This window comes from Roseibium litorale, from assembly GCF_014842915.1.
Taxonomy (GTDB): Bacteria; Pseudomonadota; Alphaproteobacteria; order Rhizobiales; family Stappiaceae; genus Roseibium; species Roseibium litorale.
The window spans coordinates 620200-735542 of record NZ_JACYXI010000001.1 but is presented as its reverse complement, the minus strand read 5'-3'; the positions used below and the strand labels follow the sequence as shown (position 1 = coordinate 735542).

Genomic DNA, 115343 nt, shown 5'->3' with positions numbered 1-115343 from the left:
AACCTGCCGCTTCAGCTCCTTGAACTGAGCAAGAATGAGTTCAGGATGCTGGTTGGTTAGGGTCAACCAGTTCCAGAGCATGCGAATTGCAGTCACTGTGGGCTCCTCTTGGAGCGAGCACAGTACAGCGCAAACGATAACTTGACCTTAAAAGTGCGCCGTGAATTTTTTCAAGGTCTCCACCGAGGATTGTTGACGCTTCGGGAGAGGGACGGTGGTGTCCTGTCAGATGCGCCAGCGCAGCTGCATTAAACCGTCTTTCCGTTCTCTACGTAATGTCTCCAGTGTTCTTCCTTTGGAACTCATATGCACGTCTGAAAGCAATTGCAGGGGGATCTCCTGCAAATAGCGCTGCTTCGAACGCTCTGCGTACCAGTACCGGATACCGGCAAGAAGGCATTGAAGCAGAGTGGCCCGCCTGGGGAGGTCACTGAAGAGTGCTGGAGGCTTGTCTGTGTACGGCATGATCTGAACACCATATAAAGAAAGATATTTATTTCTTTATAGTATGCGGAGCGTCGAGCGCCAATATGAAAAGCAAAAACTTTTTTTAATTGGCGGGGTGTGTTAGAAGAATCCTATGTCTGACCGAACGCGTACAAGATTGCTCAATGCTCTGAAACTTGCTGGCCCTCAAACGGCGGCTGAACTGGCCAACGCACAGTCGGTGACGCCGGTTGCGGTGAGGCAGCATCTGGATGGCATGCTTGCGGAAGGGCTGGTCCTCTTTGAGGACGTAAAGGGAACCGTTGGCCGTCCAAAGCGCCAATGGTCTCTGACCGAGGCAGGTCACCGGCAATTCCCGGACAATCATTCCGGCCTGATCCTCAGTTTGCTTTCAGGCCTTAAGGATCTCTACGGCGAGAGTGGTATCGAGCAATTGATCTCTCACCGGGAGAAGTCTGCGCGGCAGCTCTATGGAGAGGTGTTGAAGGGTAAGACGACTTTGCGGGACAGACTGGAGGCATTGGCCGAGTTGCGCTCACGGGAAGGCTATATGGCGAGCGTCGAGGAAGAAAACGGCAGTTTTCTTCTGATTGAAAATCACTGTTCCATCTGTGCGGCTGCGTCCGCTTGCCAAGGCTTTTGCCGGTCCGAAATGCGTCTATTTCAGGATGTGCTTGGCGATGGCGTTGCGTTGTCCCGTGAAGAGCATCTGCTGTCGGGCGGTCGAAGGTGCGTTTACAGAATTCGGGAAGCGGCCTGACTTCTCTGCTGCATTTTTGAGTTTTTCAGAAGGTTTGCTTTGACCCAAGAAGCTCGCTTATTAATTTTGCAGCTTTCAAAAATGAAATTTGGCGAGCCGTCTGCACCATGTTTTTCAACACTGTAAAGAATGCGAATTAATTCGGGCACTCAGGTACACCGGATTTATGCAGGTTTTCATTCTTTTTTCATTCCCCTGACTGTTTCTGGAAGAAGCAATTTGCCTTGGGAGTGTATGTGGTGGACTGGTTGACCAAGCCATTGGGGAATGTTCGTTTCTCCGTCAAAGTCGGCGGTGGTTTTGCTGCTATGGTTGTTTTGACCGCAGCGATCGGAGGGCTGGGCACCTTAAGCATTCAGAAGCTCAGGGACCAGTCTGCGGTGAACGCCAGTGCAGCTGCTGCTGTCGCGCAGCTTCAGGAAGTTTCTGCGGCGCGGGAAATCTACTTGCAAAGCCGTGATGCGTCGGCTGCGGAAGCCGCCGTTACAGAGATTGCGCGCCTGAGGGAGGCCCTTGAGGGCCTCATGACAATACTCGCAGATGTGCCGGAAGCACGTTCTGCCGTGTCGCGTTCTGAAGCTGCTGTGGATCAGCTTTCCGTCGAATTTCAGGCGGTTGTCGATGCAGTTGCTGGTCAGCAGGCCTCGTCCAGTCAGATGCTGAAATCCGTCAGCAAGCTGGAGGCCCTGGGGACCAGCATTTCCGATCAAATGACCGCCATCGAACAGAGCGCCAAGGGTGTTGCCAAGACGGCTGATAGCAAGCGGACGAGAGCGGACAAAGTGAGCCGCATGCTGGCTGATATCCAGGACCGGGCCTTGGAGCTGGACCGCCTGCTGCGCGAGGCGAGGTCCTCGGATCTTTCGTTTGATGGGGCAGGGCCTGCTGCGGATACGGACCTTATCGAAAATCTCGTGGCCAAGGCCGGCGATATGTCGAAAGCCGTCGCAAAGGCCGCAAAGATCAAGGTTGATGGAGTAGACCCGGCTCAGCTGCAGGAAATCGAAAGCTCTGTGGCAAGGTTCCAGGAACTTCTGGCTCAAGCAGCGGATGCCTCGCTGGCTCCTTCTGCCCGTTTCCAGAGCCGCCGAAATGCCTCCGGGCTCGCTTCGGAGCTGGTATCCAGGTCCGCCCAAGTGCGTGACGCTGTATTCGAAGCGGCGGATGCTGCCCGCAAGGAAGCTGCAGGAAGCCAGTCTCAGTTGACCATCGCAGCACTAATTTCTGTCAATGCGAACAAGTATCTCAGGGAAGCCTTGAGCCTGCGGGGAACTGCGATGGAGCTTTTTGCGAATATGGGAACTCTGAAGGACAGCGACGTAATCACCCGCAGTTCGATCCTTCAGAACATCGCAAATACGCTGGGTGCAGATGCTGCAGCTTTTCCGCAGATCAAGGGTCCCGTTGACGCCATCCTCGCGGAGGTCGATCAGTTCACCACGGAATTCTCAGCGGTCTCGGAAGCGCGTGCCCGCTATGACGAAGCGCTCATCCGCCTGGCGCAGCTTTCTTCCGAAGTCCGCGGGCAGATCTCCGGTATTGCCGCTGAACAGTCCCGGACAGCCTATGAACAGGCAGAGACAGCTCTTCTGTTGATCGGTGTGGTTGTTCTTGTGTCCGTTGCGCTTGGAACCCTGATCGCCCTGGCGCTTTCCTTTGTCATCACGCGGCCCATCCGCCGGTTGACCTCTGTGATGGCGACGCTGGCCGAAGGCGATACCAACGTGGACATTCCGTCCACAGGTCAGAAGGACGAGATCGGGGACATGAGCCGGACGGTTCAGGTGTTCCGGGACAACGCGATCGAAAGACTGCGCCTCGAGGAAGGAACCCGCGCGGATCAACGCCGCAAGGAGGCCCGCGAGCGGGAAGTCAATGCATTGATCAGTGGCTTCCGTGATCGTGTGCAGGATCTGCTTGGCACATTGGACAGCACCGCGCGGTCTATGGACGGCACCGCCCAGTCGCTGAACAGTATCGCGGATCAGAGCGCGACGCAGGCGGATGACACGGCAAGGGTCAGCGAAGAAGCGACATTGAGCGTCGAAAACGTTGCCGGGGCCGCCGAAGAGCTATCTGCTTCCATCGCGGAAATCGGTGAACAGGTGCGCCGGACGACCGAAATTGTCTCCAGTGCGACCGGCGCTGTGCGTGACACCAACGGTAAGGTCCAGTCGCTTGCCGTTGCAGCCACAAAGATTGGCGAAGTGGTGACGCTGATCCAGGCGATCGCCGAGCAGACCAATCTTCTGGCGCTCAATGCGACGATCGAAGCGGCGCGTGCCGGCGAGGCGGGCAGAGGCTTCGCCGTCGTTGCTTCCGAGGTGAAGGAACTGGCCAACCAGACTTCCAAGGCTACCGAGGAAATCGCCAGCCAGATCTTGACCATTCAAGGATCGACTGAAGACGCAGTCCACGCGATCTCCGCGATCTCCTCGACCATGGAGGAGGTGGACGGCTATACGCAGGCAATCGCTTCCGCAGTCACCCAGCAGGGAGCCGCGACCAACGAGATTTCCGGAAACGTGCAACGGGCGTCGGAAGGAACCAGAGCGGTTCAGACCAACATGGTCCGGCTGGCTGAGACCGTTGACCAGACCCAAAGCGCGTCTTCGACGGTTTTGACGGCAGCAGGAGAACTGGGGCAGCGCAGCCAGGCCTTGAAGTCGGAGATCGAAGCTTTCCTGACCCGTGTCGCGGCCGCCTGAAGCCGCGTACACCATTGCTGGACACCCCGGCCGGGCAGGTAAGCGCCGGGGCCGGGATGTCCTGACCTTTAAAGACGTTTGCTTGTTCCAGCGTCTCTCTTGCCCGTCAGACCGGAATCTTCGATGCCATCGCCCGGGCACTGGGGCTGGCTTCTTTCGCAAGTCCCTCGGCGACACCTTGCCTGTCTGGCTGCAAGCGGTTCTGGCTGAGTTTCTTTTTGGCCTCGATCCGGCTCAGTTCGATGCGGACGCCGACAATGCCGCGCATATGAGCCGAGATGAAGGCTTCCGGTGCATCGGTCACCGTCCAGGGTTCCGCCCGGTTTTTCTCGTGCTTCTCCGTTAGGTCCGAGACGACCTGATGCAGCCGGCCGGCATCCTCGAAGAACTCCACGGCGCCATAGGCATGCACCGCGCTGTAGTTCCAGGTGGGAACCACCTTTCCATGTTCCGCCTTGGAGGCGTACCAGCCGGGGCTGACATAGGCGTCCAGGCCGGGAAAGATCACCAGAGCTTCGCCTTGCGGTTCAAGCTTCCACTGCGGATTGGCGCGGGCAATGTGGCCGTAAAGAGTGCCCTGCTGACCTTCGTGGGTATTGAGCAGAAGGGGAAGCGGCGTTGCCATCAGGCCCTCGCTGGTCATCGTGATCAGCGACGCCAGCCCGGCCGTCTCGATCATGGCCTGAATTTCCGCTTGATCGGTCTCGGCAAAGGCAGGAGGCGTATACATCGGCTGGCGGTCTCCCTTATAGCATGATCCAAGGGCAGCGTCCCGGGAGACGGGTCAGCTCTGAGGTCATTGAGACAGGAAGCATATCGAATTTCCTGACGTTCTTTCTACCCCAGAACGCATAGTTTGCATACGAAATGGGGTCAAGCGGGCCGCAGCTTGCATTGGGAGTGCCCGCCCGGACCGGTGCAGCGTCTTGCTCTCAAATCTGCCCGGGCGCGCGGGGAGCTTCCGCGCGTTACTTCCGCTTTGCGTCTTTGCCGCGGATCTGACTTGGGTCAATTGCATTCAGAAAACCGCGTGCTTCGGTTTCTGTTTTGACGTTTGACTTGTCCTGTTTGGGTTTGCGTATTTCTTTTGTTTTGCGTTTCTGACCCTTGGCCATCTTGGCATTCCCTCTTTTGAGTAGTCGGTTTTGAACTTTTGACTTTTTTAGAAAATGGACAGCCCATGTGAGCGAGACGGATCTTGCAGCCATTTTGAACTGAGTCACGGCTGCCGGTTCGGGGCTGTTTCTGCACCCGCGGGAGCAAAAACTGAACGATGCTACCGCTTAATCTGGAAGACATTTGTATGGGCGTTATTTCAAGAACTGACGCATAATATTCCATTGAGGTTTATTGATGTCTTTTTAAAAATAATTCTGAAGATCAATTTTGATGTTATTTCAATAACGTATTTCTATTTTCAAAAGTTTCGGGTATTGTTTATTTGTGTAAATTTTATTTTCAGCCGGTTGGTCTTTTGAAGTGAATCTGCTTCGGTTGTGATGTGTGGTGATTGAAAATGCTCAGTTTTTTGAATCCGAGCCGCAGCTACGATCCTGTTCGCAGGTGTGTCCGGTTTGCTGGGCATGATGGCATGTTCGAGATTTCCTTCACCGTGGATGTCGACGCGCTGGAGCCAGTGGCTTCCGATGCCCAGCAGGGCGAGACGGCCTATCTTCAAGCCTTTGACAAGGCCCGGAACAAGATCCACGAGATTGCACGCAAGGCCTACGCGAATGGGCACCGGCGTGTTTACGAGCTTGGCCGCGACAGTTTCCGCTAAGGCGCGGGCTCATTGATCTGCCGGATATGGCGTCCCGTTTGGTTCGGAAAGCCAAGGCGATTGGCACGCAGGGCTTTTGGGATGGCGGGGAGGATCTGCAAGTCTCTGAGGCTCTTGGGCGGCCGTTGCCCGATGCCTTCTGTCCAGCCCATCCGCTCAAGCCATTCGTACCACAGAGTGAATTCACGCCCCATGCAGTGCCGCATCACTGCTCCAGATCCGAAACAGAGGATGCCGCATTCCATGCTCATCAGATACGGTTACGAAATCAAAGTCTCCTGCACTCAGCCCACGGCGATGGTGTGCTTGCTCTCGCTCAGCGAAGACCGGCGGCAGGACGTCCTGGTACCGGAAATTCTCGAGCTTGATCCCCCAACGGCCATGTCCTTCTATTACGATGTCTACGGGAACCGCTGTCTGCGCTTCGTCGCGCCTTCCGGGGAACTGGTCATCCGCAGCGACGCTACCATCGCGGATGACGGGCAGCAGGACCTGCAGGCCTATGAGGCGCAGGAGGTGCCTGTGGCTGACCTTCCTGACGAGTGTCTGATTTTCCTGTTGGGAAGCCGCTATTGCGAGACTGACCGTCTAAGCCAGATGGCTTGGGACATGTTCGGCTCAGTTGCTCCCGGATGGGGCCGGGTGCAGGCCATCTGCGACTTCGTGCATAAGCATATCCAGTTTGACTATATGCAAGCCCGCGTGACCCGGACGGCTCTTGAGGCGTTTGAGGAAGGTGTTGGGGTTTGCCGCGACTATGCCCATTTGGCCGTTGCTCTTTGCCGGTGCCTGAATATTCCTGCCCGCTATGTGAATGGCCATTTGGGTGACATCGGTGTGCCTGTCGTTGACCCGATGGATTTCTCTGCGTGGATGGAAGTCTATCTTGGAGGGCGGTGGCACACGTTCGATCCGCGCAACAACATTCCACGCATTGGCCGTATCGTGGTCGCAAGAGGGCGGGATGCTGCGGATATTCCGCTGATCAACTCGTTCGGGCCGCATGTGTTGAAGTCCTTCAAGGTCTGGACCTACGAGAAGGCGTCTGCCTGAGACCGGCTTGGCTGCCGGCTTCTACGAGCTTAGCGGGGGCCAATCGAGTCCTGCAGCGTTTCCGCCAAAGCTTCAAAATCCTGTTGGCGGGGGGACGAGCGGCGCCAGACGAGGCCGACTGTACGGGCAGGCTGAGGATCTTCGAACCTTTGTAAGAGAACCCGGTCATCACGCACTTCCACATCGGCGCAGATTTCCGGAAGCAAGGTTACACCGAAGCCCGCAGCAACCATCTGCATGACGGTCGCCAGTGACGTTGCCCCCAGCGTGTTGCGTCCGGGCGTCGGCAGGCTGGCGCAGTAATTCAAAGCCTGATCGCGCAGGCAATGGCCCTCTTCAAGCAGAAGAAGGTTCTGATTCCGGATGTCGTCCGGGCAAACCCTTGCGCGTGGGTCCACAGTGTCGGAGGACTGCCGGGCAAGCAGGAACCTGTCGGTGAAGAGTGCGGCGCTGCAGAGCGCCGTTTCTGTGACAGGCAGGGCGACGATCATCGCATCAAGCTCGCCTGCGATAAGTTCACGGGTCAGCGGGTCAGTCAGGGTCTCGCGGATGGTCAGGTCCAATTGCGGATGGGCCTGATTGAGTGCAGGCAGGATACGCGGCAACAGATAGGGCGCGATCGACGGAATGATACCGAGCCTGAGCGGGCCGGATAGCGGGCTGGACAGTTGGCGGGCATAGTCCGCCAGGTCGCGGACGTCCGTCAGGATCTTCCGGGCGCGCTCGACGATCTCGCCACCTTCGCGGGTCAGACGAATGGCATTGGGTTGGCGTTCGATCAGACTAAGACCGAGTTCCTCCTCCAACTCCTTGATTTGCATCGATAAAGCTGGCTGTGAGACGGAAACTGCCTCCGCTGCACGGCGGAAGTGCAGGTGCGTGGCAAGGGCTTCAAGGTATCGGAGCTGGCGGAGTGAGATCATTCGATAAGAATAACTGATTGCTCGTTCTGGTCAATACGATTGGATCTGATGAAGCGTCCCTGTCATGATCCCTTCGACGCCTGAAAAGACGAGGGGGCGGGCGCGCTCACCGGACGGGCCAAAGCCACAATAGGTCCATATGGGCCTGCTAGAACGAACACTGCAGATAAAAGTTGGAGAGAAACGATGGACGCGAAGCTCAAAGAAGCCAACAGCGGCATGGGTGGATGCCCCGTCATGCATGGCAGCATGACTGAAACCGGCAACAGCAACACCTCCTGGTGGCCCAAGGCTCTAAACCTCGACATCCTGCATCAGCATGACACCAAGTCGAACCCGCTCGGCGAAGACTTTGATTACCGGGAAGAGCTCAAGAAGCTGGATGTTGCAGCCCTGAAAGAAGACCTCAAGGCGCTGATGACTGACAGTCAGGAGTGGTGGCCGGCTGACTGGGGCCATTACGGCGGTCTCATGATCCGCCTGTCCTGGCACTCTGCAGGCTCCTACCGTCTGGCCGATGGCCGTGGCGGCGGCGGCTCCGGCAACATCCGGTTTGCTCCACTGAACTCCTGGCCGGACAACGTCTCCCTGGACAAGGCCCGCCGTCTGCTGTGGCCGCTCAAGAAGAAATATGGCAACGCCGTTTCCTGGGCCGACCTTATTCTGCTCGCCGGCACCATGGCTTATGAAAGCATGGGCCTGAAGACCTTTGGTTTCTCCTTCGGCCGCGAAGACATCTGGCATCCGGAAAAGGACGTCTACTGGGGCGCTGAAAAGGAATGGCTGGCACCGTCCGACAACCGCTACGAAGACGTTGCCAAGCCGGACACCATGGAAAACCCGCTGGCGGCCGTTCAGATGGGGCTCATCTATGTGAACCCGGAAGGGGTGAATGGCGTTTCCGATCCGCTGAAGACCGCGGCGCAGGTCCGTGAGACCTTCGCACGTATGGCCATGAACGACGAGGAAACCGCGGCGCTGACCGTCGGTGGCCACACTGTCGGCAAGGCGCATGGTGCTGGCGACCCGGGCACGCTCAGTGCGGAGCCGGAAGCAGACGACATCACAAGCCAGGGTCTGGGCTGGGTCAACCCGAATCAGAACGGCAAGGCCGCCAATGCCATCACCTCCGGCATCGAAGGGGCCTGGACGACCAACCCGACCGTGTTCGATGACGGCTATCTGGAGCTGCTTTTCGGCTACGAGTGGGAATTGACTAAGAGCCCGGCGGGCGCGACCCAGTGGCAGCCGGTCGGCATCAAGGAAGAACACATGCCGGTGGATGCGAGCGATCCGTCCAAGCGCGTGATGCCGATGATGACCGATGCTGACATGGCCATGAAAATGGACCCGGCCTACCGTGCCATCTGCGAAAAGTTCATGGCCGATCCGGCCTATTTCCGCGACACCTTTGCCCGCGCCTGGTTCAAGCTGACCCACCGCGACCTTGGTCCGCAGGTCCGCTACATCGGTCCGGATGCGCCGAAGGAAGTTCTGATCTGGCAGGATCCGGTTCCCGCTGGCGAAAAAAACTATGACATCGGTGGTTTGAAGTCCGCGATTGCCGCTTCCGGTCTGTCGGTTTCCGAACTGGTGTCCACGGCCTGGGACAGCGCCCGCACCTATCGCGGGTCCGACATGCGCGGTGGTGCGAACGGCGCCCGCATCCGTCTGGCGCCGCAGAAGGATTGGGAAGGCAACGAGCCGGCCCGTCTCGCTAAGGTTCTGAGCGTTCTGGAGCCGCTGGCAACAGCCTTCGGTGCTTCTGTGGCCGATACCATCGTTCTGGCAGGTAATGTCGGGATCGAAATGGCCGCAGACGCCGCTGGTTACGAACTGTCCGTTCCCTTCGAGCCGGGCCGCGGCGACGCGACCGACGAGATGACCGATGCAGCAAGCTTCGCGTCCCTGGAACCGATTCATGATGGTTTCCGGAACTGGGTCAAGAAGGATTACGTGGTCAGCCCGGAAGAGCTGCTGCTCGACCGTGCTCAGCTCATGGGCCTGACCGGTCCGGAAATGACCGTCCTTCTCGGCGGCATGCGTGTGCTCGGTACGAACCATGGCGGCACCAAGCATGGCGTGTTCACGGATCAGGAAGGGGCTCTGACCAACGACTTCTTCGTGACCCTGACCGACATGGCCTACACCTGGAAGCCGACCGGCAAGAACACCTACGACATCTGTGACCGCAAGACCGGTGAGAAGGTCTACACGGCAACACGGGCAGATCTGGTGTTCGGTTCGAACTCGATCCTGCGGGCCTATGCCGAGGTCTATGCCCAGGACGATTCCTTCGACCGCTTCGTCAATGATTTTGTCGCGGCCTGGGTGAAGGTGATGAACGCTGACCGGTTCGATATCGCCTGAATCAGCTTCCGGCCGGTCCTGTGAAGGCTGGTCCCGGTGGCGGGAATGTTAAGAAGTCTACAGAAAGGCGGCCTCAGTGCCGCCTTTTTATTATCAAGACGCTCACTCTTAAGTATTTTTGCGTGCTGCAAAGCGGAATTCAAGTTGTACATGACGTATCGTTAGCTCTACTATTGCGAGTATACTTTGCATTCCGCAAAGCTGGCCTCCCCTGAAAAATGGTAGCAATGTGTGGAAATATAAATCGGGGCAGGTCTGGCTTTGCATGAAAAAAGGAATATTATTCAGATAGATAAGGCATTTCCAAATGTCTCTGGATTTGGATGATTACAGTTTGATCTAAATTTGTTTTTATTCCGGTGGTTTCCGTTTTTTCGATCTTTATTCTTGAAGGTCATGATGCAGCTTCGCCCAGCAATGAACCAGGTGCCGAAGCATGACCAAAGAGTTCAAGACCGAACTTGTCAATTTCCAGGAACTAGACGGATCGACGGGACAGTCTCGCAGTGCAGAGCTTGCCCGGCATGTGGCGACGCTTTTTGCCTTCACCTCGGACCGTTGCTCCGACGCGCAGGTGCAGACCTACGACGGTGTTCTCCTGCGCCTTATCGGCATGGTGGAGGTCGAGGTCCGGCGGTATGTAGCCGAACAGCTCGCCAGCCTGAAGCGCGGTCCGGGTGCAACGATCCGTTCGCTCGCGGAGGACGAGATTTCTGTCGCAGGGCCAATCCTGCGCGAATCTCCGGTTCTTGCGGATGCGGATCTTCTTGAGATTGCAGAAAAGAACGGATCTGGTCATCTCTTTGCAATCGCGCAGCGTGGCAGCCTGTCTTCAGGCGTGACGGATGTGCTGGTCGAGCGCGGTGACCTGCAGGTCAAGCGCCAGCTCGCGGGCAATGCAGGTGCGGCTTTTTCTGACGAAACCTTGATGCGGCTGATCGGCGAGGGCGCTGCCGATGCCACGATCCAGCTTTCGCTGAGTGACCGTGGAGATCTGGCGGAACATCATATCCGCAAGCTTGTGAGTGTTGCCAGTGACGAAGTCCGCCGCAAGTTGCTGGGGCAAGGTGAAACGAACCAGGCCGACCGTCTCGGCGACGTCAATGACGTGGTCGCTCAGCGGATCACAAACGAATACTGGCTGTCCCGCTACGATTTTGAAACGGCCTGCAAGCGCGTTCTGCTTCTCGGAAAGCGGGGCATGGTCAATGAAGCGAGCCTGCGCCGTTTTGCTGCCGAAGACGCTTTCCCCGAAGCCGTTGCGTGCTTTGCGTGGATGGTCCGTTGCGGCGTGGAGGAGGCGAGCCACTGGATGGTCCGCGCGGATCCGGAGCCGTTTGTCGTTGTGGCGCGGGCAGCGGGGCTCTCGGCGATCACCGTTTCGTCTCTATTGTCGGTTGGGCCCTGGCGCCAGCGCCTTACTCCCGAGGCGCGGGCAGAGGCCATGCGCGTCTTCGAGCGCATGAGTACAGGTGAGGCGAAGCGGCGTATCGCGCATTGGAGCCATGTGGTTCTGAACTGACCTTGAGTGAAATTTGCAAATCCTCAACTTGCGGCAGTCTATTACACGGGCTGCCGCTTTTGTTTTGAGATAGAGTATCTCTCAGACGGATCGCGGATCAGTCCGGATCAAATGCGCGAACATCGGGGGGTGTGATGGGCGATCAGAAGCTGCTCGGAGCAAAACAGGATTTCCTTTCCACATGCTACCGCTTGTCCCGGAGCAGGTCCTCAGGCAAGCGGATGCGGGGTGAGCGCCTGCAGGTGTTCGCTGTCTTCCTCGCGGCGCTTGTTGTTCTGACCGGGCTCTGCGGATCAGGGGCGGGAGCCCAAGGAATTCCAGGGCTCTTTTCAGCCGCGGCTGCAAAAAACGGGACGCCGCCCGAGACGTCTTCAGCAGCCCCTGCGCCGGTGGCCGCAATTGAGGCGGATATGGACGAGATGACCGATCTTTATCTGGACCGAGGTCTGGCTGCCCGGGACGCTGCCCGCAATATTCTCCAGATGGCGCCAGAGCTGCCCGGCTCAGTCACTGAAATGCTGCGTGCAAAGGGCATGAACGGCAGTCTTGACTGGATTGGAACGACTCTCCTGGTCACGGCTGTGGGGTTCGTCATTGGCGGGTTCTTTATGCAACTGGTCGGAAAGTGGGGCCTTCGCCAGTTCGACAATCTGCTGCAGCGGGAGAACCGGCACAGAGCTGACCGGATTGCCTACCTTTTCCTGCGCGCCATCGCGATGCTGATCGGCATCGTTGCGTTTGTTGTTGTCAGTGGCGCGGTGTTGCTTGCTCTGAGCCGTGGGCCTGCGGTTGCGCATCAGTCCGCGATGATCCTTCTCGGTGTAGCTGCCCTGTTCCTTGTCATTCGGACGGTCTATCTGAGCCTGCTGTCCCCTTATGATGAGCGGGCGCGTATGGTCCAGCTGAGTAATAAGGAGGCTGGCAGGCTCTACGGCGCGTTGTTGTTCGGGACTGCGGTGGCAGGGCTCTTCTTTGCGGTAACGACGCTGATGGGCCGTCTGGGGCTGGAGCCTGATGCGCTCAAGCTGACCCAGATTGCCTCTGCTTTTGCCGGGTCTCTCATTCTTGTCTGGATTGTCATTGCGTTCAGGGCCCCTGTCCGAAGACTGATTCAGGGAGAGGACGCGGAAAGCGCGCCGCTGTGGCGCCGGGTGCTCGGCAAGGGCTGGCACATTCTGGCAGCAGGGTATTTCCTGCTTGCCTTTCTTATTTCCGCGGTTCGCATCCTGCTGGACCTGCCGTCGGGAACCGGATTGGTGATCGCCCCGATTGAGGCGCTCCTGGCAGCGGGTATTGCCTATGGTGTTTTTGTCCTGATCATTGACCGTCTGCTTCTGCCCCGTCTGGATACGGAGCTGGTGGAAACCGGTATTGCGCAGGACATCCTCCGCGCCGAAGCGACGGAGGGGGCTGAGGAAGATCTTGCGGCGACAATCGCTCAGGCTCGGGCAATCGCCGAAGACCGGGAAAGTCAGAGAGCTCCTTTCCGCAGTCTGCTGGATCACGGAGCGGGAATCCTGGCCGGTTTTGTCGGTCTGGAGCTGCTGCTGCGGTCCTGGGGAGGCTCGTCCGGCCATGAAAGCCCTCTCGAGCAGTTCTCTGATGTGCTTCTGGTCGCGTTCCTTGGCTACATGGCCTACCGGGCCGTGGAAATCGCCATCGACCGGCACATCAGTTCCCAGGGCAAGGAAGATGGGCACAGTGATGAAATGGAGATTGGGGGCGCTGGCGAAAGCCGGATCGCGACCCTCCTGCCGATTTTCCGCAATTTCCTGCTGATCACGATTGTCTCTATTGCCGGCATGGTCGCACTCTCCCAGATGGGGGTCGACATCGGGCCGTTGTTCGCAGGTGCCGGCGTGGTCGGTCTGGCGGTTGGCTTCGGAGCGCAGACTCTGATCCGTGATATCTTCTCGGGAGCCTTCTACCTTATCGACGACGCTTTCCGGAAGGGCGAGTACATCGACATCGGCAGCGCAAAAGGGGTTGTCGAGAAGATCTCGATCCGGTCCATGCAGCTGCGCCACCACAGGGGAGCATTGACGACCGTGCCCTTTGGCGAGATCCAGCGCGTGGAGAACTACTCCCGTGACTGGGCGATCATGAAGCTGGCGTTCCGCGTGACCTATGACACGGATGTCGAGCTGATGCGCAAGATCGTGAAGAAGTTCGGTCAGCAGCTTCTCGATGACCCCTACTACGGGCCGATGTTCCTGCAGCCGCTCAAGTCGCAGGGGATCATGTCCATGGAGGATTCTGCCATGGTTGCGCGGGTTAAGTTCACCACGCGTCCGGGCAAGCAGTTCGAGCTGCGCAAGGTCGTCTATGCCGGATTGCAGGAGCTGTTTGAGAAGAATGGCATCAAGTTCGCGCATCGCCAGGTTACTGTTCGCGTGGCAGATGTCAGCGGCGGTGCGGCCTTGAGCCCGGAGCAGAAAGTGGCTGCCGGAGGTGCGGCGTTGCGGTCCTTGGAGGAACAAGGCGCGGGCCGGGAGGCATAACCCGTTACCTGAACGGGGCACTCTTGAGCTGAAAATCCTGCTCCAGTTGCCGGTGCCTTCGAGGACTGTCCTGATCCGGATTGCCGGGGTTGTCTGCTTTTTCCTGAAGGGTTTTTTGCCGGCTATCCCAGGGGCTTTGACATCGCCCCGGCCGTAAGGACCTGTCTCCGGCGTTCCGCTAACCGTATTGGTTGTCCCTGCTTTTGCTTCTGGCGAGCTGTGGTTTCTGGCTTGTCATTCCGTTCGGTGTCGTATAAAGATATCTTTATATCGACATTGATGGTTCATGTTCATGGCTGACGAACTCAAGCTCTCCGTTGACGACACCCTTGCAGCCCTTCGGGCGGTGGGTGAGGCAACGCGTTTGCGGCTCATTGCCCTGCTCTCCGAAAGCGAACTGACGGTGAAGGATGCGACAGCTATCCTCGGCCAGAGCCAGCCGCGTATTTCACGCCATCTCAAGCTTCTGGCTGAGGCCGGTCTCATCCTGCGGTTCCCGGAAGGCTCCTGGGTTTATTACCGGCTTGCGGACGGGCCTGCTGCCGATGCGGCGCGGGATCTGATCAGCCGGATCTCCAAGGACGATCCTGTTCTAAGCGGCGACCGCGAACGGTTCCAGGCAATCCGCAAGGCAAAGGCCGAGGAAGCTGCGGCCTACTTTGCCGCAAAGGCCAAGACCTGGGACACCGAGCGGTCCCTGCATGCCGCTGACAGCGACGTGGAAAAAGCTCTGCTGTCGGCGCTGGGCGACAAACCGTTCCAGAGCTTCCTGGATCTGGGCACTGGCACGGGCCGTCTGCTTGAGCTTCTCTCCAGCCGTTACACCTCGGCGCTGGGCATTGATGCGTCTCATGACATGTTGTCTGTCGCCAGAGCCAATCTTGCCCGTAGCGGCTTGTCCAATGCGCAGGTCCGCCATGGGGATATCTATGCCCTGAATGTTCCGCCGCGCTCCTTTGATGTGGTGGCCGTGCACCAGGTTTTGCACTTCCTTGATGATCCTGCGCGTGCACTGGCGGAAGCGGCTAGAGCTCTGCGTCCCGGCGGGCGGCTGCTGATCATCGACTTTGCGCCCCACGAGCTGGAGTTCCTGCGCGAAACGCACGCTCACCGCCGCCTGGGCTTTGGCCATGACCAGATGCGCCGCTGGGTGGAAGCGCTGGATCTCGAAATGGAGCAGGTCACCGATCTGGCTCCCCAAACCGATAACGACACCAAATTGACCGTGACACTCTGGCTTGCCCGCGACCCGCGCATCGTGACGGATCTGCCGCTTGCCAATACTACCCGAGAGGTTGCCTGACCATGTCCGACGCTCACGCTTCGCGCCGTTCCCGCGAAACAGAAGCCGCGCCGATTAACGCCTCCTTCGAGTTCTTCCCTCCGAAGACCGACAAGATGGCCGAAACGCTCTGGGCAACCGTCGAGCGGCTGGCGCCGCTGCGCCCCTCGTTCGTCTCCGTGACCTATGGCGCAGGCGGATCCACCCGCGAGCGCACCCACAAGACCGTGGACCGGATCCTCAAGGAAACAGATCTGGCTCCGGCAGCCCATTTGACCTGCGTTGGCTCCTCCCGCGAGGAAGTGGACGCGATCATCCGCGATTATTGGGACATGGGAGTACGCCACATCGTAGCTCTGCGCGGCGATCCGCTGGAAGGCATCGGCGAGCCCTACCGGCCGCACCCGCAAGGCTATGCCTATGCTTCCGATCTGGTGGCCGGCATCAAGAAGATCGGTGACTTTGATGTCTGCGTTTCCGGCTATCCGGAGCGGCATCCTGAAAGCGCCGGTTGGGACGTCGAGATCGAGAACCTTAAACGTAAGGTGGATGCAGGCGCTGACCGGATCATCACTCAGTATTTCTTCGACAACGACCTCTTCGACGCGTACCGGGAACGCCTTGCCAAGGCGAACATCTCCATTCCGGTGGTGCCAGGCATTCTGCCGATTCAGAACTTTGAACAGACGGTTCAGTTTTCATCCAGGTGCGGCACGAGCATTCCAGAATGGCTTGCCCGCCGGTTCTCTGGCCTCAGCGAAGATGCGGAAACGCGCAAGCTGGTGGGAGCCGGCATTGCCTGCGAGCAGGTGATGGATCTGGTCGACCGCGGTCTGTCCGATTTCCATTTCTACACCATGAACCGTGCCGATCTGACCTATGCCCTCTGCCGCATGCTCGGCATGGGGGGCGACAGCTCCGAACAGCAGGCTGCCTGAGATCCGGACCCGGAAGGACTGAAAAGTGGAAAAGAGTAAAGTGTTCGCCCTTCTGCAAGAGGCCGCAGCGTCCCGGATTCTGGTCCTGGATGGGGCGATGGGGACAGAGATTCAGCAGCGCAAGTTCAGCGAAGCGGATTACCGCGGCGCCCGCTTTGCCGATTGGCCGCGCGACGTGAAGGGCAACAATGACCTTCTGAGCCTGACACAGCCCGATGCGATCCGCGCCATCCACGTGGATTATCTGGAGGCCGGCGCCGACATCATCGAGACCAACACCTTCTCCTCGACCACGATCGCCCAGGCCGACTACGGCATGGAGGCGCTGGCCTATGAGCTGAACGAAGTCAGCGCGCGGCTTGCCCGCGAGGCCTGCGATCAGGTGACCGCAAAGGATCCCTCGCGCCCCCGGTTTGTCGCCGGCGCTCTCGGGCCAACCAACCGCACCGCGTCCATTTCGCCGGACGTGAACAACCCAGGCTTCCGGGCCGTGTCCTTCGATGACCTGCGCATTGCCTATGCGGAGGCCGTTCGCGGTCTGATCGCTGGCGGCGCGGACATCATCCTTGTCGAGACTATCTTCGATACGCTGAACGCAAAGGCCGCCCTTTTCGCCATTGACGAAGTCTTCGAGGAAGTCGGGCTTCAACTGCCGGTTATGATTTCCGGCACGATCACCGATCTGTCCGGCCGTACCCTGTCCGGCCAGACGCCGGAAGCGTTCTGGAACTCGGTTCGTCACGCTCAGCCGCTCACCATCGGCCTCAACTGTGCGCTTGGCGCAAAGGAAATGCGGGCTCACGTGGACGAGCTTGGCCGTGTCGCCAACACGCTTGTCTGTGCCTATCCGAACGCCGGTCTGCCGAACGAATTCGGCGAATATGACGAGAGCCCGGCCCATATGGCGAGCCTACTCGCGGAATTCGCAGATGCGGGTCTTGTCAACGTGGTCGGCGGCTGCTGCGGCACCACGCCTGCCCATATCAAGGCCATTGCCGAAGTGGTTGCTGGCAAGGCGCCGCGCGTCATCCCGGATGTGCCGCGCCATATGCGCCTATCTGGTCTGGAGCCCTTCGTCGTCACGCCGGAAGTCAATTTCGTCAATGTGGGTGAACGCACAAACGTGACCGGTTCGGCCCGGTTCCGCAAGCTGATCCGTGAAGGCGAATATGCGACGGCTCTGGAAGTTGCCCGCGATCAGGTGGAGAACGGCGCGCAGATCATCGACGTCAACATGGATGAAGGGCTTCTTGATTCGGAAGCCGCCATGGTCACCTTCTTGAACCTGATGGCGGCCGAACCGGATATCGCCCGTGTTCCCGTCATGATCGACAGTTCCAAGTGGACCGTCATCGAGGCTGGCCTGAAGTGCATTCAGGGCAAGGGCGTTGTGAACTCCATCTCGCTGAAGGAAGGCGAAGAGGCCTTCATCGCCCAGGCCAAGCTTGTGCGCCGCTATGGTGCCGCTGTCGTGGTCATGGCCTTTGACGAGACTGGTCAAGCAGACACCTACGAGCGCAAGATCGAGATCTGCCAGCGCTCCTACAAGGTGCTGACCGAGAAGGTTGGCCTGGCGCCGGAAGACATCATCTTCGATCCAAACATTTTCGCGGTGGCAACCGGGATCGAGGAACACAACAACTACGGCAACGACTTCATTGAGGCGACCGGCTGGATCCGCGAGAACCTGCCCCATGCCCATGTGTCGGGCGGCGTGTCGAACCTCTCTTTCTCCTTCCGGGGCAATGAAGGGGTGCGCGAGGCCATGCATTCCGTATTCCTGTATCACGCTATCAAGCGCGGTATGGACATGGGCATCGTCAATGCCGGTCAGCTGGCCGTCTATGACAAGCTGGAGCCGGAGCTGCGTGAACTGTGCGAGGACGTGGTCCTCAACCGGTCACCGGACGCAACGGACCGTCTTCTGGAAGCTGCCGAGCGCTGGAAAGGCGAGGGCGGCAAGAAGAAGGAAGCCGATCTCACCTGGCGCACGCTGCCGGTCGCCAAGAGGCTTGAGCATGCGCTGGTCAATGGGATCGACGACTATGTGGTCGAGGACACGGAAGAGGCCCGCCAGAGCTTCGACCGCCCGCTGCACGTTATTGAAGGTCCGCTGATGGATGGCATGAACGTGGTCGGCGACCTCTTCGGCTCGGGCAAGATGTTCCTGCCGCAGGTGGTGAAATCTGCCCGTGTCATGAAGAAGGCCGTGGCTCACCTGATGCCCTTCATGGAGAAGGAAAAGGAAGAACAGGGCCTCACCGGCGTTTCCTCTGCAGGCAAGATCCTGATGGCGACGGTGAAGGGCGATGTGCACGACATTGGCAAGAACATCGTGGGCGTCGTTCTCCAGTGCAACAACTTCGAGGTCATTGATCTCGGTGTGATGGTGCCTGCCACGAAGATTCTGGAAGTGGCCAAGCAGGAGAAGGTCGACATCATCGGCCTCAGCGGCTTGATCACGCCGTCGCTGGACGAAATGTGCCATGTGGCGGCTGAGCTGGAACGCGAGGGACTGGACGTTCCGCTGCTGATCGGCGGGGCAACGACCAGCCGTGTCCACACTGCGGTGAAGATCCATCCGAACTATGACCGCGGCCAGGCGATCTATGTAACTGACGCGGGCCGTGCGGTCGGTGTTGCCTCCCGCCTGATGAGCGAGGGAGCCCGCGCTCCCTATTATGCGGAAGTCCGGGATGAGTATGCCCAGATCGCCGAAGAGCATGCCCGCAGCCGCGGAGCTTCTCAGCGCGTGACCATTGCGGCTGCCCGGGCAAACCGCCTGAAGCCGGACTTCAGGGCGCATCCGCCGGTCAAGCCGTCCTTCCTCGGAACGAAAGTGTTTGACGACTTCCCGCTGGAAGAGCTGGTGCCGGTTATCGACTGGACGCCGTTCTTCTCGACCTGGGAAATCAAGGGCCGTTATCCGGAGGTTCTGACCGACAACCGCTACGGCCCGGCAGCCAAGGCGCTCTATGATGATGCCCGCCGGATGCTGGACGAGATCGTCGAGAAGAAGCTTCTGAATGCCCGTGGTGTGGCAGGGTTCTGGCCTGCGGCCGGGCGGGGAGACGATATTGTTCTTTTCAATGATGAGAGCCGCACCTCCGAGCGGGCCGTTCTGCATGGCCTGCGCCAGCAGATGAGCCGGACGGCAGGCGGACGTGCCAATGTGGCGCTGGGCGATTTCGTCGCCCCGGAAGGCAGTGGTATTGCCGACTGGATCGGCGGCTTCGCGGTAACGGCCGGTCATGGTGAGGAAGAGCTGGCTGCACGCTACGCCAAGGCGGGCGACGACTATAACAAGATCCTCAGCCAGGCTCTGGCAGATCGTCTGGCGGAAGCCTTTGCCGAAAAGCTGCACCAGATCGTCCGTAAGGAACTCTGGGGCTATGTGCCCAATGAAACCCTCAGCAACGAGGAACTGATTGCCGAGAAGTACCAGGGCATCCGTCCGGCTCCGGGCTATCCGGCTCAGCCGGATCACACCGAAAAGCGGACCCTGTTTGATCTGCTGGATGCCGAAAAGGCAACCGGTATTCAGTTGACCGAGAGTTATGCGATGTGGCCGGGGTCGGCTGTGTCCGGTCTCTATTTCTCGCATCCCGAAAGCCACTATTTCGGGGTTGGCAAGATCGAGCGGGATCAGATCGAGGATTATGCCGCCCGCAAGGGATGGGATGTGGAGCTTGCCGAACGCTGGCTCGCGCCGATTCTGAATTACGATCCCCGGCGCCTGGTCGCGGCGGAGTAAGGTCCAGCCCGTTTGCCTCTGGCCAATCATTGCCCCGCAGATCGCAAGATCTGCGGGGTTTTGTGTTTCGGGCGCAATAGCGCTGGAACACGTAGTTTAGCGTCCGTCGGGGCCAATGGCGATAAAGGAGAAGCTCCGGTTCTGATGGCTGCCGTTGGAATCGCCCACGATGGCCGTGGCCCCGTTTTCGTTCAGATAGGGGAAAACGATGTTGTCCAGTGGGTTCTGGCCGAGATTACCCCAAAGGACCTGCGATCCTGTGATCGCCGGAGTGGCGTCAAAGTCATCATCAAACTGAATCTGATAGACACCTGCAGACTGGTTGACGACATTGAAATTGTAGCCAGTGCCATTGCCCGTGCTGCCGGAGAGGATCGAGCCGTCGGATTTGACGACACCCCAAATGATCGTTGCCATGTTCACTTTCCCTTTTGGAAGTTGGATACCTCCGGGAGACGTGCAGGAAATACGGTTGTGACAGATAAGTGCTGCAACAGCCGGCGCCCTGGCAGGGTGAACCGGAATTGAGCCGGAAACTCGGCATCCATATGAACGCTTGCCATCAAAACAAAATCCCCGGCCAAGAAGACGGGGATCAGATGGGGCAGTTCATTTTATTTTTCCAACCATCGGCTTTTGATCAGCCGGATGGTTAAAATCATAAGCTAAAACAACGCTCGCCGCTAATCAGCGGTCTATGTGTCGTTTTCTGCCCGAATACCTGCCAGGGCAGTTCCGCCGGTTCTTAAAGGACCCCGAGCACGATCGCTGCGAGGAATGCGAATGCGGCGAAAAAGGCAATCATGTTCAGGTTGCGCGTCAGTAGCATGTTGGCCTCCCGATCACCTTCGATATTTGCAGCACAGATCTTAGGCGACAGGTCCTTCAATCCGAAGCAAAAAAGTTGCTGCAGTGCGAAGGCCTGGGGATTGAGATCTTCAAAATACAGGGCAGCTGGAGAAAATTGATCCGTTCTCTCAAGGAATTAGCCAAAGTGTTGGGATATATCCCCTGGGAACATGTTTCTAAATGTCGCATCTTTGGGCTGTGCCAGGGCGGAAATCGGCGGAAACGGCGGCTTTTCCAGCTTAAGGCTTTGAGGCGTTTTGAGGATTCGTATTAAACCCTATGGATTTTAAGGGGCTGCGGGTAGTAAGTTGTTAATGACAGCTGCCTACTATTCAGGGCAGGAAGGCCGGGTTTCGGGGGTGTTTGATGCTGAGCCTGTCAAGATTGTCAGAGCTGGCGAAAGACAACAGCACGGCAGGGCGCAAGACCTTGGTCACGGCTCTCTCCGATCTTTTCGTAACAACTGATCCAGATCATGCCGAACAGATCAGCATTCTGTTTGGCGAGATTATCATGCGTGTTCTGGATGAGCTTGAAGAGGAGACACGCATCTCCCTGGCGCTCAAGATGTGCCACCACCCATCTGCGCCCCACGACCTTATGGCGAAGCTTGCTTCGGACAACTTTCCCGTCGCCGAAGCAGTTCTCCGGAACAGCGATGTTCTTGACGCCAAAGACCTGGAGGATATCGCCCGGTCCTGCTCCATGGAGCATCTTGAGGCGATCGCGTCCCGCAAGAAAGTGCAGGAAAATGTGACCGGCGTTTTGGTTGAACGGGGCGATGAGGGCGTTCTGGAGACGGTTGCAGGCAACACCGGCGCGGCCATGGTCAATGAGACCTTCACCCGTCTTGTGAATAAGGTGAAAACCTATCCGGGGCTTCAGATGGCTCTGATCAAGCGGAAAGATTTGCCGGACTGCGCGGCCAGTGTGCTCGCCAATCTTCTAACGGAAGAAATGGCCGAACGGGTTCAGGCCATGGGCGGTGACAGCCTTCTCGCCAAGGCTCTTGCCGAGCGGGCTGTGGACACGGTCAAGGAACAGGCATCCAAGCTGGAAACAACCCGCCGGGAGGCCATGCTTTTCATCAGCAAGGTGGTTGAGGGAACGGTTTCTCTGGATGAGGGGATCAGGCATTTCATCCGGAACGATGGGCTTGCCGAACTCGGAATTCTCTTGGCGAAGGTCAGCAAACTGCCCATGGGGAGTGTTTCGCAGCTGATTTATGGAAAGTCGGAGAAAACGCTCATTGTGGTCTGCAAGGCCAGTGGCGTTTCAGATGAGGGCTTCAAGAATATCCTGACCGTCCGGGCGCGGAAGGTGGGGCTTTCCGGTCAGGACGTGGCAGAAGCAATCAAGCGTTACAAGAACTTCTCAAAGGAAGTGGCAGTCGAGTCGCTGAAGGCAATCCGGGCCTCGTGCCAGCCTAAAGAACAAGAGCACGAGGAAACTGCTCCTCAAAGGAGCGGCGTATTCCGCAGGTCACTGCCGAAAAAAGCCAAGACAGCAACGCCCCCCACCGCCGGGTGACGTAAGACATCTTCACGGCTTGCTACACTTGCATCTTACGCCCGTTGCAGGCTTGCCGTCATGGCGGCGGCAGACATCAGGAAACCGCCTCCGATTCTGTTCACGATCTTCATCAGGGAAGGGCTGCGCAGACGGTCACCTATCGCCGAGGCCGCAAAGGCATAGACCGCAGCGTTCACCACGCCAAGAACCACGAAAGTTGTCCCCAGCAGCAACAGTTGGGGTGTGACGGGTGCGCTGGCCGAAATGAAGTGAGGCAGAAACGCCATGAAGAAAATGATGCCTTTCGGATTGAGGGCAGTAACCACATAGGCGTGAAGAAAGATCTTCCGGGGCGGTGCATGTTCCACCTCTCCGGCCTTCAGGCCGTTTGACTTGCTTCGCCACATCTTGACGCCGATCCAGAACAGGTAGGCCGCCCCCACCCATTTAAGCACAGAGAAGAGGAAGGCCGAGGTCGCCAGGATTGCCCCCAATCCAAGAAGAGACGCGGTGGCGGCTGTTGCGTCGCCCAAGGCTACTCCCAGAACACTGGCCGCCGCAGACTTCTTCCCATGCGAGATCGCATAGCTGATCACCAGCAGGATTGTTGGCCCGGGAATGGCCAGAAGAATGATTGTTGCAACCACATAGGCGCCAAAGAGTTCCATAGACATGAGCATTGTTTCGCGTGTCCTTACGGCGGATCCGTTCCGGGGCTGTCAATTGCCTCAATGAGCGGAAAAACAAGGGGGAAATTAGCCCATGAAGATCTTCCTGCGTCAACGCCCGGATCACCACCAAGGAAACGTCCTTGAACCTTTCAGGGGCGGACTGACTGTCCGTACGGGAGTGATCTGTCTTGTGCTCCTAGCAGGGATGACCGCTTTGCCTGGGGCAAGCTTTGCTGCCAAGGGAGCCGGGTCTTCGTTTCCTTCTGCCGTCCGCGAGCTGGTAAAGCCGTTGGAGGAGCTTCTTGCCCCTGAGGAGAACAGGAAAAGGCCTGTCAGACGCGGAATGACGATACCCTTTCCCCAGGCAAAGCCGCTCGCGATGAAGGACGTGGAGCCTATCCCGCTGGAAAAACCAGAGGCAGTGGGTGAAGCTGTTGTACCTGCCGCTCCAGAGCCTCAAACCGAAGTTCAGAAGCCGGGGGAGGCAACACCTCAGGCGGCCCGAGCTGGTGAACCGGAAGAGGACGCAACAGAGGCTTCTGTCCTGCTGCCCGCTCCAGCCCCAGAGCCCAAACCGGCCCCTGGTGCAGCTCCAAGCCCACTGACACCTTCAGGGCCATTGACCACAGTGCACCAGCATCCGGATGCGCGAGCCTTCAAAAGTGAAGCCTGCAAGATCGAAAGGGCGAACTTCGAGCCAAGGCCGCCGGTCGAAGGAGATGGCGGGTGCGGATTTGAGGACGCGGTTCAGCTGACGACGCTTCGTCTTTCTCCGGAGGCGGGTTTCTCGCCTGAGCCCACGGTGACCTGTGCTCTGGGTGAGAAGGTTGCCGAGTGGCTGGTCAAGGATGTCGCGCCGCTGTCCAAAACTTTGCTGGGCGCGCATCTGGTCAAGGTTCAGACTGGTCCGGGCTACTCCTGCCGGCTGCGCAACAATGGCGAGACGGGCAAGATTTCCGAGCATGCCCGCGGGAATGCCCTGGATATTGCCGGCTTTGTCCTGTCCTCAGGAGAAACTGTGACGGTTGCGGACGATTGGGACAAGAATGCAGTTGAGCCCAGCCCCAAAGGCCGGTTCCTCAGGGCGGTGCATACGGCTGCGTGCCAGCGGTTCACGACCGTTCTGGGGCCGGAGGCCGATGTGCACCACAAGAGCCATCTGCATGTCGATATTGGCTGTCACGGAAAAACCTGCACCTATCTGATTTGTCAGTAGCGGCCGCCTCCGTTGCCATGAGAGCAACAGCGCGAGGGGCCGCGTGAGCGGCCCCTCTTGATGGCTGGGAGGGCAGGTGGCCAGTTCGGCTGGCCTGTGGCTCTCGGGGGCAGTCCAGCGCATCGGCCGTGCCGGTTTGGTTTACTGGCAGAAGCGCTGCTCACCCTGGTAGGTGGTGAAAGTACCGGTCGACGGGTTGAACGAGCGGTAGCGGCTTTCGCAGTACTGGTACCAGGCCGGGCTCCACGGCTGCAGGCCGGAGGAGACACTGCCCGGATAAGGGGCCGGCGGATAGTAGGACGGCGCAGGGGCCGCACGGCTCTGCTGGTTCATGGAGCCTAGCAGGATTGCGCCGGCAGCCAGGCCAATCACACCTGCAGCCACGGCTGCGCCTGCGTTGTTGTTGTGGCGGCGGTGGTGGTCATAGCGCGGGGGGCGCGGATTGTGGTCCCAACCGTGGCGGGGGCCGTCGTTCCAGCCGTGACGCGGACCGGCTTCGGCCAGGTTCAGTCCGGAGATCAGAAGGGTGCCTGACAGGACGGCGGTCAGAATGCGCTTGGAAAGGGTCATATCCAGTCTCCATGTCTCGGCGGCCACATGGTTGAGCTCCGGTTTGAACCTTGGCTTAGGCCGCTTGGCGCTGAGCGCCGTGTTTCGATGACTGGACTATGCCACTTGCGGACTGAACCGGTTCTGAGACCCCCGTTCATCTGGCGTTCATGTTCGCGAACTGCCTGAACGTCGCGGTAAGGCTTTGTTTTGTACCAGTGTCTGTCGTAAAAGAGCGGTGGAGAGACATCACGGGCTTGCGCGGCCCGTTCAGAAAGCCTGCAGTCTTGCGGGCCGGGCAGCCAAATGACCACAAAAGATTCTTCTCCCGCCAGTTCTCAGCCTCGCAAGGAGGTTCTGCGTCCTCTGGATGATGAGGCCCGTAGGCTGGCGCGCGGGCTGATCCGCAGCGCACGGTTCGGTTCTCTGGCCGCCCTTGAGCCTGGCACCGGACATCCGTTGGCTAGCCGGGTTGCGCTCGCGCCCGACATGGACGGCACCCCCTTCATTTTGATTTCAGCCCTTTCAGGCCACACTTCAGCGCTGACAGCAGACGCCCGCTGCTCGCTGCTTCTGGGAGAGCCGGGCAAGGGCGATCCGCTCGCTCATCCACGGGTGACGCTTATGTGTCACGCGGAAAAAGTGGAGCGGGGCGCACCTGCTCATGACCGGATGCGCCAGCGTTATCTGGCCCGGCATCCGAAGGCCGAGCGCTATGTGGATTTCGCCGATTTTTCCTTTTTCGCCCTGCGGTTGGAGAGGGCCAGCCTGAATGGCGGATTCGGAAAGGCCTTCGTTCTGAACCGGGGGGACTTGCTGCTGGAACAAGCCTTGTGCACGGAGTTTTCCCTGAGAGAGGCCGGCGTGATCAGTCATATGAATGCGGACCACGCCGATGCGCTTGCGCTTTACGCAGAGGTCTTGGCGAAAGCCGGCAAAGGGAATTGGCGGCTGGCTTCCATCGATCCTGAAGGTATCGATCTCCGGGCTGGGGATGACATGGCGCGGGTCTGGTTCCCGCTGCCACTCTCGTCACCGGACCAGCTGCGCACAGCTCTCGTGGAACTGGCAGCCGCGGCAAGGCACTCCTCGTTTCAGGACTAAACACCTACGCCTAATCTTAAACGGATTTAACGGAGCCTGTTCCTGTATCGAAAGGTTTTCGTAATTAAAGCTGGGGGAACTTTAAATTTTCCGAAGAATATATACCCTTGGGATTGTATTTAATTTTTGCACTCTCTGATTGTGATTAAAATCTTTTATAATCAATGACTTATGAGAAATATTTGAGCGATTTTGTCTCATTTTTGTGTTCTTGATTACAAGTAAATCCTTCTTTGTGCCTAGAGGGAAATACTTATTTTTATACAATTTATGTCAAACACTACATGAAGATTTGGCTCTTGAATAAAATCAGCGCAATGAATTTTTAACGGGAGAGCGGCAACCTTACGTCAAATTCAACGCCGCGGTTCCTAGGGGGAAATGATGTTCGGTGTTTTTGGAAGTAGTGCGAAAAGCGAATTGATCCTCGATGCGTTCAGCAGATCGCAGGCGATTATCGAATTCAAGCTTGACGGCACAATTGTCGATGCGAACGAGAACTTCCTGAAACTTCTTGGCTACAAGCTTGAAGAGATCAAAGGCAAGAGCCACAGAATCTTTGTCGATAAGGACTATGCTGCCTCCGCTCAATACTCTGATTTCTGGTCCAACCTTTCCAAAGGGAAGTTCCAGGCTGGCGAGTTCATGCGGATAACAAAGAGCGGCAGCCCGGTCTGGATCCAGGCTTCCTATAATCCGATCCTGAACAAGGCTGGGAAGCCAGTTGGCGTTGTCAAGATCGCGGCCGATGTCACCAGCGCCAAGCTGGTGACCGCAGACTACCAGGGGCAGATCGCGGCCATCAACAAGTCTCAGGCTGTAATCCATTTCGACCTGGATGGTAAGATCCTGGACGCCAATGAGAACTTCCTTGGTGCTCTTGGGTACCGGCTTGAAGAGATCAAAGGCCAGTATCACAAAATGTTCGTCGGGGCGGAATACGCACGCTCTTCTGAATATGCTGAATTCTGGAACCAGCTCAAGGCAGGAAAATTTCAATCCGGCGAATATGAGCGTCTTGGGAAAGGCGGGAAATCGGTCTGGATCCAGGCGACCTATAATCCGATCCTTGATGCAGCCGGCCGCCCGTTCAAAGTGGTCAAGTTTGCAACGGATGTGACGGCGCGCGTGACCGAACGGCACCGCCGCGCGCGTGTACAGTCCGAAATCAACAGGGACTTGAACGAGATCTCCATGGCATTGGAGAATGCGGGAGAGCAAGCAACCAGCTCGGCCTCCACATCAATCCAGACAGCTTCCAGTGTGCAGACGGTTGCGGCGGCATCCGAAGAGCTGGTGGCATCGATTCATGAGATCAGCAGACAGGTTCAAACAGCTCTGGACATATCCAAGTCCGCGGTCACAGAAGCTGAGCAGTCAACAACGATCATGGCGGGACTGGCCGAAGATGCGAAGACAATCGGCAGTGTTATCGAGTTGATCGACAGCATTGCGAACCAGACAAACCTTCTGGCACTGAATGCAACCATCGAGGCCGCTCGTGCGGGAGAGGCCGGGAAGGGGTTTGCAGTCGTTGCTTCCGAAGTGAAGAGCCTGGCCTCCCAAACGAGCAAGGCAACCGAAGAAATTTCAGCACAGGTCGTATCCGTTCAAGGCACGACAGAGCAGGCTGTGAGGTCGATCGAGGCTGTGATGCAAATCATCAGCCGCATCAGCGAGATTTCGGCGAGCATCGCAACGGCGGTCGAGGAGCAGTCGGTCGTCTCGAATGAGATCTCGTCCAACATGCAAACCGCCGCAGCGGGCGTGGAGCTGGTCAGCACCAACATTCAGGCCATCTCCGCCTCAACCTCGCAGATCGATGCGTCCGCGCGGAAGGTCCGTGAAGCTTCCGCGTCTCTCATGTAGGGAACGACCGGAACTCTTCTCTGATTTGTCCGGAGAGCTATGTGAAAAGGGGCAGGTTCCTGGACCTGCCCCTTTTGCGTCGTGGTGTCACGGGGAGAGCCGCCTGGCTTGATCTTCTCCGCTGGCCGCTGCTATGCAGCCCGGATGCTCAGAAGGAACGTGTCCAGCTTTTCGTTCAGCAGGTCGCTCTGACTTGCCAGGCTGGCGACGGTCGCACGCAGCTCTTCGGAAGCGGCACTGGCTGCATTTGCGCCCATGCTGACGTCCTTGATGTTCTCGGAGATGTTTGAACTGCCGCTGGCCACTTCCGTTACATTCCGGGAGATTTCGCTGGTAACCGCTGTCTGCTCTTCCACCGCAGCGGATATACCTGCAATCTGCTGATCCATTTGCGAAACGGCTTCCATCACCTTGATCATGGCGTTGCGGGTATAGGTTGAGCCATTCTGCAGTTCTTCGACCTGGCTCCGGATGTCTTCAGTTGCCTTTGCCGTTTGGGTCGCAAGCGCCTTGACCTCGGAGGCCACGACCGCGAACCCCCTGCCGGCCTCTCCAGCACGGGCCGCCTCGATCGTGGCGTTGAGGGCGAGAAGGTTTGTCTGGCCTGCGATGTCGTTGATCAGGCTGACCACATCATCAATCCGCTGGGCGGCGCTGGTCAGGTTTTCAACCGTCTCGGTTGAGGCGCGGGCCTGATTGGATGTGGTGTTGGTGATGGCCAGTGCCTCAATAACCTGGCGGCTGATTTCCTGAATAGAAGTGCTCAACTCTTCCGCTGCGCCAGCGACCGACTGGATGCTGACGGAGGACTGTTCTGCTGCGGCGGCCACCGTGTTGGCGCGATCGGAGGTCTGTACCGAGTTGGCGGCAATGCCGGCGGCAGTCTGTTCCAGGTCGCGCACCGCGTCTGCAACACTGTCGGATACGGATTTTACCGTCCGTTCCAGCTCGTTCGCCAGTCTCAAGGTGGCTTCGCGCTTCTCCTGCTCAATGCGGTGTTCTTCCTCGATTGCTTCCTGGCGGAGCCGCTCGATTTCGATCAAAGTAATCTTGAACTTCTCGTACGCATCCGCCACCTGGCCAATTTCGTCTGTGCTCCGGATATCCAGGTCAATCGACATGTCACCTGCGGTCAGGCGGCCAAGGGCATTGGCGACCGATTGGAGCGGGCGCGAGATTTTCAGGCTGGCGAACAGCCAAGCCCCTGCGGCGCCGATCAAGATGGAAAGTCCCGAAATGGCAATCATCCTCGATGTACCGGATTTTTCATGCTCTTCTGCTGCCATCGCCGCTTTGGCGGTGAAGTCCTCCAGTTCTGCCGTCATTTCGAGCAGGGAGTTTGCGAAACGCTTTTCTTCTTCGATAATTGTTTCAGCTAGATCAGCGGCGGTTGAAGCTTCTCCAGCGTCGATTTTTGAAATGATGCTGCGAACGTGTTCTTCAAATGTAATGTAGTCAGTTTCAATGGATTTTATTCTTTGAAGTGTCCGCTGAAACTCGGTTTCTTCTTCCGGCGTTTTAGAGTGTCTTACGGCTTCCATCGCAATTGCTTCACTTGCCTTGAGGTCATCCTTAACCTTTTCTGTCAGGGTAACAATGCGGTCTTCCAGGCTCCTAAGCCTAGCCGTGTCGGTCTCTACCGGTACCTGGCTCAATCTGAGCATGCGCTCCAGCAGAATGGATTGTTCGAGCTGATGAGTTGTTACAGCATTGACATTTTTTGTTAGGGGAATGTCATTCTCGGCAATTGAGGTTAGCTCCGTGCCTATGTCCTTCATCGTCAAGATGCCGACCAGCGAAACGGCTATTGTTGCCAAAGAGACAAAGCCAACCAAACCCAGGATTTTCGTTGAGACGGAGTTCAGTATGGCTGAATGCATTGAAGAGCCCTCTTTGAACGCATTTGATGCATTCACTTAAAGCTTCAGTAGGTTTACAACCTGTGAATAAGAGTTACAACAAATACGGGAAAAGCAATTTATTTCAAATATTTATATCGTATATATATTTAATAATGGGAGTAAATTAACTTATTGTATGAATGTTATTGTCGTAAATTACAATATTCCTGATGCTCTATGAGCTTTTGACTCTCTTGTGTCTGCATAGAATCATGTCAGCAAAAATCAGAGATGCCATTCTCAGGAGGATCTCTCGAAAAGCAAAAGCCGGACAATTTGCCCGGCTTTCAATTTTTTGCTGCTATTCAAACGAAGCGGCGTTACTCAGTGCCCTGAATTGCTGCGAGCGTCCACTCTCCGCCATTTGTGCGCTTGAAGGTCCAAAGCTCTGTGCTTTCCTGCGGTTCCGTCAGGCTGCCGTTTAGGAGCTGGCCATTCGCACGGTCGACAACCGCATCCACTGCCGAATAGCGCATGGCGACGGTGGCATAGTCATCGGAACCTTCGCTCCAGGCCTCGGACACGTCGCCCTCAAGCAGCTTGACGTCTGTTACCGTGTTGCGCTTGCCGGTCGAGGCGAGTTCGCCAAGCTCTTCGGCAAGGAAGGACATGGCTTCCGGCGTTGCCAGCTTGCGGAGGGCCGCATAGTCCTCGCGGGAATAGGCATCCTGGATTTCTGCCAGCATTTCCTCGAACCGGTCCAGATCGGCAGGCTCAACGGAAATCGGCATGTCGACCTGCTCCTGCCTGCCGGCTGCGGCCTGGCTGTTGCCGCCGCCAAAGCCGAAGACATTGCCCCGCTGCTGGCCAGCGGAGGGAGCCTGCTGGAACGGGTTATTGGCCTGGCTTGAGGTGTGGCCTGCCGCCTGCGGCTGCTTGCGCGAGCGGAAATAGCGCAGGGCCAGCGACACGAGCAGACCTATGACAAGCATCTGCACGATCATGCCGAGGAACCCGGCAGCACCGCCAAATCCGCCGCCGAACATCATACCCAGCAGGCCCCCCATCAGAAGGCCGCCCATGAGCGCGCCGCCAAAGCCACCGAAGAGGCCCCGGCTCTGCTGTGCTGCGCCGGAGGCGGGGGTGCCTGCGGAAGGCTTATTGGTCTGTTGCGGTGTCATTGTCCGTTGAATGGGAGCGGCCTGTCCCGGGGTTGTCTTTGTCGGTGCCGGAGCGGAAAAGGTCTTCATCCCGCGGCTGCCAAAGCCGCTGGATCCCGCGCGGCGGGCCTCCGCAAAATCGGCAGCTGCGAACAGCGTTGCCAGGCCAAGAATGAAAACGGCTGTCGTCTTGCGCAAAGAGCGGGCGGCAGCAGGCATCGAGAACTCCTCCAAAAGGCCCCGGCGGGGCAGGTCGATGCCGATGTGGGGATTCGATCACGAAATGCCAGAGGCGGGACATGAAAAAGGGCGGAGCAGCAAAGCGCTCCGCCCGTGCTTTCGTCGCTTTCTTACGCCTTGCCCCAGCCGCCTGCGGTCGGGGTGATGACGGTAACGGCTTCGCCGACTTCCAGGATCGTCTGGTCACAGCCTTCCAGCACTTCGATCCGGCCATCCAGGCGGCGCACTTCCGTGCGGCCCAATTCCCCGTTAGACCCGCCGTCCAAACCTCTTGGAGGCAGGGTGCGGTGAGAGGCGAGGATGGCGCAGTCCATCTTCTCCAGGAACCGGAGCGTGCGCTTGGTGCCGTCGCCCGCATGCCATTTGCCCTTGCCACCCGAACCCTTGCGGATGTGGAAGTCCTCAAGCAGCACTGGGAAGCGGAACTCCAGCACTTCCGGGTCGGTCAGGCGGGAGTTGGTCATGTGAACATGAACGCCGTCGGTGCCGTTGAAGCCTGGACCGGCGGGTGAGCCGGAACAGATGGTCTCGTAGTACTGATAGGTGTCGTTGCCGAAGGTCAGGTTGTTCATCGTACCCTGGCTGTTCGACATGGCTCCGAGGGCCCCGAACAGCGCGTTTGTGACATGCTGGGAGGTTTCCACGTTCCCGGCCACGACGGCCGCCGGATAGGAAGGGCGCAGCATGCAGTCATCCGGCAGGATCACGTTGATCGGCTTCAGGCAGCCTGCGTTCATGGGAATGTGGCCATCCACCATGACGCGGAAGCAATAGAGCACAGCAGCCCGGGTCACCGGCTCGGGGGCGTTGAAGTTGTTGGGCTTCACCTCGCTGGTGCCGGTGAAGTCGACGGTTGCCTCACGCTTCTCTTTGTCGACCGTGATCTTCACCTTGATGATGGAGCCCTGATCGGTCGGATATTCGAAGGAGCTGTCGGTCAGGGCGGAAATGACCCGGCGGACGCTTTCCTCCGCATTGTCCTGGACGTGGTTCATGTAGGCCTGCACCACGTCCAACCCGAAATGGCTGACCATCTTGCGCAGTTCCTGAATGCCCTTCTCGTTGGCCGCGATCTGGGCCTTGAGGTCGGCGACATTCTGGTGCGGGTTGCGGGCCGGGTATTTGTGGTCCGTCAGGAGGTGAATGAGGTCCGCTTCGCGGAACCGGCCTTCATCGACGATCTTGAAATTGTCGAAGAGAACGCCTTCCTCGTCCACGGTGGTGGCGCGCGGGGTCATGGAGCCCGGAGCCGACCCACCGACATCCGCATGGTGTCCGCGGGAGGCTGCCCAGAACAGGATCTCCTTGCCCTGATCATCGAACAGGGGCGAGACCACGGTGATATCCGGCAGGTGGGTGCCGCCGTTATAGGGGGCGTTTAGGGCGAAAACATCGCCCGGCTTGATCCGGCCTTCGTTCAGCTTGATCACGGTTTCCACGGAACGGTCCATGGAGCCAAGGTGCACTGGCATGTGTGGCGCATTGGCAACCAGAGCGCCATCAGCATCAAAGACCGCGCAGGAGAAGTCCAGCCGCTCCTTGATGTTGACCGAATAGGCCGTGTTCTGCAGCGTTACGCCCATTTGCTCTGCGATAGACATGAAGAGGTTGTTGAACACCTCCAGCATGACCGGATCGGCATGGGTGCCGATGGCTTCTGCCCGCTTCAGGGGGACGACGCGGTTCAGGATCACATGGTCCTTTGCATTGATCTCTGCCTGCCAGCCTGCTTCCACGGCAATGGTCGCATGGGGCTCGATGATGAGGGCGGGGCCCATCAGCTTCATGCCCGGCTTCAGGTCGCGGCGCAGATAGACGCCTGCGTCATGCCATTCACCATCGGAATAGAAACGCGAGCGGGTGGTGGGGGCAGGCTCGTCCTGAGACAGGCTCAGGTCTGGTTCTGCAATGCCTGCACCGCCGCCGAAGGTCTCGACCTCCAGAGCCTCGACCACCACCGGCTTTTCCTCATAGGCAAAGCCAAACTGCTTCTTATGGGCGTCCTCGAAGGCGGCCCGCATTTCGGCAGCGCCTGCCAGAAGCACCGGCAGGGGCGTGTCCGTGCCGTCATAGCGAAGGTGCGCGGTTGCGCGGGTCTCGCGGCCATCGGCCTTGATACCCTGGGCTTCCAGTTCCGCTTCTGTCACGGCGGCAAGCTCATCTCGCAGCTTGTCCAGTTCCGGCAGCAGGCTGTCTTCCAGCGGCTTGATCACCGCCTGCTGGTGGTTGGCGCGGATGTCGGCGAGGCCCATGCCATAGGCCGACAGAATGCCGGAGAAGGGGTGCAGAATAACGGTCTTCATGCCGAGGCTGTCGGCCACCCGGCATCCGGCCTGGCCGCCAGCGCCACCAAAGCAGGTCAGTGCATAGCCGGTGACATCATAGCCGCGCTGAACCGAGATCTTCTTGATGGCATTGGCCATGTTCTCGACGGCAATCTTAATGAACCCATCGGCGACGTCTTCCGGGCTCCGGCCATCCCCGATCTTTGCGGCCATTGCGCCGAAAGCGGATTTGACAGCTGCCTCATCCAGCGGCTCATCCCGGTTCGGGCCGAAGATCTTCGGGAAAAATTCAGGGGCCAGCTTGCCGGTCATCAGGTTGGCGTCGGTGACGGTCAGCGGGCCGCCACGGCGGTAGCAGGCAGGTCCTGGATTGGCTCCGGCGCTATCCGGGCCAACCTGGTATCGGCCGTCCTTGTAATGTAGAATGGAGCCGCCGCCTGCTGCCACCGTATGGATCATCATCATCGGTGCACGCATGCGCACGCCCGCGACTTCGGTCTCGAAAGCGCGCTCGTAATTGCCGTCATAGTGGCAAACGTCGGTCGATGTGCCGCCCATGTCAAAGCCGATGATCTTGTCAAACCCGGCCATGCGGGAGGTCTCTACCGCCCCCACCACGCCGCCAGCCGGACCCGAGAGGATCGCATCCTTGCCCTGGAATAAGTCGGCTGCTGTCAGGCCGCCGTTCGACTGCATGAACATCAGGCGCGGGCCTTCGCCCAACTCTTCCTGAACCTGTTGCACGTAGCGGCGCAGGATGGGCGAAAGATAGGCGTCCACGACGGTGGTATCGCCGCGCCCGACCAGCTTCATCAGCGGAGAGACTTCGTGAGAAATGGAAATCTGCGGGAAGCCGATCTCGCGGGCGATCTCAGCAAGCGCCACTTCGTGGGCCGGATAGGCGTAGGCATGCATCAAGACGATGGCGATGGAGCGGATGCCGTCGTCGAAAGCCGCCAGCAGGAGCTTGCGGGCGCTGTCCTTGTCGAGCGGCAGCTCAAGGGTGCCATCGGCCTGCACGCGCTCGGAAATTTCATAAACGGACTCGTACAAGAGTTCCGGCTTGATGATTTCCTTGGCGAAAATATCCGGACGGGCCTGATAGCCGATTTCCAACGCATCGCGGAAGCCGTTGGTGATGAACAAAGCTGTGCGCTCGCCTTTGCGCTCCAGCAGGGCGTTGGTGGCAACCGTTGTGCCCATCTTGACGGTGGCGATCTGATCCGAGGGGATCGGTGCACCTCTCTCAATGCCCATCAATTCTCGGATGCCCTGAATGGCGGCGTCGCGATAGGCTTCGGGGTTTTCTGAGAGGACCTTGTGCGGGTGGATGGTGCCGTCAGGTGCGCGTCCCACAATGTCAGTGAAAGTGCCGCCACGGTCGATCCAGAAATCCCACTTCGCGTTCATTTCGTCAGGTCCCTCTTTCGGATTTTTCCTTCCGCGATCGCCCTGTTCCGTGAACTCGAACGAGCCCAGAGCGTCGCTATTCCGGAAATGCTAGCGCGTTGCTGATAAAATGTCGACAAAATATCAACGTAAATTTTCTTCCGCGTTCACCGCCGCGTATCTGATAAGCGTCAGGCCGCTTGCGCCCCAGCCGAAGTGGTGCCAGTGGCCTGCCTCCCGGTAGCCTGCTGGCACTGCATCGATCATCGATTGCATCTCGCTCTTCCCGGAGTGGCAGATGAGCAGCCAGACTTCCGGGGCGGTGAAGTTTTCCGGGATCTCGTCAGCCGTTTCGATCAGGACCGGCACGGCTCTGTCCTTCACGTAATACTCCAGCGCGGGGGCCGCGAAGGGTTTGTGAAGAAGGATCGGCGCTTCGCCAACGCGCTCCTGGAGATAGGTCTGCGCAATTGGCCGCCACTCTGGCCGGAGTTTCTCCGTGAGAGTGTGCTTGAGGGGCGCTATTGTCAGAGCCGGGACACCGGCCAGCAGCAAGATGAGACCGGGTTTACGCAGAAGCCGCTCCGCTCCGGCGCTGGCAAGCAGAAGCAGGACAGGCCACGTGGTGATGAGGTAGCGGTCGAACAGGATTGGCCGCAGCGTGACCGAGACAAGATAGGCGAGCAGCCAGGGAGCGATTGCGTAGGCAGCAAGCACCAGTCTGGTGTCTGTGCCAATCACGCGGTTGCCGCCCGGAAGGAGAGAGGCAGCTGTCAAAGCCGCAAGGATCAGGAAAACGGTTTCCGATCCTGCCATGTCCCGGACCATCACGGTCAGAAAGCCGAGGTCCGGATAAGCAATCCAGAACCCGCCGCCGACCACATGCTGCGCGCGGGAAATAAGTACCGCCAGCCAGGGCAGAAAGGCGGCTCCCGCCAAGGCCGTTGCCAGCAGGGAAAGAAGCAGCGGGCGGAGGGGACGTGGCTCAAAGCCTTTATCGGCTCTGGCCATCAGTCGCAGCAGCAAGAGCACGCATAATAGTCCAGCTGCTCCGGCAATCGAGAAGGGGGCATAGACATGGCTGTAGAGAAAAAGGGCTCCCCCGGTGGCAGCAAGCACTGTGGCGCCTGTGGGGTGCCGCGTGCCTTCCGGCTTGAGCAGCAAGGCGAGACCAAGCAGATAGAGCAGACCGGTCGCGGCAAAGACCGAATACATGCGTGCTTCGGTCGAATACCAGATGTGGAACGGGGACAGGGCCAGAAGGCTCGCGGCGAGCAGTCCGGAAGCCCGTGAGAAGACCGTCTTGCCGAGCAGATAGAGAAGCCAGACAGCCAGGATCCCGCAGAGACCAGATGGAAGGCGCAGGGCGGTTTCGCTATCGACGCCAAGCCTCATGACCGCCCAAAGCATCAGATTATGGAGCGGCGGATAGTTGTCGCTGGCAACCCGGGTAAAGAGATCCGCAAGCGTATCCTTGGATTGGAACCAGGAGACGGCCTCATCATACCACAGGCTTGTCCGGTCGAGCTGATAGAGCCGCAAGACGGCGGCGAGCAGGAGAACGCCGCCTACCGCCCACGTCCAGCGCTGCCCGCTCCGGTCTCCCTCTGGGAGCTCCGGCGCGAGTGTGTCATGGCTCATTTGTTGGTCCTCCCGCAACGGGGAGGGAGAGTGGCAGGTGTTCCCATCTCTGGCAAATGGATGCCGCCTGGAAAAGGTTCCCGGCTTTAGCGGATTAGGAGCGGCATTTCCTGGACACCAGTCCAGCTGATGTGGCCGTTCTCATCTTTCCGGATCGGTGGAAAATGTCCGGGAACAATGACCTTCCCTCGGCGGAGGACTTCCTGAATGGAGGTGGCACCACGCTTTTGCGGGTCGATCTCAAGATCCGGAATGCCCGTGCTGGCTTCACGCGCGGTCTTTAGCGCATCGGCTGCGAGTACAACCGGTCCCTCGTTACAGGCAAGGTCTCCTGACCCCGCCGTCGATCATTCTGATCGTCTATGGCGCAGCAACCGAGCAATCCATCGCGCGGCTGTTCATTGCCGGGGTGCTTCCGGTCATCCTGGCAGGTGCTGCCTTCCTGACGGTCGCGATGGGGTTCACCGGCATTCCGCGTGAACTTGCCGCCTGGATCGGAACTCTGGGCCTCTCGCCCCTGCAGCTTCTGGCGGCCCTGACGGTATTCTTCGTGGTGCTGGGCTGTTTCCTCGACGGGATTTCCGTCGTGGTTCTGACCACCTCGGTGATCCTGCCGATGGTTCAGCAGGCGGGGCTCGATCTGATCTGGTTCGGCATCTATCTGGTGCTGGTCGTGGAGATGAGCCAGATCACGCCGCCGGTCGGGTTCAACCTCTTCGTGCTTCAGGGCATGACGGGCCATAACATCTTCAAGGTGGCCTGGATGGCGATGCCGTTCTTCCTGCTGATGATCCTGGCAACGGTCCTGATCGTTCTGTTTCCCGGACTGGCGCTGTGGTTGCCACAGACGATGCTTTCAGGGTAAGCGAGGCGATGGGAGGGCACATTTGTGTCTTCCCATCTGGTTTAGCTCAAACGCCGGTGCCCTGATGTTCCGGCAAACGCTGCGTGTCAGGCGGGGATGGAGGACCGATGTCGGATGAGGGATCTGAGAACGATCAGGCCGGTGTGCGGACAATCGGCCCTGTGGTCTCCGCCGCGCATCTGGCCAGTGGCGCCATGCCGGCACTGTCGGAGCTTGAATTTGCCGTCACGATGATGGTCAACGCCTATTCCCGCTGGATGGTGCGGTGCATGGCAGCGGGTGGTACGGCGGGCTTGAGTCCGCTGGATGTGCAGGTACTTCATTCCGTGAACCACCGGGGGCGGGCAAAGACGCTTGCGGATATCTGCCTGGTCCTCAATATCGAGGACACCCATACGGTTTCCTATGCCTTGAAGAAACTGGACAAGGCGGGGCTCATCCAGTCCGGCCGTCAGGGCAAGGAAAAGACGGTCTCCATCACGAAGGAAGGCGAGGCGGCTTGCGTGGAATACCGCAGTCTCCGTGAGGCCCTTCTGGTCGAGCCGATGAAGGCGCTGGGCCTGGATGAACGGGAGTTGTCCCGCTTGGCTGCAACACTGCGGCTTGTCTCCGGCAATTACGATCAGGCCGCCCGGGCAGCCGCGGCTATGTAACACTCTCCAGTTAGCGAAATTGGGGCAGGTGCAGAAATCCGCTTTTATATTTTAATATTTCTTGTAATATCGAATTATGAACGAGATCCAAGCCATAGAAGCCTTGTCCGCACTTGCTCAGCCGGACCGGCTGACCGCTTTCCGCATGCTGGTTCAGGCCGGACCTGAAGGGCTTGCTGCAGGTGACCTGGCGGAGCGTTTGGAGGCAGCTCCCGCGCGCATGTCGTTTCACCTGGCCGCTCTTGAGCGATCGGGGCTGATACGAAAGCAGAGGCAGGGGCGCAAGATCATCTACTCCGCCCGTATGGATGCCATGCAGGGCTTGATCGGATTTTTGCTGGAAGACTGCTGCAACGGAAGTCCGGTCCAATGCGGCTTCCCGCAAATAACACTGCCTAAGGAACATGCCTGATGCCTGTAACTATCTATCACAATCCCGCCTGCGGCACGTCCCGCAACACCATGGCCATGATCCGTGAAGCCGGAGAAGAGCCGGTCGTGATCGAATATCTGAAAACCCCGCCCAGCCGGGACACTCTTGTGGATTTGATCCAGCGTATGGGCATTTCCCCCCGGGAGCTTCTGCGCCAGAAGGGAACGCCCTATGACGAATTGGGGCTTGGTGAGGACAAGTTCTCCGATGACCAGCTGATCGACCTCATGCTGGAGCATCCAATTTTGATCAACCGGCCCATCGTGGTGAGCGAAAAGGGCGTTGCCCTTTGCCGCCCCTCCGAAAAGGTTCTGGAGCTGCTGCCGGAAGGCGCGATCCGCCGTTTCGTCAAGGAAGACGGGGAAGTTGTCGGCGGGGCAGCATCTGAATGAGCGGGAGCAAAGACGGCAGCATACCGGGATGTCATGACTTTCCGGCGCTAGAGGAGGCGCATTTCAGGCCCCTCGACCGGGAGCGGTTGTTCGCTCCGGACGAAATGGATCATCCGCCGCGCATTCTGCTGCTTTACGGTTCTGTGAGGGAGCGTTCCTACAGCCGCTTTCTCACCCAGGAGGCAGCCCGGCTGCTTGCGCGTCTGGGGGCAGATGTCCGGATTTTCGATCCGTCCGGTCTGCCCTTGCCTGACGATGCGCCGGTTGATCACCCCAAGGTGTCTGAGCTGCGGGATCTTTGCGCCTGGTCCGAGGCGCAGGTCTGGTGTTCCCCGGAACGTCATGGCGCGATGACCGGCATCATGAAGGCGCAAATCGACTGGATTCCGTTGAGCGTCGGTGCCGTGCGGCCGACACAGGGAAAGGTTCTTGCCCTGATGCAGGTGTCCGGCGGCTCCCAGTCATTCAACGCGGTCAATCAGATGCGGGTGCTGGGGCGCTGGATGCGCATGGTGGTCATTCCCAATCAGTCCTCCGTTCCAAAGGCCTTCCTTGAGTTTGACGAGCAGGGCCACATGAAACCTTCGCCGCTCTATGACCGTGTGGTGGATGTTGTTGAAGAGCTTTTCAAGTTTACCGTGCTCCTGAGGGGACGGTCGGATTACCTGGTTGAGCGCTATTCCGAACGCAAGGAAAGTGCTGAAGAGCTGTCCCGGAGAGTCAACCAGCCTGCTGCCGTCTGATTGTTCCGGCTAGGGTCCACACCCTAAGCTCCCAACTCGAAAATTCAGGGCTCCGGGCAGAAATGCTCGGAGCCTTTGCTGTTTGCAAAACTGTGTTGCAATGCAGCGTCTTGAGGAAAACCGGTTCCTCTGAATACAACTTCAACTTAAATTTTTGGTTGAATCTCTTAGAGGAACTGAAGCTTGTGCGTGTAGTTCTTTTGGATAATAGTGAATTTTCACAGCGTCCTGTTTCAGGATCAGGAGGCTGAATATTCACAATAATTCCTGGGGGACCTCTGATTATGACACCGACAGCTTCGATCGAAGAAGACTTCTATCGCTCTCTGTATAAAACAGCGGAAGCATCCTATCTGGCCTCCGGCCAGGACATTTCTGCCGAAGACCTGCCTGCGGTCGTCGCGGCCATTCTGGAAAGGCGAGTGGCGGGGGAGAACGCGCTCGCACCTGCCGAGGCCGCGGCCCTTTTGAGACTTGTGAGGGACACACCCGATGCCGGCCTGAGGGCCGAAGTGGTCAAAGCCGCCCGTAAGGTGCGCCAGGCGAGCTTCGGTACCGGGGTTGCCACCATGGTTCCCATTGAGGTGACCTCCTTCTGCTCCAGCACCTGCCGGTTCTGCGGCTGGCGCGCGGACAACAAGGACATGATCCGGCTTGCGATTACGGAAACGGCGATCCGGGAACAGGCACAGATCCTGGCGCGGAAGGGTTTCTCCCATTTCGAGATCGCGGGCGGTGATGATCTCAAATTCCTGAAGGACAATCTCCATTCCCTGGTGCGGAACCTGAAGACCGAAACCAGCGCCATCAATCCCGACGCGCGCGTCTCGCTTTGTCTCGTGCCAATGCATGAGCCTCATTACAGGAAGCTGCGGCAAGATGGTTTGGACTGCGTGCTGACCTGGCAGGAAACCTACAAGGAAGATCTCTACAATCATCATATCCCGTCGGGCCCGAAAGCCTCAGGGATTGATATGGATCTGAAGCTGCAAAAGCGTACCGACGAGAGCATCGGCTGGCTGCACCGGATGCAGTCGCAGGAGATGGCCATCCGTGCCGGTTTGCAGGTTGGCTTGGGAGTAATGATCGGTCTTGCCGAAATCGCGGAAGCAGACATCCTCTCCGTTGTGCTTCACGGCCAGAAGCTGATCGAAACCTATGCGGATCAGATCGAGCCGCTCATCATCGGTATGCCGACCTGGAACCCGATCACGACAGAGGCCTTTGACAACGGTAAGACGGAGCGCCCGCCGTTCGATGCTGCCAGCAACTTCGAATTTGTTGCCGCTGTCTATCTGCTCTCCTTCCCCAACCGCATGGCCTGGGTCTTTGCCAATGGCCGTGTCAGCCCGGAGATCCAGACCAACTGCGTGGAGAACGCAGCCTTCTTCACCTCGACGCTCGTCCAGATCGCTCCAGGAGCCTATCTCGGCCTCGACGGCAAGCCGGTTCCGCGGGCCATGTTTGACCGGGTCCGTGGATTGCCGGAGGGGGAATTGAACCAGCAGGATGTGCTCTCCGGCGAACAGTTCGTCCACTACTACGACTCCCACGAGAACTTCGTGGCCAGGTTTGAGGGGCGTGGGCTCACGGTGGTGCCGGATCAGAGCATGTTGCGGGCACAGGTGCCTGCTACACCCGCCGCACTGGAAGTCGCTTGACTTTCCCGCGTTGAGACCCGGACCGCCCGTTTTGGCGGTCCGGGTAAACTGCGCAAGGGCGGGCCAATCCGCCTGAGAATAACGATTTCTAAGCGGTACGGGCGATGAAACAGGCAGTTGTTGTGGGCGGTGGCATCGGGGGGCTCGCCGCGGCCCTTTCTCTGACGCGGGAAGGATTCAGGTGCCGGATCCTCGAGCGGAACAGCTCTTTAGGGGTTGGAGGAACAGGACTGACCCTCTGGCCCAATGCGTTGCGGCGGCTCGACAGGCTGGGGCTTCTTGAGAAAATCCTCTCACATGCCAGCCCATTGAAGGCTGGCGAGATCTACGATGGCAGCAACCGGCTGCTGTCACGTGTGGATCTGGCGTCAATCGAAGAGCAGTCCGGTCTGCCGCTGATATGTGTGCGCCGGACGGATCTCTACTCGGTGCTTTTGTCTGCGCTGGGGGATGTGGACATCACCACATCCGCGACTTGCACCGGGTATAGGCCTGGCACCAGCGGGGTATCGGCGCTTCTTGCGGATGGCGGGGAGATCGAAGCCGACCTTCTGGTGGCGGCTGATGGCATCCGTTCGAAAATACGGGCGCAGATGCTGCAGCAGGACCCGCTGACTTACGTCGGCTGGATGACCTGGCGCGGCGTTGCGGAGCTGCCGTCTGGAACCTTTCCTGCCGGGCTCTACCGTGAGTTTTTTGGCCGGGGAAGCCGCTTCGGCATCTTCGCGATCAAGGAGGATCTCGTCTACTGGTACGGCACGCGCAATGGCCCGCATGATGACAGGGCGCCAGTGGATCCTGCCCACAAGCAGGAGGCGCTAAACTGGTTTGGCGGCTGGCCGGAACCTGCCAGAATTGTGATCGAGGCAACAAAGCCAGGCGATCTTGTTAGGACAGGCGTTTTCGATACGCAACCTCTGCCGCGGTGGTGCGACGGCCAGGTCGTGCTTCTGGGAGATGCGGCTCACCCGATGACGCCGGATCTTGGTCAAGGCGCCTGTCAGGCCCTCGAAGATGCCTTGAGCCTTGGCGAGTGTCTGCAGCGCTCCGCAAGCGTTCCGGCCGCTCTTGCTGCCTACGAAAAGCTGGGCGGGGAGAGAACCGGCCCCTTGGTTGCCCGCTCGCGCCGGGTCGGTCGCATGCGCCAATGGCACCATCCTTTGCTTGCGGGCTTTCGCAACACGTTGATGAGTGCCATTCCGTCGCGCCTGCTGCTCAAGCTGTTCAATACGCGCTGATTGGAGATGCCGGACGTGTGGATCCTGAAGCCTTTGCTTTGGCCCGGCGCCCAGGAGCGCCTTGTGAAACCGGAACCGGGCCGGATCGAGCAGCGGTCCAACTGGACGCGGCTGCAGATGGAGGCGCGGGCGGGGGTTAGAGCGCCTGCCTGCGGCCACGCTCTGGAAATTCTAACCTGTTCCAAGTTGGAGCCGCCGGGCCTTTCCACCAATCATGGTCATGCCTGGATCAGGCTTTGGCGGGACGATGGCTGCTATGCAAGCGTTGGTTTTTATCCCGACGAAAGCACAGGGATCGATCCGGAGAGGGTGCCGGGATTGCGCTATCCGGGCATGCTTCTCTCGCCTGACAAATATGACCGGGTCGGTTGGCCGGGGCAGAGCACAGTGGTTCCTTTGCGCTCCGATCAATACGAGCAGCTGGCCGCTTGGGTGGAAGGGCTGCAAGCCGGACGGAGGACCGGAGCACTTGTTTTCGACATGGTGGACCGCAATTGCGCCGGCTTCGTTGCCGAGGCTGCGGCCCTAGTTGGGGTTGAGGTGAAATCGGATCAGCCCATTCTGGGGTTTCTGCCTGGCTGGATGCATCTGCCGGGCCGTCTGTCTTCCTGGCTTCTGCCCCTGCGGCGTTTGATCTACCGGCTTGGCCTCGGTTTCTTTGGCGGGTTCTCAACGCTGGATTGGTACTGGGTCCGCGAGGAGGCCGGCGTAAGGCGCCAGCCGGTGACCGGACAGACACCTCTCTTCCAAGGCGTGAAAGACCTTCTCTTCAAGCAGGTGCCTTTCAATCATGTCCGGGCCATCCAGGATTGGCAGAAGGCACGGGCAGGGCAAAGGGCGATTTCGGACCGGCTGTCCGAAGCTTCCTCAATTGCGGACGTCGGCCAGGCTGGTGTGAAGGGCAATGGGTGACGTGAGATGACGACCGGTGCCGATTTCCTCGCTCTCTGCCTTTTTGTCTTCCCTTTGATGTTCAGTCCGGGGCCAAGTAATTTGCTCAGCGCTGCGGCGGCCTCGCGTTTCGGGCTTCTTGGAACCGTTCCCTTCGTTATCGGAATGGATCTGATGGTTCTGCTCCCGGCTCTTGCCGTCGGCTATGGGCTGGTAAGCCTGATTTCAATCAGTCCGGCCCTTTTGCACGGGCTTCAGATCGCAGGTGTCGCCTTCATTGTCTTTCTGGCCATAAGCTTCTGGCGGGCCGAGCCCCACGAAGCCCGGGCCAAACTGGAAAAAACGCCAGGCGTTCTGCATGGCGCGCTGGTGCAGTTTGCCAACATCAAGGGCCTGGTGCTCCTGTTGCTGGTCTACTCCCAGTTCCTCGATATGGGGGCTGTCGACGGACACACAGTCCTTGTCATCAGCCTCGCGCTGACCGCCCTCAGCCTTGTCTCTCATTTTTCCTGGGCGTTTTTCGGTGACCTGCTGTCCCGGTTCGCCAACACGGTTCCAGCCATACGGATGCAGAACCGGATCTACGCCGTCCTGCTCTGCCTGACATCCCTCTGGATCCTGCTGAAAGGGTTTGCCTGATATGTACCGGACCGCCGCCCTCTTCTGTTTTGCCTGCGCAGTCAGCTATCTTGCGACCGGGGCTTTTTTTCTACTGGATCCTTCAGCGCAATATCCTGCCGGGTCCGATGCCTACTGGCAGGAGCTGGCCTCCGGTCCCTTTGCAAGGCAGGGGTTTCTATTCGCCTTCGGGTTTGCGGGGCTGTGCGCGCTCGCCGTTATCCCGCCCTTGCGCAGGTTTCTCAGCCTGGATGAGCGGCATGTGGCTTACTGGGGCTGCACGCTTGGCCTGCTTGGCTATGCGGTCACTTCGATCACTTACCTGAGGCTTCTGGGGGGAGAAGCCAAGAGAGCGGAGGTGGTTGCCTCCGGGGATGCCCTGGCCTCAAAAGTGATCCAGTCCTTTTCCTTGAGCCTTGATACGCAAGGGTGGCTGATATTCGCCTGTGTCGGGTTGTTTTTGCTCCTGGTAAATCTGCATGGTTTCAGGACCAGACGCCTGCCACGTGTCCTTTGCGCATTGGGGATTGTCTGCGCAGGGCTATATTTCACGGCGTTCGCAGGACTGCTCTTCTCGCGTCCGGAGCTGACGACCCTGGCTGCGGCGGCCGGAGGCGTGGCCCTCGGCCCCATCTGGTGGCTATGGTTGGGCGAACGGCTGTGGCGGGCCGGCGCCTGATTAGCTTGCCAGTTCGCCCCGCTTGGCCAATTTGCTCTGCATTGACTGTGTCTCCTCTTGCAGATCGGCGGCATCCGCTTCTTTTCGGGCCCGGTTTTGCTCATGCGCCCGGACGCTATCCGGTTTGCCGAAGAAGTAGCCCTGAACAAGATGGCAGCCGGCGGCACGCAGCAGCGTGACCTGATTTTCCGTTTCGACGCCCTCCGCGGTGATCAGCACGTCGAGCGAGCGTCCCAGGCCGATGATCGATGTGACGATGGCATCCGTGCTCGGATCATGGCCGAGGTTCTGGATGAAGGCCTTGTCGATCTTGATCTTGTCGAAGGGAAAGCGGCTCAGGTAACTGAGTGACGAATAGCCGGTGCCGAAGTCGTCCATGGCAATAGCTACGCCCATGTTACGTATGGCCTTCAACGTTTCAACCACTGCCTCTGTGTTGGCGATCAGCAGACTTTCGGTGATCTCGATCTCAAGCCGTTCGGGTTTCAGGCCGCTGGTGCGCAGGGCTTGTGCAACTTTTCGCTCGGTGACGCCGGCTTTGAACTGCGCCGCCGATACGTTCACCGCAACCTTCAAGGTCTGATCGTCCCATTTGGCGGCTTCCTGGCAGGCGTGGTTCAGCACCCAGTCACCAATGTCTTCGATCAGACCGCAGTCTTCGGCGACCGGAATGAAGAGATCTGGCGGTATTTTGCCCTTGACCGGATGTTCCCACCGGATAAGGGCCTCATAGCCCGTTAGCCTGTTGTCCCTGAGCGCGTATTGCGGCTGGAAAAGCACTTCGAACTGATCGAGGCGGAGGGCCTTTGCAAGACCTTCCTCAATTTCCTTGCGGCGCTGGGCATCGGCATCCATTTCTGCTGTGTACCAGGAGAAGGTCGAGCGGCCCGAATGCTTAGATCTGTAAAGCGCGAGATCGGCACAGTGCAGAACGCGGGATGCACGCCAGTTGCCGTCACTCGCGCGGGCAATGCCGATGGACAAGGAAATCTTGATTTCCTTGCCATCAATCACGCATGGAGACTTTGTCGCGGCGATCATGTCGGATGCGAGTTTGGTCAGGCGCGCGACGTCTGCCACCGACTGGAACATGACCGCAAATTCGTCACCGGACAACCGTGAGACCAGATGGTCGCTAAAGACTGCGCGCAGCCGGTCGGCAATTACCTGCAGAAAAATGTCCCCAGTCGCATGACCGTGGGTGTCGTTGATTTCCTTGAATTTGTCGACGTCGATCAGCATCACGCCCATATTGGTCGCTTTAGCGTGCGTGATGCGGAGCGCCTCCGTCAGGCGGGCATTGAACACTGCCCGGTTGGGCAGCCCGGTGAGGGCATCATGGTGGGCGAGGAACTCGATATCCTGGTTTTTCTTGACCTGGTCATGAAACCGTAACCAGAGCAACAGCCCCGCCATGAGGAAAGACACAATGCTCAAGGCCGAAAGAACAAGGGTCGCTACATTCGCGATCACCTCCAGATCCGCGATACGGCCATTGTGATCCAGACCGATCAGTAGCGCGCCTTCGGGATGGCCGTCGACGAAATTGGGGATGACGACGACCGAGCGTCTCTGGAGTTGCCCAGTGGAGCCCAACTCGACGGCGGTGTAGGGCTTCGTGGCTGTTTCTAGCTTCCCAAGGGCGCGATAGACGTTTTCCCATGGAACTCCAGCGTTCCGGGCAAACGCGACAAGCTCCTTGTTCAAAGGGCTGCCGAGAGTGAAGTCCGAGTCCTTTACGACCGTGAAGGCGAGGGGAGTGGACGGCGACATGAGTTTGCTCAGAGCGTCCTGCAACTCCCCGGATATCGTGTTTTGGGCATCTCCGTCTGGAGACAGATCAATCGGATCTTCTTCAGTACTGGATCCCGACAAGCGCATGCCGTAGCTGCCCTCAGGAGCTGGCAGCTCTGCAAAGAGGTCTTTGAACGCATAGATCTGTTCAGCGGTCAGGAGTGCTGGTTGAACCTGCTCCAGGGATTGTTCGAGGCTGCGGACCAGGAGCCAATGGCTGAAGACACGATTGGCAGCGTAAACGCACAATGCCAAGGCCAAGGCCAGACCCAATGTGGACAGGCCGAAAACGAGGTTGTGGCGGGTGCGGGTTGCCGTCATAAGGGAATGTGCTTCTCGATGGTCACTCAATAGCTTTCCTGTCTAGCTCAGAGAGGTTTCGCCATAGTGAATCTGACTGATGAGAACGCAACGTAAGTTTGTATCAGTCACAAGACTGTGTCTGGGACGCAGGAGCCTTCCTGCGCGCCAGTGACGCGCCTCTTTTCCTTTCCATCCTGGATGTCTCCCGATAAAACTCGGGTCCATATGAAAAGAATCGGGGATTGGCCGTCCGTCCACATATCCTCTTGATGAACAAGGCCTTTGCTTTTGAGCAGGCCGCATGGGGGCTTTATTGGGAGTTTGGTCTAGTCTCGCGAGCATCGTTGCAGCGATCGGATCCGGCAGCGTGCAGCTTGTCGACCGGCTGGTGCAGCTCGTCCTGACACGGCCAGAGGGAACGAGTTCTGTCGGCTTTACCGTTGCGATGATTGCCTTGTCCGCAAAAATGGCCAAAGCCGATGGTGTGGTCACGACGGATGAAATTCTGGCCTTCCGGGAACTGTTCGAGGTTCCTGAGGGCGAAGAGCGCAATGTGGCGCGCTTGTTCAATCTGGCCAAAGAGGACGTTGCAGGCTTTGACGTCTATGCCCGCAAGCTCGCCGACCTCTTCCCTTACGACACCAAGACCCTCAATGACATTCTCGACGGTCTGTTCCATATCGCCAAGGCGGATGGGGTGATCCATGAGAGCGAGATTTCGTTCCTGGCCGAGGTCGCGAAGATTTTCGGACTGGACGAACGCGAGTTTCAGCAAATGCTGGCCCGCCACGCCAGAGGCGGAGCTGATCCCTATGCGGTGATCGGCCTGGAGCCGGATGCCACCAGCGAGGAATTGAAGGCACAGTACCGCAAGGAAGTGCGCGAAACGCATCCAGACCGGCTGATTGCCCGCGGCGTTCCAGAAGAGTTTGTGCGCATCGCAAACGACAGGCTGGCTGCCCTGAATGCGGCCTGGGCGCAGATCTGTGCGGAAAGAGGACTATGAGCGTCACAACCGATACCGGGGTTAAGGCCCGGGTGCATCCGTCCCCCAATCACGGCGAGCGCCCGGCAGGCGTGCCGATCGATACGGTGATCCTTCACTATACCGGTATGCAGGACGCGGAAGGCGCGTTGCGCAGACTGTGCGATCCGCGCGCGGAGGTGTCTGCCCATTATCTGGTGTGTGAGGACGGCTCCATCCTGCAATGTGTGCCTGAGGCCCGCCGGGCCTGGCATGCGGGCAAGAGCTTCTGGAAAGGCGAGACGGACCTCAACTCCCGTTCCATTGGGATCGAGATCGTCAACCCGGGTCATGAATTCGGCTATCGTCCTTTTCCTAGCGTCCAGATTGATGCTGTCTGTGATTTGACGGCCGACATCTGCAAGCGCCACAGGATCCAGCCCTGGCGGGTTCTGGCTCATTCCGATGTTGCGCCTGACCGCAAGGAAGATCCGGGCGAACTGTTCCCATGGAATGTTCTGGCTGACCGCGGCGTCGGGCACTATGTGTCACCCGCAGCCATGACCAGCGGGTTCTTCATGCAGGAAGGAGAGGAAGGCCAGCCGGTCGAGGCGATCCAGTCCATGCTCGCGCTCTATGGCTATGACGTCCAGATCTCAGGCGTCTTTGACCGCCGGACCCGGGACGCGGTGACAGCATTCCAGCGTCACTTCCGCCAGGAGAAGGTTGACGGAGTTGTTGACCGCTCCACCTTGGAGACTCTCCATCAACTGCTCTCCACACTTCCCGCCCTATAGACCGTTTTACCGGTATTGAAAGCGCGGCCCATCGAGGGTTCCGGGATCGGAACCTTCGGCGAGGATAAGCGTTAGTGAGTGCAGTGCAAAATTCTACTGGGCTGCCTCTGGACTGATTTGTGCCGGATTATGCCCTTTTGCCGTCGAATACCTGCCTTTTTCTGCAGGAATTACCTAAAATTTAACTGAAAACCTGGCAATTCTCTGTAATATTTTGAAATATTTCGTGATCAGACGAGGCTGATTTTCGTCAAACCACCCCGTCATTCCTCCGCCCTTAGAAAACACCCCAGTTTAAACAAATAAGGGCAATCACTGAATGTTGCGGTCTGCAAATTCTCTCGTGAAGGCTGTGTGCCTGATCTTACCTATTCTCACCCCAGTAACGCTTACATCGACCGCATATGCCGGTGGTGAGGTTATCCGTCCCGTCGCCGTGAAGAACGATGATACTGAGGCTAAAAAGCCGGAACCGGCCAAGCTGGATGTCATCGGGGCAGGCCAGAGTCCCGGCGAAGTGATCCGGGTGGTTAATGCCGGCAAGGCAGTGGCAAGCGCTTCTGAAGAGGACGGCGAGGGTGCCGGCAAGAAGAAGTCCCTGCGCCGTTCCCGTGGAGCCTCCGCAACGAGTGCACCCGCAATTGCCCGTTCTTCTACGAATTATGCCGAGCTGATTCGCGCCGCCGCCAAAAAACACGGTGTGCCGCTTGAGATCGCTCAGGCTGTCGTGCGGATCGAAAGCAACTTCAATCCCCGTGCCCGTGGCAGCCACGGCGAAGTGGGGCTTATGCAGATCAAGCCGGCAACGGCACGCGGCCTCGGATACCGTGGTTCGACCAAAGCGCTCTATGACCCCAAGACCAATCTGGAATGGGGCATGCGCTATCTGGCCGGTGCGCACCAGCGCGCATCCGGAGACGTTTGCGGCACCATCCTGCGCTACAACGCTGGCCACTTCGCAAAGCGCATGAATGCCCGCAGCCGCAGCTATTGCAGCCAGGTCAAGCAGCTGATCGCCTCCAGCTGATCGCGTCTGACAATCTGGCTGGTTTGAAGGGCCTGCCCCCTGGGCGGGCCCTTTGCCTTTGGAAAAGGCCTTGAGACGTTTCGGGAACCCGGCAAATATGCAACCGCCCGCTGACCTGTTTTGAACGGGCGGGCGTGCGCTCTGGAGGTTTGCTTGGATTCGGAATTGACACTGGCCGCATTGCTCGGCCTCGGCTTTCTGTTTGTCTCGGTGGTTTTGCCGATCTTGCTTGCCTTCAAGGTGCGCAAGCTTGGACGGGAGCTGGACGCGGTCCGGCAAGTCGTCGCGGCTCTCAGAACCGGGCAGGCCTCACCCGATGCGCCTCCGGCGGCGTCCGCCGCCCCCGAAGCACCTTCCGCTGAGACGAGGCGCCGGGTGACGCCGCCGTTGCCTTTGCCGCCTGAGCGGGACTTGCAGGAAACGCCTGACATCCCGACGCCGGCCTCCAATCCGGATGACGCTCTGCCCTCAGACCAGCCTCCCGCTGACAACGTGTCCGTGGGACCTTGGGGTGGCGGCAAGGCAACCGGGCCGGAGGATGCGGCCGAAGCATCCGGGAAAGCGCAACGCTCTGCTGCAGCACAGGCGGCGGGCCGGAGCGGGGATGCCAAGGGATCTGGACCAGACCCCGATTTGGGCGGGCGCAAGGCGGCCCGCGAGCAGGTGATCGGCGCCAGGTGGAGCGTCTGGGCAGGCGGCATCACCCTTGCCTTTGGTGGCGTGTTCCTCGTCAAATACGCCATAGACAATGGTATTCTCGGACCGGGTGTCCGGGTTCTCCTGGGGCTGCTCTTTGGAGCCCTGGTTCTGGCTGCCGGGGAGTGGACCCGCCGCCGTCCCAGGTCCTTCAGTGTTCCTGGCTATGAGAGTGCCAACATTCCGGCGATGCTGACGGCAGTGGGCACGCTGGCACTGTTTGCCTCGATTTTTGCAGCTCACGGTCTCTATGGCTTGATCGGTCCCGCACTGGCTTTCCTGAGCCTTGGCGCAGTTGCCCTGCTCACCATGCTCGCGGCCCTGCTGCACGGTCCGGGCCTTGCGGCGCTCGGGCTTCTGGCCAGTTACTGTGTTCCCTTCCTGATCAATTCGGACCGCGGCGAAATCCTCCCGGTCGCGATCCTGGTGCTGGTGGTCTCTGCCAGCGCGGTGGCCATCGGGCGCTACCGGATGTGGCTCTGGCTTGCAGGGGCGGCGGTGGCAGGTCTGTTCCTCTATGCGATGGGTTTTGAGGCCGCAGCTTCCAGCGGCGACCGGATTATCGTGACGGGCTATCTGATGGGGGCCATTGCCATTGCCTATTGCGGCTTTGTGCTGGGGCTGCACCCGCGCGCCCCTGAATGGCAGGAAAAACCAGACCGGGCCGCGACCCTCGCGTTGTCTGGCTTTGCCCTGCCGCTGGCTTGCAACGTTCAGTTTGACGCCTCCATGACAGGGACTGTGATCGAGGCCCTCCTGCTGCTCGGCTTGCCGGTTCTGGCTGTCATCTTTCACAGCAGCCTGCGGCTTGTGCTCTGGCTGCCGCTTCTTGCCGGGCTCTGGTCTGTCTACTGGTTTGGCACGTCGTTCGATGTCGAAGGGCTGATGATGCCGATCGACAGCCCGGCAGACATCATCTCGCCGCTGCCGCGGCAGGTAGGAGAGGCAACGGCTCAATATGCTGCGCTGCTTCTCGCACTTGGGGCGCTGGTCGTGGGCGGCGGCATTTATGCTGCGTTCCGGTCCGCTGCGCGAGCATCTCTGGCCGCCAATGCGGTTCTGTGCAGCCTGGCCTTGCTCTGTCTTGGATATCTGCGCATCGAGACCTGGCAGGTTTCTGTGCCCTTTGCTGTGGTCGCCTTGCTGCTTGCGGCTGGGTTCTACGGTCTGTCCGAGTGGCTTGCGCCTACATTGCGGCAGGGCCCCGGCGGGCCGCAGTCGCTTGCGGCCTGGCTCACCGGGGCTGTCATGGCTTTGGCTTTGGCGGCCTGTTTTGCCTTCACCGCGGGAGCGCTGACCGTTGCGCTGGGCCTGGTCATGCCGGCTTTCACGCTCGTCTACCTGCGCCACCGCCTGCCGGAACTTCGGGTTCTGGCTCCTTTCACGGTCATTCCCTATGCCTTGCGGCTTCTGTGGGATCCGTTCATCGCCGGGGCAGATCTCGGCACGACACCGGTCTTCAACGCGCTGCTTTATGGCTATGGTCTGCCTTGTGCAGGTTTCATTTTCTCGGCGGTGATCTTTACACGCAGCCACCGCGATCGCTGGTCAGAAGCGCTGCAGGCTATCGCGATCGTCTCCGTCGCGGTTACTCTGGGCATGCTGGCCCTTCACGCTATCGATCCGTCCTTCCGGTTCGTCTCCGATGAAAGCCGCTTCCAGGCGTCTGCCATGCTCATGCTCATTGGCGGGGCGGTGTCTCTTGGTCTGACGAGGTTTCTGCCGGGAACGCGCCACTCCGTTCTGGAGAATGGGGCGATGACCCTCAGCATTCTTGGCATGATCCTCGGCGGGCTTGCCATGCTGGTGGCGGAGAACCCGCTGTTCACTGAGGCGGATGTAGGGTCAGGCGTTCTGGTGAACTGGATCACGTTCGGCTACGGCCTGCCTGCGCTGGTCTATGGCCTTCTTGCCTATGTGTCCCGGCGCTACCGGCCAAGGATCTACTGGATGACCGCGGCCGGGTTCGCCTCGGCATTGGGGTTCTGCTTCATCAATCTGACGATCCGCAACCTGTTCAGCCCTGGTGTGCTCACCCTTGAGCCCGTTGGAGAGCTGGAACACTACGTCTATTCCTTCGTCTGGCTGGTGGCCGGGGTGGGGTGCCTTCTTTACGGCATGCGCCGCGGCTCACTGCTGCTGCGCAAGGCTTCCGGTGTGATCATTGCCCTGGTGGTCCTGAAGGTGTTCCTGATCGACATGTCAGCGCTGGAGGGCGTCTTGAGGGCTCTGTCCTTCATCGGCCTTGGCGTGACCCTGATCGGTATCGGCTATCTCTATCAGCGGATGATCCTGAATCTTCCGGAAGGTGCCCCTGGGGCAGATGCGGGCGGCCAATGAAGTCCCGCCGAAGTGCGATGGCAAACGGGAGAAGGGCTCGCTTGACCTTTCTCCCGTTCCCACATAAGGCAACGTGGCCAGTTGGCCGGACAGCCGCTGCCGCAAGTGCCGAAAGGCCGCGGGGGAGGAAAGTCCGGGCTCCAAGGAAACACGGTGCCGGGTAACGCCCGGCGGGGGCGACCCTAGGGAAAGTGCCACAGAAAGCAAACCGCCCCGGATCCGTCCGGGGTAAGGGTGAAAGGGTGGGGTAAGAGCCCACCGCGCGGACGGTAACGGACGCGGCACGGTAAACCCCACCGGGAGCAAAACCGAATAGGGGTGGCGCGGGCGCTTGACGTCCAGGCCGGTTTCCAGGCCAGTCACCCGGGTTGGTTGCGAGAGGCGTCCGGCAACGGCCGTCCCAGATGAATGGCTGTCGCGTGCAGGTCTTCGGGCCAGTGCCATACAGAACCCGGCTTACAGGCCAACTGGCATTTCATCCTGAAAAGCGGCCTCAGACCGCAAGCAGCAAATCAGCCGCTCCAGGGTCTGAGGCAGAGCGTGACCGGCGTGCCGGATTGACCTCATTTTTCTCCCTCAAATTTGGCTGAAGCTGCAGTGCAGCAATCGGCATCCGTCTGTCCCCCGGATGTCCACAAGTTTAACCAATCTGCAAGCCTTGATTCCGTTGCGTCAATTTATTGGTGGTCGGGGATGCTCCGGAGTCCGATTCTTAAGCGAAGTCAAGCCTTCGTTAACCATATTCTGGCATCAAGACAGGAGGGTGGCGAACGGTATGGGGCCAGAGGATTCCAGTCCTTTCCATTGACCTCCCATGAAATCCCATGTTATCCCATAGATACCCAGAACGGGGAGTTCCGGCCCATCTTTTGGACCGGACGCAGGGACCAGATGGATCCGACGCGTGGCCGCAATAGGCCGTTCTTCCAGTTCGTTTGGGTATTTGGGCTTCGTCAGACCGGAATGGTCTGCCAAGAGAGGGTTTATGGCCGGCTTCGTCTCGCACTTCACCAACCGGCTGGATGCCAAGGGTCGCGTGTCGATCCCTGCGTCTTTCCGCGCGGTGCTGGCAAAAGACGGCTATGAGGGCCTCTACTGCATTGCCTCTTCCCACTCTGCGGCGGTGGATGCTGGCGGCAATGACCTGCTTGCCCAGATCCAGACCCGTCTGGATGCCTTTGCCAAACTCACCCCAGACCATGATGCGCTTGCGATTGCCCTGTTCGGGGCGAGTGAGACGCCGAAGATCGATGGGGATGGGCGTGTCGTGATCTCCGATATGATCCGGGATCACACGGGCATAACCGACCAGGTCACGTTTGCAGGGCTCGGCTACAAGTTCCAGATCTGGGAACCGGAGCGTTTCCGCGAGCATCGCGCAGAGGCCGCAAAGCGCGCGCTCGCAATGTTGTCGGGGCAAGTTGTCCCGGCGCAGGCGCAAGGGGGACTGGCATGACGGCGCGCGGCGAAACAGGTGCTGCCTCCCTGGCAGCAGATGACGCTGGCGGACCAGCGCGTCATGTGCCGGTCCTCCTGGGTCCTGTCCTTGAACATCTTTCTGCGCAGCCGGATGAGGTCATCATCGACGGCACCTTCGGAGCGGGCGGCTACAGCCGCGCGCTGCTGGACGCCGGTGCCCGTGTCATCGGCATTGACCGGGACCCCGATGCAATCGCCGGAGGTCAGCCCCTGGTGGAGGCGTCGAAGGGACGCCTGACCCTGGTTCCTGGCCAGTTTGCGGATCTGGAAACACATGCCCGTTCGCTCGGGTATGACGGCGTTGATGGGGTCGTTCTCGATCTCGGCGTTTCGTCCATGCAGCTCGATCAGGCGGACCGCGGCTTTTCCTTCATGCGCGACGGGCCGCTGGACATGCGCATGGAGCAGGCTGGCCCTTCCGCCGCTGACGTGGTCAATACCCTGCCGGTCCGGGATCTGATCCGGATCATTGGTTTGCTGGGCGAGGAAAAGCGTGCGACGACCGTGGCGCATGCCATCGACAATGCCCGCAAGGAAAAGCCGCTGACCCGCACTGCGGACCTTGCGAACCTTGTCGAGAAGGCTCTTGGCCGTTCTCCCAAGAAGGCGCAGATCCATCCGGCGACACGCACGTTCCAAGGCTTGCGTATCTATGTGAACGGCGAGCTGCACCAGGCGGCCAGGGCTTTGTCGGCTGCCGAACGGATTCTCAAGCCGGGCGGACGTCTCGTCATAGTCAGCTTTCATTCGCTGGAAGACCGTCTGGTGAAGAAGTTCTTCGCCGACCGGACGAAGGTCCGTGGCGGTGGTTCCCGGCACATGCCGGAAGAGGATGTGCCGCCGGCAACTTTCGAATTGATCGCCCGCAAGGCCGTGGAGCCGACAGAGGCAGAGACCGCCGCGAACCCGCGCGCCCGGTCCGCCAAGCTCCGCGCCGGCAGAAGGACTGCAGAGGCGGCCCGCGATCTCGACATTCACTCTATCGGCGTGCCGAGGCTCGCCGAATTCCACGGGCTAGGGGGCTGAGCCATGGGCCGCTATCTCAATTTCGTGTTTATTCTGCTGGTGGTCGCCGGAGCGGCTGCCGTTTATGACATGAAGCTTGCGGCGACCAAGTCCGCATCGCATGTGTCCGAGCTGCAGCGCGAGATTGACGCCGAGCATGAGGCGATCCGTTTGCTGAGAGCCGAGTGGAGCACTTTGAACCAGCCTGACCGGTTGCAGCACCTTGTCGATCGCTACAATGAATACCTGCAGCTTCAGCCCCTTGAGGTGAAGCAGATCGTGACGCTTGACGAGCTTCCGCCGCGCCCCGTGACGCTTGAGCCGATTGGCGGAAAAGAGCCGATGAGCGGCTATGCAGGCGCGACTGCAGCTGTGATCAGGTGAGGGTTGAAATGACGATGACCGTTGAAACCCAATCCTTTCTGCAAGTCCGCCGCTCCCGTCCGCGGGCGTCTGCAGGATCGATTTCCTCCGGTGCGGTGAAATCCCGCGTCTATATCGTGATGATGAGCTTTCTGCTTGGCTTCACCGTCATCGGAGGCCGCTTGGCGATGCTCGCACAGATGGATGAACAGCCATCGCAGGCGCTGATTTCCGCACAGGACACTGTCGCTGCCTCCCGCCCCGATCTTCTCGACCGGAACGGCGAGATCCTTGCGACCGACATCAAGACCTCGTCTCTTTACGCGGAGCCGCGGCGTATCCTGGATGTCGATGAGGCGGTTGACGGCTTGGCCCGGGTGCTGCCGGACCTCGACCGCAAAATGGTTCAACGCCGTCTCGAAAGCCGTGCCGGGTTTGTCTGGCTCAAGCGTGAACTGACGCCGGATCAGGTGACAAAGGTTCACAATCTGGGGCTTCCGGGGATCGGCTTCCTGTCCGAGAACAGGCGCTTTTATCCAGGCGGGCCGACCGCTGGCCATATTGTCGGTTCGGTCAATATCGACAACCAGGGTCTCACGGGGATTGAGCGGCATATCGATCAGCAGTGGTTGTCCGACCTGCAGAAGCTTGGCTTTGCCTCAGACCGGCCCATGGAGCCTGTTAAGCTGGCGATGGACCTCCGGGTTCAGCATGTGGTGCGCGATGAGCTGGTGAAAGCCATGGAGCGGTACCAGGCGATTGCTGCCGTCGGCATTGTGCTGGATGTGAAGACGGGCGAAGTGGTCGCCATGTCGTCCTTGCCGGACTACGATCCGAACGACCGCTCGCAGGCTCTGGAACAGAAGCGCATGAACCGGGCTACTGGCGGCGTGTACGAGATGGGGTCCGTTTTCAAGACGTTCACCACCGCAATGGCGCTCGATTCGGGGGCTGTAAAGATCACTGACAGCTTCGATGCCAGCCGTCCGGTGCGGGCGCACGGCAGGACGATTTCGGATTTCCACGGGAAACATCGCATCCTCTCCGTGCCGGAGATCTTTATCTATTCCTCCAACGTCGGCACCATCAAGATGATGCTGACGAGCGGCATCGAGCGGGAGCAGGAGTTCTTCACCCGCATCGGCCTGACCACCCGGCTCAAGACGGAGCTGCCGGAAAATGCAGCGCCTCTGCTGCCGCCGAAATGGAATGAACTGGCCGCTATGACCATTTCCTTTGGTCACGGTATTTCGGTAACGCCAATGCAGACGGCGGTCGCTGCTGCGGCTCTGGTAAATGGCGGGACGCTTATTCCCCCGACCTTCTTCCCGCGGACCCGTGAGCAGGCCAAGGCTTTGGGAACACGTGTTGTTTCCGAAGATGTCAGCCGTAAGATGCGTTACCTGTTCCGGCTGAATGTTACTGATCGTGGTGGTTCGGGCAAGCGGGCGGAAGTGCCCGGCTATGTGGTTGGCGGCAAGACGGGGACGGCGGAGAAGATCGAGAATGGCCGCTATGTTTCCAACAAGCGCCGCAACTCCTTCCTGTCAGCTTTCCCCATGGATGACCCGCGTTATGTGGTGTTGACGGTGATCGATGAGCCCAAGCCCGAACGTCCGGGGCTTCCAGCCACGGCAGGCATGAACGCAGCCATTATGGTGAGCAATATCATCCGCCGCTCCGCCCCGATGCTGGGTGTGATGCCGCAGTTCCAGGACAGTGAAAAGCCGATTGAAGTATCTTACTAAGCGGCAAGGGAAACCGGCGGGGTCGCAACCGTAATCCGGTTTCCAGATTGCCTTATGACGACGCACAAACCGGATCGACGAATGACATGCAACTGCAACAGCTTGCCGCGGACCTGACGGTTCCGGACGGGGCCGGAAGCCTCGCAATCTCGGGTTTGACGGCGGATAGCCGTCAGGTGAAGCCTGGCTTTTTGTTTGCTGCCCTGAAAGGCGTGCATGCGGATGGGGCTGGCTTTGCCGTGCAGGCCGCTGCCGCCGGCGCCGTTGCCATCCTCTGTGCGCAAGAGGCCGTTGCTGGGCTTCGCGGCCAGCTTCCGGAAAATGTTGTCATCCTTGGTTGTGATGATCCGCGCCGCAGTCTCGCGCTGATGGCGGCCCGGTTCTACGCGGCCCAGCCGCAGGTGGCTGTCGCGGTAACGGGAACGAGCGGCAAGACATCGGTCGCGGAATTCACCCGCCAGATCTTTCAGAGTTCAGGCCATAAGTCAGCTAGTCTCGGAACACTGGGCACGATGACTGCGGATGGTCAGGCCTATGGCGGTCTGACCACGCCGGACCCGGTTGGCCTGCACAAGGAACTGGATCGCCTGGCGCGTGACCACGTTACCCATCTGGCGCTGGAAGCTTCAAGCCATGGCCTTGACCAGCACCGGCTGGATGGTGTGCGTCTGACGGCTGCTGCCTTCACCAACCTTGGCCGCGACCACATGGATTACCATCCGACGGTCGAGGACTATCTGTCGGCCAAGCTCCGTTTGTTCCGCAACCTGTTGCCGAACGGCGGCACAGTGGTTGTCGATCCGGGCGAGAAATACGCCGACCGGGTCACCGCGATCGCGCAGGAACGTGGTCTTCAGCTTCTGACTGTGGGTGAGACAGGCAAGACCCTTAAGCTTACCGGCTTGCGGCCCTCCGGTTTCGGTCAGGTTCTGACAATTGAAACCTTGCGGGGCACCTACACGGTGACGCTGCCGCTGATCGGGCGCTTTCAGGTTGCAAACGCACTGACAGCAGCAGGTCTCGCCATCGCCGCCGGTCTGGATACCGGCCCCGTGCTTCGCTCGCTTGAAAATCTCAAGGGTGCTCCCGGCCGTCTTGAGTTTGCAGGCAAGACCAAGTCCGGTGGTCTCGTCGTGATCGACTATGCCCACAAGCCGGATGCGCTGGACAATGCTCTCGCGGCTCTGCGTCCCTTTGCTGCCGGACGGCTGGGAGTGATCATCGGCGCGGGCGGCGACCGGGATCCCGGCAAGCGCCCGCTGATGGGCAAGGCTGCAAGCGAGCGCGCCGACTTTGTGATCGTCACCGACGACAATCCCCGCTCCGAAGATCCCGCGCTGATCCGCAAGGCGGTTCTGGAGGGGGCATCGGGCGCAACCGAGATTGCAGACCGGGCCGAGGCGATCCGGGAAGGTATTCGTCAGCTCAAGGCGGGGGATATTCTGTGTGTTGCCGGGAAGGGTCATGAAACGGGCCAGATTGTCGGCAACAGGGTGCTTCCTTTTTCAGACCACGAGGCAGTTGCCACCGCAATTGCCTTGCAGGAAAGTGCCATGGAGACTGGTGCATGAGCGAGCCGCTTTGGACCCGGGACGCATTTGTTGTAGCCACGGGCGGAACCGTTCGCGGCGAAGTCGCGGAGGCCATCACCGGAATTTCCATCGACAGCCGGACTCTTCAGCCTGGGGACGCCTTCGTTGCGATCTTGGGGGATCGCTTCGATGGCCATGACTTTGCTGCTGCCGCTCTTGACGCCGGTGCGTCTCTTGCCCTGGTCGCTGCCGACCGCGTCAAGGATCTGCCGGAAGATGGCCGTTATGTGATTGTGGACGATCCGCTGGAGGCCTTGCGCAAGCTTGGTGTTGCTGCCCGCGGGCGGACGAATGCCCGGATCGTCGCGGTCACGGGGTCTGTTGGCAAGACCAGCACCAAGGAAGCGCTTCGCCTGTGCCTTTCGCGCTCCGGCAAGGTCCATGCTTCGGTGGCCTCGTTCAACAACCATTGGGGTGTGCCCCTGACACTGGCGCGTATGCCCGCTGATACCGAGTTTGGTGTATTTGAGATCGGCATGAACCATGCCGGTGAAATCACACCGCTGGTGAAGATGGTGCGCCCGCATGTGGCCATCATCACCACCGTTCAGGCGGTGCACCTGGAGTTCTTCGGGTCGGTCGAGAAGATCGCCAAGGCGAAGGCGGAGATCTTCGACGGTCTTGAGCCCAACGGAGTTGCGATCCTGAACCGGGACAATGTCCAGTTCGATCTTCTGACTTTTCTGGCCTCTGCCGCAGGTGTGCGGAAAATTCGCACGTTTGGTGAGATGCCGGGCGCGGACAGTGTCGCCGAGAAGGTCTCTCTCCAGCCGGGCAGCTCCAGTGTGCAGGCGCGGATTTTGGGGCAGGAGTTGACCTACAAGATTGGTGCGGCAGGCCGCCATCACGTCAAGAATACGCTTGCTGTTCTGACTGCTGTGGTGGAACTTGGCGCGAACCTGGCGCTGGCCGGCCTTGCACTGGCCGAAATGCGCTCGCCCAAGGGGCGCGGCGAAGTCACCGAACTATCGGTCCAGGGCGGCACCATTAATCTCATCGACGAGAGCTACAACGCCAATCCGGCCTCCATGCGTGCAGCGCTTGCGGTTGTCGCCGAGGCGCCCGTCAGCCGTCCAGGCCGCCGGGTTGCCGTTCTCGGCGATATGCGTGAGTTGGGGGAAGATTCTGAAAGACTGCACGCGGAACTGATTGGACCGGTCAAGCAGGCTGCGGTCGATGTTGTCTACTGTGCTGGCCCGTTTATGCATGCGCTTTGGGATCAATTGCCCAAGGCCATCCGGGGCGCATACAGCGATGAAGCCAAGGGCCTGACGGAGACGCTGCTCTCGGAGGTCCGCTCTGGCGACGTGATCATGATCAAGGGCTCCCTTGGCACCCGCATGGGGCCGCTTGTTGACGCCCTGAAGAAAGAATTCCCGCCCGTGGATGACACTGCGGCGGCTTGAGGATAACCGATGTTTTATTTCCTTGGCGATCTTGCCGACCAGATCTCAGCGCTGAACGTGTTCCGCTACATCACGTTCCGGACAGGTGGCGCCATCATGACAGCGCTGCTGTTCGTGTTCCTGTTCGGTCCCAGGATCATCGCCAGCCTGCGTATCCGGCAGGGCAAGGGGCAACCGATCCGCGCAGATGGTCCGGAAAGCCATCTGCTCAAGAAGGGCACCCCTACGATGGGTGGTCTGATGATCCTGTCTGGTACGCTGGCAGCTGCGCTGCTTTGGGCGGATCTGAGCAACCCTTACGTCTGGATCGTCATAGGTGTCACCATCGGGTTTGGTCTGATCGGCTTCTATGACGACTATCTGAAGGTGACCAAGGCATCGCACAAGGGCTTTGGCAGCAAGGCGCGTCTGGCTCTGGAGTTTCTGATTGCCGGCATCGCCGCCGTGGTCGTGACGCTGCTGGATTCTCAGCCATTCTCCACCTCTATCGGGTTTCCGTTCCTGAAGGACCTGACGATCAATCTCGGTATCTTCTTCATTCCGTTTGCAGCCTTCGTGATTGTTGGCGCGGGGAATGCGGTGAACCTGACGGACGGTCTCGATGGTCTTGCCATCGTTCCGGTGATGATCGCCTGCGCGTCTTTTGGCCTGATCGCCTATCTGACCGGCAACGCCGTCTTCGCAAGCTACCTGCAGATCCATCATGTTCCCGGCACAGGCGAACTGGCCGTGATCGCGGGCGCCGTCGTGGGGGCCGGTCTTGGCTTCCTTTGGTTCAACGCTCCGCCTGCCGCCATCTTCATGGGCGACACTGGTTCGCTTGCCCTTGGCGGCATGATCAGCGCCATTGCCGTTGCGACCAAGCATGAGATCGTTCTGGCCATCATTGGCGGCCTGTTTGTGCTGGAAGCTGTTTCGGTGATTGTTCAGGTGTTCTCCTTCAAGCTGACGGGCAAGCGCGTGTTCCGCATGGCGCCGATCCATCACCATTTCGAGCTGCAAGGCTGGACGGAATCCCAGGTCGTGATCCGCTTCTGGATCATCTCGGTGGTTCTGGCTCTGATCGGCCTCGCCACGCTGAAGCTGCGGTGAGGCCCAGATGATCCCGATCACCTGTCTTTCCGGCAAGCGTGTCGCCCTCTTCGGACTGGGCGGCTCCGGCTTGTCCACCGCAAAGGCTTTGGCCGCGGGCGGTGCGCATGTCATTTGCTGGGATGATGCCGAGGCACGCACGGAAGCTGCGAAGGCTGCCGGACTGTCCGTTGCGGATCTGCGCAATGAGGACTGGAGTGCTTTTTCGTCGCTGGTTCTGGCGCCCGGTGTTCCGCTGACCCACCCAGCTCCGCATTGGACAGTTGAAAAGGCCCGCGCCGCCGGTGTCGAGATCATCGGGGACATCGAGCTGTTCTGCCGCGAACGCCGTCTTGTGTGCCCGGACGCCGTGCTCATCGCCATCACCGGAACCAATGGCAAGTCGACCACCACGGCGCTGATTGCCCATCTTCTGAAGACCGTTGGACGGGACACGGAAGTCGGCGGTAACATCGGCACACCGGTCTTTGACCTGAAACCGCTGGAAGCCGACCGGCATTATGTCGTCGAGTGCTCGTCCTATCAGATCGATCTGACCCCTTCACTTGATCCGACGGTCGGCCTGCACATGAACCTGTCGCCGGATCATCTGGACCGGCACGGCAGCATGGAAAACTATGCCGCGATCAAGGAGCGTCTGATCGCGGGCAGCCGGATTGCCGTTGTCGGTGTCGACGATGAACTGTCTGATGAGATCGCTTCCCGTCAGGATCTGGCGCGCATGCCGGTCTGGCGCATTTCCGCGGCCAAATCACTACGCGACGGTATCTATGCCGAGTGGCCCGCCTTGTTCGAAGCTCATGATGGCGCAGCCGAGAAGGTTGCCGATCTCAGCGGCATCGACAGTTTGCGTGGTCAGCACAATGGCCAGAACGCCGCGGCTGCCTTTGCGGCGCTGAGGGCGCTTGGCATTCCGTCGGAAGAGATCGCGCCTGCGCTTTCGAGCTTCCCGGGCCTGCATCACCGTATGGAGATGGTCGCACGGGCAGGAAACATCCTGTTCGTCAACGATTCCAAGGCGACCAATGCGGACGCGGCAGCCCGTGCCTTGTCGAGCTTCGACAGGATCTACTGGATTGCGGGCGGCAAAGCCAAGGCTGGCGGGATCACGACGCTGGCGGAATTCTTCCCGAAGATCGCCAAGGCCTATCTGATTGGCGAGGCTGCCGAAGCCTTCGCGGAAACGCTGAGGGGTAAGGCTGGCTTTGAGATCAGCGGCACACTGGATAAGGCCGTGCAGGATGCTGCCCGCGACGCGGCGCAGGATACCGCTGCCGAAGTTGCGGTGCTCCTGTCTCCGGCCTGTGCGTCCTTTGATCAGTACCCGAATTTCGAGATCCGGGGGACTGCCTTTGCCGAGGCTGTCCGGGCTCTTGATATCATCCGCTCCAGCGAGGAGGTCGCCTGATGGTCAGCCGCGCCGATCGTAGCCGCTTTGCCGAATGGTTGTGGACCGTGGACCACTACCTTCTGGCCGCCTTTTTGCTGCTGATGATCGGCGGGGTGGTGCTGTCCTTCGCCGCCAGTCCTCCGGTCGCCGCGCGCATCGGGGTGGAGACCTTCTATTTCGTCAAGCGCCAGGCGATGTTCATGATCCCCGGCCTGATGATCATGCTGGCAGGCTCCTTGCTCACACCGCGCATGGTCCGCCGTGTGGCGCTGGTCATTTTTGTCCTCTCGCTGGTGATGATGGTGGCAACGCTGTTCCTCGGCATGGAGGCCAAGGGGTCCCGCCGCTGGATCTATATTGCCGGGTTCTCCCTGCAGCCGTCTGAAACCCTGAAGCCTGCCTTTGTGGTTCTGGTGGCCTTCCTCTTGTCGGAGTCGGGCCGACGGCGCGAAGTGCCCGGCGTTGCATTCTCCGTTCTGCTCTTCATCATGTGTGCGGCGCTGTTGATCGCTCAGCCGGACTTTGGGCAGACTATGCTTCTGGGTCTTGTCTGGGGCAGCCTGTTCTTCCTGAACGGCCTGCCGTGGTTCGCCATCATGGGCCTCGGGGTCGCCGGGGTCGGCGGGCTTGCTGCTGCCTATATGTTCCTGCCGCACGTCACCAACCGTGTGAACCGCTTCCTGGATCCAGCTTCCGGCGACACGTTCCAGGTGGATACGGCAATGGATTCCTTCCTGTCGGGTGGCTGGTTTGGCCGCGGGCCGGGTGAGGGTACCGTCAAGCTGATCCTCCCGGACAGCCACACCGACTTTATCTTCGCGGTGGTGGCGGAAGAATTTGGCATTGTGGTCTGCATGTTCATGGTGCTGATCTTTGCCTTCATCGTGCTGCGCGGCCTCAACCACGCCAGCAAGGATCAGGATGCCTTCAGCCGTCTGGCGACAGCGGGCCTCACGGTTCTTTTCGGTCTTCAGGCGAGCATCAATCTGGCGGTGAACCTGCACCTGATGCCACCCAAGGGTATGACCCTGCCGTTCATTTCCTATGGCGGTTCTTCGCTTCTGTCCTCGGCCATGGTGGCTGGCGGCATTCTTGCGCTGACCCGCAAGCGCCCGCGCCCCAGCCACGTGGACGTGGTGACGATCAGCCGTCTGTCCCCTTCGAGCCTGATGTGAAAGACCGCAGACCGAGATTATGACCAAGCCGATTTTGCTTACAGCCGGTGGTACCGGTGGCCATCTTTTTCCCGCTCAGTCGCTGGCAAGCGAGCTGATCCGGCGCGGGTATGACGTTGAACTGGCCACGGACGAGCGCGCCGACAAATACGGCAGCGCCTTTCCGGCCCGGGAAGTTCACATCATCGCTTCCGAAACGATGCGGGGCCGCTCGCCCATGGCTTTGGCCAAGACCGGCTTCAGCCTTCTGCGTGGCACCTTGCAGGCCCGCTCTGTGATCAGACGTCTGCAGCCGTCGGTCGTTGTCGGCTTCGGTGGTTATCCGACCTTTCCGCCGATGTTCGCCGCAAGGCTGACGGGGACGCCGTCGATCTTGCATGAGGCAAACGGCGTGATGGGCCGGGCGAACCGGATGCTGGCCAAGGGCGTGACGGCCATTGCCATTTCCGCGCCGCTGAAGGGGCTGGAGCCGGCACTCGCCCGCAAATGCGTGGAGACCGGAAATCCGGTCCGCGATGCGGTGATTGACGCGGCCCGTGTGCCTTATCCGGATCAGGAAGCGGACGGGCTGTTCCGTCTGCTGGTGTTCGGTGGCTCCCAGGGGGCGAAGTTCTTCTCCGATGCCCTTCCGCCTGCCTTGAAGCTTCTTTCAGAGCCCGTTCGAGCAAGGTTGCATCTGGTGCAGCAGTGCCGTCCGGAAGATCTGGAGCGGGTGCGCACCGAGTATCAGGCTCTTGGCATTCACGCGGAGCTGAACAGCTTCTTCACCGATATGCCGTCCCGCATCGCGTCCAGTCACTTGGTGATCTCACGCTCGGGGGCGTCAACTGTCGCTGAACTAACCGCAATTGGCCGTCCGTCTATTCTGGTTCCGCTGCCCGGCGCACTGGATCAGGACCAGATGGTCAATGCGAGGGCCCTTGAGGCCGCAGGCGGCGCCTTCGTCATCCCGCAGGGGGATATGTCGGCTGAACAGCTGGCTCATGAAATCACGTGCCTGATGGGCACACCGGAAACCCTGCGCAACGCGGCAGAGGCTGCCCGCAGCCAGGGCAAGGCCGACGCGGTTCAGCGTCTGGCAGACCTCGTTGAGCAAGTGGCTTCCGGAGCAATCATTCTCAAAGGAGACGGCGCATGAAAATGCCGCAGGACATCGGTCCGGTTCACTTCGTCGGGATCGGGGGCATCGGCATGAGCGGGATCGCCGAGGTGCTGAAGACCCTCGGCTACACCGTGCAGGGGTCGGATATGGCTGAGAACGCCAATGTGCAACGTCTGCGTGAGAACGGCATCAAGGTCATGGTCGGTCATACCGCCGAGAACCTCGGTGACGCTGAGGTGCTGGTCGTCTCTTCCGCCATCAAACGTGACAATCCGGAACTGGTCGCGGCCCGGGAGCGTCTGATCCCTGTTGTGCGCCGCGCTGAAATGCTCGCAGAACTGATGCGCTTCAAGCAGGCCATCGCGATTGGCGGCACCCATGGCAAGACCACCACGACGTCCATGATTGCGGCTCTGCTGGACGCTGGCACTCTGGACCCGACGGTGATCAACGGCGGCATCATCAATGCCTATGGCACCAACGCCCGGATGGGCAAAGGTGACTGGATGGTGGTTGAAGCCGACGAAAGCGATGGAACTTTCGTCAAGCTGCCCGCTGACGTGGCTGTGGTGACCAACATCGATCCGGAGCATCTGGATCACTATGGCGATTTCGCCGGTGTCCGCGCTGCCTTCCGCCAGTTTGTCGAGAACGTGCCCTTCTATGGCTTCGCGGTCATGTGCCTGGATCATCCGGAAGTGCAGACGCTGATCGGCCAGATCGAGGACCGCCGGATCGTCACTTACGGTACGAACCCACAGGCGGATGTCCGTTTTACCAACGTCTCCATGGACGGCGGCAGATCACAGTTCTCGGTGACCATCCGGGACCGGCGTACGGGCAAGGTGACGGAGATCAGCGATCTGATCCTGCCGATGCCGGGCCTGCACAATGTGTCCAACGCCACGGCGGCTGTTGCCGTCGCCTGGCAGCTGGGTGTGTCCGCAGATCAGATCCGCAAGGGCCTGAACGCATTCGGCGGGGTCAAGCGCCGCTTTACCCACACGGGCAGCGTCAATGGTATCGACGTCTTCGACGACTACGGCCATCACCCGGTGGAGATCCGTGCGGTTCTTCATGCCGCGCGTGAATCCTCAAAAGGCAAGGTCATTGCTGTTGTCCAGCCACACCGTTACACCCGTCTGCACAGCTTGTTCGATGACTTCTCGAACTGCTTCAACGATGCCGATACGGTGATCGTGGCCCCTGTCTATGCGGCTGGCGAGCAACCAATCGAAGGTGCGAGCCATCAGGATCTGGTTTCGGGGCTGAAGACACGCGGCCACCGCTCGGTTGTGGCGATAGACGGGCCGGAAGAGCTGGCATCCGTTGTCGCTGGGTTCGCCAAGCCTGGCGACTATGTGGTCTGCCTGGGCGCCGGCAACATCACCCAATGGGCTTATGCCTTGCCGGAAGGCCTGAAGAAGGCGCTGGAGGCCGGTGCGTGAGCTTTCCTGACCTTCTGCAACAGATTTCCGGACTGGGCGAGGGGATCCGGGGACGGCTGATCCCAAATCAGATGCTGTCTGAGGTGACCTGGTTTCAGGCCGGTGGTCCCGCGCAGCTGCTGTTCCAGCCTGCTGATGAAGATGACCTGTCGCTGTTTCTGTCCCGGTTGCCGGAAGACGTTCCGGTGCTGCCGGTCGGTCTTGGCTCCAATCTCCTGATCCGCGATGGCGGTCTGGAAGGCGTTGTCATCCGGCTGAGTGCAAAGGGCTTTGGCGGTATCGAGGATCTCGGTGGCAACCGTCTTAAGGTGGGAGCTGCCGTTCCGGACAAGCGCCTTGCGGAAGCGGCTGCCAAGGCAGGTCTCGGCGGTTTCGCCTTCTACACCGGCATTCCAGGTGGTGTCGGCGGAGCGCTTCGGATGAACGCGGGCGCTCATGGCACGGAAACCTGCCAGCGGATGGTTGAACTCACCGCGATTGACCGCAAGGGCGTGCGTCATGTGCTGACCAATGCGGACATGGGCTACGCCTACCGCCATTCGGGTGCGTCGAAGGATCTGATTTTCACCAGTGCGGTGTTTGAGGGCCTCCCCGCGGACGAGGAAGCGATCCGTGCCGAAATGGCCGAAGTGGTTGCTCACCGGGAAAAGGCCCAGCCGATCCGTGAGAAAACCGGTGGTTCGACCTTCAAGAACCCTCCGGGAAATTCTGCCTGGAAGGTGATCGATGCAGCCGGATGCCGCGGATTGACCATCGGTGGCGCACAAATGTCGGAATTGCATTGCAATTTCATGATCAACACCGGTTCGGCCACGGCTCATGATTTGGAGCTTCTGGGTGAAACGGTTCGCCAGCGGGTGTTCGCAAACAGCGGCGTGAAGCTGGAATGGGAAATCAAGCGGCTGGGTGAGCCGGGCGGGGAGGGCGCAGTTCAGCCGTTCCTGGGCAGTCTTGAGGAGCAGGGGTAATGGCAGGCAAGCATGTCGCGGTTCTGATGGGCGGCTGGGTCAATGAGCGTCCCGTCAGCCTTTCGTCCGGAAAAGAGTGTGCGGCGGCCCTGGAAGAGGCCGGTTACCGTGTGACGCGTATTGACGTGGACCGGGACATTTCCGCTGTCCTGAAAGCTCTGAAGCCCGATGTGGTGTTTAACGCGCTCCATGGCCCGTTCGGCGAAGACGGTTGCATCCAGGGTATCCTTGAGGTCCTGGAGATCCCCTATACTCATTCCGGCGTCATGGCTTCCGCCCTGGCGATGAACAAGATCAAGGCGAAAGCCGTTATGGCGGCCGCCGGCGTTAAGGTTACCGAGCACTTAACCGTTAACCGTTTCGAAATCGGCAAAGAGCACCCGATGAAGCCGCCCTATGTGATCAAACCGATCAACGAAGGGTCCAGTTTCGGGGTGCTGATCGTCAAGGAAGATAACCTTTATCCGCCTCAGGAGCTGACCAGTGAAGAATGGCGGTATCCCGACGTTTTGATGTGCGAACGCTACATTGCTGGACGTGAGCTGACCTGCGCTGTCGTCGGCGACAAAGCGCTTGGGATCATCGACATCATTCCGACAGGCCCCGGCTTCTACGACTACGATGCAAAATATGCAAAAGGTGGGTCAAAACACATTCTTCCTGCAAAACTTTCACCGATTGTTTACCAAGAAGTACAGACACTAGCGTTAAAGGCGCATCAGGCGCTCGGATGCCGGGGAGTCTCCCGGGCCGACTTCCGGTTAGATGAACGGGAAGACGGAAGTTACGAGCTGATCTGCCTAGAAGTGAACACGCAGCCAGGCATGACGCCTACCTCTCTGGTCCCGGAAATCGCGGCACATGAGGGGATAAGCTTTCAGGATCTGGTCAGTTGGATGGTCGAGGACGCAAGTTGCTGTCGATAGGACGAAACAGGAAACGGGAAGCTTTGTCGCCGGTGGAAGCCCAGTTGGCTCCGCGCGGCCGTGGCGTATCCCGTCTGCATCGTCAGCCGGTCTGGCGGGCGGCGGGGCGGCTTGCCGACCTGCCCCAGTGGACCGGTTCGGCTGCAGCCCTGGCATTCCTTGGCATGACGATTGGCTACGGCATCATTCTCGGCGGATATGGCCGGGAAGTGTCGGACTCGCTGCTGACCACCGCCGGTCTCGGGATCGAGACGGTGAAGCTGTCCGGCCAGCGCGAAATTGCAGAGTTTCAGATCCTCGAAGCCCTGGAGATCCAGGAAGGGGCATCCCTGGCGCTTTACGATGCAGAGGCTGCCCGTGAGCGCCTCGATCATATCGCCTGGGTCAAGAACGCTTCGGTTCAGAAGCTCTATCCGAACACCCTCAAGATCAACCTTGAGGAACGCATTCCCTACGCCCTGTGGCAGCGCGGCGATACGGTTTCGATCATCACGGAAAAAGGTGACGTGATCACCGACGATGTCGATGGCCGTTACGCGAACCTGCTTCTGGTCGTGAACCACGGCGCTCAGCGCCGGGCAGGTGAAATTATCAGTGCACTGGACAAGGTTCCGGAACTGCGCCCGCGTGTCCGGGCCGCATTCCTGGTCGGCCAGCGCCGCTGGGACCTGATGCTGGAAAACGGCATTTCGATCCGTTTGCCCGAGCATGGCCTGGATGCCGCCCTGGCGGATCTGGTCAAGATGGACGACGACAGCGGCCTTCTGGCCCGTGACATTCTGGCGGTGGACATGCGGCTCCCGGACCGGGTCGTCGTGCGTTTGTCCGATGAGGCTCTGGAACGGCGCAAGGCTGGCACCAGCAAGGATCAACTCGTGAAGCTGGAGCGCCGCACATGAGCCGTTCTGCTTCCCATATCTATCTGCCGCGCATGCGTCCGCTTCCGGGCCGCCGCGCCGTGGTCATGTCGGTTCTTGATATCGGCTCGACCAAGGTGTGCTGCCTGATCGCCAAACTGACCCCTCGTGAAGATGGTGACATCCTGAAGGGCCGGACCCATTCGGTCGAAGTGCTGGGCTACGGCTATCAGCGGTCCCGGGGCGTGAAGTCTGGCGTGATCGTCGACATGGATGCCGCCGAGCAGGCGATCCGCCTTGCAGTGGATTCTGCAGAGCGAATGGCTGGCGTCACGGTGGAGTCCCTGGTCGCCAACGTCAGCTGCGGCCGCCTGCAGAGCGAGATCTTCTCTGCTGCGGTTCCGCTGTCCGGTGATAGCGTGTCGGAAGCCGACATTCAGCGCGTTCTGTCCGCAGGCTCGTCCCATTCGGTCACGGAAGGCCGGGTCGTGACCCATGCGCTGCCGATTTCCTATTCGCTGGACGGAAATCGCGGCATCCGCGATCCGCGCGGCATGATGGGCCACAAGCTCAGTGTCGACATGCAGGTCGTGACCGCAGAAATCCCGCAGGTTCGGAACCTGGAGCTGTGCATCAGTCGTGGCCACCTGCATGTGGAAACCCTGGTTGCCACGCCATTTGCCAGCGGTCTTTCGACCCTGGTCGACGACGAGACCGAGCTCGGTGTCGCCTGTATCGACATGGGCGGCGGCACAACGACCCTTTCCGTGTTTGTCGAAGGCCAGATGGTGCATCTCGATGCCATCGCCGTCGGCGGCAACCACGTCACAACAGATATCGCAAGGGCCTTCGCCACGCGCCTTCAAGACGCTGAACGGCTGAAGACCCTGCATGGATCGCCGATCGCCAGCAGCTCGGACGACCGTGACATGCTCACGGTCCCGCCACTGGAAACGGACGGTGATCTGCCCCATCAAATCCCCCGGTCGGCTCTGACGCGTGTCATCCGTCCCCGGGTGGAAGAGATCCTTGAACTCGTAAGGGATCGCCTGACAGCCTCCGGTTTCGCCGGACGGGTTGGCAAGCAGATCGTTCTGACTGGCGGAGCCAGCCAGCTTACGGGTCTGAGTGAAGTTGCGCGCCGGGTCCTGGGGCGTAACGTTCGTCTCGGCAGGCCCTTAGGGGTTGCCGGTCTCCCGGAGGCTGCCAAGGGTCCGGCTTTTGCCGCTGCAGTTGGCCTTCTGATCTATCCGCAGGTCGCCCAGATCGAGCAGTTCGAGCACAGGAACAGCCGTTCGGGGTGGATGCGACAGTCTGGTTATCTCGCCCGGGTGGGCCAGTGGATCAGGGAAAGTTTCTGACGAAATGAGCGCAGGACAGGAACCGCCGGTAACGGCTGAGGAAGTTAGGGAAGAAGCGGAGACCTCCAAGAAGGAGGCTCCATTGGGTCGCGAGGATAATATGACCATCAACCTGAAGATGCCCGATATTCAGGAGCTGAAGCCGCGTATCACGGTCTTCGGCGTCGGCGGCGCGGGCGGAAACGCCGTCAATAACATGATCACTGCCGGCCTCCAGGGTTGCGACTTCGTTGTCGCAAACACGGACGCTCAGGCCCTTGCCATGAACCACGCCGAACGTCTGATCCAGATGGGCGTCGCGGTCACGGAAGGTCTTGGCGCAGGCTCTCAGCCGGAAGTCGGCTGCGCAGCTGCCGAGGAAGTGATCGACGAGATCAACGACCACCTGTCCGGTTCGCACATGGTGTTCATCACTGCCGGTATGGGCGGTGGCACCGGTACCGGCGCGGCTCCTGTCATTGCACGGGCGGCCCGCGAGCAGGGTATACTGACGGTAGGTGTGGTTACCAAGCCGTTCCAGTTCGAAGGCGCCCGCCGCATGCGGATCGCCAACTCGGGCATCGAAGAGCTTCAGCGCAACGTTGACACTCTGATCGTCATTCCGAACCAGAACCTGTTCCGGATCGCGAATGCACAGACCACCTTCGCCGACGCTTTTGCGATGGCTGACCAGGTTCTCTATTCCGGAGTTGCCTGCATCACCGACCTGATGGTCAAGGAAGGTCTCATCAACCTCGACTTCGCCGACGTCCGCTCTGTCATGCGAGGCATGGGCAAGGCGATGATGGGCACCGGTGAAGCGTCCGGTGAAAAGCGCGCCCAGCAGGCCGCTGAAGCCGCGATCGCAAACCCGCTGCTTGATGAATCCTCCATGAAGGGCGCCAAGGGCCTCCTCATCTCGATCACGGGTGGCAACGACCTGACCCTGTTCGAAGTGGATGAAGCTGCGACCCGTATCCGTGAGGAAGTCGACGCAGACGCCAACATCATTCTGGGTGCAACCTTCGACGAAAGCCTGGATGGCATCATCCGCGTCTCCGTCGTTGCGACCGGTATCGACCGTGAAGGCGATCTGGCTGCCATGCAGCAGCCGCAGAGCCAGCCGTCGATCACCACGCGTCCAGCTCAGTCTGCGGCTCCTGCTCCGGCCCCGGCCGCCGCAGCGCCGCGCGCTCAGGATGCTTCCGCCCGCGCCGTTGCCAGCCTGGAACGCGAACTGTCCATCCCGGCAGCTCCGGCACCGCGTCCGGTGGCAGCTGCCTCCGACCCGGAAGTCGAAATCAAGCCGTTTCAGCCTAGCGAAGACATGCTGAGCAACAAGGCTTCGATGGTCGATCTGGACGAAGCACCTGTCGCCAAGATGGAAGCCGAGCCGGTCAGCCGTCCGTACATCCCGCCGGTTGCCGAAACGCACACCCCGGCTCCGCGCATGCCGCGCGTGGAAGATTTCCCGCCGATCGCTCAGCGTGAAATCCTGCACAAGACCGCTGCAAACGCTGCTCCGGTCCAGGCCCCTGCAACGGCTCCTGCTGCCCAGCCTGTCCAGGCTGCCGCGCCGAAGCCGGTTCAGGCACAGGACCATCATGCTGAAGACTACGGTCATGAAGATGACCGCCGTCCGATGGGTCTGCTGCGCCGCCTCGCAAGTGGCCTTGGCCGCCGCGAAGAGCATGAAGAAGCCGAAGCTCACCACGAAGCGCCTGCCGCTCCGCGGATGGCCGCTCCGGTTCAGGCCCCGCGTCCGGCAGCAGCACCTGCTCCGCGCCCGGCTCAGCGTCCTGCAGCTCATGCTGCCGGCCAGCTCGACACCACTGGCCGGGCAATGCCGAAGGCACCGGCAGCTGCTGACGACGACCAGCTGGAAATCCCGGCGTTCCTGCGCCGCCAGGCCAACTGAGTCGCTGCCTGACCCTTCTTCCCTACCTCTGCAGCCCGTTACATTCGTAACGGGCTGTTTTGTTTTCTGAAAATTTCCGTATTTGTATCAATGATTTACGGCAGCGTTGCGCGTAACAAACCGTAATAAAGCTTTATTTCAGCTTCAGGGCCTGCCCGAGTATGTTCATGCTCAAATTTGAGCGTTAACCCTTCGTAAGGGACGATCGTCCCCGGTTGACGTAGGCAAAACCAAGGGCAACAGCATGACACACTACATTGATCGCCAGACCACTCTCGCGGATCAGGTCACGCTGACGGGTATTGGTGTTCATTCTGGTAAGCCCGCTGCCATCACGCTTGTTCCGGCTGACGCCGGCACCGGTATCCTCTTCCAGCGCACGGATGTTGAAGCGGCCGCTGAAATGCCGGCGCTCTGGGACCGGGTGACGCAGACCTCTCTTCAGACCGTTCTCGGGGATCCGTTCAAAAATGGTCTTTCCACCGTCGAGCATCTGATGGCGGCGCTTCGGGGCCTTGGCGTCGACAATCTCATCGTTGAGATCGACGGCCCGGAAATGCCTATCATGGACGGCAGCAGTGCGGATTTCGTTGAAGCGATTGATCAGGTTGGCCTGAAACGCCTCGACCGTGGCCGCCGTTACCTGCGCGTGAAGAAGCCGGTCCGCGTGGACAATGGCAATTCCTGGTGCGAGCTGCTTCCTTACGAAGGCAGCCACTTCGACATCACCATCGAATTCGACACGCCGCTGATCGGCCGCCAGCGCTTTGCATCCGACATGACGCCGGACGTTTTCCGCACAGAGCTGTCCCGTGCCCGGACCTTTGGTAATGTAAGCGATGTTGAGCAGCTCTGGAAAATGGGCTTTGCGCTCGGCTCTTCCCTCGAGAACTCCGTCGCCATCAAAGACGACAAGGTTCTGAACCCGGAAGGCACTCGCTGGGCGGATGAATTCGTCCGCCACAAGGCGCTGGACGCTGTTGGTGACCTGTCGCTGGCCGGTCTGCCGATCCTCGGCCTCTACCGCTCCTACAAGGGCGGCCACAAGATGAACAACGCGATTCTGATCAAGCTGTTCTCCGACAAGAGCTCTTATGAGATCGTCGAAATGCCGGCATTTAGGGAAGTGGGCCACGCAGAAAAGGCTGGCCTTGCAATGGCAGCCTTCGGGCCGGACGTTTCCTGAGGGGTTTCGAAGCTTTTCTTGAGAGGCCGCCTTCGGGCGGCTTCGACGTTTCTGGAGCCAATTTCGAGCCGCCGCCACAAAATTGCTCAAAAAAAACGACAGATGGCCAATGAGGGGCGTGACGAAGGCGGTTCATATCCGTTAAACAGCCACGATACATCTGCCATGAACATCCGCCGGTGGCCAATTGGAGCCGAGCGGCGTGAGGAGTGCCTGGGGTGATTTTTATGAAGTCTAACGGCAAGGATTTTCGGGAAAGCCGGACCGCACTGTTGATGCGGATCGCGCTGCTGGGCCTGCCGCTCGCCCTTGGTGCTTGTGCCTCTTCGAAGGATGACGACGATCTGGCCCTGAATGATGTTCCGGCTGCAACGCTTTATGACGAGGGCCTCGCTCTTCGCTCCCAGGGCAAGCTGAGCGCCGCTTCCAAGAAGTTCGAGGAACTGGACCGCCTCTATCCCTATTCGGAATATGCGAAGAAGTCCCTCGTCAACATGGCCTATCTGAACTACAGCCGCGGCAAGTACACCGAGGCAGTCACTGCGGCTCAGCGCTTCCTGACCCTGTTCCCGGGCAATGAAGACGCGGCTTATGCGCTCTACATCATCGGCCAGAGCTACTTCAAGCAGATGCCGGACATCACCCGCGACCAGTCTATGACGGAAAAGGCGGCAGCCTCCTTCAACGAGCTGCTGCAGCGTTACCCTGATTCGGAATATGCGGAAGACGCGGAAAAGAAGCTGCGCATTGCCCACGACCAGCTCGGCGGCAAGGAAATGCAAGTTGGCCGCTTCTATCTTGAGCGCAGGAACTACGTGGCCGCCATCAACCGCTTCAAGACGGTTGTCTTGCAGTACCAGACCACGCGCCATGTCGAAGAAGCGTTGTTCCGCCTCACTGAGTCCTACTACGCGCTCGGCGTTGTAAGCGAAGCGCAGACTGCAGCTGCAGTTCTAGGCCACAACTTCCCGGATTCCGTCTGGTACAAGAATGCCTACTCGCTGCTGAGCAAGGGTGGGTATGAACCGTCCGAAGACAGTGGCAGCTGGATCAGCAAGGCATTCAAGGGTATCACAGTCTTCTGACATCGTTCGGAGCTCTGTAATCCATGCTGGTGACGCTGGCCATTCGCGACATCGTCCTGATTGACCGTCTTGATCTTGAGTTTTCTGCAGGGATGAGCGTCCTGACCGGCGAGACCGGCGCGGGCAAATCAATCCTGCTGGATTCTCTGTCGCTGGCCCTTGGCGGGCGCGGCGACGCAGATCTCGTCCGTCACGGGGAAACCCAGGGACAGGTGACTGCGGTCTTTGATGTGCCTGCGGATCACCCGGTGCGATCGCTCTTGCGCGAGAACGATGTTCCAGACGATGGCGATGTCATCCTGCGCCGGATCCAGACGGCAGATGGCCGCACGCGCGCTTTCATCAATGATCAGCCGGTCAGCGTTGGCCTGATGCGTCAGGCGGGCCTGATGCTCGTCGAAATTCACGGTCAGCACGACGACCGGGCGCTTGTTGATCCGGAATCTCACCGGGAACTGGTGGATAGCTTTGCGGGGCTTGGCAGCGAGGTTTCAGCCGTCGCGGACGCCTGGACGGCGATGCGCCAGTCTGAAAAGGCTGTGAAGGATCATCTGACCCGTATCGAGACCGCCCGCAAGGAAGCCGATTTCCTGAAGAGCGCGGTCGAGGAATTGTCCCGCCTTGCGCCCAAGCAGGGCGAAGAGGAAGCGCTGGCCGAGCGCCGGGCCTCCATGATGCAGGTGGAGAAGATCGCAGGCGATCTCAACGAAGCCTTCGACACGCTGAACGGAACGTCCTCTCCCATTCCGGAACTTGCGAGCCTGTTGCGCCGGATGGAACGCAAGGTCGAGCAGGCACCGGCCATGCTGACCGGACCGGTCGCCTCGCTCGCTTCCGCGCTGGACAGTCTCGAAGAGGCCCGCTCCGGTCTGGAGACGGCACTCCGGGAGACGGATTTCGACCCGCGTGAGCTGGAGAGCGCCGAGGAGCGGTTGTTCGCCCTCAGGGCGGCCAGCCGGAAGTTCTCCGTGCCGGTAGATGACCTGCCGGCTTTGGCCAAGAGCATGGCCGATGATCTGGCCGAGCTGGATGCGGGTGAGGACAAGCTGGCCGCTCTCGAGGCTGCCGCCATTAAGGCGCGGGAGACCTACGATGCCAAGGCCGCAAAGCTCTCAGCCAAGAGGCAGAAGGCTGCGCGCAAACTGGAAGAGGCAGTGGCCGGAGAGCTGCCTTCGCTCAAGCTGGAACGGGCCCGCTTCATCGTCGAGATGGTGAGTGATGCGGACAACCGCGCCCGCACTGGCATCGATCAGCTGGAATTCCACGTTCAGACCAACCCGGGTACCCGCCCGGGGCCAATGATGAAGGTCGCATCCGGCGGCGAGCTGTCACGGTTCCTGCTGGCCTTGAAAGTGTCCCTGGCAGACAAGGGTTCTGCGCCGACATTGGTTTTCGATGAAATCGACACCGGGGTCGGTGGTGCGGTTGCCGAGGCGATCGGCGTTCGTCTGGCCCGGCTCGCCGCCACGGTTCAGGTTCTGACGGTCACTCATGCGCCGCAGGTGGCTGCGCGGGCCGAAGGGCATTTCCTGATTTCCAAGGAAGAGGCGGATCCGAGCCGGGTTGCGACCCGTGTACGGCAGATCGAGGAAAGCCACCGGCGCGAGGAGATTGCGCGGATGCTGGCTGGCAGCGTGATCACCGAAGAAGCCCGGGCCGCGGCCGGCAAGCTGCTTCTGGAGGCTGCAAACTGAGGTGGGTGCCCTATCCCGCCGGTGTGGCATGCTATGTGACCAGCGATGCTGATGCACAAAAGAAAGCGGGCTGACCAGGGAGGTCAGCCCGCTTCGCGTCCGGGTGGGGAGGGCGCCCGGGTTTGGCCGCGTGTCTTGAAACTGTTTGGAGGGGCCGGAATTACGGCAGCTTCACATCAGGAACCTTCAGCTCGATGCTGACTTCTTTTTCCTGATGGAAATAGCCGTTGTAATAGAGGACCCCGCCGCCGATCATGGCTGCAACCAGAATGCCTGCGATGAACCAGCCTGCGCTGGAACCACCGCGCGGGGGCGTCACGTATGTATTACGGTCCTGATAGGCCATGATGTATCTCCTTGTCATTACCGGTGTTAAGTGCCGGTTTGTGCAGGGGTAACTCTTGAGGGGCCGGAATGGTTCCGTTATCGAGAGAAGAAAAATGCTCAGGGATGTTTGCCTAGGGTGTGGACCCATAAATTTGAAGGTAATGGCGCGTCAACTGGCACTGAAAGGCAAGGCGAGAGGCGAAAAGCGGGCTTTATGCCCGGTTGAGACGCTCAACGCCGCATTTCACAGCCAGTTGCGCGTCCGGCAAGGATTTGGCGAATTCGTCCGGCTACAGCGTTGCAAGACTTTGAAAGCCATAAGGCTTCCTGAAGTCTTGCGCCTTGTATCCAAACAAATTCGCTCAAACCATTGCCTTCAAATTTATGAGTCCACACCCTAGACTGGCGGGCGTTCCGTTTTGCTTGATTGCTTGCCCGGATATGCTTCTGATGACCGAAACGTCCCCCACCCGCATTGCTGTCGAAGATCTGACGCTGGAGGAGGCTCAGGCCGAACTGGCGCGGCTTGCGGAAGAGATTGCCGGTCACGACAAGCGCTACTATGGCCAGGATGCGCCGAGTGTTTCCGATGCGGAATATGATGCCTTGCGCCAGCGCAACGCGGCGATCGAGGCGCGTTATCCGGAGCTGGTTCGGGAGGATAGTCCTTCTGCCCGTGTCGGTGTGGAGCCTTCCGAAGGCTTCGGCAAGGTCACGCACAAGGTGCCCATGCTGTCCCTGGACAATGCGTTCGATGATGACGATGTGCGCGACTTTGTTGCCCGTGTGCGCCGGTTCCTGAAGTTCGATCCGCTGATGGGAGCGCTGGCGGTGACGGCAGAGCCGAAGATCGACGGCCTTTCCCTTGCGCTGCGCTATGAGGGCGGAAAGCTGGTCAGCGCTGCTACCCGGGGCGACGGAGCCGTCGGTGAAAACGTGACTGCCAACGCCCGGACCATAGCCGATATTCCCCAGAGCCTTCCGGCAGGCGTGCCGGATGTGGTGGAAGTGCGCGGCGAAGTCTACATGTCCCATGCGGATTTTCAGGCGCTCAATGCCCGCATGGCCGGGAACGGCGGCAAGACCTTTGCCAATCCGCGCAATGCAGCTGCCGGGTCGCTCCGTCAGTTGAACCCGGACATCACGGCCTCGCGCCCCTTGCGTTTCTTTGCCTACGCCTGGGGGGAGATCAGCGAAATGCCGGCCGATACCCAGATGGGTATGGTCGAGGCGTTTGGCCGCTGGGGCTTTGCCGTCAATCCGCGCATGAAACGCTGTGAGAGCGTTGAGGACTTGATCAGCGTCTATCATGGCATCGAGGAAGAGCGGGCAACCCTCGGCTATGACATCGACGGTGTGGTTTACAAGGTTGACCGGCTGGATCTGCAGCAGCGGCTCGGCTTTGTCTCAAGGTCGCCCCGCTGGGCGATTGCGCATAAATTTCCTGCAGAGCAAGCCTTCACCATTCTCCGGGACATCGAGATCCAGGTGGGCCGGACGGGCGCGCTGACCCCGGTGGCCAAGCTGGAACCGGTCACGGTCGGCGGTGTCGTCGTTTCCAACGCGACGCTGCACAACGAGGATTACATCAAGGGCATCGGCCAGGACGGTGAGCCGATCCGCGGCGGCAAGGACATCCGCGTTGGTGATACGGTCCGCATCCAGCGGGCAGGGGATGTGATCCCGCAGATCGTCGACGTGGATCTGGACAAGCGTCCGGCGGGTTCGGAAGCCTTTGTCTTCCCCGTGACTTGCCCTGCCTGCGGCAGCCATGCGGTCCGTGAGGAAAATGCCAAGACCGGCCGGATGGATGCGGTTCGGCGCTGCACCGGCGGGCTAGTCTGCCCGGCGCAGGCAACCGAAAAGCTGAAGCATTTCGTCTCCCGCAATGCTTTCGACATCGAAGGCTTTGGGGACAAGCAGGTGGATGCCTTCTTTGCTGAAGGGCTGGTCAAGACACCAGCGGAGATTTTCACTCTGGAAGAGCGGGACCGTCAGGCGCTGACCAAGCTGCGCAACCGGGATGGCTGGGGCGCGGTCTCCGCCAAGAACCTCTTCGAGGCCATCAGCGCACGAAAGATTATCGATCTGCACCGTTTCATCTTCGCTCTCGGCATCCGCCATGTGGGTGAAGGCAATGCCAAGCTTCTGGCCCGCGCCTATGGCTCCTGGGGCGCTTTTGCCGCTGCCATGGAGGCGGCAGGTGACCACAGCAGCGAAGCCTGGGCAGAGTTGAACGACATTGATGGCATTGGTGCAATCGTTGCCGAGGCCGTCACCGAGTTCTTCGCTGAGGAGCATAACCGGGAGCAGCTTACAGCGCTTCTGGAGCATGTGACGCCCAAGGACGCCGAGAAAATCGACGCGGGCGGCAGCCCGGTTGCAGGCAAGACAGTCGTGTTCACCGGCTCCCTGGAGCGCATGACCCGTGACGAGGCCAAGGCCATGGCCGAACGGTTCGGCGCCAAGGTTGCAGGTTCCGTTTCCAAGAAGACCGATCTGGTGGTGGCAGGCCCCGGCGCGGGCTCAAAGCTGAAAAAGGCGGAAGAGCACGGCGTCGAAGTGATCACGGAAGACCAGTGGTTCGATCTGGTCGGGGCGTGAGCTCCGGCCTTTCCTTTGTGCTGGACTGCGGCTGAGTGTCTCTTCTTTGGTCTTCCCTATGGTAAAGGAAGTCGCCGGGCTGCGTCTGGTCAATTAATTGTATTTTGAGAACGCAATCCTTCTGGTTGTGTTTTGGCTGCCTCTTGGCTTAGTCTTTTCTCGTGTTCCTGCTTCTTTCGTGAGGTGCAGGGAACGTTAGGGGAGGCATTGATGATCAAGACTATTTCGCGCAGACGGTTTCTTCATGGTTTTGCGGCTCTTACCGGCGGGTTCGCAGCTCCCTCTCTTCTCACAGGCTTGAAGCCTGCCCGTGCGGGATACCAGACCACCCGGCCTGACCTGCCGCCTGATTTTGGGAAAGGCAAGACGGTCGCCATTCTGGGCGCCGGCGTTGCAGGCCTGACGACGGCGTATGTTCTGGCCAATGCCGGGTTCAAGGTCGCGGTTTTCGAGGCTGATAACCGTTTCGGCGGGCGAAGCCTGACGGCCCGCCCATCGGATGAGCGCTACAAGGATTGGTGGTTCGCCAAATACAATCCAGACCGGCTCTTCCCCGAAATGTACGCCGACCGCTATCAGGAGCGGCCCGAAAGCCCTTCGCCTGACGAGCAGGTCTGCCTCTTCATGGATGATGTCTGGAAGGACAGGGGCTATGAGGGCAATCCGGTCGAGCTGTTCCTGAATGCCGGGCCGGGCCGGATTCCGTCCAACCACTTCAACCTGATTGCTCTGTGCCAGGAAATCGGTGTGGCGCTGGAGCCCTATTTCTTCCAGTCCATGTCCAACGTGATGCAGAGCGCCAAGTTCAACGGCGGCCAGCCCATCCCAATGGGTCAGGTGACCTACAGCCTCTTTGCCGAAATGGCGGATATGATCGCCAAGGTGAACCTGGAAGCCTGCAAGCTGAAGGGAAATACGGCTGTTCAGATCGCGGAGCTGTCCCAGCTGTTCGGTGATCTCGCCCGTAAGGATGCCGGTGATCCCTGCAACCTTGTGATCAATGATGAATCGACCCGTGTCGGCTTCACGCATTTCCCGGGCGGCTGGCGCGATGCCGGCACGGTGCGCGAGCGGGTGCCGCTTCAGTCGATCTTCGATTCCGGTTTCATCGGCAATCCGGAAGAAAATCCGGAACTGTCGCCGGGCTCCTTCCTGTTCAACAGCTATAATCTGGATTGGCAGCCTGCCTTGATGCAGCCGGTCGGTGGCATGGACCGGATCTGGCAGCAGCTGCTCTTGCAAAAGGTGCAGGACACAGCGCCAATGTTTGAGCATCTGCCGGTGGGCGTGCGCGGGACCCGGGTCGGGGATCTGGTTTATCTCAACACCCATGCGGCCCGGATTGTTGCCAATGAAGGTGGCGTGACCGTGGAGCTGGAGGGGGGCAATCAAAGCGCCTCCTGGTCCGGCGCGCCTGTTGCCTTTGACTTCTGCGTATCCACCATGGCGCCGTCCCTGCTCAATGGCATCCTGGACCGGACGAACATGCCGGGAGAATTTCTGGCAGGTCTGGAGGCTTTCAGCGTCACCGGGGAATGGAACAAGTTTGCACCCAGCGGCAAGACCGATCCGACACCGGATCTGTGGACCCCTGCGATCAAGGTTGGCTGGCAAGGCAAGAACCGGTTCTGGGAAACCGATGACGAGATCTATGGCGGCATTTCCTGGACCGACGATATCATCAGCCAGATCTGGTACCCATCTGAGGATTTCACCGCTCATACCGGCGTTCTGACCGGCGCCTATAACCGGGGCGGCGGCGCGGTGGAATTTGCCGCCCTTGACCAGCAGACCCGTATCTCTGATGGCATCAACGGCCTTGGTCTCCTGCACCCCGGCCATGAGGCAGATATCTATGTCGACCGCGGAATGACCATCGCCTGGCAATATATGCCCAACCAGGTCGGCGGCTGGGCCTCGGATACGGCAACGACCAATCCTGCTGTCTATGAGCAGATCACCACCTTCTCGCCAAAGGTTCCTTTCTTCTGTGCGGGTGACACCTGGAGCTATTGGCCCGGCTGGCAGGAAGGCTCTGTCGCCTCCGCCTATTGCGCCATCTCCGCCATCGCCCTGATACTGGACCCGGGCAACCAGGGCTACGCGGACAAGGCCTGCCATATGAGCCGGTCTTAAGTGTCCTCATAACTTCAGCGAGGCCGGTGGCTACTGGATCCCGGTCTTGCCGCTTTGCGGCAAACCGGGATGACGGCAAAGAGCGTGGCTGGGAAGAGAGATGCGGTCTGAAAGTGCCTGCTACGTCTATATTCTCGCCGGCCAAACCGGTGGAACGCTTTACGTTGGCGTTACGAATAATCTTCCAAGGCGGATGTTTGAGCATCAGTCCGGGACAGGAAGCGTCTTCACCGCAAAATATGATGTTCATTCGCGGGTGTTCTTCGAGGCGTATGCAGATCCTGAACAGGCGATCCGCCGGGAAAAGCAGATCAAGCGATGGAGACGGGCCTGGAAAGTCCGTCTGATCGAGGAAAACAATCCCAACTGGACCGATCTTTCCAAAGGACTTTTCTGAAAACGGAAAACCTCACACTGTCATCCCGGCTTGGTGCGAAAGCGCCAAGACCGGGATCCAGTAGCCCCTGAGCAGTTTGCTTAAGCAATACCTGTGCTTGGTGGTATGGCTTGAACCTCGACACACAAAGAGGGCTCTGGCGGTCACCTCTCCCCTTGTCCCCGTATTATCTGCCCGGTCCGCCTCGCATCGGCCGCTTTTGTTGCTATATTGTTCCTGTTTGAATTGTTGAGAATCGCACGGCAGGAACCATGGCTGACCCGAACGGGTATCACGACGATATTGGCGACACCTTTGTGGACGGCTTTGATGATGACGGGTTTCCGGGCGACCGGGCGCCCCGTCAGCCAGCCGCCGCACCGGTGCTCGTTCCGCCCGCTGGCGGCGGTATCGCCGCGCGTGCCATGGCGGCCCGCCGGTCCAACGCGCCCGATTATCTGGAAGGCCTGAACCCGGAACAGCGCAAGGCGGTGGAGACCATCGAAGGTCCCGTTCTCGTTCTGGCCGGTGCTGGAACCGGAAAAACCCGCGTTCTGACCACCCGCATAGCGCATATCCTGGCAACTGGATCAGCCTATCCGTCCCAGATCCTGGCTGTGACCTTTACCAACAAGGCCGCACGGGAGATGAAGGAACGCATTGCGCATTTCATCGGCGGCAATGTGGAGGGTATGGCCTGGCTTGGCACGTTCCACTCCATCTGCGTAAAAATCCTGCGCCGGCATGCGGAGCTGGTGGGCCTGAAGTCCAGCTTCTCCATTATCGACACGGACGACCAGCTGCGGCTGATCAAGCAGATCATTCAGGCCGAAGGCATCGATGATAAACGCTGGACCCCCAAGGCCTTTGCCGCCCTTCTGGATGGCTGGAAGAACCGGGCGCTGACGCCCAAGGAAATCTCCGAGGGCGAATCCCGAGCCTTTGCCGGAGGTCTGGGCCGCAAGCTCTATGAGGAATATCAGGACCGCCTGTCGATCCTGAATGCCTGCGACTTCGGTGACCTGCTGTTGCATGTCATCACCCTGTTCAAGACCAATCCGGATGTCCTGAAGGACTATCAGCGCAAGTTCCGTTTCATGCTGGTGGACGAGTATCAGGACACCAACATTGCCCAGTATCTGTGGCTGCGGCTTCTGGCGCAGGGCAATCCGAATGTCTGTTGTGTAGGCGACGATGATCAATCGATCTACGGCTGGCGCGGTGCAGAGGTCGACAACATCCTGCGCTTCGAGCATGACTTCCGCGGCGCTGTCGTCATTCGTCTTGAGCGGAATTACCGTTCTACGAGCCATATTCTGGCCTCCGCATCTCATCTGATCGCCCATAACGAAGGGCGTCTGGGCAAAACGCTGTTCACTGATTTCGAAGATCCGGAAGACGAGAAGGTGGCCGTCGCCTCCTGCTGGGATTCGGAGGAAGAGGCTCGCTCCATCGGGGACGAGATCGAGGCCCTGCAGCGCCATGGACACAAGCTGAATGACATTGCCATTCTGGTGCGCGCCTCCTTCCAGATGCGCGAGTTCGAGGACCGGTTCGTGACCTTGGGCCTGAACTACAGGGTTATCGGCGGTCCGCGCTTTTATGAGCGCATGGAAATCCGCGATGCCATGGCCTATTTCCGCTGCGTGGTGCAGCCTGCTGATGACCTTGCCTTTGAGCGGATCGTCAATACGCCCAAGCGCGGGCTGGGCGATGCGACCTTGAAGCTGGTGCATGAGCTGGCGCGGGCGGAGCGGATCCCGCTCATTCAGGCCGCGAACCAGCTGTGCCAGACGGAGGAGCTGAAGCCGAAGGCGAGAAGCGCGCTCAAAAGCGTTCTGGATCATTTCGAGCGCTGGCGCCGGGATCTGGAGCATACCAAGCATACGGAAATGGCCGAGATCATCCTGGATGAGAGCGGCTACACCGAAATGTGGCGCAAAGACCGGTCCGCGGAAGCGCCGGGCCGTCTGGACAACCTCAAGGAACTGATCCGCTCCATGGATCAGTTCGAATCCATGGCCGGTTTCCTGGAGCATGTCTCCCTGGTGATGGACCGGGACAGCAACGACATCAATGACGCCGTGTCGATCATGACCCTGCACTCAGCCAAGGGACTGGAGTTCGACACGGTCTTCCTGCCAGGCTGGGAAGAAGGGTTGTTTCCCCATCAACGCGCTTTGGACGAGAGCGGCCGGGCCGGTCTCGAAGAAGAACGCCGCCTTGCCTATGTGGGCGTGACCCGGGCCAAGAAGCGCGCCAAGATCTGGTTTGCCTCCAACCGGCGCATTCACGGCTCCTGGCAATCCACCATTCCTTCACGTTTTCTGGATGAGCTGCCCATCGAGCATGTAGAGATCGTCGAGCAAGCGTCCAACTATGGCGGTTACGGCGGTGGCGGATATGGCCGGGGCGGCTATGGCGCATCCCGGTTTGACCGCAGCGAACCGTTCCAGAACAGCAGCTATTCCACACCGGGCTGGCAGCGGGCGCAGAAGGCAAAGGCGGCTCATGAGGCGATCACTGGCCGCAGCAGTGACTTCCGCTCTGCCGGAACCCGCCGCCAGGGGCCGATGACCATCGAGGGCGAGCTGGTGGCTAAGTCCGTCAGCGACATGCCGTCGGCCTATTCGGTTGGGGAGCGGGTGTTCCACATCAAGTTCGGCTATGGAGCGATTGTTGCCATTGAGGGCAACAAGCTGACCATTGATTTTGAAAAAACTGGACAGAAAAAGGTCATCGATAGTTTCGTTGAGAAACATTGATGTCAGCGCGCCGGAAGTGAACCTGTCCGGGCTTTGAAGCGTAAGCAGAAAAACGCTTCAAAGGACCGGTTATGAACCCCGACGAGCCACCGGAAGATTTCCGGCATCTGCTTCTTGTGCTTGGCGATCAGCTCAGCCCCGGCTTGGATATCTTCAAGGATGGGGATCCCGAACGGGACCTCGTCCTGTTGGCTGAGATTGCAGAAGAAGCGAGCTATGTCCGTCACCACAAGAAAAAGATCGCCTTTGTCTTTTCCGCGATGCGCCATTTTGCGCAGGAGCTGCGGGAGAGCGGCTGGCGGGTTCACTATATCCGGCTGGACAGCGAGAAGCCCTGCGCTTCACTGAAGGAGGCAGTTGCCCGGACCTTGGCAGGGGCAAAGGCCGAGGCGGTCAGGGTAACCGAGCCAGGCGAATTCAGACTTCTTGATGAGATGCGAGGCTGGCAAAGCGATCTTGAGGTGCAGGTCGATTTGCTGCCAGACAGCCGGTTTTTGTGCGCGCTTCCCGATTTCAGGAAATGGGCAGAAGGGCGCAAGCGCTTTCTGATGGAGGACTTCTACCGCCACATGCGGCAGAAAACCGGCCTTCTGATGGAGGAAGGAAATCCCGCGGGCGGCAAGTGGAATTTTGACAAGGAAAACCGGAGCCCCGCGCCCTCCGGTCTTGTCTGCCCCGAACCTATTCGTCACCGGCCTGATGAAATAACTCAAGACGTTCTGGAGCTGGTTAGCGAGCGCTTTGCAGATCACTTCGGTGCCCTGGAACCCTTCTGGTTTGCGGTCACGCGGGAAGAGGCGGAGGCGGTCTTCGAGAGCTTTCTGGAAAACGGTCTGGCGGATTTCGGCACCTATCAGGATGCCATGCTCAAGAGCGAGCGGTTCCTCTACCATTCCCTGATCTCGATGTATCTGAATGCCGGCCTGCTTGACGCTTGGGATATCTGTGTGCGGGTCGAGAAAGTATGGCGATCCGGAGCGGTTCCGTTGAATTGTGCGGAGGGTTTTATCCGGCAGATCCTGGGCTGGCGCGAATATGTGCGCGGCATTTACTGGCTCAAAATGCCCGAATACAGAGACGAAAATTTCTTCGGCGCAAAAAGAGACCTGCCGGAATTCTACTGGACCGGCGAGACTGACATGGCCTGCCTTAAGGCTGTGATCGAACAGACGCTGGATGAGGCCTATGCCCATCACATTCAACGGCTCATGGTCACCGGAAATTTTGCGCTGCTGATCGGGGCGGATCCGGTTCAGGTGCATGAATGGTATTTGAGTGTTTATGCGGATGCCTATGAATGGGTGGAGCTGCCAAACACGCTGGGCATGAGCCTCCATGCGGATGGTGGTTTCCTGGGATCAAAGCCATATGCGGCCAGCGGCAACTACATCGGCAAGATGTCGGACTACTGCTCGGATTGTGCCTATGATGTGAAGAAGAAGACGGGCGAGGGCGCCTGCCCGTTCAATGCGCTCTACTGGGATTTTCTTCACCGGAACCGCCCAAAGCTCAAGGATAATCACCGCCTGAGAACCATCTACAGCAGCTGGGACAGGATGAGCGAAGACAAGCGGATCGCATATCTGAAGAGCGCAGGCGGCTTTCTGTCCAACCTTCCGGGGGCCTGGCAAGGCTGAAGTTTCCTTGCGGTGAAACGCAAAAGACCGGCAGCGGGAAGCTGCCGGTCTTGATTTCTCGACCCGAAATAGATCAGAAAAGTTAGGCTGTGTAGTCGACCAGAAATGAGCTGGAGGTCGATGTGGTGGAGCCGCTGGCCGAATAGCCGGAGGTCTGGGAGCTGGAGAGCTGTGCCAGAAGCTTCTGAACGAGATCTTCGCTTTCATCGTCTTTGGAAGACGCGCTCATGTCACCGGAAGGAGGAGGTCCCATCGGGCCTTCGCCAGGTGGCGGGGGCGGAGGGCCCATTTCTCCACTTTCGAACATGGCTGACAATTCATCGGCCTGGTCCTGGGTCAATGTGCCTTCTTCGACCTGCTCGGACAGGAGGCTTTCCAGCTTGGACTGCATTTCTTCCTTGCTGGGAGGTTCAGTTGAGCCTGCTGCCTCAGGCGCCATGTCATCATGAATGGCTTCCAGGGCCGAAAGCATCGCATCCATGTCGTCGGAGGTGATGTCGCCGGCGCTGACCTGTTCGCTTAGCTTGCTCTGAATTGATTTCTGCGGAGGCGGTGGCGATAACGCCGTGCTGATGGATGTCATGATCCAATCCTTTCCCAAAGTAATTCCCGCAATTTTGACACTCTGTTACTTTGGGTTAATAATCTGTTAATGACTTGTTTCTGTATGATTTCGGTTAATTTCTGAAATATGTTATAGAAACAAATGGAAACAATTTGATGCAAAAAAGATGATGCAAAGGAAAAGGATTGCTGCATATTGGCGGCATGATGCGTACTGAACATATTCTTGTCGTCGAGGACGACCTTGAAATCGGGGCTCTGATCGAGCGTCACCTGACCTCAAACGGCTGGAAGGTAAGTCTTGCGAAAGACGCGGCCGAGATGGACTGGGTCTTGTCTGGCGCCCGGATCGACCTCATGGTTCTTGACCTGATGCTTCCCGGCGAGGACGGTCTCAGCATTTGCAGACGTGTACGGGCAACAAGCACACTGCCGATCATCATTGTCTCGGCCAAGGCCGACGATTTTGATCGGGTCGTCGGGCTTGAGGTGGGGGCGGACGACTATCTGCCGAAGCCGTTCAATCCACGCGAGTTGACCGCACGTATCCGTGCCATGTTCCGCCGCGTGGATATGGGGGCGAATACGCCCGCGGTCACCGGGCGCAAGTTGTCTTTTGAGGGCTGGGCCATGGACTGCGCGCTCCGGCAGCTGACCAATCCAAGCGGATCGGTGATCAGCCTGACCCCTGCCGAGTTTGATCTGCTTCAAGTGCTTTGCGAGCGTCATGGCCGCGTTCTTGGGCGCGATCAACTGACCGATTTGACCCATGGTTCGAATGGCAATAGCTCTGGCGGGCGGAATATCGACATTCTCGTCAGCCGTGTTCGCAGCAAGATGGAAGCTGGCGGCGCGCCTTACCAGTTCATCAGGACGGTCCGGTCCGGTGGATACGAGTTCATCGCAGAGGTGACAACCAGTTGACGAGACTGATCTCCCGGCTCTGGCCGGAAAGCATTGCTGCCCAATTGCTTTTGGTCATGCTCACGTCCCTCGGGATGCTCGTCATGCTGTTTTTTGCTGCTTTCCGGATTTTGCAGCCTGGCCCTCCGGGAGAGGATGCCTTTGCCTATGGGATAAAGGCCGCGGTGCTTGTTGCGCAAATGAATGAAACGGATTCAGAACTCAGGCAGGCGCTTGTTGCAGACTTTGCCAGCCGCAATCCGGATATTCATCTGCGTCTGATGCCTGCCGGCAGCTATGTTCTCAAATCACGTGATGACGGCAGCCCGCGGGTTCCTTTCTGGATGCCCTTCCGTTTTTCTGACTTCGGTCAAGGCCTCAAGGCCTTGGGGCTTGGTCCGGTTGAACTGGATGAGGACGGTGAAGAGCGGTCCAATCTGGTTTTCGAACTGGCGGATGGCCAGCAAGTCTTTGCCCGTATGCCTCCGCGCAGGGAGCCTCCTGTTTGGGGCAATCCCTTGTTGCAGTTGATCTTTTTTCTTGTTCTCAGCCTTGTTATGCTGCTGATTTGGGGCACCCGAATGCTGGTGCTGCCACTGTCCCAGCTTGCGTCCGGCGTAGGGAGCTTTGGCAAGACTTCGATGCAGGCCGTTCCGATCGCGGAACATGGCCCGCTGGAAGTGCGCAAGGCGGCCCACGCTTTTAACCGGATGCAGAGCCGGATTCAGGACCTGGTCGAGCGGCGTACCCGCATGCTCGCGGCCATCAGCCATGATCTCAGGACGCCGTTGACACGGCTGCGGCTCAGAACCGAACTGATGCCAGATGGAGACATAAAGCAGCGCAATCTGGCTGATCTTGCCATCATGGAAGGCCAGCTCGACGGGGCGTTGACCTATTTGAGTGACGGCCGCACGGGGGAACTGTCCGTCAAGATCGACGTTGCCAGCTTCCTTCAAGGTATTCGTGATCAATATGAGGACGTGGGGGCGGAACTGGCGATTGAGTGTGAGGTCGGCCTGTCCGTTTTGGGCCGCTTCAGCGAGCTGACCCGTGCAATGACGAACCTGATCGACAATGCCCGCCGCTATGACGACCGGATTCGTCTGATCAGTTCCAGCGTCGATGACAGGGTGGTTATCGAGGTTGAGGATCATGGCCCCGGTATTCCCCTGCAGGAACGGGAGAGGATGCTCATGCCGTTTGAACGCGGGGATGACGCCCGGATGCTCGGAACCGATTCCAGTTTCGGTTTTGGTCTGGGGCTGGCCACGGCCTGTGCCATTGTGGAGGCTCATGACGGCAAGCTGGTCCTGAATGATACGGAAGGCGGCGGGCTCACGGTCCGCATTGAGCTCGCTAAGGCATAAATAGCTCCTCGGGACTGGCTGTTTTCCCCAGCTCCGGCTATACGGTCGCCAGACCTATTTCAGAGGACCCTATGCAGACCGTCCGAGTGCGTATCACCGCCGCAGAACTTGAAGCCAAACGCATCGCCGACGTGCTGGAGCGCGCGTTCGAGGATGATGGCTATCCCGTCACGATCTTTGAATCCTCCGCTGACGGCAAGACCTGGACAGCAGAAGTGCTGATGTTTGGCCTGGAGCCGGAAGAAGCGGCTGATCTTGTGAAGGATAAGGTCGGTTCCGATGGTTTTGCCGCGCCAGTCCATGCCGAAATCCTGCCCGATGAGAACTGGGTCGCCAAGAGCCTGGAAGGCCTAGCACCCGTGAAGGCCGGACGGTTTGTCGTCCATGGAGCTCACGACCGGGGCAAGGTTGCCGCTGGGTACCTGGGGCTCGAGATCGAGGCAGCCCTTGCTTTCGGCACCGGGCACCATGGCACGACAGCCGGATGTCTTGAGGAAATCAGCCGTCTGATGTCCCGCCGGCAGTATCTGAGAGTTCTGGATCTGGGGACCGGCACTGGTGTTCTGGCGATTGCGATTGCGCGCCTCACGCGCCAGTTCGTGCTGGCGACGGATATCGATCCTGTCGCGACCCAGACGGCAGCCGAGAACGCAAGGCTCAACGGTGTTGGACCGCTGGTCAGCACCTTTACCGCAAATGGCATGGACGACCGCCGTTTCGGCGAATTCGGCCCGTTCGATCTGGTGGTCGCCAATATTCTCGCCCGGCCTCTGATGAAGATGGCCAAGAGCATTTCCGCCCAGATGACGCCGGTTTCCACTCTGGTTCTCTCAGGTCTGCGGGTGGAAGATGGTCCGCGGATCCTGTTTGCCTACCGGGCGCAGGGGTTCCATCTTGTCAAACGCGGCGAAAAGGACGGTTGGCTGACCCTCACATTGACGCGTGGTCAGCAGAACGCCTGACGGGCGTCCTCGACCTCACAGCCCTCTTTCAGGGCCTGTAGAAGACAAAAAAAGAGCGCGGAGGGCGTTACCCTTCGCGCTTCTTTTGCGTTTGCTGTGCAGCAGATTCTCAGAGGATCATGCCGACAGAGCCTTCACGTTCCAGTTCGGCGCGGTTGAAGCCATGAGCGGCCAGCGTCGCGTCGTCGAGGGACAGAAGGTAGCCGTTTACGTAGCGGCGGGCCTGCTTTTCGCGGGCTTCAACCATGCGGCTCAGAGCGCGGCGCACGAAGCTGCCGGAAGCGCGGTTGGTCACGCCGAAGGATGCAGTTGCAGTAGCCATGGTCGTTCTCCATGTTCGGTGATGGGCGGCCTGCTTGGGAGGAGCGGTGCCTGTTTCTTGACTGAGTTCAATATGGAGGCAATCGGGCTGTTCAGGTAGAGCGCATCTTGCATGACAGGCCTGCGGATTTTGCATGTGCGAATATCATGTTGCGTTGCGGGATCGTCTTGAAACTATGGGAGACAAGTGTCCCCCAATGTTTTCCAGCTTGATTGGCAACTGGAGCGGGCATAGCTTCATCGCATGTTCCAGTCCTTTGAAGATCACACCGATCCTTCTGTTGGGGCGCCGCGGGCGGCGCTCTTGCGGTCCGAACTCAAGCGTCTTTCGCTTGATGGCTTCCTTATTCCGCGGGCGGACGCCCATCAGGGCGAATACGTCCCGCCTTGCGATTGCCGGCTTCAGTGGCTGACGGGATTTACCGGTTCGGCGGGCATGGCAGCTGTTCTCGGTGGCGAGGCGGCGATCTTCGTCGACGGGCGCTACACGATCCAGGTGGCTGACCAGGTAGACCTAAAGGTCTTTCCCGCGCAGCATCTCATCAACGAGCCGGTGACAGACTGGCTTTCCTCCCGCCTGCGCAAGGGGCAGAGGCTCGGCATCGATGCGATGCTGCATACGGTGCGCGAAGTGCGGCGTCTGCGTGAGATCAGTGCTGCCGCCGGCGCGGAACTGGTTCTGCTGGAAGACAATCCAATTGATGCGGTCTGGGAAGGCCGCCCCGAGGCTCCCGTTGGAGCGGTGAAACTTCATCCAGTGGCATATGCAGGGGCGGAAGCTGCTGAGAAGATCGCCAGGATTCAGGCCGATGTGGCAGCCAAGGGCGCCGACGCCTGCGTGCTGACCCAGCCAGACTCCATTGCGTGGCTGTTCAATATCCGCGGTTCCGACGTGTCGCACACGCCGCTACCCCTGTCTTTTGCTCTTTTGCCAGGCACGGGTAAACCAACCTTGTTCATCGACGGGCGCAAACTGTCGAACTCTGTCCGCGAGGCGCTCAGCAACCTAGCCGAGATCAGCGAACCGTCCGGCTTCCGTCCGGCGCTGGAGACCCTTGGCGCCGAGGGCCGGGCTGTCATGCTTGACCCAGGCCTTGCGGGGGAAGGAATTGCCCTGGCTGTGACCGGCAAGGGGGGGCGGGTGATTGAGGCCACCGACCCCGTGCTTCTGCCCAAGTCCGTCAAGAACGCGGCAGAAATCGCTGGCAGCAAGGCCGCGCATGTGCGCGATGGCGCGGCGTTTGTCCGCTTTCTGGCCTGGTTTGACGATATCGCTCCATCCGGGGAGCTGGATGAAATCGGCGCGGCGGAAAAGCTGGAGCATTTCCGCGCCGACACGGGCGTGCTTAAGGACATTTCCTTCGATACGATCTCCGGTGCGGGCAAGAATGGCGCGATCTGTCATTACCGGGTCAGCCGTGAGACCAACCTGATGATCCCGTTGGGGCGGCCGTTCCTGATCGACAGCGGCGCCCAGTATGAGGACGGAACCACGGACATTACCCGTACCATGGCGGTGGGGGCTTGCTCTGCGGAAATGAAGCGGCATTTCACTCTTGTTTTGAAGGGGCATATCGCCATTTCCTCCGCCCGCTTCCCGGCGGGCACCACGGGTGCTCAGCTCGACACGCTTGCCCGGATCGAGCTGTGGAAGGCGGGGCTCGATTTCGACCATGGCACGGGGCATGGCGTCGGCTCCTATCTGTCAGTGCATGAAGGGCCGCAGCGCATCGCCAAGACCGGCGTTGTGCCTCTTCAGCCCGGCATGATCCTCTCCAATGAGCCGGGGTACTATCCGGAAGGCCAGTATGGCATCCGGCTGGAAAACCTGGAGCTTGTAACAGAGGCTGCGGATATCAAGGGCGGTGAGCGTCCGATGCTTGGGTTTGAAACCCTGACGCTTGCGCCCTTCGACCGGCGTCTGGTCGATCCGGCACTCATGACTGCTAGTGAACTGGCCTGGTTGAATGCCTATCATCGCAAGGTGCTTGAGACACTCGCGCCGCTTCTCGACGACAAGTCGCTGAGCTGGCTTGAGGAATCGACGGCCCCTCTGTAAAAGAGGAGTGTTTCGGTGAGGATTTGGCATGCGCGCGATTGACATTCTGAAGGCTCCGCTCTGGGCGGCTTCCCTTGCAAGTGGGGCAAAGTCCTTCAAGGACAATCCGTTGATCGGCAGCAAATGGCTCAACGAGCGGGGGCTGCACGAAAAGCGTCTGCTGACCGCCGAGCGCATGTCGGATTTCCGCCGCAGCCTTATGCGGCGGCTGGTCTCCAAGGAACATGCGGAAGCCTATCGGCGCGATGGCTATGTCATCGTGCGCGATGTGCTGCCGCCCGAGGCTTTTGAACGTCTGAAGCACGAAGTCATCGACAACGCCTTTGCTGCGCAGGAAATGCTCCAGGGCAACGCGGTCACCCGGTTCACGCCGATCACCCGCAAGATGATCCGGGAGCTGCCGGAATTCGGCGCACTGGTCACCGGTCCGCTGTTCCAGGGCCTGCTGCGCTATGTCGGGTCGTGGAATGCGGATCCGATTACCTTCATTCACACGGTCTTTGCCGAGCCGGATCGGGGGCCACGCGACCCACAGACAGTTTTCCATTCCGACACGTTCCAGCCGACATCCAAGTGCTGGTATTTCCTTTCGGACGTTGCGGAAGATGGAGGACCTTTCACCTATGTGCCTGGATCGCACCGCATGACGCCGGAGCGTCTTGCCTGGGAGCGTGAGCAGGCCCTCAGCGCCTCCAGCGGCGCGCGCAGCATGCATTCCCTTGGGTCGTTCCGGATCACTGATGAGGAGCTTGCAACCCTGGGCTACCGGGCACCGGTCAAAGTGGCGGTTCCAGCCAACACGCTGGTCGTTGCCGACACCCACGGGTTCCATGCCCGCGGTCTGAGCTTGCGGCCCACGGTCCGCCTCGGTATTTATGGTTCCCTGCGCCGCAACCCCTTCGCGCCGCTGCCCGGTCTCGATGTCTTCAACATCCCTGGCCTGCGCTGGCGCCAGGCAGAAATTCACGATGCCATCAACAACTGGAAGATGCGCACGGGGCGCCCCACCGGCCAGCCGGGCGTGGGCGAAGTGAAACTGCTCGATCCGCCACGCACCTGGAACAGGTGAGCCTTTTCAACAGGCCTACCTGTGGGCCTCTTCGCTTTCCTCAATCAAGGCCTTGTTGAAATGACCCAGCGCCCGCACGTGCCGGGCAAGGCCAATCACCACATCCGGCGTTGCAGGGGCGACAACGGGCAGAACGCTCGCGCCGCTTTCATCGAAACTTCTCAGCGCCTTGGTCAGCGTGTCTGTCGTCTGCAGGACAGATGATCCATTGGCATGGGCGGAAAGCTCTGAGGACATGTCCTCAGGCAGTGGTTCCATGAAATCCGTGACCTTGGCCCGGTCGCGGAAATAAGTGTGGCTGCCGCTGCCAAGGCTGAGGCCGCGCATTTCCAGCTGCCAGACAAAGAAGGATTTGCCGTGGATCGCCTGTGTCAGGCCGGTCGCGATTGAGACGGTAAGAAGCAGGGCTATGGAGAGCGCATAGCCGCCGGTCAGCTCGAACACGATCATGGTTGTGGACACCGGGGCTCCCAGAACAGCTGCAGCGACGGCCCCCATGCCGAGAATGGAATAGAGCCCCTCGCTGGAAGCAAGTTCGGGAAAGACGGAGGCTGCGATCAAGCCGAACGCGCCCCCCGTCATGGCGCCAAGATAGAGCGACGGAGAAAAGATGCCGCCGCCAAAGCGGGATGCCAGGGTGATTGCCGTGGCGGCTGTCTTCACCACCAGCAAGGTCAGCATCAGGCCCAGGGGCAGGTTGTTTTTCAAGGCGTCATCGGTGGTCTCATAGCCAACGCCCAGGATCTCCGGATAGGCGAGGGCGATGGCTCCCACCGCCGCGCCGCCCGCCATGGGTCTTGCCCAGGTGGGCATATAAATGTGGCGGGCGACCCAGTCTGTCCCGATCAGGGCGAATTGAAACAGGATTGCCACCAGTGCGCAGGTCAGTCCCAGAAGAGCAAAGGCAGGCAGTTCCAGATAGGAGGTGATCTGGTGGCCCGGAATCACAAAGGCGGCGACATCTCCGAACCAAAGCCGCGTGATCAGCGTTCCGACGACCGCGGATACGGCTATGGGGCCGATGGCCGAGAGGGCGTAGTGCCCCAGAATGACCTCGTGAGCGAACAGAACGCCTGCGATCGGCGCGTTGAAAGACGCAGAAACAGCGCTTGCCACGCCGCAGGCCAGCAGCAGGCGCCGGGCGGATTGAGGCAGGCTGAAGGCGCGGCAAAGCGCAGTGCCGATCGTTGCGCCCAGATGCACGACCGGGCCTTCACGGCCGGCACTTGCTCCCGCCCCAAGCGACAGCATCGTGATGAGCGCCGAGGTGATGCCGGACCAGAACGGCAGGCCTTCACCGCCCTTGGCTCTGGCTTCTATGACATCGGCAACCGAGCAGGTCCGTTGCATGGGTTGAACGAATTGAAGCAGCAGGCCCACCGCCAGCCCGCCAGCGCAAGGCGCCAAAAGAACCCATATCCAGGGAACCGACTCAACGGCGGTTACAACCGTCTCCGAGCGGGTGCCCGTCCAGAGCAGCTGGACCAGCCCGATGCCTTCGCGGAAGAGAATGGCAGCAAGCGCCACAAAGGCTCCGATGAAGGGGGCCAGCCCCCAAACAACTGGGTGCTTCAAGGCTGAAAAGTTGCGCAGGTTTGCTGCCGAGGTTGCCAACGTGATCCGGCTTGCAGCTCGCAGCGGGCCGGCCAGCCGCTGCCCGATTGTTTTCCTCTCCGCCATGATCCCGGCTGCAGCCCTCCCGAACGGTCTCTTTGTCAAGAATCCGCGTGAAAAGAGCCACCTGCAAGTCCCTTCGCTCCGCTTTTGGTTGCAGGACAAAAAAAAGCTCTGAAAATCCCTTGATTTTCAGAGTTACAAGAGTCAGGACGAGGCCACACCGTCCGACTTGCTTTTTGACGTGCCTGGCAACGGCCCTGCGCGCCAGAGGCAGTTTTCTGCGGCAGTTTTGGCTGCCGCCTCACCTGACCCATGAAAGCTGGGCTAAAATGTCATCGACAGAACCAGCGGCTGCCAAAGCCGCAAACTATGATAGTCAGCTGCCGGAAGGCCGTGTCTTCTCTGTTCCAACCATGTGTCTGATCGCGTTCCTGATCGGGCTGGTTGCTTCCTTCGGGGCCGTGGTTTTCCGCTATCTGATCTCCTTCGTTCACAATCTTTTCTACTACGGAACGCTTTCGTTCGAATATGACGCAAATCAATTCGGCGATCCGAGCCCGTTCGGCATCTTCATCATTCTGGCGCCTGTGATCGGAGGTCTGATCGTGGTCTTCCTGGTGAAGACGTTCGCACCGGAAGCCAAGGGGCACGGTGTTCCTGAGGTGATGTTCGCCATCTATCACAAGAACGGCGATGTGCGCGGCATTGTTGCTATCGTGAAATCCCTGGCATCGGCGATTTCCATCGGCAGTGGCGCTTCGGTGGGCCGTGAAGGTCCGATCATTCAGATCGGTGCCTCCTTTGGCTCCTCCATGGCCAGAATGCTCAATCTGGTGCGCTGGCAGAAGATCACCCTTCTGTCGGCTGGCGCCGGCGCTGGTATCGCTGCGACCTTCAACACGCCTCTCGGTGGTGTGCTTTTCGCCGTTGAGATGCTGCTTCCTGAGGTCAGCAACCGCACCTTCCTGCCGGTTGTTGTGGCCACAGCAACAGCCACTTACGCGGGCCGGATCGCCTTCGGTCTTGACCCGGCGTTTCTGGTGCCGCTCGCAGGCGTCAATGTGCATGAAGCCATTGACCCGGTCCAACTCGTGTTCTTCGCCATTCTCGGTGTGCTTGCCGGTGTCGCCTCCTGGGCTTTTATCCGCACGCTCGCCAAATGCGAAGACATTTTCCCGGCCCTTCCGGGGAACGAATACACCCAGAACATCCTTGGCATGCTGATCATCGGTACGCTGAGCTATATTTTCTTCGTGACCACCGGCCATTATCACACTGCTGGTGTGGGCTATGCCACCATTCAGGACATTCTGAACGGAACACCTTACACGGTGATCCTGCTCGGCTGTCTTCTGGTTGCGAAGGTCTTTGCGACTTCTATCAGCCTTGGAGCGGGCGCTTCGGGTGGGGTGTTCTCTCCGTCGCTCTTCATTGGCGCAACGCTCGGCGGTCTTGTTGGGCTGGTTGGCTCCTACCTGTTCCCCGAGCACGGCTTCACGGCAGCTGAATTTGCTCTTGTGGGCATGGGAGCACTGGTCGGCGGCGCCACGGGGGCATCGATGACGGCAATCGTCATGATCTTCGAGATGACCCGGGATTACAACGTTATAGTGCCGCTGGTGCTCGCCGTTGCCGTTGCTGTCGGTGTCCGCCGCTGGCTGGTCCAGGACAACATCTACACGATCAAGCTGCGCAATCGCGGCAAGCCGATCCCGACGAACCGCCACACCAACATGTATCTGGTGCGTCCCGCTGCCGAACTGATGGCAACGAACTTCAAGATTCTGCCGATGGATATGCGGGTGCAGGATGCTCTTGAGGTGGTGGCCAAAGAAGGCATCGAGCATGTCATCGCTTCTGATGGCTCGCGCATTGCCGGGTTCGTGCGCTTCGGCACCGTGCCTTATGCAGCTGACCGGATTTCAAGCCAGACCTTGAAGGATCTCGTGAGCACGGACTATGTGATTTCACCCAAAAACTCGATCCTGAACACGATCATCACCCGCATGAACCAGCGCGGCCGCAGCTATGCGATCATTCTGGATGGCGGTTCCGGGGTGCCCCGGGTCGAGGACGTGGTTGGCATCATTGACCGCACGGAAATTGCCGATGCGGTGATCGCGAACCACTACGCCTGATCTGCTTCGGCAAGCTCTGCTTGCCACAACGAAAAGCCGTTCCGGGAAACGGGGGCGGCTTTTTGCGTTCTGCATCAAGCCTTGCTGGTGCAGTGCAGGTGTATTCTCTCAGAAGAAGTCTTTGGCGGACAAGGTAACTTTGCTAGGGTGCGGCAAAATTTGTCCTGTTCCTGATCCAGGGGGCAGGCACCGTGGAGGAGTAGAACGAATGTCACTGGCGGCCATGCAAGTACCCGTTTCCCGCAATCAGGATGCCGTTTCGGCTGTTGTCGACATCCTGAGTGGCCGTTTTGGTGACAGATGCTCCACCTCCGGTGCCGTTCGCCAGCAGCACGGCCACACGACCACCTGGCTGCCAAATCAGGCTCCCGATGCCGTGGTGTTTGCAGAGACCACCGAAGAAGCGGCTGATGTTGTCCGGCTTTGTCATGAGCATGGCGTGCCGGTGATCCCCTTTGGCACCGGGTCTTCGCTGGAAGGTCACGTGAATGCGCCCGGTGGCGGTATTTCGCTTGATCTTTCCCGCATGAACCAGATCCTCGCTGTCAATGCGGAGGACCTTGATTGCCGGGTTCAGGCCGGTGTCACCCGCAAGCAGCTGAATGCCTTTCTCCGGGATACGGGCCTGTTCTTCCCGATCGATCCGGGTGCAGACGCAAGCCTGGGCGGTATGGCGGCGACGCGCGCTTCGGGGACGAATGCGGTGCGTTATGGCACCATGAAGGATGTAGTGCTCGGTCTGACCGTCATCACTGCAAGCGGCGAGATCATCAAGACTGGAGGACGGGCCAAGAAATCGTCTGCCGGCTATGATCTGACACGTCTCTTCGTGGGCTCTGAAGGAACGCTCGGTGTGATCACCGAGCTGACGCTCCGGCTCTTCGGTCAGCCTGAAGCGATATCCGGCGGGGTCTGCCCGTTCCCGGATATCGAATCCGCCTGCAATGCGGTGATCATGACGATTCAGTGCGGGCTTCCTGTCGCCCGTATCGAACTTCTGGACGAAATGCAGGTCAAAGCCTGCAACAGCTATTCAAAGCTGAGCCTGGAAGAAACGCCAACTTTGTTCCTTGAGTTCCATGGCACCGAAGCGGGTGTGAAGGAACAGGCCGAGCTGTTCGAAGCGATTGCCGGGGATTGCGGCGGCGGGACTTTCCAATGGACGGCCCAGGCCGAAGAGCGCACACAGCTTTGGACCGCACGCCACGATGCCTACTGGTCTTCCTTCGTTTTGCGTCCCGGCGCAAAAGGCGTGTCGACGGATACATGTGTGCCCATCTCCCGTCTGGCGGAATGCGTTATGGCGACGAAGCAGGATCTTCAGGAGAACAATCTGCTCGGTACCATCGTGGGACATGTCGGCGACGGCAATTTCCACGTGCTGGTTCTTGTTGATGAGGACAACCCCGACGAGATTGCGGCTACCGAAGCCTTCGTCGAACGGCTCAATTGGCGGGCCATTGACATGGGGGGAACCTGCACCGGTGAACATGGGGTCGGGCAGGGCAAGATGAAGTATCTGAAGCGCGAGCATGGAGCCGCGCTCGACACAATGCGGGCTATAAAGGCAGCGCTTGATCCGAAGAACATCATGAACCCTGGCAAGGTGCTCCCGCCAGCATGAGCCGGATATGGCCCGCAGGCGGGGCATGTCATGATATCGTGACGATTCGAGCGGAAACCGCTTGAGCAGTGGAGTTTTGCCGGCAGCAGGAAGACAGGTGGAATGGGTCTGAATTCGGTCTACATCACGATTGGTGTCGCGATCATTCTGGTGCTGGTCACAGCGCTGGTCGGCCCGCTCTTCGTTGACTGGTCCATGTACCGGTCCACCTTCGAAAGCTATGCGGAGCGGACCCTTGGCCACAAGGTGACCGTGCTTGGGGATGCGGACCTTCAGCTTCTGCCCTCGCCATCGGTGACCTTTACCGACGTGCGCGTGGGCGAAGCGGAAGACCCGCTGCTCGTCGTCTCCCGTTTTCAGATGCGGATCGAGCTTCCGCCCCTTCTGAAGGGCGAAATCCGCGTTCTCGACATGGAGCTGGAGCGGCCCCATCTGACCTTGGGACTGGATGAGGCTGGCCGTCTAGACTGGCTGACAGCTATGGGTCACGAGAGCGCGCTTTCGGGCGTGCCCGCCGATGATGTTGCCTTCGAGAACGTCACCATCTCGGATGGCGCCATTTCCATCATTGATGCGCGCAATGGTGTGACGCGCAAACTGGACAATGCCAATCTTCTGATCAGCGGCCGGTCACTTGCCGGCCCGTTCAAGGTTGATGGCACGCTGTCGAGTGACGGCAATCCCTATTCTGTCCGTATTTCCACCGGCCGGCGCCAGGAGGACGGCGCCATCCGGGTCAAGGCGGACCTCACGCCGTCCAATGTTCCCGTGACCTTCTCAGCAGATGGCCTGCTCGCTCATGAGACGGCTTCCCCTGTTTACGAGGGCTCCTTTTCCATGGCCTTGCTTGCGCCTGCTGAAGAGGGCGCAAATGGCTGGTCTGCAAAGGGACAGTTCAAGCTGGATGCCTCGGAACTGGACGTGCCTTCCTTCGACTTCCGCTATGGGCCTGAAGACCGCACTGCAGGGCTTGAGGGCCGCGCCAATCTGACGCTGACCGGAGCGCAGCGTTTCGACATTCGCGGCAAGGCCAACCAGCTGGATTTGGACCGCCTTTTTGGTGGAGGACCGCAGAAACCGGCGGGCCTGCCCGATGCAGTCAACGAGCTGACCGCTGCGCTGGCCAAGGTTCCGGTCCCCGACATCCGGGGCGTTATTGCTCTGGACGTGCCCTCCGTCGTCGTTGGCGGGGGGCTGGTGCAGGATGTCCGTCTGGACCTTGAAACCATGCTTGGCGGCTGGCGGGTGGCAAGGCTGGCCGCGAGAATGCCGGGCAGAACAACGATCGCGACCGATGGAGACCTCGGTTTGCTGCCGGATGTTACCTACCGGGGCAATCTGTCTTTGACCTCCGATCAGCCGGGCAGTTTTGTTTCCTGGTGGAAAGGGAGTGGGGACGGCGCCGCAACCATGCAGCCGGTATCGGTTCAGGGCCGCCTGAGCATTGTTCCGGGAGGAGCCGCTCTCGATGATATCCGTCTCGGGCTGGATGGGACGAGTGCCAAGGGCGGGCTTTCCTACCGCCAGCCGGTAAATGGCAACCCGGAGTTTTCGTTGAGCCTGGATGCCGACACGCTGGATGTGGACCAACTGGAAACCTTGGCGGGCCTGTTCCCCAAACCGGTGAAAGACGGGGATCAGCTGGACGTTTCGCTGAGGGTCAGTGCCCGGCAGGTGCATCTGCGCGGCGCCGAAGGCACGCGGCTGGAGCTTGAGGCAGGCTTTGCAGATGGCAGCCTGAGGATAGACCGGCTTTATGCCGATGATCTGGCGGGGGCCGAAGTGGATGTCTCCGGACAGGTGAGCAATCTCAACAGCGCCCCGGAAGGAGCCTTGAGCGGAACGCTTGCGGCGAAGGATCTTGGCGGCATCATCTCTCTGTTGGAACAAGCCGTTCCGGACAATGCCTTGGTCAGGCAGTTGGCGAAGGCTTCTTACTTTATGGTGCCCGCGCGGTTCAATGCGCAGCTGGATGCGTCAGCTTCGGGAGACAGCTCGGACGTGCGTGTCTCCCTCGACGGCACGGCAGGTGGCGTGAAGACCAGCTTCAAGGGCAGCCTGAAGGGCCGTGTCGATGAATGGCACGAGGCGGACATCGACGGGACGCTGAAGCTGAGCGGTCCCGATGGCGGACAGATCTTCCGGCAGCTCGGCTTCGACATTCTGCCGGTCGATGATCTGGGGCAGGGAGAGTTGACCGTGAGTGCCCGCGGGCGCCCGGAAGACGGTCTAGATGTTTCTCTCCAGGGCAATGCAGGAGAAGCGTCTCTGACTGCGGATGGCAGCCTGAGACTGATGGCCGGCAAGGAGCCGGTCTACAAGCTGGCGATCACTGCCTCTGTTCCGGATCTTTCGCCCTTTGCACTTTTGACCGGGCACATGATGCCTGTCCTGTCTGGAGAAATACCCGCCGACGTGAGCCTTGATCTGAATGGCACAGGCACGGCTTTCACTGCGGAGAATATTGCGGGAACTGTCGCCGGTGTGACTGCTGACGGCCGTCTGGAAGGAAAGTTTCAGCCTGCTACGGGAGAGACCAGCCGCCGGGTGAAGGGCACGTTCAATCTGTCTTCCGTTGATTTTCAGGATCTCAGCGAAGCCATTCTGGGGGCCGATCAGTGGGCATCCGCGGGAAACGGCAAGAGCGCCTGGCCGTCCAGTTCCTTCGGCAATCCGTTGTTCGGCAACACGGACTTGACCCTTGATCTTAGCGCCGGGCAGATGCTGTTCGACCGGGATGTGCTGCTGGAGAACATGCGCACCGAGCTGCGGCTTACTCCAACAATGATGCGCCTCGATGGTCTTTCCGGCGGCTATGCGGGAGGCAAGCTCAACGGATCTATCGCAATCCGCCGGTCCGGGGCTGAAGGCTCCGTTTCGGGGCACCTGAAGCTGGCAGATGCGTCTCTTCAGTCGCTGGTCTGGCAAAGCGGAGGGCGCTCTGTCGCAACGGGAGATCTCAATCTTGTCGCGGATTTTGAGGGAGCTGGCCGCTCCATCGCTGCCATGGTGTCCGGGCTGACAGGGGGCGGTACCTTCCAGATCCGGCAAGGCGAATTGCGGAACCTCAACCCTCAAGCCTTTGGTCTGGTCATGCGGGCGGCCGATGCGGGCATGGATCTGGATGAAGACAAGATCCGGGATCTGTTTCTGAACTATCTGGATGCTGGCAGCCTGTCCTTCGACACTTTGGAAGGTGCCTTGACGATTGTCGGAGGACGGGCAAGCGCGCGGAATATTTCCGTCGATTCCAAGGAGGCCGGTATCTTCGGGTCCGCTCAGATCGATCTCAACGACTGGACGGTGGACTCCGATTTTTCCCTGAAGGTTGATCCGGGCGAGAACGCTGTGACAGGCGCGGATCCTCAGGTCGGGCTACTCTTCACTGGCCCGCTGGACGCGCCGGTCCGGACCATCGACACCTCGCCGTTCACGGCCTTCCTGACGCTGCGCGCTTTCGAACAGGAAGTGGAACGGGTGGAGAAGCTTCAATCCGAGATTTTGGAGCGGGACCGCCTCATGCGTGAACTCAAGCGTGAGAAGCAGGAGCGGGACCAGAAGGCGCGGGACGCCGAGTTGAAGGCACAGCAAGAGGCTGATGCCACTGCTGCGCGCAAGGAGGACGAAGCACGGCAGGCACAGGAAGCCGAAGCCCGCGCCAAGCAGGAAGCATTGGACAAGGCCGCAGCAGAAGAGGTGGCCAGGAAAGCTGCGGAGAAAGCTGCTGCGGAGAAAGCTGCGAAAGAGGAAGCGGCCAAGCAGGAGGCTGCCCGCAAGGCTGCAGAGGCTGCCAAGGCGGCGGAAGAAAAGCTCCGCCAGCAGCAGACCTCTCCGGCCAACAGGTCATCAGCGCCTGCAGGGCAGGAAACCCCAGCCGGCTTTGCCGAGCGGATCCGGTCGGTGATCCAGAACGGCAGCAATGACAACACCGCGTCCGGCGGTCTTCGGGGTTCGCAAGATGTCACCGGCTCTCTGCCGCCGCTGGAGGCGCCTCAGTCGGTTGAAGATCTTCTAAACCGCGAATTCGGACTTCCGGCTGATACCGGCACAGACCTGCCGCAGCAGACGGTTGAGACGCCTGCTCAGGAAAGCCGCCGGTCTGTTCCTGCCGCAGATGCATCCGGTGCGGTCATCCGGCCGAAAAGCCCGGCGTCATCCTCGCCGCCGCGCTACAAGACGTTGTCCAATGGGCTGGTTGTGACCTACCCGTCAAACTGACCGGGACGGCACAGGACCAGCTTAAATCCTTCTTCTGCGGATCTTGAACCAGATCAGCAGAACGTACACCCCGCCCCAAACCGCTCCCGGTATCATGCCGGTCATGGGCAAGGGGCCGTTGAGATAGCCATAAGGCAGCGCTCCGAGGCTGTAGCTGGTCTGGAATGTGACGGCTTGCAGGCAGCTCGCCAGCACCGCCGCTGCGAAAAGAACCGGCAGCACCAGCTGTGGCGGGTGCTTTCGGATCAGGGCGTGCAGCAGAATGGTTTCTGGCACGCTCAGCAGCAAGGCATAGGGCAGGGCGAAGGCGGGAATGCCCAGCCTTCGCCAGGAAAGCGGAACGAAGCCGTAGGTCTGATAGGCCGAAATGGCTCTGGGCAGCACATAGAGCCCCCAGATGATGGCTTCAGTGAAAGCCAGTGCCGCCAGAAACAATAGAAGGCCGGGCAGAGGCGTGCCGGACGAGGCCTCGCTTCCTGCGGTTTCGGAACTTGAAGAAGCGGTCTGGCTGTCCGTCACGAGCCGCCAGGTGTTTCTGCAAGCGCTTCCCTGAGGGCAAAGACCCTGAGAGCGGAAGACAGGGCATCATCCGGATCCCGGCTTTCGTCGATCTCGGCGACAAGACCGGCAAGGGACATATCGCGGCGGGCAACAGACCTGTCGATTACAGCCCAGAACTCAGGCTCCAAGGCGACGCTTGTGCGGTGCCCATGAAGGCTGAGGGAGCGTTTCGACAGCGCCATTGGTGTGCTCTTGTCCCGCCGGTGTCAGTCCGGCTTTTCCGTGCCGGTGTCCGGTGTGCTCTGATCGACGCGATGGGCCTCGATCCGTGCCGTCTCAAGCGCTTTGGTCTTTCCGGAAAGCTGGCGCTCGGCCTTGCTGCGGCCGAAGGCGACACGGTTGGCGTCAGCCGTCTTTTCCCGCTCGCTGCGTGCCTTGCGCTTGCGGGCCTGGCGAAGATTGACGATCTCGGCAGTCATGGGCGCAGGACCTCCAGACCGGATGTGTCCGGGGTCAGGTTTTCTTGCGGAAAGCGTCTAGGGAAACCACTTCGCCGCCGGTATCAGCCTTCGGGCCTTTCGGAGAGCCGTCGGTCCCGTCATCGCCGCCGTCTTCCCCGCCGGTCGACTTGACGGCAGAGACTGCGGTCTCTTCCGCGCGGGCCAGTTCCTCGACAGCTTCGAGCAGGTCTTCGGGCAGTTCTTCTGCCGTCTTGCCCGGATCAAATTCGAGAGCGAACTGCACGGAGGGGTCGAAGAAGCCTTTGATGGCAGTATAGGGCACCAGGAGTTTTTCCGGCACGCCGCCGAAGGACAAGCCGACTTCAAAGGCATGTTCGCCGATGTTCAAGTCCCAGAACTGGTGCTGCAGGACAATGGTCATTTCCTGCGGGTACCGGTCCTTGAGCCGCTGCGAAATGCGGACGCCCGGAGCGGTCGTGTCGAAAGCGATATAGAAATGATGCTCGCCGGGCAGCCCGGTCCGGCCCACTTCGGCAAGGATCTTCTTTACGGCGCCACGCAGCGCGTCCTGAATGAGGATGTCGTATCTGAGAAGGTCTTCTGCCATCGTCTCATCGTGAAAGTGTGTTGGGTACTCAAGATTCTGTCGCACATTGCCGTCTGGCGAACCAAAAGGAAAGGGCCGATTTGGACGCGCCCCCGTATTATTACCGAGACGGCTAGACGAAAAGCACAAATGCCGCGCTGCGGATGCTCGTCAACTTGGAAGAGGCATGCCGCTGTTTGACGGGATTGTGCAACCAGACGCGAATGTTTGAGAAAGTGGAGGCTTCTGTTGCCAGGTGCCTCCGGACCCCGCCTTCCGGTGCTACCCGGAAGGGCTTTAGTGGACTACTGGCACCGCATTACGCAGCGACAGCGACGTCCGAAGCATAGTTGTCGTTTGCAACTATTAAGATAGCCCGATGACGGTGGTACAATGCCGAGCAAAAGCACAGTCTTTACGCCCTCGTCGATCCTATTTCGCCCCCGCCGCAAGGCACCTGGCTTTTGCCTGATGCCCTGTGGTGGAGGCGCCGGGTACCGCCCCCGGGTCCGATAGGTTTATTGCACTGACCGTTTATTGCCATAGCTGGTTGCCCAGCAGCCCAGATATAGGCGCTCTCCCCGGCAAAGGAAACCCCTTCGCAACTTTGTGCCCAGTTGGGAGGGGGCATTGCGGAGGAATAACGGGTGCAAACCCGTGCAAAGCTTGCGAATCTTCTGCAATCCAGTTTCAAAAGACATCTAAACTGGCGCAATCCGCTGGAGCTGACTGTCAGAGGCAGTCAAGTCCATGGTTTGCGGCAAAGGATGAAGGGCCACACTGGTGCAGCAGTATCTCGATCTTCTGGCGAAAATTCTCGATGAGGGCACGGATCGTGGTGACCGGACGGGAACCGGGACCCGGTCTGTGTTCGGTCATCAGATGCGCTTCAATCTTGAAGACGGATTTCCGCTGGTCACGACCAAGAAGCTGCATCTGCGCTCCATCATTCACGAGCTGCTGTGGTTCCTGAAGGGCGATACCAATATCGCCTATCTGAAGGAAAACGGCGTCAAGATCTGGGACGATTGGGCTGACGAGAATGGCGATCTGGGGCCGGTCTATGGTTATCAGTGGCGCTCCTGGCCCGCGCCGGACGGCGGCTCTATCGACCAGATTTCCAATCTCCTGGACATGATTGCCCGGAACCCGGAAAGCCGCCGTTTGATCGTCTCGGCCTGGAACCCGGCGCTGGTCGACGAGATGGCCCTTCCGCCCTGCCACGCCCTGTTTCAGTTTTATGTCGCCAATGGGCGTCTGTCCTGCCAGCTCTATCAGCGCTCTGCGGATGTGTTCCTCGGCGTGCCTTTCAACATCGCCTCCTATGCGCTGCTGACCATGATGGTCGCGCAGGTGACCGGCTTGAAGCCGGGCGATTTCGTCCACACGCTTGGTGATGCGCATCTTTATTCCAATCACTTTGATCAGGCCCGCGAACAGCTGACCCGTTCGCCACGGCCGCTGCCACAGATGAAGCTGAACCCGGATGTGACCGACCTCTTCGCCTTCCGCTATGAAGACTTCGAGCTGACCGGCTACGATCCCCATCCGCATATCGCCGCACCGATTGCGGTCTGATCCTCATTTTCAGAGTTTTCAGGGCGGTCATCCTCCCTCGACGGAACAGGTGCCGCCTTGACCCTTGCGCAGTCCCACCCCTCCGGCTCCAGAGCCAATCTCATCGGCAGCCTGTTCATGGTTCTGGCCATGGCGCTGTTCGCCCTTGAGGATACCTTCGTAAAGGCAGCCGCAAAGCAGCTTCCCGTGGGCGAGATCCTCATGCTGTTCGGGCTGGGCGGAGCGATTGTCTTTGCGCTCGCCGCTACATCGCGCCGGGAGCGGCTCTTCGTATCCGATGTGTTGTCGAAAGCCATGCGGATCCGCTTCGTCTTTGAGCTGACGGGCCGTTTGTTTTATATCTTCGCGCTGGCTCTGACGCCCTTGTCTTCGGCCACGGCGATTCTTCAGGCAACGCCGATTGTCGTGGTCATGGGGGCTGCGCTGATCTTTGGTGAAAAGGTTGGCTGGCGCCGCTGGACGGCTATCGCCATCGGATTGCTAGGGGTGATGATCATTCTCAGGCCAGGAGCGGAAGCCTTCTCGCCGCTGTCGATTCTGGCGGTTCTGGGCATGCTGGGCTTTGCGGGACGGGATCTTGCCAGCCGTGCGGCGCCGCGGACGCTCAGTACCAATGTTCTTGGTTTCTACGGCTTTGTCACGGTGCTGATTGCCGGCGTCATCGTTTCTGTCTGGGAGGGTGTTCCGCTGGTCTTGCCCCATCTCAAGAGCGGCGGCTTCATCGCGCTGGCGGTTCTCGTCGGAGCCTGCGCCTATTCCTCGCTGATGAAGGCCATGAGGACGGGAGAGGTCGCCAGCGTGACACCTTTCCGCTATTCCCGGCTGATCTTTGGGGCTGCGCTCGGGATCTTCCTTTTCGGCGAAACGCTTGATTTGCCGATGATCACAGGATGCGTCCTGATCGTGGCCTCAGGTCTCTTCATCCTCTGGCGCGGGCGCAAGGTTGCAAGAACGGCGTAACGCCTGATCGCGCAAATTGTCTAGGCCTCGTTCTGAAGGGCCAGCCGCTACCCTAAATCGGTCAGTGCATTCCAACCCTGTCCCCCTCGTGTTAGGAGACAGCGGAGGCAAGTGTGTCGATCACGGAGGCTTGGATGCCAAATATCGTTATTTTTGCAGCAGTTGCCCGCAATGGGGTGATCGGCTCGGAAAATCACATGCCCTGGCGGCTTCCCTCTGATCTGAAGCGGTTCAAGGCGATGACGATCGGCAAGCCGTCAATCATGGGGCGCAAGACCTTCGTCTCTTTCGGGCGCCCCTTGCCGGAGCGGCCCAATCTGGTCGTCACGCGCGATGCTAACTACACCCCTGAAGGGGCGGAAGCCTTTCCCTCGCTTGAATCCGCTTTGCAGCGGGCGGCCAATCTGGCCGCTGAAATGCGGGTCCGCGAGGTCATCATCATGGGCGGCGGCGAGATTTATCGTCAGGCGCTTTCCATGACGGACCGTCTCGAAATCACTGAAGTGAACAGTGAGCCGGAAGGCGATACGACCTTCCCCGAGATTGATCCGGCGGTTTGGGAAGAAGTGTCCCGCGTTCCGGGCGAGCGGGGTGAAAAGGACAGTGCCGATTTCACCTTCGTGACTTACAGGCGGCGCAAATGAGTGGAATTGAAAAACGGATCAGTCTTCCCGATAACCTCTCCGGGGTGTGGGCGGCGTTCGATGACTTGAGCGCGCGTCAGGTTCACGGATTGTTGAAGATGCGCCAGGATGTTTTCATGCTGGAGCAGAACTGCCTGTTTCCGGAGATCGACGGCAAGGATCCCGATGCTCTGCATTTCCTGTTGTTGCAGGACGATCATCTGGTGATCGCAGCTGTCCGGATCTTCCTGTCTGACGATACGGGACGGGAAACCCGGATTGGCCGGGTGGTGGTCCACAAGGCCTGGCGCGGCAAACGGCTGGGGGACTATCTTATGGCGGAAGCCATGAAAAAGGTTGAGGAATGCAGGCCGGGCCAGCCGGTTCATCTCAGCGCCCAGGCTCATCTTGAGGCCTTTTATGAAGGCTTCGGCTTCAAGCGCAGTTCCGAAATTTACCTGGAAGATGGTATTGAGCATGTGGACATGATCAAGCCTGTCTGAGGCGCGGCTTGAGGTTTTTCTGCGGCATTATGAGCCGGGAAACGGTCTAACATTCAGAAATCTGGAATGGCTGGAACGGATCTGGTCGCTTTCTTCAACTATTTTCCGGTTTTGCTCCACCCGTCTCTTGAAACAGAGCGGTTTTTTTCCCACGTGCCGAGAGGAAAAAGCAAAGGTGGGGGAGGCCCGTCTTACCGGTCCGATAAGCGGTGTGCGTTGAACCGTGCCGGTAACCTCCTTATAACCTGCGGTGAGTCAGAACAGCCAGGATGAAACCCGGAACGGAGGCTTATGCCTCCTGACAAACCGGGCCGGACAGAAGGAAGTCTTGATGCCTTGGAGCAATCAGTCAGGTGGCGGTGGTGGCCCCTGGAAGGGTGGCGGCAACAACGGCGGCCCATGGGGCAGCGGTGGCGGCGGCGGTAACAACGGCGGCCCATGGGGCGGCGGACCCAACCGCGGCGGCGGCAACCAGCCGCCGGACCTTGATGAATTGCTCAAGCGCACACAGGACCGCATGAAGTCGGTTCTGCCGGGCGGTGGCGGCGGCGGGCTTGGCTTTGCCGGTGCCGCGCTGGTCATCGGTGTGGTTGCGGTGATCTGGGCTTCCTCTGGTTTCTACCGGGTTGAGGAAGGCGAAGTCGGCGTCGAACTGGTGCTGGGCAAGGTGGTTGACCAGACCGGAACCGGTCTGAACTACAACTGGCCTTATCCGATCGGATCCGTCGAAACGCCGCAGGTCGAACTGCAGCGCGAGTTGACCGTTGGTGTTGAGGAAATCATCGCCGGCAGCACGATCCGCTCGCGCGATGTGCCTGCTGAGAGCCTCATGCTGACTGGTGACGAAAACATCGTCGACGTCGGCTTCAAGGTTCAGTGGCGTATCCGGAACACCCGTGAGGGGATCTCGGACTATCTGTTCAATATCCAGGATCCGGAAGGCACCGTTAAGGCGGTTGCCGAAAGTGCCATGCGCGAAGTGGTTGGCCGTTCCAAGATCGACGCGATCCTGACGGAAAACCGGGTTTCCATCCAGAATGACGTCCGCCAGCTCATGCAGCAGACACTGGATTCCTACAAGTCCGGCATGGAAATCACCGAAGTCCAGATGCAGAAGGTCGATCCGCCCAACCAGGTGATCGATGCCTTCCGTGATGTTCAGGCGGCCCGTGCCGACCAGGAGCGCATCCAGAACGAGGCTCAATCCTATGCCAACCGGGTTGTTCCGGAAGCGCGTGGTGAAGCAGCCCGCGTTTCTGAAGCAGCCAATGCATACCGGGAGCAGACCATCGCCGAGGCGACCGGTCAGTCCCAGCGTTTCCTCAAGATTTATGAGGAATACAAGAACGCCCCTGATGTGACCCGTGAGCGCATGTATCTTGAAACCCTGGAAAAGGTGCTTGGTGCGAACTCGAAGGTGATCATCGACAGCGGAGTGTCCGGACAGGGTGTCGTGCCTTACCTGCCGCTCAATGAACTGAACGCTTCGCGTTCCAGCGCGTCCGGCCGTACCGGAGGGAACCAGTAATGCGTAGCGGTATTCTCGTCATTTTGCTCGCCATCGCCGCGGTTGCGGCTTACGCCTGCATGTTCATCGTCAATCCGACCCAGCAGGCTCTCGTCCTGACTTTCGGGCGTATCGACAAGGTCGTCCAGGAGCCGGGGCTGAACTTCAAGCTTCCGTCCCCGTTCCAGAATGTCGTCTATCTGGACAAGCGGATCCTTGATCTCAACATGCCGCCGCTGGAAGCCATTGCTGCGGACAAGAAGCGTCTCGTCGTGGATGCCTTTGCCCGCTACAAGATTTCCAACCCGGTGCTGTTCTACCAGCGTGTTCAGAACATCCGCGTTGCCAATCAGCGTCTGTCCACGTTCCTGCAGTCGTCTCTGCGTTCGGAACTGGGACGCACGTCCTTCTCGGCAGTGGTGCGTGACAACCGGTCTGGTGTGATGGAAAACATCCGCCGGGATGTCAGTGCCAGCGCATCCGAACTCGGGATCGAGGTCGTCGACGTGAAGATCCGCCGTGCGGATCTGCCGGAAGCGAACAGCCAGGCGATCTTTGGCCGGATGCAGACAGAACGTCAGCGTGAGGCAACCGAGCTTCGTGCACAGGGTGAGGAACAAGCCCGCCGTATCCGTTCCCGTGCGGATCGTGATGCCACGGTTCTTGTTGCGGAAGCCAAGCGTGACGCTGAAATCGTCCGCGGTGAAGGCGATGCGCAACGGAACAAGATCTTCGCTGAAGCGTTCAACCAGGACCCGGACTTCTTCGCCTTCTACCGATCGATGCAGGCATATGAATCCGGACTGAAGCAGGGTGACACAAACCTTGTTCTGTCTCCGGACTCCAGCTTCTTCCGCTACTTCAAGGACCCGATGGGTGCCTCTGAAAACACGGAAGGCAACTCTGGCCGCCGCTTGCAGGCTCCGGATCCGGCAGCGCCCGCACAATGAAGGATCTCATCGTCGCCGTGGCGATGGCGCTTGCCCTGGAGGGCACGCTCTATGCGCTGAACCCCGGCGGGATGAAACAGGTGATGCGCACTGCGCTGGAAACGCCTGATAAGATCCTGCGGACCGTTGGGCTTGGCGCCTTGATTGCGGGTGTGCTGATCGTCTGGCTGGTTCGCGGCTGATCAAAACGACGGTGCGGCGGGGGATAGACCCCTTGCCGCACCGTTTTTCATTCCGCCCTGTACGGCCTCTAGGGTAGGCTGTGGCTGGGCAAAAACGAAAGACCGACCTGACCATGGGTGTGAACCGGCTTACTGGTTCCGCTCTGGATGGAGGAATGACCTTATGGTGTCACAGATTTTCAATCAGGGCCTCGTGAAGGCGAAGTCCCTGGCAGCCGCGGCAATGGTCGGCGGCATGCTCGCGGTGCAGCCGATACCGGCCGCGCAGGCGCAGGGACCGGTTTCCGTTGCCGATCTTGCCGAGAAGCTCGGCGATGCGGTGGTGAATATTTCCACCGCTCAAACGGTGAAGGCCAAGCGCACGGTGCCGCTTCCTGAAGTTCCGGAAGGTTCGCCCTTCCAGGAGTTCTTTGAAGAGTTCTTCAATCAGCAGAACCGGGATGATGACCGTCCGCGCCGGGTTCAGTCCCTGGGGTCCGGCTTCGTCATTGACGGCGAGAAGGGCATCATCATCACCAACAACCACGTCATTGAAGGCGCAGATGAAATCACCGCCAATTTCAATGATGGCACCAAGCTGAAGGCCGAGCTGATCGGCACGGACGAGAAGACTGACCTGGCAGTTCTGAAGGTCACCCCGGAAAAGCCGCTGACATCGGTCAGCTTCGGCGACAGCGACAAGATCCGCGTTGGTGACTGGGTGATGGCCATCGGCAACCCGTTTGGCCTTGGTGGCACCGTGACGGTTGGCATCGTGTCTGCCCGCAACCGTGATATCAATGCTGGTCCTTACGACAACTTCATCCAGACGGACGCTGCGATCAACCGCGGCAACTCGGGCGGTCCGCTGTTCGACATGGACGGCAACGTCATCGGCATCAACACGGCGATCATCTCGCCTTCGGGTGGTTCCATCGGCATCGGCTTTGCCATTCCCTCCAAGACCGCGACCCGAGTGATTGCCCAGTTGCAGGAATTCGGTGAGACCCGCCGCGGCTGGCTCGGCGTGCGCATTCAGGAAGTGACCGATGACATCGCCGAAAGCCTCGGCATGGCGTCTGCTTCCGGTGCTCTTGTCGCTGGTGTCAATGAAGGTGGTCCTGCCGAGGAAGCCAAGATAGAACCGGGTGACGTGATCCTGGAATTTGATGGCCGCAAGGTCGCGACCATGCGGGAACTGCCCCGCATGGTCGCGGAAACCACCATCGGTGATGCTGTGGATGTGGTTGTCCTGCGCAAAGGTGAGAAGATCACCCTGAAGGTCACTGTCGGCAAGCTGGAGGAAGCAGCCGAAGAGGTCAAGGAAACCAAGGACAGCGGCCAGGGCGAAGACAAAGTCGCTCCGGAAGAGACTGAGATCCTGGGCATGGTCCTGAGTGAACTGGACGATGCAGCTCGTGAGGAGTTCTCCATTGAGGCGGATGTGACTGGCGTTGTCGTCCGCAAGGTAAATCCGGGCAGTTCTGCCGAGGACAAGCGGGTTCAGGCCGGCGATGTCATAAAGGAAGTTGCGCAGGAGCCTGTGTCGACACCCGATGACGTCAAGGCTCAAGTGGAAAAGCTGAAGAAGGACGGCCGCCGGTCGGCGCTTCTCCTGCTCTCCAACCAGTCCGGTGAACTGCGCTTCGTGCCGGTGCGGATTGAGGACGAGTAAACTTTCAAGGCTTGCTCAACGCATATGGAAAAGGCCGCCTCCGGGGCGGCCTTTTTGTCAGTGGCAAAGAGAGAGAGACTGAAAGCGGCAGGTCAGACCTGCGCAAATTCGCTGGCAGCATAGCCCTGGAAATAGAGCAGGGTGGTCAGGTCGCCATGGTTGACGCGGGCGTCGGCTGCCTCGGCCACGGCGGGCTTGGCGTGATAGGCAACACCCAGACCCGCACGGCCGATCATGGCCAGATCGTTGGCGCCGTCGCCAACGGCGAGCGTTTCGGAGAAGTTCAGGCCCTTTTCGGCAACCAGTTTTTCCAGCCGCTGACGCTTGGCTTCGCGGCCGAGGATCGGTTCACCGACGAGGCCGGAGAGCGCGCCTGCGTCTTCCAGAAGTGTGTTTGCCTGGTCTTCGTCAAAGCCGATCTGCCGGGCGATTTCCGAGGTGAAATGGGTGAAGCCACCCGAAACCAGCGCGCAATATGCACCATTGGCCTTCATGGTGCGGACCAGTTCCTTAGCCCCGGGCATGAGGGAAATACGGGTGGCCAGCACCTTGCCAATGGCCTCCACCGGAAGGCCTTTCAGCAGGCCGACGCGCTCACGCAACGCTGGTTCAAATTCGATCTCGCCGCGCATGGCCCGTTCGGTGATGGCCGCGATGTGGTTCTTGAGCCCCAGTTCTGCGGCCAGCTCGTCGATGCATTCCTGGCCGATCATGGTGGAATCCATGTCCGCGATCAGCAGGCGCTTGCGCCTGCCCTCATTGGACTGCACAAAGACATCCACAGGTTTGCCGTCCAGAAACGCACGGAGCCTGGTCTCAGCCTCTTGCGCATCTGCCCCGTCAAAGGCGATGTCTGCCGCGATGCCTGGGTTCAGGATGACCGGGCTGGAAGTGGCGGCAAGAATGTCCCGTGCGCCGGCCAGAAGAGCGTCATCGACGGCTGGGCGCAGTGGATTGGAAACAAATGTGGCGATGAGGGACATGGGCGCGACCTTGATTGAACAGAAGGCACCGTCCGCGCGACGGTACCGCGCCGTTCTGATAGCGGGGCCGACGGCCAGCGGCAAGTCTGCATTGGCGATAGAGCTGGCGCGGCGCTGGAATGGTACCGTGATCAACGCCGATTCCATGCAGCTTTACCGGGAACTGACCATCGTCACGGCCCGTCCATCTGCCGGGGAAGAGGCCATGGCGCCTCACCGGCTTTACGGTGTCCTGCCGTCCTCCGAGGCTTTCTCCACCGGGGCCTGGCTGCGGATGATGGCGGGTGAGCTGGAGCGGACGTGGGGAGAGGGCCGCCTTCCCATTCTGACCGGCGGAACTGGGCTCTATTTCAAGGCGCTGACGGAAGGCTTTGCCGAGCTTCCCGAAATTGATCCCAAGGTGCGTGAAAGCTGCCGGACGCTCGCCGCAGAAGGAGGGCTGGAGGCGGTGCGTGCAGCGCTTGCGCCTCTGGATGAAGCCGCTGCAGAGGGTCTTCAGGATCTCCAGCGCCTGACCAGAGCTCTGGAGGTGGTGCGGTCAACAGGCAGGACCTTGGCCGACTGGCAGGCCGAAGCGCAGGGCGCGCCCCTGCTGAAGGCGGAGGACTGTCTGCGGCTTGTGCTAGCGCCGCCCCGCGCCTGGCTGCATGAGAGGATCGCCCGAAGAGCGGCCCTCATGCTGCAACGTGAGGGGATCCATGAAGTGGAAAATCTTCTTGCCTTGGGATTGCCTGACACTCTGCCCGCCATGCGTGCCATTGGCGTCAAGGAAGTTGCGGAACTCCTGGCGGGATCGATTGACGCAAAGGAGGCGGAGCGGCGTCTGACCGTCGCCACACGGCAATATGCCAAGCGGCAAGAAACATGGTTCCGCAATCAGATGGGCGGCTGGATGCGCCTTGATCCTTCCGGGTTCAGCGCCTCCGCGCTGGCGGACATGCTCGGCTGAAGATTAGGCGTCTGCAACCTTCGGTATTGTCCTGAAATTGTGCGGCGCACCCTCGCAAGTGCGAGCAAGTTGCTGAAATAACGTGCAATTTTGGAAAACTTCGAGTTTCTTCTCCGGCTTGCCTTTGAGTTTTCACAATCATGGGTTAGACCAGTCCCGTGGCAGGAGGAGGCCATGACGCGATAGCAGCGTGTTCCGGGCAATCAAAGTTGCCGGAGCCGCGAAACGGGCAGTGCCGCAAATCAGATGTGCAGGATGCCCGAGGTCTAAGGGAGGCAATCCATGAACGATACCGTTCTGGTGCGGGGAGGTATCAGTCTTCAGCCGTTTTCGGAGGAAGATCTCCCACTCATTCTTGATCATCACTCAGATCCGGAAGTGCATCGTTTTCTCACAGGGAACGAACGCGCCTGGGATGAGCAGCAAGCCGGAATGTGGTTGTCCCGCACGTTGGAGAACCAGGCCAGGCATGGGTTCAGCACGTTCAAGGTCCTTTCACGCCAGCAGCGCTTCCGGGAGGCTTATCCCTCTGGGGCGTCCCGCCTGGATATGGCTGAAGGGCAAGCTGCCGAGAACGCGGCAGCTCTCATCCGGACCGGCAATGGCTTTCTTGGCTGGGCAGGTTTCGTGCCGATTGAAGAGACCTCTGAAATTGGCCTGAGCTACAGCTTTTCCCGCGCGGCTTTGTCTCTTTATCCCACGATTGCACGGGACATCTGTCAGGATTTGACAGAGTGGTTCTTCGAGAACACCTATTTCTCTCACCTGGTCGCAAGCCTCAGAACAGACGACAAGGCTGGCCGTGAGGTGGTGACGCGCCTGGGCTTCAGCTACCGGGAAAGCAGCCGGATCGATGGCCGTCCCTGTGATCTTTTCCAGCTCCTCAGCCCCTCCATGCGCAGCTACGTGATGATGAGTGCCTGAAAGGCCGGAGTGGCCGCAGTCCGTCAGAGCTTGGACTACAAAAAAGGGCGCCGGGGCGCC

At 59.6% G+C, this 115343-nt stretch carries 90 protein-coding genes, 2 other RNA genes and 1 pseudogene (1 of these 93 running past the window's edge); 71 read left to right on the top strand and 22 right to left on the bottom strand.

The genetic code is table 11. The annotated features are described in order from the left end of the window. Window positions 1–96: the beginning of a putative bifunctional diguanylate cyclase/phosphodiesterase gene (locus IG616_RS03615; protein ID WP_209007248.1), read on the bottom strand. It extends 1893 nt beyond the left edge of the window; only the first 96 of its 1989 coding nucleotides appear in the window; it begins with the start codon at window positions 94–96; the stop codon falls past the left edge of the window. A gap of 484 nt (window positions 97–580) precedes the next feature. On the opposite strand from IG616_RS03615, the gene IG616_RS03610 reads away from it, so the two are divergent. Then, a complete protein-coding gene (locus IG616_RS03610) occupies window positions 581–1207 on the top strand; it encodes a helix-turn-helix transcriptional regulator (protein WP_192146438.1) in 627 nt (208 codons plus the stop codon). A gap of 239 nt (window positions 1208–1446) precedes the next feature. After that, entirely contained in the window at window positions 1447–3915 is a 2469-nt protein-coding gene (locus IG616_RS03605; protein WP_192146436.1) for a methyl-accepting chemotaxis protein, read from the top strand. Window positions 3916–4021: 106 nt separating this feature from the next. Here IG616_RS03605 and IG616_RS03600 read toward each other — a convergent pair whose 3' ends face one another. Both IG616_RS03600 and IG616_RS03595 read right to left on the bottom strand, forming a co-directional pair. Further along, the gene (locus IG616_RS03600) at window positions 4022–4645 is read right to left on the bottom strand and encodes an FMN-binding negative transcriptional regulator (RefSeq protein ID WP_192146435.1); all 624 of its coding nucleotides are present in this window, start codon (window positions 4643–4645) and stop codon (window positions 4022–4024) included. 238 nt (window positions 4646–4883) lie between these two features. Next, the gene (locus IG616_RS03595; RefSeq protein ID WP_192146434.1) at window positions 4884–5030 is read right to left on the bottom strand and encodes a hypothetical protein; all 147 of its coding nucleotides are present in this window, start codon (window positions 5028–5030) and stop codon (window positions 4884–4886) included. Between the two features lie 401 nt (window positions 5031–5431). Between IG616_RS03595 and IG616_RS03590 the strand changes: the two genes are divergently transcribed. Then, window positions 5432–5695: a DUF1488 family protein gene (locus IG616_RS03590; protein WP_192146433.1), complete on the top strand. Its 264-nt coding sequence runs from the start codon at window positions 5432–5434 to the stop codon at window positions 5693–5695. 243 nt (window positions 5696–5938) lie between these two features. Beyond that, entirely contained in the window at window positions 5939–6748 is an 810-nt protein-coding gene (locus tag IG616_RS03585) for a transglutaminase-like domain-containing protein (protein ID WP_192146431.1), read from the top strand. A 29-nt stretch (window positions 6749–6777) separates the two neighbouring features. Here the strand turns inward: IG616_RS03585 and IG616_RS03580 are convergent, their stop codons facing one another. Next, on the bottom strand, window positions 6778–7671 hold the full coding sequence (locus IG616_RS03580) for a hydrogen peroxide-inducible genes activator (RefSeq protein ID WP_192146429.1): 894 nt from the start codon (window positions 7669–7671) through the stop codon (window positions 6778–6780). 186 nt (window positions 7672–7857) lie between these two features. Here IG616_RS03580 and katG point away from each other — a divergent pair, with 186 nt between their 5' ends. The 6 genes from katG (at window position 7858) to metH (ending at window position 20038) form a co-directional block, all read left to right on the top strand. Further along, on the top strand, window positions 7858–10041 hold the full coding sequence (gene katG / locus IG616_RS03575; protein WP_192146427.1) for a catalase/peroxidase HPI: 2184 nt from the start codon (window positions 7858–7860) through the stop codon (window positions 10039–10041). A 436-nt stretch (window positions 10042–10477) separates the two neighbouring features. Continuing rightward, window positions 10478–11563: a DUF2336 domain-containing protein gene (locus tag IG616_RS03570; protein WP_192146425.1), complete on the top strand. Its 1086-nt coding sequence runs from the start codon at window positions 10478–10480 to the stop codon at window positions 11561–11563. 134 nt (window positions 11564–11697) lie between these two features. Continuing rightward, on the top strand, window positions 11698–14064 hold the full coding sequence (locus tag IG616_RS03565; RefSeq protein WP_192146423.1) for a mechanosensitive ion channel family protein: 2367 nt from the start codon (window positions 11698–11700) through the stop codon (window positions 14062–14064). Window positions 14065–14356: 292 nt separating this feature from the next. Continuing rightward, window positions 14357–15367 (top strand): ArsR/SmtB family transcription factor, encoded by a 1011-nt coding sequence (locus tag IG616_RS03560; RefSeq protein WP_192146421.1) that lies wholly within the window; start codon window positions 14357–14359, stop codon window positions 15365–15367. Window positions 15368–15369: 2 nt separating this feature from the next. After that, on the top strand, window positions 15370–16284 hold the full coding sequence (gene metF, locus IG616_RS03555; protein ID WP_192146419.1) for a methylenetetrahydrofolate reductase [NAD(P)H]: 915 nt from the start codon (window positions 15370–15372) through the stop codon (window positions 16282–16284). A 25-nt stretch (window positions 16285–16309) separates the two neighbouring features. Next, a complete protein-coding gene (gene metH / locus IG616_RS03550; RefSeq protein WP_192146417.1) occupies window positions 16310–20038 on the top strand; it encodes a methionine synthase in 3729 nt (1242 codons plus the stop codon). Between the two features lie 96 nt (window positions 20039–20134). Here metH and IG616_RS03545 read toward each other — a convergent pair whose 3' ends face one another. Then, the gene (locus tag IG616_RS03545) at window positions 20135–20455 is read right to left on the bottom strand and encodes a hypothetical protein (RefSeq protein ID WP_209007247.1); all 321 of its coding nucleotides are present in this window, start codon (window positions 20453–20455) and stop codon (window positions 20135–20137) included. A 798-nt stretch (window positions 20456–21253) separates the two neighbouring features. On the opposite strand from IG616_RS03545, the gene IG616_RS03540 reads away from it, so the two are divergent. After that, the gene (locus IG616_RS03540; RefSeq protein WP_192146415.1) at window positions 21254–22417 is read left to right on the top strand and encodes a DUF2336 domain-containing protein; all 1164 of its coding nucleotides are present in this window, start codon (window positions 21254–21256) and stop codon (window positions 22415–22417) included. Between the two features lie 35 nt (window positions 22418–22452). Here the strand turns inward: IG616_RS03540 and IG616_RS03535 are convergent, their stop codons facing one another. After that, on the bottom strand, window positions 22453–23073 hold the full coding sequence (locus IG616_RS03535) for a LysE family translocator (protein ID WP_192146719.1): 621 nt from the start codon (window positions 23071–23073) through the stop codon (window positions 22453–22455). Between the two features lie 340 nt (window positions 23074–23413). On the opposite strand from IG616_RS03535, the gene IG616_RS03530 reads away from it, so the two are divergent. Then, window positions 23414–24286 (top strand): extensin-like domain-containing protein, encoded by an 873-nt coding sequence (locus IG616_RS03530; RefSeq protein ID WP_192146413.1) that lies wholly within the window; start codon window positions 23414–23416, stop codon window positions 24284–24286. 141 nt (window positions 24287–24427) lie between these two features. Here IG616_RS03530 and IG616_RS03525 read toward each other — a convergent pair whose 3' ends face one another. Beyond that, window positions 24428–24856 carry a BA14K family protein gene (locus IG616_RS03525; RefSeq protein ID WP_192146411.1) on the bottom strand — a complete coding sequence of 143 codons (429 nt, stop codon included), beginning with the start codon at window positions 24854–24856 and terminating at the stop codon, window positions 24428–24430. 285 nt (window positions 24857–25141) lie between these two features. On the opposite strand from IG616_RS03525, the gene IG616_RS03520 reads away from it, so the two are divergent. Further along, on the top strand, window positions 25142–25939 hold the full coding sequence (locus IG616_RS03520; protein WP_192146409.1) for a HugZ family pyridoxamine 5'-phosphate oxidase: 798 nt from the start codon (window positions 25142–25144) through the stop codon (window positions 25937–25939). A 384-nt stretch (window positions 25940–26323) separates the two neighbouring features. After that, a complete protein-coding gene (locus tag IG616_RS03515; RefSeq protein ID WP_192146407.1) occupies window positions 26324–27808 on the top strand; it encodes a methyl-accepting chemotaxis protein in 1485 nt (494 codons plus the stop codon). Window positions 27809–27939: 131 nt separating this feature from the next. Here IG616_RS03515 and IG616_RS03510 read toward each other — a convergent pair whose 3' ends face one another. From IG616_RS03510 to IG616_RS03495, 4 genes are all read right to left on the bottom strand, one after another. Then, the gene (locus IG616_RS03510) at window positions 27940–29463 is read right to left on the bottom strand and encodes a methyl-accepting chemotaxis protein (protein ID WP_192146405.1); all 1524 of its coding nucleotides are present in this window, start codon (window positions 29461–29463) and stop codon (window positions 27940–27942) included. Between the two features lie 566 nt (window positions 29464–30029). Then, a complete protein-coding gene (locus IG616_RS03505; protein WP_192146403.1) occupies window positions 30030–31028 on the bottom strand; it encodes a Tim44 domain-containing protein in 999 nt (332 codons plus the stop codon). A gap of 131 nt (window positions 31029–31159) precedes the next feature. After that, window positions 31160–34744, bottom strand: coding sequence for a hydantoinase B/oxoprolinase family protein (locus IG616_RS03500; RefSeq protein ID WP_192146401.1), 3585 nt, complete (start codon window positions 34742–34744; stop codon window positions 31160–31162). Window positions 34745–34867: 123 nt separating this feature from the next. After that, complete coding sequence (locus tag IG616_RS03495; RefSeq protein WP_192146399.1) at window positions 34868–36364, bottom strand: glycosyltransferase family 39 protein; 1497 nt, start codon at window positions 36362–36364, stop codon at window positions 34868–34870. 325 nt (window positions 36365–36689) lie between these two features. Between IG616_RS03495 and IG616_RS03490 the strand changes: the two are divergent. The 10 genes and pseudogenes from IG616_RS03490 to IG616_RS03445 all read left to right on the top strand — a co-directional run. Beyond that, window positions 36690–37229 (top strand): annotated as a pseudogene (locus IG616_RS03490) (TRAP transporter large permease subunit); the annotation flags it as partial. A gap of 107 nt (window positions 37230–37336) precedes the next feature. Further along, window positions 37337–37882 (top strand): winged helix DNA-binding protein, encoded by a 546-nt coding sequence (locus tag IG616_RS03485; protein WP_192146397.1) that lies wholly within the window; start codon window positions 37337–37339, stop codon window positions 37880–37882. Window positions 37883–37958: 76 nt separating this feature from the next. Further along, a complete protein-coding gene (locus tag IG616_RS03480; RefSeq protein ID WP_192146395.1) occupies window positions 37959–38294 on the top strand; it encodes an ArsR/SmtB family transcription factor in 336 nt (111 codons plus the stop codon). Further along, a complete protein-coding gene (gene arsC / locus IG616_RS03475; protein WP_192146393.1) occupies window positions 38294–38707 on the top strand; it encodes an arsenate reductase (glutaredoxin) in 414 nt (137 codons plus the stop codon). Before IG616_RS03480 ends, arsC begins: the two co-directional genes overlap by 1 nt. Then, window positions 38704–39450 carry an arsenical resistance protein ArsH gene (gene arsH, locus IG616_RS03470; RefSeq protein ID WP_192146391.1) on the top strand — a complete coding sequence of 249 codons (747 nt, stop codon included), beginning with the start codon at window positions 38704–38706 and terminating at the stop codon, window positions 39448–39450. The genes arsC and arsH overlap by 4 nt, the downstream gene beginning before the upstream one ends. A gap of 284 nt (window positions 39451–39734) precedes the next feature. Then, window positions 39735–41111, top strand: coding sequence for a hypothetical protein (locus IG616_RS03465; protein WP_192146389.1), 1377 nt, complete (start codon window positions 39735–39737; stop codon window positions 41109–41111). A gap of 104 nt (window positions 41112–41215) precedes the next feature. Next, window positions 41216–42349, top strand: a complete 1134-nt coding sequence (locus IG616_RS03460; RefSeq protein ID WP_192146387.1) for an FAD-dependent monooxygenase — start codon at window positions 41216–41218, stop codon at window positions 42347–42349. 63 nt (window positions 42350–42412) lie between these two features. Continuing rightward, window positions 42413–43261 (top strand): hypothetical protein, encoded by an 849-nt coding sequence (locus IG616_RS03455; protein WP_192146385.1) that lies wholly within the window; start codon window positions 42413–42415, stop codon window positions 43259–43261. A 6-nt stretch (window positions 43262–43267) separates the two neighbouring features. After that, window positions 43268–43879, top strand: coding sequence for a LysE family translocator (locus tag IG616_RS03450; RefSeq protein ID WP_343072332.1), 612 nt, complete (start codon window positions 43268–43270; stop codon window positions 43877–43879). Window position 43880: 1 nt separating this feature from the next. Continuing rightward, a complete protein-coding gene (locus tag IG616_RS03445) occupies window positions 43881–44537 on the top strand; it encodes a DUF4386 family protein (RefSeq protein ID WP_192146381.1) in 657 nt (218 codons plus the stop codon). Here IG616_RS03445 and IG616_RS03440 read toward each other — a convergent pair whose 3' ends face one another. Beyond that, a complete protein-coding gene (locus IG616_RS03440; RefSeq protein ID WP_192146379.1) occupies window positions 44538–46652 on the bottom strand; it encodes a putative bifunctional diguanylate cyclase/phosphodiesterase in 2115 nt (704 codons plus the stop codon). Between the two features lie 295 nt (window positions 46653–46947). Here IG616_RS03440 and IG616_RS03435 point away from each other — a divergent pair, with 295 nt between their 5' ends. The 24 genes from IG616_RS03435 (at window position 46948) to recN (ending at window position 76232) form a co-directional block, all read left to right on the top strand. After that, entirely contained in the window at window positions 46948–47640 is a 693-nt protein-coding gene (locus tag IG616_RS03435; RefSeq protein ID WP_192146377.1) for a J domain-containing protein, read from the top strand. Then, window positions 47637–48395: an N-acetylmuramoyl-L-alanine amidase gene (locus IG616_RS03430; protein WP_192146375.1), complete on the top strand. Its 759-nt coding sequence runs from the start codon at window positions 47637–47639 to the stop codon at window positions 48393–48395. The genes IG616_RS03435 and IG616_RS03430 overlap by 4 nt, the downstream gene beginning before the upstream one ends. A gap of 517 nt (window positions 48396–48912) precedes the next feature. Then, window positions 48913–49422, top strand: a complete 510-nt coding sequence (locus IG616_RS03425; RefSeq protein ID WP_425504146.1) for a lytic transglycosylase domain-containing protein — start codon at window positions 48913–48915, stop codon at window positions 49420–49422. A 153-nt stretch (window positions 49423–49575) separates the two neighbouring features. Continuing rightward, window positions 49576–52458, top strand: coding sequence for a DUF2339 domain-containing protein (locus IG616_RS03420; protein ID WP_192146373.1), 2883 nt, complete (start codon window positions 49576–49578; stop codon window positions 52456–52458). 77 nt (window positions 52459–52535) lie between these two features. Beyond that, window positions 52536–52933, top strand: an RNA gene (gene rnpB / locus IG616_RS03415) — RNase P RNA component class A. A gap of 510 nt (window positions 52934–53443) precedes the next feature. Then, complete coding sequence (locus IG616_RS03410; RefSeq protein ID WP_192146371.1) at window positions 53444–53914, top strand: division/cell wall cluster transcriptional repressor MraZ; 471 nt, start codon at window positions 53444–53446, stop codon at window positions 53912–53914. Next, entirely contained in the window at window positions 53911–54963 is a 1053-nt protein-coding gene (rsmH, locus tag IG616_RS03405; protein ID WP_192146369.1) for a 16S rRNA (cytosine(1402)-N(4))-methyltransferase RsmH, read from the top strand. Before IG616_RS03410 ends, rsmH begins: the two co-directional genes overlap by 4 nt. Before the next feature lie 3 nt (window positions 54964–54966). Next, window positions 54967–55326 carry a cell division protein FtsL gene (ftsL, locus tag IG616_RS03400; RefSeq protein ID WP_192146367.1) on the top strand — a complete coding sequence of 120 codons (360 nt, stop codon included), beginning with the start codon at window positions 54967–54969 and terminating at the stop codon, window positions 55324–55326. A gap of 8 nt (window positions 55327–55334) precedes the next feature. Beyond that, window positions 55335–57053, top strand: coding sequence for a peptidoglycan D,D-transpeptidase FtsI family protein (locus IG616_RS03395; RefSeq protein ID WP_192146365.1), 1719 nt, complete (start codon window positions 55335–55337; stop codon window positions 57051–57053). A gap of 86 nt (window positions 57054–57139) precedes the next feature. Further along, the gene (locus IG616_RS03390; protein WP_192146363.1) at window positions 57140–58624 is read left to right on the top strand and encodes a UDP-N-acetylmuramoyl-L-alanyl-D-glutamate--2,6-diaminopimelate ligase; all 1485 of its coding nucleotides are present in this window, start codon (window positions 57140–57142) and stop codon (window positions 58622–58624) included. Continuing rightward, entirely contained in the window at window positions 58621–60051 is a 1431-nt protein-coding gene (locus tag IG616_RS03385; RefSeq protein ID WP_192146361.1) for a UDP-N-acetylmuramoylalanyl-D-glutamyl-2,6-diaminopimelate--D-alanyl-D-alanine ligase, read from the top strand. The genes IG616_RS03390 and IG616_RS03385 overlap by 4 nt, the downstream gene beginning before the upstream one ends. Window positions 60052–60060: 9 nt before the next feature. Next, window positions 60061–61143 carry a phospho-N-acetylmuramoyl-pentapeptide-transferase gene (gene mraY, locus IG616_RS03380; protein ID WP_192146359.1) on the top strand — a complete coding sequence of 361 codons (1083 nt, stop codon included), beginning with the start codon at window positions 60061–60063 and terminating at the stop codon, window positions 61141–61143. Window positions 61144–61150: 7 nt separating this feature from the next. Further along, entirely contained in the window at window positions 61151–62551 is a 1401-nt protein-coding gene (gene murD / locus IG616_RS03375; RefSeq protein ID WP_192146357.1) for a UDP-N-acetylmuramoyl-L-alanine--D-glutamate ligase, read from the top strand. Continuing rightward, window positions 62551–63708, top strand: a complete 1158-nt coding sequence (locus IG616_RS03370; protein ID WP_192146355.1) for an FtsW/RodA/SpoVE family cell cycle protein — start codon at window positions 62551–62553, stop codon at window positions 63706–63708. Before murD ends, IG616_RS03370 begins: the two co-directional genes overlap by 1 nt. Before the next feature lie 19 nt (window positions 63709–63727). After that, entirely contained in the window at window positions 63728–64846 is a 1119-nt protein-coding gene (gene murG / locus IG616_RS03365; protein WP_192146353.1) for an undecaprenyldiphospho-muramoylpentapeptide beta-N-acetylglucosaminyltransferase, read from the top strand. Beyond that, window positions 64843–66258, top strand: coding sequence for a UDP-N-acetylmuramate--L-alanine ligase (gene murC / locus IG616_RS03360; protein WP_192146352.1), 1416 nt, complete (start codon window positions 64843–64845; stop codon window positions 66256–66258). Before murG ends, murC begins: the two co-directional genes overlap by 4 nt. After that, window positions 66255–67226, top strand: coding sequence for a UDP-N-acetylmuramate dehydrogenase (murB, locus tag IG616_RS03355; RefSeq protein WP_192146351.1), 972 nt, complete (start codon window positions 66255–66257; stop codon window positions 67224–67226). Before murC ends, murB begins: the two co-directional genes overlap by 4 nt. Beyond that, window positions 67226–68152, top strand: coding sequence for a D-alanine--D-alanine ligase (locus IG616_RS03350; protein WP_192146350.1), 927 nt, complete (start codon window positions 67226–67228; stop codon window positions 68150–68152). Before murB ends, IG616_RS03350 begins: the two co-directional genes overlap by 1 nt. Before the next feature lie 32 nt (window positions 68153–68184). Then, window positions 68185–69051, top strand: a complete 867-nt coding sequence (locus tag IG616_RS03345; protein ID WP_343072336.1) for a cell division protein FtsQ/DivIB — start codon at window positions 68185–68187, stop codon at window positions 69049–69051. Then, window positions 69048–70370, top strand: a complete 1323-nt coding sequence (gene ftsA, locus IG616_RS03340; RefSeq protein WP_192146349.1) for a cell division protein FtsA — start codon at window positions 69048–69050, stop codon at window positions 70368–70370. The genes IG616_RS03345 and ftsA overlap by 4 nt, the downstream gene beginning before the upstream one ends. A gap of 100 nt (window positions 70371–70470) precedes the next feature. Beyond that, window positions 70471–72267: a cell division protein FtsZ gene (gene ftsZ, locus IG616_RS03335; RefSeq protein WP_192146713.1), complete on the top strand. Its 1797-nt coding sequence runs from the start codon at window positions 70471–70473 to the stop codon at window positions 72265–72267. Between the two features lie 244 nt (window positions 72268–72511). Further along, the gene (lpxC, locus tag IG616_RS03330) at window positions 72512–73453 is read left to right on the top strand and encodes a UDP-3-O-acyl-N-acetylglucosamine deacetylase (RefSeq protein WP_192146348.1); all 942 of its coding nucleotides are present in this window, start codon (window positions 72512–72514) and stop codon (window positions 73451–73453) included. Between the two features lie 227 nt (window positions 73454–73680). Continuing rightward, the gene (locus IG616_RS03325) at window positions 73681–74538 is read left to right on the top strand and encodes an outer membrane protein assembly factor BamD (protein ID WP_209007274.1); all 858 of its coding nucleotides are present in this window, start codon (window positions 73681–73683) and stop codon (window positions 74536–74538) included. Window positions 74539–74561: 23 nt separating this feature from the next. Next, complete coding sequence (gene recN, locus IG616_RS03320) at window positions 74562–76232, top strand: DNA repair protein RecN (protein ID WP_192146345.1); 1671 nt, start codon at window positions 74562–74564, stop codon at window positions 76230–76232. A gap of 160 nt (window positions 76233–76392) precedes the next feature. Here recN and IG616_RS03315 read toward each other — a convergent pair whose 3' ends face one another. Continuing rightward, window positions 76393–76578 (bottom strand): hypothetical protein, encoded by a 186-nt coding sequence (locus IG616_RS03315; RefSeq protein ID WP_192146343.1) that lies wholly within the window; start codon window positions 76576–76578, stop codon window positions 76393–76395. Between the two features lie 431 nt (window positions 76579–77009). Between IG616_RS03315 and ligA the strand changes: the two genes are divergently transcribed. The 5 genes from ligA to IG616_RS03290 all read left to right on the top strand — a co-directional run bounded on the left by ligA (window position 77010) and on the right by IG616_RS03290 (window position 86077). Then, the gene (ligA, locus tag IG616_RS03310; RefSeq protein WP_192146341.1) at window positions 77010–79163 is read left to right on the top strand and encodes an NAD-dependent DNA ligase LigA; all 2154 of its coding nucleotides are present in this window, start codon (window positions 77010–77012) and stop codon (window positions 79161–79163) included. A 210-nt stretch (window positions 79164–79373) separates the two neighbouring features. Beyond that, window positions 79374–81299: a flavin monoamine oxidase family protein gene (locus tag IG616_RS03305; protein WP_192146339.1), complete on the top strand. Its 1926-nt coding sequence runs from the start codon at window positions 79374–79376 to the stop codon at window positions 81297–81299. A gap of 100 nt (window positions 81300–81399) precedes the next feature. Further along, window positions 81400–81696 (top strand): GIY-YIG nuclease family protein, encoded by a 297-nt coding sequence (locus IG616_RS03300; RefSeq protein WP_192146337.1) that lies wholly within the window; start codon window positions 81400–81402, stop codon window positions 81694–81696. Between the two features lie 251 nt (window positions 81697–81947). Further along, window positions 81948–84440, top strand: a complete 2493-nt coding sequence (locus IG616_RS03295) for an ATP-dependent helicase (protein ID WP_192146335.1) — start codon at window positions 81948–81950, stop codon at window positions 84438–84440. Window positions 84441–84511: 71 nt separating this feature from the next. Continuing rightward, window positions 84512–86077, top strand: a complete 1566-nt coding sequence (locus tag IG616_RS03290; RefSeq protein ID WP_192146333.1) for a cryptochrome/photolyase family protein — start codon at window positions 84512–84514, stop codon at window positions 86075–86077. An 82-nt stretch (window positions 86078–86159) separates the two neighbouring features. On the opposite strand, the gene IG616_RS03285 is transcribed toward IG616_RS03290, so the two are convergent. Next, window positions 86160–86660: a hypothetical protein gene (locus IG616_RS03285; RefSeq protein ID WP_192146331.1), complete on the bottom strand. Its 501-nt coding sequence runs from the start codon at window positions 86658–86660 to the stop codon at window positions 86160–86162. 185 nt (window positions 86661–86845) lie between these two features. On the opposite strand from IG616_RS03285, the gene IG616_RS03280 reads away from it, so the two are divergent. From IG616_RS03280 to IG616_RS03270, 3 genes are all read left to right on the top strand, one after another. Then, window positions 86846–87565, top strand: a complete 720-nt coding sequence (locus IG616_RS03280) for a response regulator (protein WP_192146329.1) — start codon at window positions 86846–86848, stop codon at window positions 87563–87565. Continuing rightward, entirely contained in the window at window positions 87562–88914 is a 1353-nt protein-coding gene (locus tag IG616_RS03275) for an ATP-binding protein (protein WP_192146327.1), read from the top strand. Before IG616_RS03280 ends, IG616_RS03275 begins: the two co-directional genes overlap by 4 nt. 71 nt (window positions 88915–88985) lie before the next feature. Next, on the top strand, window positions 88986–89876 hold the full coding sequence (locus tag IG616_RS03270; protein WP_192146325.1) for a 50S ribosomal protein L11 methyltransferase: 891 nt from the start codon (window positions 88986–88988) through the stop codon (window positions 89874–89876). Between the two features lie 109 nt (window positions 89877–89985). Here the strand turns inward: IG616_RS03270 and IG616_RS03265 are convergent, their stop codons facing one another. Further along, window positions 89986–90198, bottom strand: a complete 213-nt coding sequence (locus IG616_RS03265; protein WP_192146323.1) for a hypothetical protein — start codon at window positions 90196–90198, stop codon at window positions 89986–89988. Window positions 90199–90441: 243 nt separating this feature from the next. Between IG616_RS03265 and IG616_RS03260 the strand changes: the two genes are divergently transcribed. Both IG616_RS03260 and IG616_RS03255 read left to right on the top strand, forming a co-directional pair. Then, entirely contained in the window at window positions 90442–92256 is a 1815-nt protein-coding gene (locus IG616_RS03260; RefSeq protein WP_192146321.1) for an aminopeptidase P family protein, read from the top strand. Window positions 92257–92284: 28 nt separating this feature from the next. After that, window positions 92285–93325 (top strand): phytanoyl-CoA dioxygenase family protein, encoded by a 1041-nt coding sequence (locus tag IG616_RS03255; protein ID WP_192146319.1) that lies wholly within the window; start codon window positions 92285–92287, stop codon window positions 93323–93325. 15 nt (window positions 93326–93340) lie between these two features. On the opposite strand, the gene IG616_RS03250 is transcribed toward IG616_RS03255, so the two are convergent. Next, the gene (locus tag IG616_RS03250; RefSeq protein ID WP_192146317.1) at window positions 93341–95005 is read right to left on the bottom strand and encodes a chloride channel protein; all 1665 of its coding nucleotides are present in this window, start codon (window positions 95003–95005) and stop codon (window positions 93341–93343) included. A 266-nt stretch (window positions 95006–95271) separates the two neighbouring features. Here IG616_RS03250 and IG616_RS03245 point away from each other — a divergent pair, with 266 nt between their 5' ends. From IG616_RS03245 to IG616_RS03235, 3 genes are all read left to right on the top strand, one after another. Continuing rightward, window positions 95272–97080 carry a chloride channel protein gene (locus IG616_RS03245; RefSeq protein ID WP_192146315.1) on the top strand — a complete coding sequence of 603 codons (1809 nt, stop codon included), beginning with the start codon at window positions 95272–95274 and terminating at the stop codon, window positions 97078–97080. A gap of 208 nt (window positions 97081–97288) precedes the next feature. Next, entirely contained in the window at window positions 97289–98704 is a 1416-nt protein-coding gene (locus tag IG616_RS03240; protein ID WP_192146313.1) for an FAD-binding oxidoreductase, read from the top strand. A 102-nt stretch (window positions 98705–98806) separates the two neighbouring features. Beyond that, the gene (locus IG616_RS03235; RefSeq protein ID WP_192146311.1) at window positions 98807–102922 is read left to right on the top strand and encodes an AsmA family protein; all 4116 of its coding nucleotides are present in this window, start codon (window positions 98807–98809) and stop codon (window positions 102920–102922) included. Between the two features lie 21 nt (window positions 102923–102943). Here IG616_RS03235 and IG616_RS03230 read toward each other — a convergent pair whose 3' ends face one another. From IG616_RS03230 to ssrA, 5 genes are all read right to left on the bottom strand, one after another. Then, window positions 102944–103441, bottom strand: coding sequence for a hypothetical protein (locus IG616_RS03230; protein ID WP_192146309.1), 498 nt, complete (start codon window positions 103439–103441; stop codon window positions 102944–102946). Further along, entirely contained in the window at window positions 103438–103665 is a 228-nt protein-coding gene (locus IG616_RS03225; protein WP_192146307.1) for a ribbon-helix-helix domain-containing protein, read from the bottom strand. Before IG616_RS03225 ends, IG616_RS03230 begins: the two co-directional genes overlap by 4 nt. Before the next feature lie 24 nt (window positions 103666–103689). Next, window positions 103690–103902, bottom strand: coding sequence for a DUF4169 family protein (locus IG616_RS03220; RefSeq protein WP_192146305.1), 213 nt, complete (start codon window positions 103900–103902; stop codon window positions 103690–103692). Between the two features lie 34 nt (window positions 103903–103936). Next, on the bottom strand, window positions 103937–104491 hold the full coding sequence (locus IG616_RS03215; protein WP_192146303.1) for an SspB family protein: 555 nt from the start codon (window positions 104489–104491) through the stop codon (window positions 103937–103939). Between the two features lie 214 nt (window positions 104492–104705). Beyond that, window positions 104706–105068: a transfer-messenger RNA gene (gene ssrA, locus IG616_RS03210) on the bottom strand. A 185-nt stretch (window positions 105069–105253) separates the two neighbouring features. Here ssrA and IG616_RS03205 point away from each other — a divergent pair. From IG616_RS03205 to IG616_RS03170, 8 genes are all read left to right on the top strand, one after another. After that, window positions 105254–106048, top strand: coding sequence for a thymidylate synthase (locus IG616_RS03205; RefSeq protein WP_192146301.1), 795 nt, complete (start codon window positions 105254–105256; stop codon window positions 106046–106048). Window positions 106049–106105: 57 nt separating this feature from the next. Beyond that, window positions 106106–107008 carry a DMT family transporter gene (locus IG616_RS03200; protein ID WP_246476074.1) on the top strand — a complete coding sequence of 301 codons (903 nt, stop codon included), beginning with the start codon at window positions 106106–106108 and terminating at the stop codon, window positions 107006–107008. Window positions 107009–107142: 134 nt separating this feature from the next. After that, window positions 107143–107652, top strand: a complete 510-nt coding sequence (locus IG616_RS03195; RefSeq protein WP_192146299.1) for a dihydrofolate reductase — start codon at window positions 107143–107145, stop codon at window positions 107650–107652. After that, on the top strand, window positions 107649–108134 hold the full coding sequence (locus IG616_RS03190) for a GNAT family N-acetyltransferase (protein ID WP_192146296.1): 486 nt from the start codon (window positions 107649–107651) through the stop codon (window positions 108132–108134). Before IG616_RS03195 ends, IG616_RS03190 begins: the two co-directional genes overlap by 4 nt. Before the next feature lie 331 nt (window positions 108135–108465). Beyond that, the gene (gene hflK, locus IG616_RS03185; protein ID WP_192146294.1) at window positions 108466–109662 is read left to right on the top strand and encodes an FtsH protease activity modulator HflK; all 1197 of its coding nucleotides are present in this window, start codon (window positions 108466–108468) and stop codon (window positions 109660–109662) included. After that, window positions 109662–110591, top strand: a complete 930-nt coding sequence (gene hflC / locus IG616_RS03180) for a protease modulator HflC (protein WP_192146292.1) — start codon at window positions 109662–109664, stop codon at window positions 110589–110591. Before hflK ends, hflC begins: the two co-directional genes overlap by 1 nt. Continuing rightward, on the top strand, window positions 110588–110773 hold the full coding sequence (locus tag IG616_RS03175) for a DUF2065 domain-containing protein (protein WP_192146290.1): 186 nt from the start codon (window positions 110588–110590) through the stop codon (window positions 110771–110773). The genes hflC and IG616_RS03175 overlap by 4 nt, the downstream gene beginning before the upstream one ends. Before the next feature lie 163 nt (window positions 110774–110936). Further along, the gene (locus IG616_RS03170) at window positions 110937–112427 is read left to right on the top strand and encodes a DegQ family serine endoprotease (protein ID WP_192146288.1); all 1491 of its coding nucleotides are present in this window, start codon (window positions 110937–110939) and stop codon (window positions 112425–112427) included. Window positions 112428–112519: 92 nt separating this feature from the next. Here the strand turns inward: IG616_RS03170 and serB are convergent, their stop codons facing one another. Further along, window positions 112520–113410, bottom strand: coding sequence for a phosphoserine phosphatase SerB (gene serB, locus IG616_RS03165; RefSeq protein WP_192146286.1), 891 nt, complete (start codon window positions 113408–113410; stop codon window positions 112520–112522). Between serB and miaA the strand changes: the two genes are divergently transcribed. Both miaA and IG616_RS03155 read left to right on the top strand, forming a co-directional pair. Then, a complete protein-coding gene (miaA, locus tag IG616_RS03160; protein ID WP_246476102.1) occupies window positions 113400–114359 on the top strand; it encodes a tRNA (adenosine(37)-N6)-dimethylallyltransferase MiaA in 960 nt (319 codons plus the stop codon). The genes serB and miaA overlap by 11 nt on opposite strands. A gap of 282 nt (window positions 114360–114641) precedes the next feature. Next, complete coding sequence (locus IG616_RS03155; RefSeq protein ID WP_192146283.1) at window positions 114642–115283, top strand: GNAT family N-acetyltransferase; 642 nt, start codon at window positions 114642–114644, stop codon at window positions 115281–115283. Window positions 115284–115343 lie beyond the last annotated feature (60 nt).

What these genes read in the sequence shown, in the direction of transcription:
- IG616_RS03255 (WP_192146319.1), top strand. Translation starts at nt 92,285, where the DNA reads ATGCGCGCGATTGACATTCTGAAGGCTCCGCTCTGGGCGGCTTCCCTT.
- murC (WP_192146352.1), top strand. Translation starts at nt 64,843, where the DNA reads ATGAAAATGCCGCAGGACATCGGTCCGGTTCACTTCGTCGGGATCGGG.
- IG616_RS03220 (WP_192146305.1), bottom strand. Translation starts at nt 103,902, where the DNA reads ATGACTGCCGAGATCGTCAATCTTCGCCAGGCCCGCAAGCGCAAGGCA.
- metF (WP_192146419.1), top strand. Translation starts at nt 15,370, where the DNA reads ATGTCCGACGCTCACGCTTCGCGCCGTTCCCGCGAAACAGAAGCCGCG.
- IG616_RS03525 (WP_192146411.1), bottom strand. Translation starts at nt 24,856, where the DNA reads ATGACCCTTTCCAAGCGCATTCTGACCGCCGTCCTGTCAGGCACCCTT.
- arsH (WP_192146391.1), top strand. Translation starts at nt 38,704, where the DNA reads ATGAGCGGGAGCAAAGACGGCAGCATACCGGGATGTCATGACTTTCCG.
- mraY (WP_192146359.1), top strand. Translation starts at nt 60,061, where the DNA reads ATGTTTTATTTCCTTGGCGATCTTGCCGACCAGATCTCAGCGCTGAAC.
- IG616_RS03465 (WP_192146389.1), top strand. Translation starts at nt 39,735, where the DNA reads ATGACACCGACAGCTTCGATCGAAGAAGACTTCTATCGCTCTCTGTAT.
- IG616_RS03195 (WP_192146299.1), top strand. Translation starts at nt 107,143, where the DNA reads ATGCCAAATATCGTTATTTTTGCAGCAGTTGCCCGCAATGGGGTGATC.
- serB (WP_192146286.1), bottom strand. Translation starts at nt 113,410, where the DNA reads ATGTCCCTCATCGCCACATTTGTTTCCAATCCACTGCGCCCAGCCGTC.
- IG616_RS03305 (WP_192146339.1), top strand. Translation starts at nt 79,374, where the DNA reads ATGATCAAGACTATTTCGCGCAGACGGTTTCTTCATGGTTTTGCGGCT.
- ftsZ (WP_192146713.1), top strand. Translation starts at nt 70,471, where the DNA reads ATGACCATCAACCTGAAGATGCCCGATATTCAGGAGCTGAAGCCGCGT.
- IG616_RS03235 (WP_192146311.1), top strand. Translation starts at nt 98,807, where the DNA reads ATGGGTCTGAATTCGGTCTACATCACGATTGGTGTCGCGATCATTCTG.
- IG616_RS03270 (WP_192146325.1), top strand. Translation starts at nt 88,986, where the DNA reads ATGCAGACCGTCCGAGTGCGTATCACCGCCGCAGAACTTGAAGCCAAA.
- IG616_RS03395 (WP_192146365.1), top strand. Translation starts at nt 55,335, where the DNA reads ATGACGATGACCGTTGAAACCCAATCCTTTCTGCAAGTCCGCCGCTCC.
- IG616_RS03460 (WP_192146387.1), top strand. Translation starts at nt 41,216, where the DNA reads ATGAAACAGGCAGTTGTTGTGGGCGGTGGCATCGGGGGGCTCGCCGCG.
- IG616_RS03240 (WP_192146313.1), top strand. Translation starts at nt 97,289, where the DNA reads ATGTCACTGGCGGCCATGCAAGTACCCGTTTCCCGCAATCAGGATGCC.
- IG616_RS03300 (WP_192146337.1), top strand. Translation starts at nt 81,400, where the DNA reads ATGCGGTCTGAAAGTGCCTGCTACGTCTATATTCTCGCCGGCCAAACC.
- IG616_RS03285 (WP_192146331.1), bottom strand. Translation starts at nt 86,660, where the DNA reads ATGACATCCATCAGCACGGCGTTATCGCCACCGCCTCCGCAGAAATCA.
- IG616_RS03440 (WP_192146379.1), bottom strand. Translation starts at nt 46,652, where the DNA reads ATGACGGCAACCCGCACCCGCCACAACCTCGTTTTCGGCCTGTCCACA.
- IG616_RS03515 (WP_192146407.1), top strand. Translation starts at nt 26,324, where the DNA reads ATGTTCGGTGTTTTTGGAAGTAGTGCGAAAAGCGAATTGATCCTCGAT.
- ftsA (WP_192146349.1), top strand. Translation starts at nt 69,048, where the DNA reads ATGAGCCGTTCTGCTTCCCATATCTATCTGCCGCGCATGCGTCCGCTT.
- IG616_RS03565 (WP_192146423.1), top strand. Translation starts at nt 11,698, where the DNA reads ATGGGCGATCAGAAGCTGCTCGGAGCAAAACAGGATTTCCTTTCCACA.
- IG616_RS03595 (WP_192146434.1), bottom strand. Translation starts at nt 5,030, where the DNA reads ATGGCCAAGGGTCAGAAACGCAAAACAAAAGAAATACGCAAACCCAAA.
- IG616_RS03370 (WP_192146355.1), top strand. Translation starts at nt 62,551, where the DNA reads ATGGTCAGCCGCGCCGATCGTAGCCGCTTTGCCGAATGGTTGTGGACC.
- IG616_RS03590 (WP_192146433.1), top strand. Translation starts at nt 5,432, where the DNA reads ATGCTCAGTTTTTTGAATCCGAGCCGCAGCTACGATCCTGTTCGCAGG.
- IG616_RS03545 (WP_209007247.1), bottom strand. Translation starts at nt 20,455, where the DNA reads ATGGCAACGATCATTTGGGGTGTCGTCAAATCCGACGGCTCGATCCTC.
- IG616_RS03265 (WP_192146323.1), bottom strand. Translation starts at nt 90,198, where the DNA reads ATGGCTACTGCAACTGCATCCTTCGGCGTGACCAACCGCGCTTCCGGC.
- IG616_RS03350 (WP_192146350.1), top strand. Translation starts at nt 67,226, where the DNA reads ATGGCAGGCAAGCATGTCGCGGTTCTGATGGGCGGCTGGGTCAATGAG.
- IG616_RS03580 (WP_192146429.1), bottom strand. Translation starts at nt 7,671, where the DNA reads ATGATCTCACTCCGCCAGCTCCGATACCTTGAAGCCCTTGCCACGCAC.
- lpxC (WP_192146348.1), top strand. Translation starts at nt 72,512, where the DNA reads ATGACACACTACATTGATCGCCAGACCACTCTCGCGGATCAGGTCACG.
- IG616_RS03520 (WP_192146409.1), top strand. Translation starts at nt 25,142, where the DNA reads ATGACCACAAAAGATTCTTCTCCCGCCAGTTCTCAGCCTCGCAAGGAG.
- IG616_RS03535 (WP_192146719.1), bottom strand. Translation starts at nt 23,073, where the DNA reads ATGTCTATGGAACTCTTTGGCGCCTATGTGGTTGCAACAATCATTCTT.
- IG616_RS03290 (WP_192146333.1), top strand. Translation starts at nt 84,512, where the DNA reads ATGAACCCCGACGAGCCACCGGAAGATTTCCGGCATCTGCTTCTTGTG.
- IG616_RS03260 (WP_192146321.1), top strand. Translation starts at nt 90,442, where the DNA reads ATGTTCCAGTCCTTTGAAGATCACACCGATCCTTCTGTTGGGGCGCCG.
- IG616_RS03480 (WP_192146395.1), top strand. Translation starts at nt 37,959, where the DNA reads ATGAACGAGATCCAAGCCATAGAAGCCTTGTCCGCACTTGCTCAGCCG.
- IG616_RS03560 (WP_192146421.1), top strand. Translation starts at nt 14,357, where the DNA reads ATGGCTGACGAACTCAAGCTCTCCGTTGACGACACCCTTGCAGCCCTT.
- IG616_RS03540 (WP_192146415.1), top strand. Translation starts at nt 21,254, where the DNA reads ATGCTGAGCCTGTCAAGATTGTCAGAGCTGGCGAAAGACAACAGCACG.
- IG616_RS03295 (WP_192146335.1), top strand. Translation starts at nt 81,948, where the DNA reads ATGGCTGACCCGAACGGGTATCACGACGATATTGGCGACACCTTTGTG.
- IG616_RS03250 (WP_192146317.1), bottom strand. Translation starts at nt 95,005, where the DNA reads ATGGCGGAGAGGAAAACAATCGGGCAGCGGCTGGCCGGCCCGCTGCGA.
- recN (WP_192146345.1), top strand. Translation starts at nt 74,562, where the DNA reads ATGCTGGTGACGCTGGCCATTCGCGACATCGTCCTGATTGACCGTCTT.
- IG616_RS03170 (WP_192146288.1), top strand. Translation starts at nt 110,937, where the DNA reads ATGGTGTCACAGATTTTCAATCAGGGCCTCGTGAAGGCGAAGTCCCTG.
- IG616_RS03485 (WP_192146397.1), top strand. Translation starts at nt 37,337, where the DNA reads ATGTCGGATGAGGGATCTGAGAACGATCAGGCCGGTGTGCGGACAATC.
- IG616_RS03385 (WP_192146361.1), top strand. Translation starts at nt 58,621, where the DNA reads ATGAGCGAGCCGCTTTGGACCCGGGACGCATTTGTTGTAGCCACGGGC.
- IG616_RS03155 (WP_192146283.1), top strand. Translation starts at nt 114,642, where the DNA reads ATGAACGATACCGTTCTGGTGCGGGGAGGTATCAGTCTTCAGCCGTTT.
- hflK (WP_192146294.1), top strand. Translation starts at nt 108,466, where the DNA reads ATGCCTTGGAGCAATCAGTCAGGTGGCGGTGGTGGCCCCTGGAAGGGT.
- IG616_RS03600 (WP_192146435.1), bottom strand. Translation starts at nt 4,645, where the DNA reads ATGTATACGCCTCCTGCCTTTGCCGAGACCGATCAAGCGGAAATTCAG.
- miaA (WP_246476102.1), top strand. Translation starts at nt 113,400, where the DNA reads ATGAGGGACATGGGCGCGACCTTGATTGAACAGAAGGCACCGTCCGCG.
- IG616_RS03450 (WP_343072332.1), top strand. Translation starts at nt 43,268, where the DNA reads ATGACGACCGGTGCCGATTTCCTCGCTCTCTGCCTTTTTGTCTTCCCT.
- IG616_RS03585 (WP_192146431.1), top strand. Translation starts at nt 5,939, where the DNA reads ATGCTCATCAGATACGGTTACGAAATCAAAGTCTCCTGCACTCAGCCC.
- IG616_RS03495 (WP_192146399.1), bottom strand. Translation starts at nt 36,364, where the DNA reads ATGAGCCATGACACACTCGCGCCGGAGCTCCCAGAGGGAGACCGGAGC.
- IG616_RS03245 (WP_192146315.1), top strand. Translation starts at nt 95,272, where the DNA reads ATGTCATCGACAGAACCAGCGGCTGCCAAAGCCGCAAACTATGATAGT.
- IG616_RS03500 (WP_192146401.1), bottom strand. Translation starts at nt 34,744, where the DNA reads ATGAACGCGAAGTGGGATTTCTGGATCGACCGTGGCGGCACTTTCACT.
- rsmH (WP_192146369.1), top strand. Translation starts at nt 53,911, where the DNA reads ATGACGGCGCGCGGCGAAACAGGTGCTGCCTCCCTGGCAGCAGATGAC.
- IG616_RS03215 (WP_192146303.1), bottom strand. Translation starts at nt 104,491, where the DNA reads ATGGCAGAAGACCTTCTCAGATACGACATCCTCATTCAGGACGCGCTG.
- IG616_RS03315 (WP_192146343.1), bottom strand. Translation starts at nt 76,578, where the DNA reads ATGGCCTATCAGGACCGTAATACATACGTGACGCCCCCGCGCGGTGGT.
- IG616_RS03175 (WP_192146290.1), top strand. Translation starts at nt 110,588, where the DNA reads ATGAAGGATCTCATCGTCGCCGTGGCGATGGCGCTTGCCCTGGAGGGC.
- IG616_RS03610 (WP_192146438.1), top strand. Translation starts at nt 581, where the DNA reads ATGTCTGACCGAACGCGTACAAGATTGCTCAATGCTCTGAAACTTGCT.
- IG616_RS03280 (WP_192146329.1), top strand. Translation starts at nt 86,846, where the DNA reads ATGATGCGTACTGAACATATTCTTGTCGTCGAGGACGACCTTGAAATC.
- IG616_RS03505 (WP_192146403.1), bottom strand. Translation starts at nt 31,028, where the DNA reads ATGCCTGCTGCCGCCCGCTCTTTGCGCAAGACGACAGCCGTTTTCATT.
- IG616_RS03325 (WP_209007274.1), top strand. Translation starts at nt 73,681, where the DNA reads ATGAAGTCTAACGGCAAGGATTTTCGGGAAAGCCGGACCGCACTGTTG.
- murG (WP_192146353.1), top strand. Translation starts at nt 63,728, where the DNA reads ATGACCAAGCCGATTTTGCTTACAGCCGGTGGTACCGGTGGCCATCTT.
- IG616_RS03530 (WP_192146413.1), top strand. Translation starts at nt 23,414, where the DNA reads ATGACGATACCCTTTCCCCAGGCAAAGCCGCTCGCGATGAAGGACGTG.
- ligA (WP_192146341.1), top strand. Translation starts at nt 77,010, where the DNA reads ATGACCGAAACGTCCCCCACCCGCATTGCTGTCGAAGATCTGACGCTG.
- IG616_RS03390 (WP_192146363.1), top strand. Translation starts at nt 57,140, where the DNA reads ATGCAACTGCAACAGCTTGCCGCGGACCTGACGGTTCCGGACGGGGCC.
- IG616_RS03410 (WP_192146371.1), top strand. Translation starts at nt 53,444, where the DNA reads ATGGCCGGCTTCGTCTCGCACTTCACCAACCGGCTGGATGCCAAGGGT.
- IG616_RS03190 (WP_192146296.1), top strand. Translation starts at nt 107,649, where the DNA reads ATGAGTGGAATTGAAAAACGGATCAGTCTTCCCGATAACCTCTCCGGG.
- katG (WP_192146427.1), top strand. Translation starts at nt 7,858, where the DNA reads ATGGACGCGAAGCTCAAAGAAGCCAACAGCGGCATGGGTGGATGCCCC.
- IG616_RS03430 (WP_192146375.1), top strand. Translation starts at nt 47,637, where the DNA reads ATGAGCGTCACAACCGATACCGGGGTTAAGGCCCGGGTGCATCCGTCC.
- hflC (WP_192146292.1), top strand. Translation starts at nt 109,662, where the DNA reads ATGCGTAGCGGTATTCTCGTCATTTTGCTCGCCATCGCCGCGGTTGCG.
- ftsL (WP_192146367.1), top strand. Translation starts at nt 54,967, where the DNA reads ATGGGCCGCTATCTCAATTTCGTGTTTATTCTGCTGGTGGTCGCCGGA.
- arsC (WP_192146393.1), top strand. Translation starts at nt 38,294, where the DNA reads ATGCCTGTAACTATCTATCACAATCCCGCCTGCGGCACGTCCCGCAAC.
- IG616_RS03445 (WP_192146381.1), top strand. Translation starts at nt 43,881, where the DNA reads ATGTACCGGACCGCCGCCCTCTTCTGTTTTGCCTGCGCAGTCAGCTAT.
- murD (WP_192146357.1), top strand. Translation starts at nt 61,151, where the DNA reads ATGATCCCGATCACCTGTCTTTCCGGCAAGCGTGTCGCCCTCTTCGGA.
- IG616_RS03225 (WP_192146307.1), bottom strand. Translation starts at nt 103,665, where the DNA reads ATGGCGCTGTCGAAACGCTCCCTCAGCCTTCATGGGCACCGCACAAGC.
- IG616_RS03570 (WP_192146425.1), top strand. Translation starts at nt 10,478, where the DNA reads ATGACCAAAGAGTTCAAGACCGAACTTGTCAATTTCCAGGAACTAGAC.